At 55.0% G+C, this 115,343-nt stretch carries 101 protein-coding genes, 1 tRNA gene and 1 pseudogene (1 of these 103 running past the window's edge); 73 read left to right on the top strand and 30 right to left on the bottom strand.

What is annotated here, in order from left to right; translation table 11 throughout:
• Positions 1–497: 497 nt before the first annotated feature.
• From H7U06_RS14660 to H7U06_RS14725, 14 genes are all read left to right on the top strand, one after another.
• Positions 498–573, top strand: a tRNA-Thr gene (locus H7U06_RS14660).
• Positions 574–1,072: 499 nt separating this feature from the next.
• Positions 1,073–1,783, top strand: coding sequence for a TerC family protein (locus tag H7U06_RS14665; RefSeq protein WP_175626880.1), 711 nt, complete (start codon positions 1,073–1,075; stop codon positions 1,781–1,783).
• Positions 1,784–1,834: 51 nt separating this feature from the next.
• Entirely contained in the window at positions 1,835–2,338 is a 504-nt protein-coding gene (locus tag H7U06_RS14670; RefSeq protein WP_175626881.1) for a universal stress protein, read from the top strand.
• A gap of 578 nt (positions 2,339–2,916) precedes the next feature.
• A complete protein-coding gene (locus H7U06_RS14675; RefSeq protein ID WP_175626882.1) occupies positions 2,917–3,537 on the top strand; it encodes an energy transducer TonB in 621 nt (206 codons plus the stop codon).
• Between the two features lie 96 nt (positions 3,538–3,633).
• Complete coding sequence (locus H7U06_RS14680) at positions 3,634–4,473, top strand: MotA/TolQ/ExbB proton channel family protein (protein WP_175626883.1); 840 nt, start codon at positions 3,634–3,636, stop codon at positions 4,471–4,473.
• 3 nt (positions 4,474–4,476) lie between these two features.
• On the top strand, positions 4,477–4,905 hold the full coding sequence (locus H7U06_RS14685; RefSeq protein WP_124574720.1) for a biopolymer transporter ExbD: 429 nt from the start codon (positions 4,477–4,479) through the stop codon (positions 4,903–4,905).
• Positions 4,906–4,925: 20 nt separating this feature from the next.
• Positions 4,926–5,357 carry a biopolymer transporter ExbD gene (locus H7U06_RS14690; protein WP_124574719.1) on the top strand — a complete coding sequence of 144 codons (432 nt, stop codon included), beginning with the start codon at positions 4,926–4,928 and terminating at the stop codon, positions 5,355–5,357.
• Between the two features lie 36 nt (positions 5,358–5,393).
• Complete coding sequence (locus tag H7U06_RS14695; RefSeq protein WP_175626884.1) at positions 5,394–5,870, top strand: GAF domain-containing protein; 477 nt, start codon at positions 5,394–5,396, stop codon at positions 5,868–5,870.
• A 140-nt stretch (positions 5,871–6,010) separates the two neighbouring features.
• Complete coding sequence (locus tag H7U06_RS14700; RefSeq protein ID WP_175626885.1) at positions 6,011–7,024, top strand: aldo/keto reductase; 1,014 nt, start codon at positions 6,011–6,013, stop codon at positions 7,022–7,024.
• 347 nt (positions 7,025–7,371) lie between these two features.
• Entirely contained in the window at positions 7,372–8,754 is a 1,383-nt protein-coding gene (locus H7U06_RS14705; protein WP_175626886.1) for an LLM class flavin-dependent oxidoreductase, read from the top strand.
• Positions 8,755–8,810: 56 nt separating this feature from the next.
• A complete protein-coding gene (locus tag H7U06_RS14710) occupies positions 8,811–10,127 on the top strand; it encodes an SfnB family sulfur acquisition oxidoreductase (protein WP_175626887.1) in 1,317 nt (438 codons plus the stop codon).
• A gap of 65 nt (positions 10,128–10,192) precedes the next feature.
• The gene (locus H7U06_RS14715) at positions 10,193–11,206 is read left to right on the top strand and encodes an aldo/keto reductase (protein WP_175626888.1); all 1,014 of its coding nucleotides are present in this window, start codon (positions 10,193–10,195) and stop codon (positions 11,204–11,206) included.
• Positions 11,207–11,310: 104 nt separating this feature from the next.
• Complete coding sequence (locus H7U06_RS14720; protein ID WP_175626889.1) at positions 11,311–13,293, top strand: ABC transporter ATP-binding protein; 1,983 nt, start codon at positions 11,311–11,313, stop codon at positions 13,291–13,293.
• Positions 13,290–15,128 (top strand): ABC transporter ATP-binding protein, encoded by a 1,839-nt coding sequence (locus H7U06_RS14725; RefSeq protein WP_175626890.1) that lies wholly within the window; start codon positions 13,290–13,292, stop codon positions 15,126–15,128. The genes H7U06_RS14720 and H7U06_RS14725 overlap by 4 nt, the downstream gene beginning before the upstream one ends.
• A 26-nt stretch (positions 15,129–15,154) precedes the next feature.
• Here H7U06_RS14725 and H7U06_RS14730 read toward each other — a convergent pair whose 3' ends face one another.
• From H7U06_RS14730 to H7U06_RS14740, 3 genes are all read right to left on the bottom strand, one after another.
• Positions 15,155–16,282 (bottom strand): YeeE/YedE family protein, encoded by a 1,128-nt coding sequence (locus tag H7U06_RS14730; RefSeq protein ID WP_254873257.1) that lies wholly within the window; start codon positions 16,280–16,282, stop codon positions 15,155–15,157.
• 36 nt (positions 16,283–16,318) lie between these two features.
• A complete protein-coding gene (locus H7U06_RS14735) occupies positions 16,319–17,233 on the bottom strand; it encodes a sulfurtransferase (RefSeq protein WP_175626892.1) in 915 nt (304 codons plus the stop codon).
• Between the two features lie 501 nt (positions 17,234–17,734).
• Positions 17,735–18,649: a CysB family HTH-type transcriptional regulator gene (locus H7U06_RS14740; RefSeq protein ID WP_175626893.1), complete on the bottom strand. Its 915-nt coding sequence runs from the start codon at positions 18,647–18,649 to the stop codon at positions 17,735–17,737.
• Positions 18,650–19,318: 669 nt separating this feature from the next.
• On the opposite strand from H7U06_RS14740, the gene H7U06_RS14745 reads away from it, so the two are divergent.
• From H7U06_RS14745 to H7U06_RS14785, 9 genes are all read left to right on the top strand, one after another.
• Positions 19,319–20,704 carry an LLM class flavin-dependent oxidoreductase gene (locus tag H7U06_RS14745; protein WP_175626894.1) on the top strand — a complete coding sequence of 462 codons (1,386 nt, stop codon included), beginning with the start codon at positions 19,319–19,321 and terminating at the stop codon, positions 20,702–20,704.
• Between the two features lie 81 nt (positions 20,705–20,785).
• Positions 20,786–21,697 (top strand): ABC transporter permease, encoded by a 912-nt coding sequence (locus tag H7U06_RS14750; protein ID WP_217703474.1) that lies wholly within the window; start codon positions 20,786–20,788, stop codon positions 21,695–21,697.
• Positions 21,694–23,433 (top strand): ABC transporter ATP-binding protein, encoded by a 1,740-nt coding sequence (locus H7U06_RS14755; RefSeq protein ID WP_175626895.1) that lies wholly within the window; start codon positions 21,694–21,696, stop codon positions 23,431–23,433. Before H7U06_RS14750 ends, H7U06_RS14755 begins: the two co-directional genes overlap by 4 nt.
• Positions 23,402–25,561 (top strand): TonB-dependent receptor domain-containing protein, encoded by a 2,160-nt coding sequence (locus H7U06_RS14760; protein ID WP_254873258.1) that lies wholly within the window; start codon positions 23,402–23,404, stop codon positions 25,559–25,561. The genes H7U06_RS14755 and H7U06_RS14760 overlap by 32 nt, the downstream gene beginning before the upstream one ends.
• Before the next feature lie 215 nt (positions 25,562–25,776).
• Positions 25,777–27,927: a TonB-dependent receptor gene (locus H7U06_RS14765; RefSeq protein WP_175626896.1), complete on the top strand. Its 2,151-nt coding sequence runs from the start codon at positions 25,777–25,779 to the stop codon at positions 27,925–27,927.
• 37 nt (positions 27,928–27,964) lie between these two features.
• Positions 27,965–29,722 carry an ABC transporter substrate-binding protein gene (locus H7U06_RS14770; RefSeq protein WP_175627106.1) on the top strand — a complete coding sequence of 586 codons (1,758 nt, stop codon included), beginning with the start codon at positions 27,965–27,967 and terminating at the stop codon, positions 29,720–29,722.
• Entirely contained in the window at positions 29,719–30,651 is a 933-nt protein-coding gene (locus tag H7U06_RS14775) for an ABC transporter permease (protein WP_175626897.1), read from the top strand. Before H7U06_RS14770 ends, H7U06_RS14775 begins: the two co-directional genes overlap by 4 nt.
• 62 nt (positions 30,652–30,713) lie before the next feature.
• Positions 30,714–32,003: an acyl-CoA dehydrogenase family protein gene (locus H7U06_RS14780; RefSeq protein WP_175626898.1), complete on the top strand. Its 1,290-nt coding sequence runs from the start codon at positions 30,714–30,716 to the stop codon at positions 32,001–32,003.
• Entirely contained in the window at positions 32,000–32,503 is a 504-nt protein-coding gene (locus H7U06_RS14785) for a GNAT family N-acetyltransferase (protein ID WP_175626899.1), read from the top strand. The genes H7U06_RS14780 and H7U06_RS14785 overlap by 4 nt, the downstream gene beginning before the upstream one ends.
• 14 nt (positions 32,504–32,517) lie before the next feature.
• Here H7U06_RS14785 and glpK read toward each other — a convergent pair whose 3' ends face one another.
• Positions 32,518–34,014 (bottom strand): glycerol kinase GlpK, encoded by a 1,497-nt coding sequence (glpK, locus tag H7U06_RS14790; protein ID WP_175626900.1) that lies wholly within the window; start codon positions 34,012–34,014, stop codon positions 32,518–32,520.
• An 18-nt stretch (positions 34,015–34,032) separates the two neighbouring features.
• Positions 34,033–34,923, bottom strand: coding sequence for an SMP-30/gluconolactonase/LRE family protein (locus tag H7U06_RS14795; RefSeq protein ID WP_175626901.1), 891 nt, complete (start codon positions 34,921–34,923; stop codon positions 34,033–34,035).
• A 68-nt stretch (positions 34,924–34,991) separates the two neighbouring features.
• On the opposite strand from H7U06_RS14795, the gene H7U06_RS14800 reads away from it, so the two are divergent.
• From H7U06_RS14800 to H7U06_RS14815, 4 genes are all read left to right on the top strand, one after another.
• On the top strand, positions 34,992–35,906 hold the full coding sequence (locus H7U06_RS14800) for an NAD(P)-dependent oxidoreductase (RefSeq protein ID WP_175626902.1): 915 nt from the start codon (positions 34,992–34,994) through the stop codon (positions 35,904–35,906).
• A 135-nt stretch (positions 35,907–36,041) separates the two neighbouring features.
• Positions 36,042–37,805 (top strand): ABC transporter ATP-binding protein/permease, encoded by a 1,764-nt coding sequence (locus H7U06_RS14805; RefSeq protein ID WP_175626903.1) that lies wholly within the window; start codon positions 36,042–36,044, stop codon positions 37,803–37,805.
• Positions 37,806–37,880: 75 nt separating this feature from the next.
• Complete coding sequence (locus H7U06_RS14810; RefSeq protein WP_175626904.1) at positions 37,881–38,657, top strand: DUF3047 domain-containing protein; 777 nt, start codon at positions 37,881–37,883, stop codon at positions 38,655–38,657.
• 142 nt (positions 38,658–38,799) lie between these two features.
• Positions 38,800–39,261 (top strand): hypothetical protein, encoded by a 462-nt coding sequence (locus H7U06_RS14815; protein WP_175626905.1) that lies wholly within the window; start codon positions 38,800–38,802, stop codon positions 39,259–39,261.
• 46 nt (positions 39,262–39,307) lie between these two features.
• On the opposite strand, the gene H7U06_RS14820 is transcribed toward H7U06_RS14815, so the two are convergent.
• On the bottom strand, positions 39,308–40,498 hold the full coding sequence (locus H7U06_RS14820) for a M20 aminoacylase family protein (protein WP_175626906.1): 1,191 nt from the start codon (positions 40,496–40,498) through the stop codon (positions 39,308–39,310).
• Positions 40,499–40,698: 200 nt separating this feature from the next.
• Here H7U06_RS14820 and H7U06_RS14825 point away from each other — a divergent pair, with 200 nt between their 5' ends.
• On the top strand, positions 40,699–41,814 hold the full coding sequence (locus tag H7U06_RS14825) for an aminopeptidase (RefSeq protein ID WP_175626907.1): 1,116 nt from the start codon (positions 40,699–40,701) through the stop codon (positions 41,812–41,814).
• A gap of 171 nt (positions 41,815–41,985) precedes the next feature.
• A complete protein-coding gene (locus H7U06_RS14830; protein ID WP_175626908.1) occupies positions 41,986–43,668 on the top strand; it encodes a long-chain-fatty-acid--CoA ligase in 1,683 nt (560 codons plus the stop codon).
• Positions 43,669–43,766: 98 nt separating this feature from the next.
• Here H7U06_RS14830 and H7U06_RS14835 read toward each other — a convergent pair whose 3' ends face one another.
• A complete protein-coding gene (locus H7U06_RS14835) occupies positions 43,767–44,183 on the bottom strand; it encodes an acyl-CoA thioesterase (protein ID WP_175626909.1) in 417 nt (138 codons plus the stop codon).
• Between the two features lie 135 nt (positions 44,184–44,318).
• Between H7U06_RS14835 and H7U06_RS14840 the strand changes: the two genes are divergently transcribed.
• The 8 genes from H7U06_RS14840 (at position 44,319) to H7U06_RS14875 (ending at position 52,961) form a co-directional block, all read left to right on the top strand.
• Positions 44,319–46,211 carry an ABC transporter ATP-binding protein/permease gene (locus H7U06_RS14840; RefSeq protein ID WP_175626910.1) on the top strand — a complete coding sequence of 631 codons (1,893 nt, stop codon included), beginning with the start codon at positions 44,319–44,321 and terminating at the stop codon, positions 46,209–46,211.
• A gap of 234 nt (positions 46,212–46,445) precedes the next feature.
• Entirely contained in the window at positions 46,446–47,732 is a 1,287-nt protein-coding gene (locus H7U06_RS14845; protein WP_175626911.1) for a Glu/Leu/Phe/Val dehydrogenase, read from the top strand.
• 120 nt (positions 47,733–47,852) lie between these two features.
• Positions 47,853–48,755 (top strand): amino acid ABC transporter substrate-binding protein, encoded by a 903-nt coding sequence (locus tag H7U06_RS14850; RefSeq protein WP_370458630.1) that lies wholly within the window; start codon positions 47,853–47,855, stop codon positions 48,753–48,755.
• Between the two features lie 60 nt (positions 48,756–48,815).
• On the top strand, positions 48,816–49,547 hold the full coding sequence (locus tag H7U06_RS14855; protein ID WP_175626912.1) for an amino acid ABC transporter permease: 732 nt from the start codon (positions 48,816–48,818) through the stop codon (positions 49,545–49,547).
• Positions 49,540–50,226 (top strand): amino acid ABC transporter permease, encoded by a 687-nt coding sequence (locus tag H7U06_RS14860; RefSeq protein ID WP_175626913.1) that lies wholly within the window; start codon positions 49,540–49,542, stop codon positions 50,224–50,226. The genes H7U06_RS14855 and H7U06_RS14860 overlap by 8 nt, the downstream gene beginning before the upstream one ends.
• 10 nt (positions 50,227–50,236) lie before the next feature.
• Entirely contained in the window at positions 50,237–50,962 is a 726-nt protein-coding gene (locus H7U06_RS14865; RefSeq protein ID WP_124574688.1) for an amino acid ABC transporter ATP-binding protein, read from the top strand.
• Between the two features lie 99 nt (positions 50,963–51,061).
• Entirely contained in the window at positions 51,062–52,120 is a 1,059-nt protein-coding gene (gene pyrC, locus H7U06_RS14870) for a dihydroorotase (RefSeq protein WP_175626914.1), read from the top strand.
• 46 nt (positions 52,121–52,166) lie between these two features.
• Positions 52,167–52,961, top strand: a complete 795-nt coding sequence (locus tag H7U06_RS14875) for a DUF3025 domain-containing protein (RefSeq protein WP_175626915.1) — start codon at positions 52,167–52,169, stop codon at positions 52,959–52,961.
• 53 nt (positions 52,962–53,014) lie between these two features.
• On the opposite strand, the gene H7U06_RS14880 is transcribed toward H7U06_RS14875, so the two are convergent.
• The 7 genes from H7U06_RS14880 to H7U06_RS14910 form a co-directional block, all read right to left on the bottom strand.
• Positions 53,015–54,610 carry an efflux transporter outer membrane subunit gene (locus tag H7U06_RS14880; RefSeq protein WP_175626916.1) on the bottom strand — a complete coding sequence of 532 codons (1,596 nt, stop codon included), beginning with the start codon at positions 54,608–54,610 and terminating at the stop codon, positions 53,015–53,017.
• Positions 54,611–54,618: 8 nt separating this feature from the next.
• Complete coding sequence (locus H7U06_RS14885) at positions 54,619–57,765, bottom strand: efflux RND transporter permease subunit (protein WP_175626917.1); 3,147 nt, start codon at positions 57,763–57,765, stop codon at positions 54,619–54,621.
• Complete coding sequence (locus H7U06_RS14890; protein WP_175626918.1) at positions 57,758–58,924, bottom strand: efflux RND transporter periplasmic adaptor subunit; 1,167 nt, start codon at positions 58,922–58,924, stop codon at positions 57,758–57,760. The genes H7U06_RS14885 and H7U06_RS14890 overlap by 8 nt, the downstream gene beginning before the upstream one ends.
• Positions 58,925–59,106: 182 nt before the next feature.
• Positions 59,107–60,471 (bottom strand): HAMP domain-containing sensor histidine kinase, encoded by a 1,365-nt coding sequence (locus H7U06_RS14895; protein ID WP_254873259.1) that lies wholly within the window; start codon positions 60,469–60,471, stop codon positions 59,107–59,109.
• On the bottom strand, positions 60,468–61,208 hold the full coding sequence (locus H7U06_RS14900; protein ID WP_175626919.1) for a response regulator transcription factor: 741 nt from the start codon (positions 61,206–61,208) through the stop codon (positions 60,468–60,470). The genes H7U06_RS14895 and H7U06_RS14900 overlap by 4 nt, the downstream gene beginning before the upstream one ends.
• Before the next feature lie 202 nt (positions 61,209–61,410).
• Positions 61,411–62,466 carry a porin gene (locus tag H7U06_RS14905; RefSeq protein ID WP_175626920.1) on the bottom strand — a complete coding sequence of 352 codons (1,056 nt, stop codon included), beginning with the start codon at positions 62,464–62,466 and terminating at the stop codon, positions 61,411–61,413.
• A 346-nt stretch (positions 62,467–62,812) separates the two neighbouring features.
• Positions 62,813–63,919: a porin gene (locus H7U06_RS14910; protein ID WP_254873260.1), complete on the bottom strand. Its 1,107-nt coding sequence runs from the start codon at positions 63,917–63,919 to the stop codon at positions 62,813–62,815.
• Positions 63,920–64,214: 295 nt separating this feature from the next.
• On the opposite strand from H7U06_RS14910, the gene coq7 reads away from it, so the two are divergent.
• Entirely contained in the window at positions 64,215–64,841 is a 627-nt protein-coding gene (coq7, locus tag H7U06_RS14915; protein WP_175626922.1) for a 2-polyprenyl-3-methyl-6-methoxy-1,4-benzoquinone monooxygenase, read from the top strand.
• 112 nt (positions 64,842–64,953) lie between these two features.
• Here coq7 and H7U06_RS14920 read toward each other — a convergent pair whose 3' ends face one another.
• A complete protein-coding gene (locus H7U06_RS14920; protein WP_175626923.1) occupies positions 64,954–65,397 on the bottom strand; it encodes an OsmC family protein in 444 nt (147 codons plus the stop codon).
• Positions 65,398–65,714: 317 nt separating this feature from the next.
• Here H7U06_RS14920 and rplM point away from each other — a divergent pair, with 317 nt between their 5' ends.
• The 6 genes from rplM (at position 65,715) to erpA (ending at position 69,319) form a co-directional block, all read left to right on the top strand.
• On the top strand, positions 65,715–66,143 hold the full coding sequence (rplM, locus tag H7U06_RS14925) for a 50S ribosomal protein L13 (protein WP_012078159.1): 429 nt from the start codon (positions 65,715–65,717) through the stop codon (positions 66,141–66,143).
• A 9-nt stretch (positions 66,144–66,152) separates the two neighbouring features.
• Positions 66,153–66,545: a 30S ribosomal protein S9 gene (gene rpsI, locus H7U06_RS14930; RefSeq protein ID WP_175626924.1), complete on the top strand. Its 393-nt coding sequence runs from the start codon at positions 66,153–66,155 to the stop codon at positions 66,543–66,545.
• 148 nt (positions 66,546–66,693) lie between these two features.
• Positions 66,694–67,731 carry an N-acetyl-gamma-glutamyl-phosphate reductase gene (argC, locus tag H7U06_RS14935; protein WP_175626925.1) on the top strand — a complete coding sequence of 346 codons (1,038 nt, stop codon included), beginning with the start codon at positions 66,694–66,696 and terminating at the stop codon, positions 67,729–67,731.
• Positions 67,732–67,748: 17 nt separating this feature from the next.
• Complete coding sequence (locus H7U06_RS14940) at positions 67,749–68,504, top strand: DUF6776 family protein (RefSeq protein ID WP_175626926.1); 756 nt, start codon at positions 67,749–67,751, stop codon at positions 68,502–68,504.
• Positions 68,505–68,516: 12 nt separating this feature from the next.
• Entirely contained in the window at positions 68,517–68,918 is a 402-nt protein-coding gene (locus H7U06_RS14945; protein WP_124574676.1) for a polymer-forming cytoskeletal protein, read from the top strand.
• Positions 68,919–68,968: 50 nt separating this feature from the next.
• The gene (erpA, locus tag H7U06_RS14950; RefSeq protein ID WP_124574675.1) at positions 68,969–69,319 is read left to right on the top strand and encodes an iron-sulfur cluster insertion protein ErpA; all 351 of its coding nucleotides are present in this window, start codon (positions 68,969–68,971) and stop codon (positions 69,317–69,319) included.
• 81 nt (positions 69,320–69,400) lie between these two features.
• Here erpA and H7U06_RS14955 read toward each other — a convergent pair whose 3' ends face one another.
• Both H7U06_RS14955 and H7U06_RS14960 read right to left on the bottom strand, forming a co-directional pair.
• A complete protein-coding gene (locus tag H7U06_RS14955; RefSeq protein ID WP_175626927.1) occupies positions 69,401–70,531 on the bottom strand; it encodes an anhydro-N-acetylmuramic acid kinase in 1,131 nt (376 codons plus the stop codon).
• Between the two features lie 89 nt (positions 70,532–70,620).
• The gene (locus H7U06_RS14960) at positions 70,621–71,988 is read right to left on the bottom strand and encodes a peptidoglycan DD-metalloendopeptidase family protein (RefSeq protein ID WP_175626928.1); all 1,368 of its coding nucleotides are present in this window, start codon (positions 71,986–71,988) and stop codon (positions 70,621–70,623) included.
• A 155-nt stretch (positions 71,989–72,143) separates the two neighbouring features.
• On the opposite strand from H7U06_RS14960, the gene tyrS reads away from it, so the two are divergent.
• The 12 genes from tyrS (at position 72,144) to H7U06_RS15020 (ending at position 82,212) form a co-directional block, all read left to right on the top strand.
• A complete protein-coding gene (gene tyrS / locus H7U06_RS14965; protein WP_124574672.1) occupies positions 72,144–73,385 on the top strand; it encodes a tyrosine--tRNA ligase in 1,242 nt (413 codons plus the stop codon).
• Positions 73,386–73,395: 10 nt separating this feature from the next.
• Positions 73,396–73,845 carry a D-aminoacyl-tRNA deacylase gene (dtd, locus tag H7U06_RS14970; RefSeq protein WP_175626929.1) on the top strand — a complete coding sequence of 150 codons (450 nt, stop codon included), beginning with the start codon at positions 73,396–73,398 and terminating at the stop codon, positions 73,843–73,845.
• A gap of 71 nt (positions 73,846–73,916) precedes the next feature.
• On the top strand, positions 73,917–74,561 hold the full coding sequence (locus tag H7U06_RS14975; RefSeq protein ID WP_175626930.1) for a YbhB/YbcL family Raf kinase inhibitor-like protein: 645 nt from the start codon (positions 73,917–73,919) through the stop codon (positions 74,559–74,561).
• Positions 74,562–74,574: 13 nt separating this feature from the next.
• The gene (locus H7U06_RS14980; RefSeq protein WP_175626931.1) at positions 74,575–75,225 is read left to right on the top strand and encodes a histidine phosphatase family protein; all 651 of its coding nucleotides are present in this window, start codon (positions 74,575–74,577) and stop codon (positions 75,223–75,225) included.
• A gap of 145 nt (positions 75,226–75,370) precedes the next feature.
• Entirely contained in the window at positions 75,371–76,387 is a 1,017-nt protein-coding gene (gene dusB, locus H7U06_RS14985; protein WP_175626932.1) for a tRNA dihydrouridine synthase DusB, read from the top strand.
• A gap of 79 nt (positions 76,388–76,466) precedes the next feature.
• On the top strand, positions 76,467–76,700 hold the full coding sequence (locus H7U06_RS14990; RefSeq protein WP_041296317.1) for a Fis family transcriptional regulator: 234 nt from the start codon (positions 76,467–76,469) through the stop codon (positions 76,698–76,700).
• Positions 76,701–76,826: 126 nt separating this feature from the next.
• Positions 76,827–78,392, top strand: a complete 1,566-nt coding sequence (gene purH, locus H7U06_RS14995) for a bifunctional phosphoribosylaminoimidazolecarboxamide formyltransferase/IMP cyclohydrolase (protein ID WP_175626933.1) — start codon at positions 76,827–76,829, stop codon at positions 78,390–78,392.
• A 56-nt stretch (positions 78,393–78,448) separates the two neighbouring features.
• A complete protein-coding gene (gene ruvC, locus H7U06_RS15000; protein ID WP_124574666.1) occupies positions 78,449–78,991 on the top strand; it encodes a crossover junction endodeoxyribonuclease RuvC in 543 nt (180 codons plus the stop codon).
• A 45-nt stretch (positions 78,992–79,036) separates the two neighbouring features.
• A complete protein-coding gene (ruvA, locus tag H7U06_RS15005; RefSeq protein ID WP_124574665.1) occupies positions 79,037–79,612 on the top strand; it encodes a Holliday junction branch migration protein RuvA in 576 nt (191 codons plus the stop codon).
• A 45-nt stretch (positions 79,613–79,657) separates the two neighbouring features.
• The gene (ruvB, locus tag H7U06_RS15010) at positions 79,658–80,716 is read left to right on the top strand and encodes a Holliday junction branch migration DNA helicase RuvB (protein ID WP_124574664.1); all 1,059 of its coding nucleotides are present in this window, start codon (positions 79,658–79,660) and stop codon (positions 80,714–80,716) included.
• A 7-nt stretch (positions 80,717–80,723) separates the two neighbouring features.
• A complete protein-coding gene (locus H7U06_RS15015) occupies positions 80,724–81,179 on the top strand; it encodes a YaiI/YqxD family protein (RefSeq protein ID WP_175626934.1) in 456 nt (151 codons plus the stop codon).
• 190 nt (positions 81,180–81,369) lie between these two features.
• Positions 81,370–82,212, top strand: a complete 843-nt coding sequence (locus tag H7U06_RS15020) for a 2-keto-4-pentenoate hydratase (protein WP_175626935.1) — start codon at positions 81,370–81,372, stop codon at positions 82,210–82,212.
• A gap of 97 nt (positions 82,213–82,309) precedes the next feature.
• Here H7U06_RS15020 and H7U06_RS15025 read toward each other — a convergent pair whose 3' ends face one another.
• Positions 82,310–85,207: a valine--tRNA ligase gene (locus H7U06_RS15025; RefSeq protein ID WP_175626936.1), complete on the bottom strand. Its 2,898-nt coding sequence runs from the start codon at positions 85,205–85,207 to the stop codon at positions 82,310–82,312.
• Positions 85,208–85,504: 297 nt separating this feature from the next.
• Between H7U06_RS15025 and thiS the strand changes: the two genes are divergently transcribed.
• From thiS to H7U06_RS15050, 5 genes and pseudogenes are all read left to right on the top strand, one after another.
• Complete coding sequence (thiS, locus tag H7U06_RS15030) at positions 85,505–85,708, top strand: sulfur carrier protein ThiS (protein ID WP_175627109.1); 204 nt, start codon at positions 85,505–85,507, stop codon at positions 85,706–85,708.
• Between the two features lie 115 nt (positions 85,709–85,823).
• Positions 85,824–85,994: pseudogene (locus tag H7U06_RS15035) on the top strand (thiazole synthase); the annotation flags it as partial.
• Between the two features lie 57 nt (positions 85,995–86,051).
• A complete protein-coding gene (locus H7U06_RS15040) occupies positions 86,052–86,849 on the top strand; it encodes a thiazole synthase (RefSeq protein ID WP_175626937.1) in 798 nt (265 codons plus the stop codon).
• Between the two features lie 26 nt (positions 86,850–86,875).
• Positions 86,876–87,505 (top strand): thiamine phosphate synthase, encoded by a 630-nt coding sequence (thiE, locus tag H7U06_RS15045; protein WP_124575655.1) that lies wholly within the window; start codon positions 86,876–86,878, stop codon positions 87,503–87,505.
• Positions 87,506–87,650: 145 nt separating this feature from the next.
• Complete coding sequence (locus H7U06_RS15050) at positions 87,651–89,927, top strand: UvrD-helicase domain-containing protein (protein WP_175626938.1); 2,277 nt, start codon at positions 87,651–87,653, stop codon at positions 89,925–89,927.
• A gap of 50 nt (positions 89,928–89,977) precedes the next feature.
• On the opposite strand, the gene H7U06_RS15055 is transcribed toward H7U06_RS15050, so the two are convergent.
• The 3 genes from H7U06_RS15055 to H7U06_RS15065 all read right to left on the bottom strand — a co-directional run bounded on the left by H7U06_RS15055 (position 89,978) and on the right by H7U06_RS15065 (position 92,215).
• Positions 89,978–90,751, bottom strand: coding sequence for a BPSS1780 family membrane protein (locus tag H7U06_RS15055; protein ID WP_175626939.1), 774 nt, complete (start codon positions 90,749–90,751; stop codon positions 89,978–89,980).
• A complete protein-coding gene (locus H7U06_RS15060) occupies positions 90,751–91,719 on the bottom strand; it encodes a homoserine kinase (protein WP_175626940.1) in 969 nt (322 codons plus the stop codon). The genes H7U06_RS15055 and H7U06_RS15060 overlap by 1 nt, the downstream gene beginning before the upstream one ends.
• Positions 91,720–91,810: 91 nt before the next feature.
• Complete coding sequence (locus H7U06_RS15065) at positions 91,811–92,215, bottom strand: DUF2782 domain-containing protein (RefSeq protein WP_124575651.1); 405 nt, start codon at positions 92,213–92,215, stop codon at positions 91,811–91,813.
• 264 nt (positions 92,216–92,479) lie between these two features.
• Here H7U06_RS15065 and polA point away from each other — a divergent pair, with 264 nt between their 5' ends.
• The 3 genes from polA to H7U06_RS15080 all read left to right on the top strand — a co-directional run bounded on the left by polA (position 92,480) and on the right by H7U06_RS15080 (position 97,141).
• The gene (gene polA, locus H7U06_RS15070) at positions 92,480–95,236 is read left to right on the top strand and encodes a DNA polymerase I (RefSeq protein WP_175626941.1); all 2,757 of its coding nucleotides are present in this window, start codon (positions 92,480–92,482) and stop codon (positions 95,234–95,236) included.
• Positions 95,237–95,346: 110 nt separating this feature from the next.
• Positions 95,347–96,231, top strand: a complete 885-nt coding sequence (locus tag H7U06_RS15075; RefSeq protein ID WP_175626942.1) for a dienelactone hydrolase family protein — start codon at positions 95,347–95,349, stop codon at positions 96,229–96,231.
• 151 nt (positions 96,232–96,382) lie between these two features.
• Positions 96,383–97,141 carry a ZIP family metal transporter gene (locus tag H7U06_RS15080; RefSeq protein WP_175627110.1) on the top strand — a complete coding sequence of 253 codons (759 nt, stop codon included), beginning with the start codon at positions 96,383–96,385 and terminating at the stop codon, positions 97,139–97,141.
• 50 nt (positions 97,142–97,191) lie between these two features.
• On the opposite strand, the gene H7U06_RS15085 is transcribed toward H7U06_RS15080, so the two are convergent.
• The 3 genes from H7U06_RS15085 to H7U06_RS15095 all read right to left on the bottom strand — a co-directional run bounded on the left by H7U06_RS15085 (position 97,192) and on the right by H7U06_RS15095 (position 100,206).
• Positions 97,192–98,037, bottom strand: a complete 846-nt coding sequence (locus H7U06_RS15085) for a sulfurtransferase (RefSeq protein WP_175626943.1) — start codon at positions 98,035–98,037, stop codon at positions 97,192–97,194.
• A 23-nt stretch (positions 98,038–98,060) separates the two neighbouring features.
• Positions 98,061–98,990, bottom strand: a complete 930-nt coding sequence (locus tag H7U06_RS15090; RefSeq protein WP_175626944.1) for a DMT family transporter — start codon at positions 98,988–98,990, stop codon at positions 98,061–98,063.
• Between the two features lie 115 nt (positions 98,991–99,105).
• Entirely contained in the window at positions 99,106–100,206 is a 1,101-nt protein-coding gene (locus H7U06_RS15095) for an aromatic ring-hydroxylating dioxygenase subunit alpha (RefSeq protein WP_175626945.1), read from the bottom strand.
• Positions 100,207–100,650: 444 nt separating this feature from the next.
• Between H7U06_RS15095 and H7U06_RS15100 the strand changes: the two genes are divergently transcribed.
• The 3 genes from H7U06_RS15100 to dxs are packed head-to-tail and all read left to right on the top strand — an operon-like array spanning position 100,651 to position 103,662.
• Positions 100,651–100,905, top strand: coding sequence for an exodeoxyribonuclease VII small subunit (locus tag H7U06_RS15100; protein ID WP_175626946.1), 255 nt, complete (start codon positions 100,651–100,653; stop codon positions 100,903–100,905).
• Positions 100,906–100,910: 5 nt separating this feature from the next.
• Positions 100,911–101,795: a polyprenyl synthetase family protein gene (locus H7U06_RS15105; RefSeq protein WP_175627111.1), complete on the top strand. Its 885-nt coding sequence runs from the start codon at positions 100,911–100,913 to the stop codon at positions 101,793–101,795.
• Between the two features lies 1 nt (position 101,796).
• Entirely contained in the window at positions 101,797–103,662 is a 1,866-nt protein-coding gene (gene dxs / locus H7U06_RS15110; RefSeq protein WP_175626947.1) for a 1-deoxy-D-xylulose-5-phosphate synthase, read from the top strand.
• An 87-nt stretch (positions 103,663–103,749) separates the two neighbouring features.
• Here dxs and H7U06_RS15115 read toward each other — a convergent pair whose 3' ends face one another.
• Positions 103,750–104,748, bottom strand: coding sequence for a cation diffusion facilitator family transporter (locus H7U06_RS15115; protein ID WP_175626948.1), 999 nt, complete (start codon positions 104,746–104,748; stop codon positions 103,750–103,752).
• Between the two features lie 27 nt (positions 104,749–104,775).
• Positions 104,776–105,339, bottom strand: coding sequence for a cob(I)yrinic acid a,c-diamide adenosyltransferase (locus H7U06_RS15120; protein WP_175626949.1), 564 nt, complete (start codon positions 105,337–105,339; stop codon positions 104,776–104,778).
• Positions 105,340–105,564: 225 nt separating this feature from the next.
• Here H7U06_RS15120 and H7U06_RS15125 point away from each other — a divergent pair, with 225 nt between their 5' ends.
• The 4 genes from H7U06_RS15125 to glcF all read left to right on the top strand — a co-directional run bounded on the left by H7U06_RS15125 (position 105,565) and on the right by glcF (position 110,514).
• Entirely contained in the window at positions 105,565–106,461 is an 897-nt protein-coding gene (locus H7U06_RS15125) for a LysR substrate-binding domain-containing protein (RefSeq protein ID WP_175626950.1), read from the top strand.
• Positions 106,462–106,677: 216 nt separating this feature from the next.
• Positions 106,678–108,165, top strand: a complete 1,488-nt coding sequence (locus tag H7U06_RS15130) for an FAD-linked oxidase C-terminal domain-containing protein (RefSeq protein ID WP_175627112.1) — start codon at positions 106,678–106,680, stop codon at positions 108,163–108,165.
• Positions 108,166–108,181: 16 nt separating this feature from the next.
• Positions 108,182–109,237 carry a glycolate oxidase subunit GlcE gene (gene glcE / locus H7U06_RS15135; protein ID WP_175626951.1) on the top strand — a complete coding sequence of 352 codons (1,056 nt, stop codon included), beginning with the start codon at positions 108,182–108,184 and terminating at the stop codon, positions 109,235–109,237.
• Between the two features lie 44 nt (positions 109,238–109,281).
• On the top strand, positions 109,282–110,514 hold the full coding sequence (gene glcF / locus H7U06_RS15140) for a glycolate oxidase subunit GlcF (protein WP_175626952.1): 1,233 nt from the start codon (positions 109,282–109,284) through the stop codon (positions 110,512–110,514).
• A 71-nt stretch (positions 110,515–110,585) separates the two neighbouring features.
• Here the strand turns inward: glcF and H7U06_RS15145 are convergent, their stop codons facing one another.
• The 3 genes from H7U06_RS15145 to H7U06_RS15155 form a co-directional block, all read right to left on the bottom strand.
• Positions 110,586–111,071, bottom strand: a complete 486-nt coding sequence (locus H7U06_RS15145) for a glutathione peroxidase (RefSeq protein WP_175626953.1) — start codon at positions 111,069–111,071, stop codon at positions 110,586–110,588.
• Entirely contained in the window at positions 111,068–112,204 is a 1,137-nt protein-coding gene (locus tag H7U06_RS15150; RefSeq protein ID WP_124575636.1) for a PilT/PilU family type 4a pilus ATPase, read from the bottom strand. Before H7U06_RS15150 ends, H7U06_RS15145 begins: the two co-directional genes overlap by 4 nt.
• Positions 112,205–112,322: 118 nt before the next feature.
• Positions 112,323–113,366, bottom strand: a complete 1,044-nt coding sequence (locus H7U06_RS15155) for a type IV pilus twitching motility protein PilT (protein WP_124575635.1) — start codon at positions 113,364–113,366, stop codon at positions 112,323–112,325.
• 95 nt (positions 113,367–113,461) lie between these two features.
• Between H7U06_RS15155 and H7U06_RS15160 the strand changes: the two genes are divergently transcribed.
• Entirely contained in the window at positions 113,462–114,166 is a 705-nt protein-coding gene (locus H7U06_RS15160) for a YggS family pyridoxal phosphate-dependent enzyme (RefSeq protein ID WP_175626954.1), read from the top strand.
• A complete protein-coding gene (gene proC, locus H7U06_RS15165) occupies positions 114,156–114,980 on the top strand; it encodes a pyrroline-5-carboxylate reductase (protein ID WP_175626955.1) in 825 nt (274 codons plus the stop codon). The genes H7U06_RS15160 and proC overlap by 11 nt, the downstream gene beginning before the upstream one ends.
• A gap of 100 nt (positions 114,981–115,080) precedes the next feature.
• Here the strand turns inward: proC and H7U06_RS15170 are convergent, their stop codons facing one another.
• Positions 115,081–115,343: the 3' portion of an RcnB family protein gene (locus H7U06_RS15170; protein ID WP_175626956.1), read on the bottom strand. It continues 160 nt past the right edge of the window; 263 of the gene's 423 nt are visible here — the last part of the coding sequence; its start codon lies off the right edge, out of view — the gene reads right to left on this strand; its stop codon occupies positions 115,081–115,083.

A 115,343-nucleotide genomic window follows, 5' to 3' on the forward strand; every position in this document is an offset into this window, starting at 1 on the left:
AAACGACTTTGCGCCGATGATAGTGCTGCAACCAGTGTGAAAGTAGGTCATCGTCAGGCTTTTATTTAGAAAACCCTTCAGTAGAAATACTGGAGGGTTTTTGCTTTGCGCGGACGCTTTGTATAAATCCGTGATTCCTGGCTTTATGCCCTTCAAAATTGTTTGATCAACTCAATCAGCTTCAATTTCCAGGCCAATTCCAGCGTAGGATCCTGCGTTAATTCGTAAATACGTATTTGATATTGCCTGATTTGCTGACGGAGCAATGCAGGTAACGCTTTTGTCGCAGCTCCTATCAACAGCAACCTAGTCCATTACGCGCGGGGATCTTAAGAGACGAGACGCCTGGTGCTAAACAGAAGTAGGCGTACTCGCGACTGCTTTTAATCCGCGCTCTCTAAGTGCTGAAAACTTAAGCAGAGAAGCTTTTGAATCGGCCAAGAAAGCATGTTTTACGCAACAGTTAGAATCTATTTTTTGATAGAATAGTCGGCTTCGCTGATGTAGCTCAGTTGGTAGAGCAACTGATTCGTAATCAGTAGGTCGGGTGTTCGATTCGCCTCATCAGCACCAGTAATTTTAAAAGGGTTAGCGTAAAGCTAGCCCTTTTTCATTTCTGCTTCCGCATCGTCAGCAGTTTGCCGTTTCAACCTTCTCAAGTCCGGTTCGGCACACGATTCTTCAGGCTAAAACAGCCCGATTTCACTCGAATTTTCCTCATGAAATCACCTGAAAACAGGCAAACCGCGATGGAATTGGTGCAAAAAGTCAAAAATAAGTCCATATATTCAACCTCTTAGACAAATCTCAGGTTTTCGTTAGATTGAGTTTAACAAAATCTTCATATTTCCATTGACAGTGCCTATCCGCTGGCCTATGTTGAAGCTAAGTAGTCGCCCTTAAAGGGGAGTAGCTTTACTGCAGAAGCCGTCATTACGGGATTTCCCCGGCCTGCAGGCAACGGCAACGTTGTAGCGAGACCTTTACCGATAGCAGGTAAAGGTTTTTTTTCGCGCAAATCTTTTCTGCATGCCGGCGGGCGAAAGTGGTCGGTTGCTTGCGAGGAGGAGACATGGATATGTTCTCGGCGGAATTCTTCTCGGCTTTGCTCGCGATCATCATCATCGATTTAGTACTGGCTGGTGATAACGCAATAGTGATAGCCCTGGTTGCGCGCAAGTTGCCGCACCATTTGCAACGCATCACCATCATCGGCGGTACGGTAGGTGCGGTCGCAGTGCGGATAGCCATGACAGTCGCGATAGTCTGGCTGCTGAATGTGCCCGGTCTGTTGTTGATAGGTGGTTTGCTACTGGTCTGGATCGCTTACAAATTGTTGGCACCGATCCAGGCGGAAAAGAAACATGGTGAGTTGTCTGGTTCGCGTGTCGGTTTGTGGGCTGCGATCCGCACCATCATCGTGGCAGATGCAGTGATGGGTATGGATAACGTACTCGGCGTAGCTGGTGCAGCACATGGTGATTTCCTGCTGGTGGTGCTGGGGCTGCTGATCAGTGTGCCGATTATGGTGTTGGGTAGCACGCTGATTTTGAAATGGGTCGAACGCTATCCGGTCATCATTTATATAGGTGCTGGCGTGCTGGCGTGGACCGCGGCAACGATGATTTCGAATGAAGCGGTCGTGCAGGAATATTTGCTGGAGAACAGAGTAGTGGAATGGTTGCTGTATGGCCTGATTGTAGGCGGGGTCGTACTGAGTGGTTTGCTGAGGAATGCGCCTATCAAATCAACACGCGGGGAGGCAACACCAAGACATCCATAAGAACACAGTTCACATCAACCGTTAACGTTTATACATTGCGAGGAAAGTATCATGCTAAACATTCTCATACCCGTAGATGGTTCGCGGAATGCACTGCGTGCAGTGGAATACGTTATTCAATATCGTGCCATGCATGACGAATTGATCAACGTGAAACTGGCGAATGTCCAACCGCGTCTGTCGAGATACATCACACGTTTTGTACCATCTGGTAACGTGCGTTTGCTGCAAGAAGAGCGTGCCGAACAAGCATTGCAAGGCGCTGTTGATATGCTGAGCAAAGCAGGTGTCGAGCACTCGGTTCATATCCGCAAAGGTGATGCCGCTGAAGGCATAGTCGCTTGTGCACAGGAAACTGCAGCACAAAAAATCGTGATGGGCACTACACGTAAGAATGCGTTGTCGCGTTTCTTCGAAGGTTCGGTCGTCAACAAAGTGATGGCAATGACTGAACTGCCTGTCGAAGTGATTGCGAAAGAAAACGGTAGTAAGCTGGAACGCTTCGGCATACCAGTCGGTGTTGGCCTGGCATTCTTATGGTTAGCCATCGAATGAGGGAAGCGTTCCCGAACTCAATCAATCTCAAGTTGTACCCAAGCCGGCGTTAATGCCGGCTTTTTTTATGCGCAAATTTATCTGCATTAGCTTATTCCATTTCTGAATGCGCTTGCGTTGCCTGCATGCAGTGTGACAAGCCCGCATACATTATTCCCGCCGCAAAGCAAGATACAGCAACGATCTTGCGCCTTCCATCGAATCAGATCGGGCATATCTCTCGTCTCATATCTATACGCATTTACTGTTGCGCCAATTTCAGAAAGTGGAATTTAGATATGAGGGAAAGCGGATATAGAAGTGAAATTTTGTTGGTATTGAATCGGAAAACACGATGCTATTCTGGCCTCGCTGGGGAAACGGCAGCGTCTGCTTTTATCAGAGCAAGATGACGATCACGGTGTCCAAACTCCATGCCACAGCATACCAGTCCAGGTCATGAGCAGAGTTCGAGGCGCTGGCAGGTAGATGGATGACACGAGATGCGTGCCTACATCCCCAAATATTCATCGTAGAAATTTCGGTAATGAAAATAGCGCGCTGAACGAACAATTGTTCGCAGCGTATGGAGAAATAAAATGGATTTCGCCTTAGACAGACAACAGCAGTACTCGAACAAATCTATCGCCAGTATAGGCGTGACCGTCTTGCTGCATTTGCTGATCGGTTATGCGCTGGTGACTGGCCTCGCACGCGATGTCATCAATGTCATCAGCAAGCCGATAGAGACCCGCATCATCGAAGAGGTAAAGCTGCCGCCGCCACCGCCGCAAGTCAAAACACCGCCGCCGCCAAAATTCGTCAAACCACCTCCAGCATATGTGCCACCGCCTGAAGTACAGGTAAATGTACAGCCGCAGCCTAATGTGATTGCAACTGTCAGCAGCGCGCCGCCTGAGCCATACGTTCCTCCTGCGCCAACTCCTGCAGTAGCAAAAGTTGGTCTGGCTTGCCCGGACTCTACCCGTATCCGTCAATCGTTGGAATATCCGCGTCAGGCATTGCAAAACAATATCTCCGGCAATGTGCTGGTGCAGTTTGTAGTCGGTACCAATGGCCAGTCGCGTGATTTCAGTCTGATTCGTTCTGCTCATCCATTGCTGAACCGTGCCGCGCTTGATGCCGCACAACGTTTCAACTGCGTGGGCCAGGGGCGCGAAGTTGTAGTGCAAGTACCTTTCGAATTCAAAGTGGAGTAGCAGGCGATCACCGACAGTTGAGTGCGTCATCCATCTTCAACTGCTTCCAAGCTTTATCTTCAGCTTTGTGCTGTGTAATTTTTAATTGGAGAAATCATGTTTAGCCGTAATCGTTTATCCGCAGTTGCCGTCTTCCTGGCAATTTTCTTTAGTGCCCCTGTTTACTCCGCTGGCAATACAGCGGCACCTGCCGTCGCTGCGGCGCCAGCCATCGTTGCCGCACAGGCCGCATCCGGCAGTGCAGCAGCGCAAGCCGGTGAGCATGGCAAGGAAGTGAATCCATACGGCATCTCCGCGTTGTGGAATGGCAGTGATTTCGTCGCCAAAGGTACCTTGCTGATCCTCTTGTTGTTCTCGGTCGGCAGCTGGTACATCATCGTCGCCAAGCTGCTGGCACAACGCAAGTTGCACAAGCAGGCGCGTGATACCGAACGCACCTTCTGGGATGCCGGTACGGTACGTCAAGGCCTGGATACTTTGGAAAGCGGCACGCCTTTCCATTTCATCGGTACCCTGGCATTGAAGGCAACCGAACATCACAGTGGCTTGCTGGCACATGTGGATTTCAACACCTGGGTAGTGCAGTCCTTGCACAGCTCGGTCGATACCGTGAAGAACCGTCTGCAGGACGGCCTGGCTTTCCTCGCGACGGTAGGCTCCACTGCGCCGTTCGTCGGTTTGTTCGGTACGGTCTGGGGTATTTATCACGCGTTGACAGCAATCGGTCTGTCCGGCCAGGCATCGATCGATAAAGTAGCGGGCCCGGTAGGTGAAGCGTTGATCATGACCGCGATCGGTCTGGCAGTGGCGGTGCCGGCAGTGCTGGGCTACAACCTGCTGGTACGTCGTAACAAAGCCGCGCTGGAAAAAGTGCAAGACTTCAGCTCCACCCTGCACGCTGTACTGCTCAGCTCCGCGCCATCCAAAGCGAGCTAAATCATGGCGCTTACTTTTGGCAATGGCGGGGAAGAAGATAGCGTGGTGTCAGAGATCAACACCACGCCGCTGGTCGACGTGATGCTGGTGCTGCTGATTATCTTCCTGATTACGATCCCGGTCGTCACCAACACGATAGCAGTGAATCTGCCGCACGAAGAAAACCATGTGCGTGAAACCAAGCCGGAAAACATCAATCTGTCGGTTGATAAAAACGGCAAGATTTACTGGGATCAGGAATCGATAGCAGGTGCCGAAGCATTGACCACACGTCTCAAAACTGTCGCCGTGCAACAGCCGCAACCAGAGATCCAGATACGTGGCGATGGCGATGCGAAGTATGAAGCAATCGGTCGTGTGATCTTTGCCTGCCAGCGTGCCGGTATCGTCAAGATAGGCTTCATCACCGAGCCCGCGCCGCGCGGCGCATAAATTCAAGTAAAGGATAAATCATGGGCATGAGCGTAGGCTCAGGCAGTGGCTCCGGCGAACCGGAAGTCATGTCGGAAATGAATACCACGCCGCTGATCGACGTGATGCTGGTTTTGCTTATCATGCTGATCATCACGATCCCGATTCAGCTGCATAATGTAGAGCTCAATCTGCCAGCCGGTAATCCACCACCGCAAACGGTAATTCCGGAAGTGGTTCAGGTCGATATCAATGCGGCAGGAGTGGTAAGCTGGAACGGCGAAACCATCGCAGATCGTGAAGTGCTGGACAGCAAGTTGTCCGGTGCGGCAGCGCAAGATGTGCAACCGGAACTGCACCTGCGTGCAGATCGCAATGCGCCATACAAGGCGGTGGCAGCGGTATTGGCGTCGGCACAGCGATTGGGCGCGAACAAGCTGGGTCTGGTTGGCAACGAACAATTTGCCCAATAGACTCTGGAACTATCTTGGGAAGAAAGCACGATAACGATGGCTGAAGTACTGAGTTTCAACAAACAGGGTGGCAAGGCAGATATCTATGCGGAGTTATTACCGCAGATAGCAGCATTGCTGGCGGCGGAGTCTGACCTGATTGCTAACCAGGCCAATATCGCAGCCGTCCTGCATCAGGCCTTCGGCTTTCACTGGGTAGGCTTTTATCGTGTGCAAAAGGACGAGCTGGTGCTTGGACCTTTCCAGGGGCCACTTGCCTGCACCCGCATCGCCAAAGGCAAGGGCGTATGCGGCAGCGCCTGGCAGCAGTCGGCAACCATCGTGGTACCGGATGTAGATCAGTTCCCTGGCCACATCGCATGCAGTTCCTTGTCTCGTTCCGAAATCGTTGTTCCTTACTTCGACCGTAACGGCGAGGTCGCGGGCGTACTGGATGTAGATAGTGAATATCCGGATGCATTTTCCGCCCTCGACCAATTGTGGCTGGAGAAAATCGCCGCATTACTCATCTAGCTTTTACCTATAAACAAGGCGTGTAGTTTTTCATACGCGCCCACACCAATCATCGCATCCCGCAGTGCCTACCGGAGCGCATATATGCGCATCCGGCTACACCTTGCGCGCATGCTTTTACTTCAGAAAGATTTGTACTTATGGGACTGAAAGACTATCGTAACTTCGGACGCACAGGCGTCAAGATCTCACCACTGACTTTGGGCTGCATGATGTTCGGCAACAAGACCGAGCTGGATGACACGATACGCATTATTGATCGTGCGATTGATGCAGGCATCAACATCATCGATACCGCGAATGTCTATGCACGTGGTCGCAGTGAAGAGTTCACAGGTGAGGCACTGAAGCGCAATGGCAAGCGCAAGGATATCTTCCTTGCGTCCAAAGTCCATCTGCCCATGCATGACACCGACGGTAATCTGCGTGGCAGTTCGCGTCGCCATATCATCCAGCAAGTGGAAGACAGCCTGCGTCGCCTGCAAACAGATTATCTCGATCTGTATCAGATACACAGACCGGAGCCGACCACCGCGATAGATGAAACGCTGCGTGCGCTGGACGACCTGGTGAAGTCGGGTAAGGTGCGCTATATCGGTTCGACGACATTCGCGGGCTGGCAGGTAGTCGAAGCGCTGTGGGCCAGCAAGGAGTTGGGCCTGAATCGCTTCGTGTCGGAACAACCGCCGTACAATCTGCTGGATAGACGCATAGAACGCGAGCTACTACCTGTGGCGGAAACCTTTGGTTTAGCGGTGATCCCGTGGAGCCCGATCGGTGGCGGCCTGCTGTCCGGCAAGTATCGCAAGGGTCAGCCTTTGCCACTGGACTCGCGTTACACCAATCCCAACCCTATGCAGGCGCGTCGCTTTGTCGACCGGGTGTTTGATGTGATTGAACCCTTATCAGAATTGGCAGCAGAAAAAGGTTTGCCCTTGTCGCAACTGGCGTTGGCCTGGGTTGCGCAGCAGCGCGGCGTCACCAGCGCCATCACCGGTCCCCGCACACTGGAGCAACTGGAAGATGCATTGAAGGCGATAGAAGTGACGCTGACGCCGGAAGACCTGCAACGCATCGATGCCATCATTCCGCCGGGCACGCATGTCGGTCCGTTCTATGAAGCTAATTTCGGCGCGAGTGCTTATCGCTGGTAACGCTCAGTCAGTGCGGTGCATGCAGCCAGCCTGTATGCACCGACTGATACTCCCTTGTCCTATCCACATATAAAGCTAAGCATTGCACCAGAGGAGTTTGAACTCCGAACCTAAGCGGAATATTGAAATGAAATTTGCTTGGTTCTTTAGCGAGCAATGAATTGATATTGTTCTCTGGTCGGACTGCTTAAGCCTCGCTATCACCAGCGATCCCGCTGCGTGATCGACGACAGAATAACCATCCCAGAAGTCTCTGCCGGTTTGCCGTATGTATCACGGTGCGCCGCTGCTATGGCTTTTTCACGCGCTAACAATTGTTGTACCCATCAGAGAATCCGGAATCAAGTATGAGCAAGAAGATACGCCTGAATGCTTTCAATATGAATTGTGTAGGCCATATTCATCACGGCCTGTGGAAGCATCCACGCGATAACTCCAGCGACTACACCAAACCGGAGTACTGGACTGAGCTGGCCAAGCTGCTGGAGCGAGGTTTGTTCGATGGCGTCTTCCTGGCTGATATCGTCGGTGTCTACGACGTGCTGGGAGATGGCATAGAAGCGACCGCACGTGAAGCAGTGCAGCTACCGGTCAACGATCCGCTGTATGTCGTGCCGCTGATGGCGCAAGCGACCAAGCACCTGGGCTTTGGCGTGACTTGCAACCTTACGTATGAGCAGCCTTATCTGTTCGCGCGCCGTCTCGCCACGCTGGATCATTTGAGTAATGGCCGCGTTGGCTGGAACATCGTGACCGGTTACCTCGATAGTGCGGCCCGGGCGATGGGATTGAAACAACAGATAGATCATGACGATCGTTATGAACGTGGCGATGACTTCATGGAAGTGTTTTACAAACTGCTGGAAGGCAGCTGGGAAGATGACGCCGTCGTACGTGACAAGGGTCGTGGCATGTATGCCGATCCGAAGAAGATACATCGCATTCATCATGACGGTCCTTACTACAAGGTCGATGGTGTTTATAACCTGACCGAACCTTCGCTGCAGCGTACGCCGGTGCTGTACCAGGCGGGCGCCTCGCAACGCGGCAATGAATTTGCTGCCAAGCATGCCGAGTGCGTATTCACAGGTGCGCCGAATCGTGAACTGCTGGCTAAAGGCATTGCGAATATACGTCGCCTGGCAGTGGATGCCGGTCGTCAGCCGAATGACATCCTGGTCTTCTCCGGTCTCACCGTCGTGGTCGATAGCAATGAGAAAGCAGCACGTGAAAAGTATGAGGACTATAAACAATACGCCAGTGCGGAAGGCTCGCTCGCGCATATGGCCAGCGGCCAGAGTATAGACCTCGAAAAATTCGAACTGGACGAAGAGATCACGCCGGAGAAACTGGAAGCGCTGTATCCGGGACGCCTGAAGCGGGTAGGTAGTGCGCGTGGCCGCAACTTCCTGGAAGGAACAACTCGTCGCAAGCTGTTGCAAAGCCGCGGCTTCGGCGCGCAGAACTCGGCGATAGTCGGCACACCCTCGCAAGTCGCAGATGAAATTGCCAAGTACGTAGAAGAAACAGATGTCGACGGCTTCAACCTGACACGTACCGTCGCACCGGAAACCTATCGCGACTTCATCGACCTGGTCATCCCTGAATTGCAAAGCCGTGGCCTGTACAAGGAAGCATATGAAGAAGGCAGCCTGCGGCAGAAGCTGTTTGGCCGTGGTGCCAAGCTGCCGGATAGCCATACCGCTGCGCAGTACCGGACCTGGAAATAACAAGCAAACAAGCACGGGCGATTGAGCGCCATTCTTAGCACGACAAGGAGTATCGTATGAGTACATCAAATACATTGCAGTACACCGACCACGGCGTAGTCCATCTGATCCGCAGTGATGAAAAAGCGCTGGCGACAGCGCAGGTACTCGCGGATGAATTTGCGCAGGAAGCATCGGTGCGAGATCGTGAACGACGCCTGCCGTTTGCCGAGCTGAAGCAAATCACGCAAAGCGGCTTGTGGGGTATCACCGTGCCGAAAGAGTATGGCGGTGCCGGTGTGTCCTACGTCACGCTGGCGCAGATCTTCGCTATCTTCTCGAAGGCAGATGGCTCTATCGGACAGATCCCGCAGAACCACTACTTCGTGATCGAGTTGATACGTGAGCACGGTAGCGACGAACAAAAGAAATTCTTCTTTGAGCGCATACTGGCCGGGGATCACTTCGGTAACGCGCTGGTAGAACTGAATGTGAAGAAGCCCGAAGACCGCAAGGTCAGCCTGTTTGCAGATGGCGACGAACACTATCGCGCGACCGTGCGTAAATACTATGCAACCGGTTCGCTGTATGCCGACTGGATACCGACCGCGTTGAATAGCGAAGACAAGGAAGAGCATCACCTCGCTTTCTTCTCGCGTCACGCAGAAGGCCTGACGATTATTGATGACTGGGCCGGGCTAGGACAACGTACTACCGCCAGCGGTAGCGTGATCCTGGACAACGCACGGATAGCGAAGAATCTGGTCGTGTCGCACCGTGAGAAGAAAGAACACGTCTCACCGGTCGGCCCTACCGGACAGATCATGCATGCAGCCATCGATACCGGCATTGCACGCGCAGCATTCGAAGCAACGATCGCATTTATCCGCGGGCGTAATCCTAAGAAAGCGGATGCAGCGCCGGATGCAGCATGGGAAGAAGATCAATTAACCATCCGTGAGATCGGTGACTTGTCGGTCGCCTTGCATGGCGCGGAAGCCTTGCTCGAACGCGCAGGCAGGATTATTGATCATGCGTATGTAACTGGTTTGCAGGCGGACTGGACCAAGGCATCTATTGCTGTGTCCGAAGTGCGTGCGGCCAGTACCCATGCAGCATTGCTGATTACGAATAAACTGTTTGAATTCTCTGGCACGCAAGCGACCGCCAGCAAGCACAATCTGGATCGCTACTGGCGCGACGCACGTACGCATACCTTGCACGATCCGGTGCGCTGGCGTTTGTACGATGTAGGCAACTATTATCTGAACGACAAAGTGCCGCTGCGCCGACGTTTTAACCAGATAGAGAAAAAGGCGGAAGAGCAAGCAGCAAATGCCGTCGCTGATGCGAATGTGGTGGCAGCGAAGAATGAAGCACTGGCCAGCGCCTGATGGTTGAGCAAGACATCAGGTGCTGGTTCTTACCAACCTGATGGAAATAAATAAAGAGGTGTGAGATGCAATACGAAAATTTAGGAAAAAGCGGTTTGAAAGTATCGCGTCTGTGTCTGGGCACCATGATGTTTGGCGGTGCCAGTGACGAACAAACTTCGCATCAGATTATTCAACATGCGCATGAGCACGGTATCAATTTCATCGATACCGCAGATATCTACACCGGTGGCGAATCGGAGCGTGTAGTCGGCAGGGGTATCGCCGCACAACGCGATAAGTGGGTGTTGGCAACCAAGGTCGGAAATGGTTCCGATAAATGGCCGAATGAAAAAGGCTTGTCGCGTCGCCGCATCATCCAGGCAGTAGAGCAAAGCCTGCAGCGCCTGGGTACTGACTATATCGATATCTACTACCTGCACCGACCTGACCCGGCCACGCCTTTGCACGAAACTGTACGCGCACTCGGTGACCTGATTGCACAGGGCAAGATACGTTACTTCGGCTTATCCAACTTCAGTGCGTGGCAGCTGGCTGAAGTCGTACATCTGAGCAAGGAGCTGGGCGTAGCGCCGCCTATCGTCTCGCAACCGTATTACAACGCTGCGAATCGCATGCCGGAAGTAGAGCATCTGCCTGCCTGCAATTTCCACGGCCTGGGCGTGGTGTCATATAGCCCGCTGGCACGCGGTGTACTGACCGGTAAATACCTGCCAGGCAATGAGCCGGATCAAAACAGTCGGGTCGGGCGTGGTGATAAACGTGCACTGCAAACCGAGTGGCGTCCGGAATCCATCGCACTGGCGCAAGCATTGCATGAGCATGCGCAAGCACATGGCACGACCAACGTTGCACTGGCATTGGCATGGGTACTCAATAATCGTCTGGTGACATCTGTCATCGGCGGCCCACGCACTTTTGAGCAGTGGCAAGCCTACCTGGATGCCTTGAACTATCGCTACACGGCGGAAGACGAAGCCTTGTTTGATCGCCTGGTGCCACCTGGCCACCCGAGCACACCCGGCTACACCGACCCGGAGTATCCGGTCATCGGTCGCGTTCCGCGCAATGCGCTTTGATCTTTCCTGAAGCGGAAGTATCAGCAGAATTCGCGGCAGGCTTGCATAGCAGTAGTACCAGGCAGTTAATTTTTTAGTCACACTATTTTGTGGATAGCCGTTCTATGAGTATTTCCTCCGCTCCTTCTGCTGACGACAGTGACGCTCCATCTGTCGCCCAGCCAGCAAATACTGCAACAAACAAGGCAAAGAAACCGCGACCTAAAGCCTTGCCGCATCACTCGGAAGAGATTGATGTGCAGGCCATGCCGCAAGTACTGGGCCGCTTGACCAGGTTGGCGGTACGTTACCCGTGGCATTGCACCTTCGCCATCCTGGCGGCGCTGGGTGCAGCCGTTTTCAACTTGCTGATGCCGCTGCTGCTTGGACATGCGGTGGATCAGGCCGGTCACTTGCTGGTAAATGCCCAGCTGGGTGCAGATGTCGTGCGCAAGGCCTTGCTGGTCACTGGCAGCCTGATCGTACTGGTCTGTGCCGTGCGCGGCATACTGACCGGATTGCAGGGTTATCTGGGTGAGACGCTGGCGCAAAAAGTTGGTTACGACTTGCGCATGGCTTTCTATGAAAAGCTGCAACGACTCAGCTTCAGCTATCACGACAAGATACACACCGGCGATCTGATCGCACGTGGCATGCTGGATCTGGAAGGCGTGCGTGCTTTCCTGGAATTCGGTGTGTTGCGTGTGATTACCCTGAGCTTGCTGCTGGGTGTAGGCTCATGGCGCTTGCTGAGCATAGATGTCACGCTGGGTTTGCTGGCATTAAGCTTTGTGCCGTTCGTCGCGTGGAATGCAGCGCGTACCGGCCTGCGTTTGCGTGTGAGCTGGCAGCGCTTGCAAAAGATGATGTCAGAGATGACGCTCAACATGGAAGAGAACCTGCAAGGTGTACGTGTGGTACGTGCATTCACTTCACGCCTGCATGAGATGGCCAAGTTCGACAAGATCTCCGACGTTGCACTGCGTTTGTCGAATCAACGCATCACCGAACGCATGGGCAATATGAGTGCGATGGTGCTGGCTTACTACACGTCTATGGCATTGGTGCTATGGGTAGGCGGCCAGCGTGTTGCCAGTGGTGCATTGACGGTGGGCTCGCTGACTGAATTCCTGACCTTCATCACCATCCTGCAGCAACCGTTGCGCCAGATCGGCATGATCGTCAATGCCAGTGCCCGTGCGACAGGTTCCGGTGCACGCCTGTTCGAAGTACTGGATACCGACCCGGAAATCAAGGATGCATCGCAAGCGCATGAATTACAGCTCGATCAAGGTTTGTTGCGCTTTGACTCGGTCAGCTTTGCATACGGACATGGACCGAATGACAGGACGATACTGCACGACATCAGCTTCGAAGTGAAGAAAGGTGAAGTACTGGGCATAGTGGGTGCGCCGGGCAGCGGCAAGTCGACCCTGGCGCATTTGATCCCGCGTTTCTATGAAGTGAGCTCGGGCCGCATCTCCATCGATGGTCAGGACTTGCGCTCACTCAAGCTTGCTTCACTGCGCAGTGCAGTCAGCCTGGTGCAACAGGAAAATTTCCTCTTCGATACTTCGGTACATAACAACGTTGCTTACTCCGAGCCACAAGCCGGTGAAGAGCGCGTGATTGCCGCGGCATCGGTAGCGCAGATACATGAGCATGTAGAGCAGCTGCCCAAGGGCTACACCACGCGTGTCGGTGAACGTGGCGTGGCTTTATCTGGCGGGCAGCGTCAGCGCATGACCATCGCGCGTGGCTTGCTGGATCAGCCTGCCATCCTGGTACTGGATGATTCGACCGCAGCGATAGATCCGGCAACCGAGCAACGCGTACGCACTGCCCTGCAATCGTCGTTGAAGAATACGGCGACCATCATCATTGCGCACAGATTGAGTTCACTCAAGCACGCCAACCAGATCATCGTGCTGGATGAAGGTCGCATCGTGGAGCGTGGCACGCATGCTGAGCTGGCTGTCGCAGGCGGACGTTATGCCGAATTGTGGAATCTGCAGAATCGCGGTGCACAGAACGACGCAGATGCATCTGCAAATACATCCGTGTCTGGCGAGATTAAAAACAATAGCAATGTGGAGTTTGCATCTTGAGTACAACGCAGGCCAAGAAAGCCATAGATCTGAATGCAGAAGTACGTGGTGAAGATATCTTTGCACGCTACGACAGTCGCGTCGTCAGCAGGTTGTGGGCTTATATACGTCCGCATCGCTGGGCACTGGTGGCGGTAGTTGTTACCGTTGCCTTGTTCACCATCGTGCAAGTATTGATCCCGGTGACGGTGCGTTACGCGGTGGATAGCGCAGTCGGGAATGCGCAATTTGCGTTCAACACTATCCTGGCGGTATTCGTTTCGCTGATTATCCTGAACGCGGTATCCAATTTTTTCCAGGAATGGGTAGCAGCGCGTCTGGCGCAAAGAGTGATCTTTGATTTGCGTCGCGCCATGTTCAATCACTTGCAACATGTGTCCTTATCCATACTTGACCAGACTCAGGTAGGGCGCCTGATGGCGCGCCTGCAGGGTGACGTCAACTCCTTGCAGGAGTTTATGGAGACATCGGTATCCGCAGTCGGTGATTTCTTCCTGCTGATAGGTATCGTCGCCGTCTTGTTGCTGATGGACGTCAAATTGGGTTTGCTGACTTTGTGCGTGCTGCCTATGATGTTCCTGGTGCGCAAGATATGGCTGCCATGGGCGCGCAAGGCATTTACGCGTGCACGTGAGGCCTCATCCAGTGTGAACGCTGCGCTGGCAGAAAACATCAACGGCATACGTACGGTGCAGGAGAACCGTCGCGAGATCGTCAACTTCGAACGCTACGATGTACGTGCGATAGAAAATTTGCAGGCGCAAATCGGTTCGTCGCGGGCATCGCAAGTCATGATGCCGACGGTAGATACATTGACTGGACTGGCAATGGCTATCGTCGTAGTGGTCGGTGGTTCATCCGTCGTATCGGGACAACTCGATGTCGGCGTCATGGTTGCCTTCATTTTTTGTGTACAACGCTTCTTTGATCCTATCCGCACGCTGACGATGCAATACACGGTGATGCAACGTGCGATGGCATCCGGCCAGCGTATCTTTGAAGTGCTGGATGTAGAAGTGACGCTAAGCGACAAGAAGGACGCGCAGGTCCTGCCGGATGTGCCGCCAGCGATCGAGTTCAATCACGTGACTTTCGGCTATCGCCCGAATCAGCCTGTACTGCATGATCTCAACCTGCATATCCAGCCCTACCAGACAGTGGCATTGGTCGGCCCTACAGGTTCCGGAAAGACCAGTATCGCGGCCCTGATACATCGTTTCTACGATGTGTGGGATGGTGAAGTCAAAGTTGGCGGACAGGATGTGCGTGACCTGACATTGGACTCGCTGGGGCAGTGCGTAGGCATGGTGTTGCAGGAGCCTTTCCTCTTCAGCGGAACCATCGCGGACAATATGCGCTACGGTTTGCAATGGGCGACGCGGGCGCAGGTGATAGAAGCGGCAAAAGCCGTACGTGCACATGATTTCATCATGCGCCTGCCGGATGGTTACGACACCATGCTGGGCCAGCGCGGCCGCAATCTCTCTATCGGGCAACGCCAGTTGCTCAGCTTCGCACGAGCCTTGTTGGCGAAACCAAAAATCCTGATCCTGGATGAAGCGACCGCGAACATAGATAGCTTCACTGAACTGGAAATTCAACGTGCCTTGAATGTACTACGCAAGGGACGTACCACCATCATCATTGCGCACCGCCTGGCGACGATACGTGATGCAGATGTGATTGTGGTGCTGCAGAAAGGTCGCATCGTCGAAAAAGGTTCACACGATGAATTGCTGCTGAACAAAGGCTTGTACGCGAAGCTACATGCCAGCAGCAATGAGTCGTTTGACGACTTTGTTGAGGCTGAAGGTGAGCGGGTGCCGAATAGTTGAAGTGTGACGAATAAAGATGCGCCGGTTTAGTTCCAGTGCATCTTCACTCTTATTTGCCATCCTATCCATAGCCCGCCGAACAGGAAGAGCGCAAAGATCCAGCCCGATGCCGCACCAGCCATGATGCCGGACAACAAGGTGCCGACCGTGCAACCCAGCGCCACCATGGAACCCCAACCCATCAGGATGCCACCGGCAAATGCGCGGCCGATTTCAGGCAGCTTGGGACGACGCGGTTTAAAGTCACCGGCAGAGATAGCGGCGGCCAGTGATCCGAGGATCAGGCTGATGACGAACACACCGTTTTGCGACCACAGGGTTTCCTTGATGACGGTTGCGCAGCCGGAGAAGGTATCGACACCTTCGAGACGAGCAGGCAACCATGACAAGCTATTCGCTGCCGTACGTGCGATGCTGCCCAGCTCCGCAGTCACACCCAGTGGTCCGATGCGGAAGTAAGAGAGCACGCCGACAAATCCGATCAGCAGACCGCCCACATAGGCAGGCCAGCGTCGCTCCCATCGATTGCCGCTACTTGCTTCTTGCGTTCTGTGCGCACGCCAGAGCCAGATCGCGAGTGCAGCCAATATCGAAAGTTGTAATACGACAGATCCGGCGTAACCGAAATGATGTGGTAGCCAGACCACAGGTGCCTCCTGTATGCCGGACAGATACAACTTGTTCCAGTTGAGGAAGCCTAGTACGAAACCAAACAGCGCGCCAAGTAGTGCAAATGGCGAAACGGTCGAGCCTTCGCCCAGGCGATATAAATGTGCGCTGATGCATGAGCCCGAGAGTGCCATGCCGATGCCAAAGCTGAGTGCGCCTGCCGCCAGTACCCAGCTCACCGGACCGATATGCGCTTGTGGTGGCAAGCGACCGAGGGTAGGGATGGGCATGAATGCGCCGAAGACGAGGTGGTAGCCGAGTATGCCGACGACCAGTGCCACGATGATGCCGAGCAGGCCGCGTGCATCGCGTCGTTCTATGAAATCACGACTGACGCAAAAGAAACAGAAGCGCGAACGCTGTAGAAAAATGCCAAATGCAAGACCCAACAAGGCAGACAGTGCCAGTTCGCGTCCACCCGTAGCGATGCTGCCGAGGGTATGTGAGAACCAGACTGCTGCCGTCAGGATAATGACAGAAGGCAAAAGCCGCCGTAGCGGCGGCAATGCCAGATCAGCCAATTATTTTCCGCCCCATACTGTGCCTGCCAGATTGGTAACCGGTACGCCTACTGCGTTGCCGTATTCAGTCCACGAGCCATCGTAGTTACGGACGTCGTAGCCGAGCAGTTTTTTCAGCGCGAACCAGGTGTGGCTGGAGCGTTCACCGATACGGCAGTAGGTGATGACTGGTTTGCTGCCATCGATGCCAGCTGCAGCGTAGATTTTCTTCAGCTCATCGACCGATTTGAAAGTGCCGTCAGCCGCAACTGCCTGACCCCATGGCACGTTGGCTGCGCCAGGGATATGACCAGCGCGGATAGCGAGTTCCTGTACACCGGCAGGTGCGAAGACCTTGCCGCTGTATTCATCCGCCGAACGGATATCGACTAGCGCGACATTGCTTTTCTTTTCAGCTGCTGCAACCACGTCGCTCAGGCGTGCGCGCAGTGCAGGATTCGCTGCGCTGATTTTGATATTGCCAGCAGCAGGTACTTTGGTCACGGAGGCCAATGGACGATTTTCTGTTTCCCATTTCTTGCGGCCGCCATCCAGCAGTTTGACGTCCTTGACGCCATAGATGTCGAATACCCATGCGCCCCATGCCGCGAACCAGTTGTTGGTGTCACCGTAGAGGACGATGGTGCTGTCACTGTTGACGCCTGCATTGCGCAGCAATTTTTCAAAGTTTTGCTGGCTGGCGATGTCGCGACGTACTGTATCAACCAGGTCGGTATGCCAAGAAAAATTCACCGCGCCAGGAATGTGCGCGCGCTCGAATACGCCCGGATTGACGCTGACTTCGATCAGGCGCAATTTAGGATTGTTGATGTTCTTCTCCAGCCAGTCGGTGCTGACCAGGAAGTCGCTCGGTGCGGCATGTGCGCTACCAAGCAACAGACTGCCTGCGATCAGCAGGGAATTGATGATTTTCATTTTGATTCTCCTCGGTTTGTTAAGAAAGCGTTACGTGGCCACATTACCGAAGAGATTGCTGACGAACAACGAAGCTTTTTCAATATCGTTATTCAGAAAATGCATGTGGAGGAACGGGTGTTAAATACCTTGTTGCTTAGCTAGTTAAGATAGCTAATGCCATACGTATTACTCTTGCGCGTGCGGTGCGTCGTGATGGCGATTTTTCTTCGTGGAGAAGTGGGTTGCCGGGGGTGGCCCGGCGGCCACTCACTTTTCTTGCTTCGCCAAGAAAAGTAAGCAAAAGAAGGCGACCACGGCGCCGCTGCCCCTGCGTGGTCCCCGTTTGTGCAGGACAAAAAATGGGAAGTGGACGAAACTCGCTGCGCTAACGCTACGCTCAGACAACGTCCACTTCTTTTTCCATTTTCTGTCCCGCACAAACGGCATCGTCACAGTGGATAAGGTCTACAGCCTCTTTGCTTTTTCCTCAACAAGAAGTGCATCAGCCGCACTATGTACTTAAGCGCTTTTCAGGTCTTCCAGTCGCAGATTAGGCGCGAACGTTTCCAGGAAGCGATAGGCAAACGACGGCAGAAAAGTACCATTGCGTACCGCAACCAAGGTGGTGCAGGAACCAAATAATGCGCCTTCTGTTTCCAGTACAGTCAGTCCGCTTTTCTCTATCCCATCCAGCGCCATCTCGGCCACGATGCCGACACCGAGGCCGCGTTCGACGTAGGTTTTGATGACATCGGCATCCATCGCTGTCAGACGGAAGTCTGGAACCAACCCGGCCTGGCTGAACGCCGCATCCACGCACTTGCGCCCGGTGAATTGCGGGTTGTAGGTGATGAGCGGATATTCGGCGATGTCTGCCAGCGTTACGGGTGCTTTTTTCACCAGCGGATGATCCTGCGGCACGATGACCTGGTGGTTCCATGAGAAGCATGGATAAGCCAGGATGTCAGGTGATTGATCGAGTACTTCGCTGGCGATGCCTATGTCTGCTTCGCCATTGCTGATCATCGCAGCGACCTGATTTGGTGTGCCTTGATGCAGTTCGAGTTTGACTTTGGGGAATTCGTTGTTGAATTGCTCGACCACGCGTGGCAGCGTGTAGCGGGCCTGGGTATGGGTGGCGGCGATGATGAGCTGGCCTGTATCTACGCCTGAGTACTGACTCGCATAGCGCCGCAGGTTTTCTGTTTCCAGTAGGATGCGCTTGACGATTTCCACTGCGCCGTCGCCAGCACGGGTAACCGATGTGAGTCGCTTGCCGGAGCGTACGAAGAGGTCTATACCCAGTTCATCTTCCAGATCCTTGATCTGTTTGCTCACGCCGGATTGCGATGTATAGAGGACGGCAGCAACCTCGGTGAGATTGAGATTGTTGCGTATCGCTTCGCGTACGAATCGTAATTGCTGAAAATTCATGGACTCTTTCCCTGTTAATACTGATCGCTTCCCTGCTCTGAACGAGATGCAAGGATGTGCTTTTTATTTTTTGCTGCTGTGGTCGGTAATTTATTTGCGGCTGGCAAGTAACAGATGCCCGAATTTTTAGCATAACAAGCTGAGCCTGATATACGAACCAATTAAAAATGATTTGAATATTTCTGGCTGCGTTAAAGATATTCAGTATTCGCATGTAGCCAGCTAATGCGCGTGAGCCTTATTGCATTGCCTGAACAGCTATGGATCGTTACCAGCTTGTGTTAATCATAGAAATACCTGGTTGGGTGTGGCAACGAATTTGTCCGTATATGGATATCTGAAGTTTGTTATGCCTATCCCGCATTTATAAGTACGAAATGCTTCGTTGGGGCGCGCTGAATCGCCGCTTAAGATGCAGATGCATCCTCCTCCAATACCTCTCATGATTGGATTTAACCCGCACCGCAAGGTCTGCGGGTTTCTTTTTTTGTGACGTCAGTAAACGTGTTTGCAGATGTGTTCGGAGGATCAAACGATATATCCAAACTTCTGCTAAAGATCGAATTTTTTATTGTTTGTGACGCGGCATTGAAGACGGTACCTTCTCAAAAAAATTAATCGTCTGTGCAGTCCGCATATCGCCAGACAGAGTATCGATAAGGAATGGAAATGGCATCGCCACCGCGTCAAATGAGCATAGGTATGAACATCCTCGGCCTGGGAGGGCACGGGGCCGCGTGGCGTTTGGCCGAAGTCCCGAGCAACTCTTTGCTCGGTGTCGAGTACTTCCAGAACATTGCACGTATCTCTGAGCGCGGCACGCTGGACGCGATCTTCCTGGCCGATGGCCCGGCACTGAACGGTAACGTCGCGACCAATCCGGTCGGTGGTCTCGAGCCCACCGTATTGTTGACAGCAGTTGCACTCGCGACCAAGTACATAGGTGTGATTGCCACCGCCTCCACGACTTACAACGACCCCTACAATCTGGCGCGCCGTATCGCTTCGCTGGATCACATCAGCGGCGGTCGTGCTGCATGGAATGTGGTGACCACCGCCGGTGACATCGCTGCACAGAATTTTGGATTGACTGGCGCACCCTTGCACCAGGATCGTTATGGCCGTGCAGCGGAGTTTCTCGATATCGCCATCAAGCTGTGGGATAGCTGGGAAGACGACGCGGTCATCAACGATTGGAAGAACGGTGTATTCGCCGATGCGAAAAAGGTACACACGATAGATCACGCAGGCGAGCACTTCTCGGTACGCGGCCCGTTGAATGTACGGCGTACACCACAAGGACGTCCGGTGCTGGTACAAGCGGGTTCGTCGGAAGGCGGCAAGTCGGTCGGTTCACGCTATGCGGATGCGATCTTCACCACCCAAACCACATTGGAAGATGGGCAGGCTTTTTATGCAGAGATGCGTAATCGCGCACGCGCATGGGGCCGTGATCCTGATTCCCTGAAGATCATGCCTGGTTTGTCCACCGTGATCGGCAGCACCGAAGCGGAAGCACATGCGCGTTGCGATGAGCTCGATAGCTATCAGGGTGAGCTCGGTCTGGCCGGGCAAATCGCGGCGCGTATCGGCATTGCTGTCTCTGATCTCGATCTCGATGCACCGTTGCCGTGGGATCGCATCATTGATGTGCGCGCAGCACAGCGGGATGCGAATACCCGTGCACTTGGTGGCGGTTCACATGGTTTCTTCGAAGCACAAATCAATCTCGCCCGCCGTGAAAACCTGACCGTACGCCAGTTATCCAAACGCATACGTAGCGGCCATCGTCTCGCAGTCGGCACGCCTGAGCAAATCGCCGATACTCTGGAAGAGTGGTTTAAATCCGGCGCGGCAGATGGCTTCAACATCATGCCGGACATGTTCCCGTCCGGCGCTGAAATCTTTGTCGATGAAGTAGTGCCCCTCTTGCGTCGACGCGGCATCTTCCGTACCGAATACACCGGTACCACCTTGCGCCATCACCTCGGTCTGTCCCGCCCCAAAAGCCAATACGAAGACGAAGAGGACTGTGAGCGCCTGCTCGCCGTCTGACCTTTTTTGTCGCATGCAAGTGCATGCAGCCACTCCTAATCACTTACCGCTATTTAATTCAGCCATCGAGGTTTACTTGCAATGAGTACTGGATCAACCGTTCAACTGGAAGCGCCTGACTTCGGCGCTACGCTGGCACCGTCGGCCGCGCCCACTGCGCGATTCCCGTTACGCCTGGCCGACTGGCGTCAGCTGCGTCCAGGCCTGGTACTGGCTGCATTGTTCGTACTGTTTCTGATTGTGGCGGCGCTGCATCCTTCGTTGCTGACATCGAATGACCCGCTCGCAGCCTCTGCGCGCGAAGCTTTTCGCGCCCCCAGCGCTGCACACTGGTTGGGTACCGATGAGAACGGACGCGATGTCTGGACCCGCCTGATCTACGGTGTACAACCTTCATTGTTGATGGGTTTGGCAGCCACCGCAATTGGCCTGAGCATAGGTATCGCAGTTGGCCTGTTCGCCGGGCTGGGTCATCGCATTGTCGACAACTTCCTGATGCGCCTGATCGATGTGTTGCTGGCATTCCCTGATTTGTTGCTGGCGTTGGTGATTATTACTTTCTGGGGCCAGGGCCTGGTCAATGCAGTTATCGCAGTAGGTGTGGCCAGCGTGCCACGCTACGCCCGCATGGTCCGTGCACAAACACATATCGTCCGTAATGCGCAATATGTGGAGGCTGCGGTCACACTGGGTTTGCGTCGCTCGACTGTGATCTTCCGTCACGTTTTACCGAATGCGATCAAACCTATTTTGATCCTCGCGACCATAGGCATAGGCGGCAAGATTGCAGCTGGTGCTGCGCTGAGCTTCCTCGGCTTCGGTGCGCCACCACCTTCACCGGAATGGGGCTCGATGTTGTCGGTTGGTCGCAACTTCCTGTCGAATGCATGGTGGCTGGTTGCCGCTCCCGGCGTTGCAGTTACCTTGACGGTGGTATCGATCACCGCACTGGGACGTGAATTATTGCTGCGCAGCGAAGGCAAGCGCGCATGACCAGCCAGCTGGAAAACGGACGTCGACCTTTGGTCGAAGTGGAGAACCTGCATGTCCGGTTTGGTCATGGTGGTCCCGCTGTCATCAAAGGTATTTCATTTGCCTTGCATCGTGGCGAATGCCTGGCGCTGGTCGGTGAGTCCGGCTCCGGCAAGAGCGTGACTTCGCGCACACTGGTTGGCCTGACCGGCCATCGCAGCACCTTGCAGGCAGATCGCCTGAGCTTTGATGGCGACGATCTGCGCAAGTTTAATGAACGCACCTGGCGCGATATACGCGGGCGTCGCATCGGCTTCGTGATGCAGGATGCACTTGGCTCTTTAGATCCGCTGCGCACAGTCGGTGCCGAAGTGGCTGAACCACTCAAGCTGCATGGCAAGTGGACCAAACAGGAGCGCGATGAAAAGGTAATCGCCTTGCTGCGCTCCGTCGGCATCCCTGAGCCTGAATCCCGTTTGCTGCAATATCCGCATCAACTCTCTGGCGGCTTGCGCCAGCGCGCACTGATTGCTTCTGCAATTGCGTGCAATCCTGAACTCCTGATTGCCGACGAACCGACTACTGCGTTGGATGCAGCGGTACAAGCACAGGTACTGGATCTGCTGGAATCCTTGCGTACACCGGATAAAGCGATGCTGGTGGTGAGCCATGATTTTGCCGTGGTGTCACGACTGGCAGACCGCGTGGCGGTGATGTGGCATGGTGAAATCGTGGAGCAGGGGCCGCTCGATGCGATCCTGCATGATCCGCAACACCCGTATACAAAATCATTGTTGTCCGCCGTCTCATCGGTACAGCAACGCGGCCCGGCGCGACAGAAGATAGCGGTGGCCGATGACGGCCATCTGGCTACCTTGCCGACCGAACTGCCACCGGGCGTGATCAATACCAATCCGATCGCGGTAGAGGTGAATAACCTGACCAAGGTTTTCTTCGGCCAGGATGGCTCACGTCGCGTTGCGGTATCCGAAGTGTCGTTTGCTTTGCGCAAGGGTGAGACCGTCGGCATCGTCGGTGAGTCCGGCTCCGGCAAGACCACACTGACGCGCATGGTACTCGGGCTAGAAACGCCTAATGTCGGCAATGTCCGTCTGCGTGATCAGATCTGGAGTGAACTCAGCGACGCGCAACAACGCGCAGAACGCAAACGCATACAAGTGGTGTTCCAGGACCCGCTCAGCTCATTCGACCCACGCTACACGGTGGAGCGCGTGTTGTTTGAAGCGCTCGGTGTGGCTGGCTATACCAATGTGGCGGAGACACGTGCACGCGCGATAGAACTGCTGCAGCTGGTACGTCTCGATCCAAGCTTCCTGCAACGCCGTCCTATCGAACTATCCGGTGGTCAGCGTCAACGCATAGCGATAGCCCGTGCGCTGGCACCTGAACCGGAAGTGCTGATTTGCGACGAGCCCGTCTCGGCACTCGATGTATCGGTGCAGGCACAAATCCTTGATTTGCTGATCGACCTGAAAGATCGCCTCGGCCTGTCCTGTCTCTTCATCTCACATGACCTCGGCGTCATCTACCGCGTCAGCGATCGCATCCTGGTGATGAAAGATGGTGTGGTGGTCGAATCTGGCGGCGTCCGTGAGGTATTTGAAAATCCGCAGCACGTTTATACGCAGACGTTGCTGAGTGCCATCCCGCAACTGGGACAAAGAAAACGCGTAGCTGAGTCAACTGATATCGGGAGTAGGGAAAGTGAAAAAGAAGGTGAGCTGGATGCAGCGTAATGCCAAGCAAATAAATTCGACCGCGATTACACGCGCCACCTTGTTGCGTACGCTCGGCGTCGGTGCTGCATTGTGCCTGTCCGGTGGTATCGCCGGCGCACAGGAAGCTGCACCGCAGGTAGAGGAAACCGTAGTCATCAAGGCGAAGGCACTAAAGGAAGCGGAAAAGGCGAAGGAACGGCTGAAGAATGTTGCCGGTACCGCCAGTGTCGTGAATAACGCTGAAGTCGAACGTGGTCGTGCGCAGAATGCGGAAGATGTACTCGCGTATCAGCCAGGCGTGTTCGCGGCTGCAACCAGTGGTACAGGTGCCAACAAAATCTCTATCCGCGGCTCCGGTCTCAATTCCTTTTATCAAGGCTATTCGCTTGGTATCAAATATTTGTTTGATGGCTTGCCTATCACCGGGCCGGGCGGGACGCAGGAAGATTTCCTGACGCTGACCGGCGTTGATTACACCGAAATCCTGAATGGTGCGAATGCCTTCGCCTACTCGGCGCTCTCGCTCGGTGGTGCAATCAACTTTGTCACACATACAGGACGCAGCGCACCAGGGAATTCCATCAGCGTGGAAGCAGGCAGCTTTGGTTATCGCAAATACCAGGCCAGCACCGGTGGTGTGTCGTCTTCCGGCGATACTGATTACTACCTGCAGTACACGCACAACCAGCGTGACGGTTTCCAGCGTAATAGCCCAAACTCCGGCGAAGACTACATCTTCAATCTCGGCCATAAATTCAATGATCGTCTGGAAACCAGGCTGGTCATCCGCCATCGCGGTGAAGAGCTGCGCAACGGCAGCACATTGACACTGGCGCAACTCGAAGCGGATCCGCGCAACAGCACATCAACCGCATCGGCGCGTCGCAAGAAAGGCACGACACTGGTCACCAGCAGGACCACGCTTACGCTGGATGACAAGTCGAAGTTTGAACTGGGCTTCGCCTATAACGACTATCCGCTGGATAACGGCTGGATCTATTCCGATCAACCGGGCATCTGGCGTTCGAAAGACTTCACTACCTCGCTGCGCTATTTGCGTACCGGCGATACCTTGTTTGGCAAGCTCAGTGATACCACGGTCAGCTTCAGCGATACGCGTTTGCTGGATGGTGACGTGACCGGTTACAACCAGGTGAATGGCGTGCGCACCAGTGAGCGCCAGTACACCAAGTACAGCGGCTCACGCGACACGGTGCTGTCGGTCAGCAATGCGCTGCATCTGAATGAGCAGACCACCTTAAGCAGCGGATTGTCCTTGATTGAAATCGGACGCAATGTACGTATCGAGCGTTCGACCTTGCCAGCCAGCGCTTTGCCTTTCCCTCGTGCGGTGGAGTATACGGACAGGTCGCTGGCACCGCGGCTGGGCTTGTTGTATCAGGCGACTCCCACTTTGCAGGTATTCGGTAATGTGTCGCGCTCGGTGGATCCGCCGGTAACCTGGCAAATGGCGAGTACCGGCGTTTCATACGTCCGTCCTTTGCGACCGCAAAAAGCGAATACAGCAGAAATCGGTTTGCGTGCCAGCAGCGAAAACCACGATGGCAGCGTGACCCTGTATCGCTCCTATGTCAGTGATGAATTGCTCACATCGATTGCCAGTCCGGCGGTCGGTGCGACCCCCGCATTGGTCGCGAATACCAATGCCAGCAAAACCATACACCAGGGTATAGAAGCAGCGCTGACTTCCAAGTTGTGGAAGAACAATAGCGGTGATCGCCTCAGTTATCGCCAGGCGTATACCTTTAACGATTTCTACTATCGCAACGATCCGCGTTACGGCCAGAACGAATTGCCTAGCTTGCCGCGTCATGTGTATCAGGGTGAGCTGTTGTTTCAGCAGGCGGGTGGGTTCTATTCAGGTGTGAATGTACGTGCCATGTCCGGTTACTACGTCGACTATGCAAACACCTGGAGAGCACCATCGGCAGTGATCTGGGGTGCCAAGTTCGGTTACGAAGAGCCGGGCAAGAAATGGAAGGCTTATCTCGATTTTCGCAATATCGGCGACAAGCATTATGCCGCCGCAGCGAACACCACGGATAACGCGAGAGGACTGGATACACCCAACTTCTACCCGGGTGACGGCTTCTCCATCTATAGCGGCGTGACCTATCGCTTCTAAGTTTTTACCAAAAAAATATAAGAGGAATTCGAGGAGCGCAACGGCGACTACCGGTGCGGATGCGGGCTATTTGTCGCCGCATCACGCTGTGGTTGCAAATCATGCTCAGGCATACAGGTAGCAGACAGTTAGTTCATTCCATAAAAATATGCGCCGGCATGGATAGTGCCGGCACTCGGTACTGACCTTGGTCAGGCTTTACTTAAGGGGTTATTTTGAAACACGCACTTCCTCCATCCCGGATTACTTCGCGCTTGGTGGCTTCGGTCTTCCCACGCGCGCAACGTTCCAAACTATTGCATGCCACTGTCCTGTTCTGGCTCGCCAGCGGCCTGGTGTATGCGCAAGAAGCAACGACGCAGGTTGAAGATACCGTCGTCATCAAAGGCAAGGCGCTGTCCACCACAGAGAAAGCCAAAGTGAAGCTGGAGAATGTGACCGGCAACGTCAGCGTGGTGAAAAACGCAGATGTGGAAAAAGGCCGCTCCTCTACGCTGGAAGACGTGCTGGCTTTCGAGCCGGGCGTGTTCGCGCAAGCTACCGGCGGTAATGATGCGATCAAGATTTCGATACGCGGCTCTGGTATTGCGACTGCTGCCGGTGTGTTCCGCGAAGGCACGTCGTTCCTGTTTGACGGCTTGGCGCTGACCGGCTCCGGCGGTACACCTTATGAATTGCTGGAGATGTCGGGCATCGATTACACCGAAGTGTTGCGCGGTGCGAATGCTTTCCAGTATGGCGCCTTGGCTTTGGGTGGTGCGCTGAATCTGGCGACGCATACCGGACGTACTTCGCCGGGCGTGTACGGACGATTTGAAGCAGGTAGTTTCGGCTGGCGCAAACAGCAGTTGAGCGTAGGCGGTGTAACGGAATCAGGAGATACCGATTACTACGTCAGCGTGACCAATTCCGAACGCCGTGGCTATCAGAAATGGACCAACGTGGAATCCAAGGGCATCGTCGGTAACTTCGGTTTCCGCCTGACGCCGCAATTGGAAACACGTCTCTACCTGCGTTACCGCGAGGAGTATCACCAAAATCCTGCACTGCTCACACTGGCCCAGCTAAAGGCAGATAGCAGCCAGACCACGGCAGCGACCGTGACTGGCCGCAATGACGGCACCAAGCCTGGTTCGACTTACGTCGGTAGCAAAACCACTTATACGATAGATGATGTATCCAAAATTGAATTCGGTCTCGCGTATCACGACTATCCGCAAATCCTGAATATCAATAGTGCGGCGACACCTAACTTCTGGACCTGGCGCGACATCAATGCTTCGTTGCGCTATCTGCGTAGTGAGCAATTGTTTGGTTTGCAAAGCGATACCACCGTCAGCTTCACCCGTACGCAAGCCATCAACTCCAGCGTAAAAACATACAACGGCACTACGCGCGCGCTGAAGAAGTACGCGACGTATGACGGCTCGTCCGACACGGTACTGGCGGTCGGCAACGAATTGCAACTGAATCCGCGCACCTGGTTGTCCTCGGGTTTGTCGCTGGTGAATGTGCGTCGTGATGTGCGTACGCTATACGGTGATATCCCGGTCAATAACGCAGCGACTACCTACAACCATCAAGACCTGGCGCCGCGCCTCGGCTTGCGCTATGAACTGGCACCGAAAGTGGTGGCCTTCGCCAACGTCAGCCGTTCCATCGATCCGCCTGTGACCTGGGGCTTTACCGGTTCCGGCACCACTGCCACACAGATCGGTGTGAAGAATCTGACCGAGCAAAAAGCGAATACCGTTGAGATCGGTTTGCGCGGCAGCAATGACACCTTCAGCGGCAGCGTTGCGCTGTATCGCTCCGAAGTCCGCAATGAACTCCTGACCGCACAAATCCCGGGTGGCGGCCCGACCGATACCGAGAAGCGTAACGCTACGCCGACCGTACACCAGGGTCTGGAAGCAGGTCTGGATGCGCGTCTGTGGAAAGGCAAGGGCGGTGACAACGTCGTCTTGCGCCAGGCCTATACCTATAACGACTTCCACTACAAAAAAGATCCGGTCTACGGTGCCAACGAATTGCCTGGTCTGCCTAAGCATGTCTACACGGCAGAACTGCAATACCAGCATCCGAGCGGTTTCTACGTCGGTGTGAATGCACGTTACTCGGCGAAAACCTGGCTGGACTACGCCAACTCGCTGGCAGCACCGAGCTACACCATCTTTGGTGCCAAGGTCGGCTATGAACAGCCGGGTGGCAAGTGGAGCCTGTTCCTCGATCTGCGCAACCTGACCGACAAGGCGTATGCCTCGGCGATCAGTCCGCAGTACAACTTGCGCGGCCTGGATAACACCGGTGCCGTGTATGTCGGTGATGGCTTCGGTGCATTTGCCGGTGCGTCTTACCGTTTTTAATTGATCTTTACATGTAATAAATGAAGGGCTGGTGAATATGATACGGATAGACAAAGGCGTTGAACCACGATCTTTGCTGAACACGCTTTTACGTATCAGCTTGTTGGCAGGCGCTTGCATCCTGGGCGCCTGCTCTTCAGGTGATAGTGAGAAAACTGCAAGTCAGGGTGCAGGGGATGCGACCGGCAGTGCGATCCTGCGTGACGGGCAACTGAGTTATGCAGCGACTGACTATTACCAGCAGAGTGCAGGGAAACCGGGCGGCACCTTGCGTGCGACGGTGGCCCTCGACACCTCAACCTTCGATGTCCACGCCATCTCGCACGGCAACGTGCAGTGGCTGGGACGCATACTGTATGACGGGCTGGTGTATCAGGATGAACAAGGGAACATCTCGCCATGGCTGGCCAAGTCATGGGACATTTCACCGGATGGAAAAACCTATACCTTCCATTTGCGCGATGACGTGACCTTCAGCGATGGTGTGCGTTTCAATGCGGAAGCGGTACTGGTGAATCTCGAACATATGCGGGATCCGAAAACCAAGTCACCGCTGGCAGCAGCGTATATCCGTCCGTATCAGCGTGGTCGCATCGTTGATGAATACACGTTTGAAGCCACACTGAGTGAGCCATACTCGCCTTTCCTCGATGTGCTGGCACAATCCTGGCTGAGCATGATTTCGCCCAAGCAGATTAAGGAAAACCCAAAGTCGATCGCAGAACATCCTATCGGCTCAGGCCCTTTCGTACTGGAAAGCTATGTCCGGGCGCAAGGTGCAAACTTCGTCAAGCGCGCTGACTACAACTGGGCACCGCCGGTAGTCCGGCATCAGGGCCCGGCTTATCTGGATCGCATAGAGCTGAGCTTTGTGCCGGAAGCGATGATCCGTTACTCGTCGCTGCAAAGCGGCCAATCCGATTTCACACTGGATGCACCTGCGCAAAATGCCAAGGCAATACGTGCCGATCCGAATCTGCGCTTTCATAGTCGGGTACGCAAAGGCAATCCTTTCCGCAGCCTGACACTGAACGTAGAAAAAGCACCATTCAACGATGTGCAAGTGCGCAAGGCATTGGCACTGGCCATAGACCGCGAAGGCGTAGCCTGGATCACCGGCTTTGGTGAGTACGCGCCCAAGGGTGATTTCCTCGCTGCGAATTCGCGTTACTACGATCCGTCGTTCAAGGATGCGCTCGCATACAACGTGGCCGAGTCGAATCGCCTGTTTGACCAGGCAGGCTGGACAGCACGCGACGACAAAGGTTATCGCGTCAAGGATGGACAGCGCCTGTCAGCGACTTTGCTGATCACCGAAAACCCGGCTTTCCCGAATAGCGTGGCAGTGGCGATCCAGTCCGATGCACGCAAGGTCGGGTTTGAATTGAATATCGATGTAGTGCCGACCGCGGTGGCGACCGACAAGCGTTATGCCGGTGATTACCAGGCACTGGGCGGTGGTTACTGGCACACGAATACACCGGATGGTTTGTACATCCTGTATCACAGCAATTCGATCGCCAGCGAAAAATTGATCGGACAAAACAGCTCGCGCCTGCGTGATCCTGAATTGGACGATGCGCTGGATCGTGCCCGCAGATCCAGCGATCCGGTTGAGCTGAAAGCACTGTACAGCCAGGCACAACGACGCCTGACCGAGCTGGTGCCAGCGGTGCCGTCGTACGAAAGCATCCATATGATTGCCTATCGCAGCAATGTAAAAGGCGTGATTTTCGATACCTCGCATAACACGCCGCTCTTCATCGGCGTCTGGCTCGACAAGGAGGGATCATGATTTCGCTCAAGCGCATCCTGTGGCGTTTGCTGGCTGGTCTCGGCGTACTGTGGGGCGCAGCGACACTCACCTTTATCGCGATCAATATCACCGCGGGTGATACCGCACTGGCGATAGTCGGCGGGCCGGATGCGATGCCGACCGCGGAAGTGCTGGCACAAGTGCGACGTGAATACGGTCTGGATGATCCTTTGTTGACGCAGTACGGCAACTATATAGCCCGACTCGCCCAAGGTGATCTCGGTGAATCTTATCGCTTGCGCATACCGGTACTGAAAGCAGTGACCCAGCAATTGGGAGCGACTGTGCAACTGGCCTTGAGTGCCGGGGTCTTGTCCATCGTCTTGTCAGTACTGATCGCATTGCTGACGGCACGGCGTGCACCGTGGATACGGTCGGTGGTCTCCGGCGTGGAATTGACGGTTACGTCCGCACCATCGTTTGTGATCGGCATCCTCTTATTGCTGCTGTTTTCGTTTTACTTCCACTGGTTCCCGCCATCCGGTTCGCAAGGCTGGCGTGCGCTGGTATTGCCAACGATTGCTTTGGCATTGCCTGTAGTTGGCGTGTTGACGCAAGTCTTGCGGCAAGAACTGGAGGACGTGTTGGAGCAGCCTTTCATCCTGACTGCGCGGGCTCGTGGCATGTCGGATGCAGGTGTGCGCCTGCGCCATGCCTTGCGTCACGCACTGGTTCCGCTGGTGACCTTGTCCGGCTTTGTTTTTGCCAGCCTGCTCGGCGGCGCCGTCGTGGTTGAGTTGCTGTTCGCACGACAAGGCGTAGGGCGTCTGATGCTGGACGCTGCCAGCAGCAAGGACGTACCCATCGTGCTTGGTATCACCTTGTTGGCGGCTTTCATCTACGTGATTGTCAACATCGTGGTCGACATCCTGTACAGCCTGATCGATCCACGCGTACGCGCTACATAAATAAATTGATTTGATTGCCGTGTGCGAGCACCGGCCCACCATTTTTAAAAGAAGCAAACATCATGACTAATACCGCTACCGCCACTATCCATCATCTGGAAACCAAAGCTGCTGCCAGTCCGACTTACGAAGAGCTCGCTGCTCGCTTCCGTCCTATCTTTGCACGTATCGCGGAAGATGCAGTACGCCGCGAACAGGAGCGTGAGCTGCCGTATGAGGCAGTGCGCTGGTTGCGTGACGCAGGCTTTGGACGCGTTCGCATTCCGCTCAAATACGGCGGCTTCGGCGCGACGATCTCGCAATTCTTTCGTTTGCTGGTGGAGCTGGCAGAAGCGGATTCCAATGTGTCGCATTTATTGCGTGGACACTTCGCCTTCCTCGAAAGCCGCATCAACCACACCGACGAATCGGTACGTGAATTCTGGTTCCCGAAAATCGTTGAAGGTGCACTCATCGGTTACGCAATGGCGGAGCTGACCGAAGTAACTGGCACCAGTGCCACCATCAAGCAGGAAGATGGCAAGTGGTTCCTGAACGGTAAGAAGTATTACAGCACCGGCACCATCTATGCGGACTGGATAGTTGCATCGGTGGTGGATGGCGAAGAACGCGTAAGCGTGTCGCTGCCAGCGACAGCGCCAGGTGTGACACGCATCGATGACTGGGATGGTTTCGGTCAGCGCATGACAGGTAGCGGCACGACTATTTTTGAACAGGTCGAGATCCTGCCTGAACATATCAATCGTCGCTTAACTGGTAAGGATAGTTATGCGCAGTCTTACCAAAAGGCGTTCCTGCAACTGATCTTGCTGGCGTCGATCGCCGGTGTCGGCCGTGCGGTCAAACGGGATGCCATCGCTTTCGTACAGCGCAAGACGCGTGCATTCGGTGTACTGGGTGCATCCAGTCCGCGTGAAGACCCGTTGGTGCAACGTGTGGTGGGACGTCTCGCCAGCCTGTCGTTTGCCGCGGATACGATAGTTGACGGTATCGCGCGCACGCTGGATGCAGTACATCTGGCGCGGCTGGCAGATACTGCCGATGAAGCCTTGTATGTGGATACCGAGATCAAGGCCTTCCAGGCGCAGCAAGTCGTCATCGACCTGGTGCTGCAAGCCAGTACCTTGCTATTTGAAGTCGGTGGCGCATCGGCCACCAGTGAAACGCGTCGCCTCGACCGTCACTGGCGCAATGCGCGTACTGCGGCTTCGCATAATCCGGCGATCTTCCGTGAGCGCGCGATTGGTGATTACTACCTGAATGGTACGGTGCCGGATGCGGCGTGGATAGCGGCGGAAAAGGAACAGCAAGAAGCGCGGGGAAAAGCGGAAGCTGTCAAGGTGGAGCAGTGATACGCAAGGCGACGGTAGCAGACGCGGAGGCGATAGCGACTATCCACGTCCGCACATGGCAAACCGCGTATGCAGAAATTTTCCCCGCCGAGTTTCTCGCCAACCTGTCGGTGGAGAGGCGGGTGGCTGCATGGCGTGAACAGCTGGCGAATAATCCCGGCCTTACCTTCATCGCCGAAGAAAACGAGCTGGTAACCGGCTGGGTCTCGGGTGGGCTGAGCATAGATGCAGATGCTGTTGGTGCATCCGAAGTGCAGGCGATTTATGTCTTGCCCGAGTACTGGGATAAGGGTGTGGGCGGGGAACTGATGCAGGCGATAGAGCAGGCCTTGCCACCGTCACACAGCACGATCTTGTGGGTGCTGCGCGATAACCAGCGTGCGCTGCGCTTTTATGAAAAGCACGGTTATCAGGCGGACGGTGCGGAAGAAGAGCTGGAGCGTGGTGGCGTTAAACGCTGGAAGATACGTTTGCGTAAAAAGTTACCAATTCCGGCTTGAAGCCAGCGTCGCTTTTAATTTTCCCATGCCCGCGCACGTTCGACTGCCCTGTGCCAGGTGTGCAGTCTGTGTTCACGCTCGTCAGCAGACATGCCGGGTTCGAAGCGCTTGTCCATCTTCCATTGCGCGGTGATTTCTTGCTGTGAGTTCCAGTATCCGACAGCCAGTCCTGCGAGGTAGGCCGCACCCAGCGCGGTAGTTTCCGTCACGACAGGGCGCACGACCGGCACATTCAAAATGTCGGCCTGGAATTGCATCAACAAATCATTGCGCGAGGCGCCGCCGTCCACACGCAATTCCTGCAGCGCCAGTTGCGCATCCTTTTGCATCGCATCCAGTAAGTCCACGTTTTGATAAGCGATGCTTTCCAGCGCCGCGCGCGCGATGTGTGCCTTGTTGCTACCGCGTGTCATGCCGAGTATGGTGCCGCGTGCATAGGAATCCCAATAGGGCGCACCAAGCCCGCTGAACGCCGGAACGAATACCACGCCGCCGTTATCCGGCACGCTGGTCGCCAACGCTTCGACATCAGCCGAGCGATGAATGATGCCGAGCTCGTCACGTAACCACTGCACGATGGCGCCACCCATGAAGACACTGCCTTCCAGCATATAGCTGGTGTGGCGTGCGCCTTCTGCTTCCAGTGCCCAGCCTATGGTGGTGAGCAAATTATTTTGTGAACGTATCGCTTGCGCACCGGTATTGAGCAGCATGAAGCAACCGGTGCCGTAAGTGTTCTTCGCCATGCCGGGTTGGTGGCAGGCCTGGCCGAAGGTTGCCGCCTGCTGATCACCGGCGATACCCGCGATGGCAATAGGTGCGCCGAATAACTCAGCATGGGTATGGCCGACCACGCCGCTGCTGGTGACGACTTCCGGCAACAAAGAGACAGGAATCTCGAGGATGGCCAGCAACTCTTCATCCCATGCTTGCGTGTGGATGTTGAATATTAACGTGCGCGAAGCATTGCTGCTATCGGTCAGATGCGCGCCGGATAATTTGTAGATCAGCCAGCTGTCTATCGTGCCGAAAGCCAGTTCGCCGCGTTCTGCTTTTGCGCGTGCACCGGGGATGTTATCCAGCAGCCATTTCACTTTGGTGCCGGAGAAGTAAGAGTCCAGTACCAGCCCGGTCTTGTGCTGGAACAGCTCCGCTTTGCCGTCGGCGCGTAGCTGATCGCAATACGCTGCGGTACGTCGGTCCTGCCAGACGATGGCGTTTGCTATCGGGACGCCGGTTTTGCGATCCCAGATGACGGTGGTCTCGCGCTGATTGGTGATGCCGAGCGCGGCGATGTCGGCTGCCTTGATGCCGTGCTCTTTTAATACCTGCTGTGCCACTGCCAGCTGGCTGTTCCAGATCGCCGTCGCATCATGTTCTACCCAGCCAGGTTCAGGGAAAATCTGTGGATACTCTTGCTGCGCCAGTCCATGTATCTGGCCTTCATGATTGAACAGGATGGCACGTGAACTGGTAGTGCCCTGATCGATAGCGAGTATGAATTTGCTCATCGTAAGCGTTATGCAGGTTTAAGCGAGATAAACATGTTCGGGCAAGCCAGCGACGTCCACGCGCAGGCTGAGCAGGCTGCCGGATAAAGGATATTGCTCCAGCTCTGCCGCCGGGCGGTTCTTGCTGACGGTGGTGATGTAGAGCGTGCGCAAGTCGTCACCGCCGAATGCCATCATGGTCGGGCAGCGTACCGGCAGCGTGATCTCGGACAGGATGTCACCTTGCGGTGACAGGCGCAGCAGGCGTCCGCCTTCATACATGGCTGACCAGTAGTTACCCTCACTATCCACCGCCGCACCGTCAGGACGACCGCCATAGTTATTCAGTTTGTCGGTAGAGAATTGGTGCAGCACGCGATTGCCACCCAGTGCAGCAGTGCGCACATCGTAGTCATAGGCAAAGATACGGTGCGTGGTGGTGTCGGCGTGATACAGGGTTTTGTTATCCGGGCTGAAGGCGACGCCGTTGGAGACGGTGGCACGCTTGCCGCTGTCGCTGATCTCGTTACGCTCTATGCAATACAGTGCAGCATGTGCATGATCGCGCGGTTCATATATCGAGCCTACCCACAGCCGACCGGCGGCATCGCAGCGGCCATCGTTGAAACGGGTGGTGCTCGGGTCATACGGCGCATCGGCAACCGGCGTCAGTTCACCGCTACGGGTGTTGAGCACGGCCAGGCCGGAACGCAAGGCGACCAGCAAGCCGCCTGCAGCACGAATCGCGATACAGCCGGGCTCGGATGGCATGTCCCACTGTTGGTGTGCATCCGAAGCAGGAACGTAGCGATGTACGGCACGGCCATCGATATCTATCCAGTACAGGGCAGCTTCTGCTGCGTGCCATAAAGGGCATTCACCCAATTGCATACGGATGGGCAGGACGGGCTGGATATTGTGGGTCGACATGGCAGTTGCTTTTTAGGTGGTGTATGCGCCATTATGCAGTGAAAATCTTGTGCATAAAGGAGTTTGAATTGAAGCAATCTGCATCGAAACCGGTCATCGCTTTCCTCGGCATAGGCCTGATGGGTAAACCGATGGCGACCCGCCTGCTGCAGGCAGGTTACCAACTGACCGCATGGAACCGTACCCGCAGCAAGGCCGATGAGCTGGCGCCGCTGGGTGCCAAGGTGGCGGAACAGGTGGCGGATGCAGTGATGGGTGCGGACATCGTCATCACCATGCTGGAAGCCGGACCTATCGTGGCGCAAGTGGTGGATGCGGCCATCCCGGGCCTGAAGCGTGGTGCACTGGTGGTGGATATGAGCTCGACCCGTCAGTCCGAAGCGCAGGAAGTGCATGCCAAACTGGCAGCGCAAGGCGTGCGCTTTATCGATGCGCCGGTCTCGGGTGGTGTGGTCGGTGCCGAAGCCGGTACCCTCGCCATCATGGCAGGTGGTAGCGCAGACGACTTCGCCGACGCGCAAGCGGTGCTGACCGTGATGGGTCGTCCGACCCTGGTCGGGCCTGCCGGTTGTGGTCAGATCGCCAAGCTGTGTAATCAGCTGATAGTTGGCGGTACGCTGAATATCGTGGCGGAAGCCTTGTTGCTGGCGCAAGCTGGTGGCGCGGACCCGACTGCGGTACGCGCAGCTATTCGTGGCGGCTTTGCCGAAAGCCGCATCCTCGAGGTGCATGGTCAGCGCATGCTGGACCGTAACTTCATGCCGGGTGGCCAGGTGAAGAGTCAGTTCAAGGATCTGGAAAACGTGTTGATCGCGGCGAACAATGCCGGACTGCGTTTGCCGGTGACGGAACTGGTGACACAGAATTATCAGCAGGTATTGAAGGAAGCACCGCAAGCGGATCAGTCTGCCGTGTTGCTGGCGCTGGAACAGGAAAATCCGGGCTTGCGCCTGGGGCAGCAGGCAGACCAGTTGCCGGGCTAAACCAGAAGCGGCATTCCTGTACAAGTATTTTTGAACATGTGTGCTCAGGCCCGGTCTATGGATAACCGGGCCGACATATCCAAGTTGATGTTGTCAGTCCCATCGCTTTTAGCAATGCATTAACACTGCTCACTCATGCCTAAACAACGTATAGACTGGCGCGCCGTCTGGCAACTCATCAAGCCATACTGGGTCTCGGAAGAAAAATGGAAGGCGCGCGGCTTACTGTTCGTCATCGTGGCGCTGGCATTGGCGGCGGTCTACCTCGAAGTCTTGTTCAATACCTGGAACCGCGAGTTTTATAACGCGCTGGAAACCAAGAATTACAAAGTCTTCACCGAGCAGTTGTGGCGCTTCAGCTATCTCGCCTTTACCTTCATCGCAGTCGCCATTTATCGTATTTACCTGACGCAGTCATTGCAGATGCGCTGGCGCATGTGGTTGACGCGACAGTATATGGATCGCTGGTTACAGCATCAGGCCTATTACCGGATCGAGCAGACCGGTACCGCTGATAACCCGGATCAGCGTATCGCCGAAGATTTGAATTTGTTGACGTCTGCAACACTGTCGCTGACCCTGGGTTTGCTCTCCAGTGTGGTGACGCTGATTTCTTTCATCGGCATCCTGTGGTCGGTCAGTGGCCCGATCTCTTTCATGCTCGCATCACAGGAAATCACGATACCCGGTTACATGGTGTGGTTTGCGATTGCTTACGCGGGTGTCGGTTCGCTGGTGGTGGGGTGGGTCGGCTGGCCGCTGGTTTCGAAAAACTATTTCCGCCAGCGCTTTGAAGCGGATTTCCGTTTCGGCCTGATACGGGTGCGGGAAAATGCCGAGGCCGTTGCGCTGTACCGTGGCGAGACCGAAGAGGCGGCGCAACTGGGCGGGCGCTTCCAGCGCATACGGGACAACTGGTGGGGCATTATGCGCACCACCAAGAGCCTGAACCTGGTCTCCACTTTCTACTCGCAGTTCGCGAATATCTTCCCTTTCCTGATGGCGGCACCGCGTTACTTCTCCGGTGCGATTACGCTGGGTGGCCTGATGCAAATCAGCTCCGCTTTCGGTCAGGTGCAGGGCGCGCTGTCTTGGTTTATTTCAGCGTTCAGCGACCTTGCTGAATGGAAGGCCAGCGTCAATCGTCTGGCGGGCTTCCATGCTGCCGTGGATGCAGCACATGAAGAACGGGAAGGGGTGCTGGTCACCGCGAATAATGTGGGCGCTATCCTGATAGACCGCTTGATATTGAATGTGCCGAATGGTCCGGCGCTGACGAAAGAGCAGACCGCCGATATCCAGGCCGGACAGCGCATCCTGGTAGCAGGGCCTTCCGGTTGTGGCAAGTCGACGCTGATACGCGCGATTGCCGGTGTCTGGCCATATGGCGCTGGCAGCATAGAAGTACCGCAGCAGTGGAAGCTGCTGTTCCTGCCACAGAAAAGTTATTTGCCGATAGGAACGTTACGGGCAGCGGTTGCTTATCCTGCGAGTGAAAATACTTATACCGATCTGGCGATCAAGCACTATTTCGACTTGTGCAAATTGTCACACATGAAGAAATTCCTTGATCATAGTGATAACTGGAGCCAGCGCCTGTCACCAGGTGAGCAGCAGCGCCTCGCCTTTGTGCGCGCCTTGCTGACACGGCCGGATGCCTTGTTCCTGGATGAAGCCAGCAGTGCGCTGGATACTGAAACAGAAGAGCTTGTTTATCAATTGATATTGCAAGAATTGCCAGATGCCGTAATAGTCAGCGTCGCGCATCGCGAAAGTGTCGCGAAATATCATAAAATGCGCTGGCAGTTTGTCGCGGATGGCATAGCGACAGCTGATGCTGGCGATGATAGTGAGCGCAGTATTTATACGATACAACACATGAAGCCCGGCAAAGCTTAAGCGGTCGGGATTTCCCAGAGCAGGCGACAAGTACTTGCCATGCATCGCAAGGTGCATGGTCATGACCATATGCATATGAAATTACTTTCCACACTTATTTTGCTGTCCCTGCTCACCGCATGTGCGCAACTACCGAAGAGCGGCGATGCTGCTGCCTATACTCCAGAGGGGAAGATACTGCCATTCTCGGTGAATGCAGGAAGCGGCTTGCCTGAGCGCTGGGAGCCGATGATTATCAATCGCACCAAGAAACTCACCGAATACAATCTGGTCGAGGACGAAGGTCAGACCGTATTGCACGCACGTGCAGTCGCGGCTGCGTCCGGCCTGATGCAGAAGGTGGATATCGATCCCTTGCTGGAATCCCATTTGAGCTGGCGCTGGCGCATCAGTGGCCTGGTAGAGAAGGCGAATAATTTTGATCGTGGCCTGGAGGATTCACCGGCACGCATCATCCTCGGTTTCGATGGTGACAAAGACAGCTTGCCTTTCGCTGACCAGATCATGTTTGAAACTGCGCGCCTGGTCACCGGGCGCGATGTACCGTATGCCACCCTGATGTATATCTGGGGACGCAAGGCGCCGGTCGATACCATCATTACCAATACCCGCAGCAATCGCGTGAAGATGGTGGTCGCCGAAACCGGAGCCTCCGGCGTCGGTGAATGGCATAGCTTCACACGCAACATTGTTGCCGATTATGAAAAAGCATTTGGTGAGAAGCCAGGCAAGTTGATTGCAATTGGTGTGCTGACCGATACCGACAACACCGGCGAGACTGTCGAAGCGTGGTACGGCGACATCAAACTTTCGGCCGATGAAAAACATGACGAGAATTTTGCGTTAAAATAGGCGCGGGTCTGACAGGAGGCCCGCTCTCGCAAAAGCCGATGCACCTGTAGTTTGTCATTTTCCAGTTCGGATAAATCACAAGTTAGCACTAGCGTTTAAACCTTGATGTCGTAGCGAGAAACGACAATATGAAAGGAACGTTATGTGGTCTACATCTCTTGCTGTCGGCGTGACTGATACCGATGGCTACAACAACAATCTCAGTAACAGTGATTTTCTGCGCAGGTATGCGCGTCGCTTGTTGCGTCAGGCGCGAGCGGACGAGCCGCTTAAAACCCTGCCGGTACTGCGCCGCATTATTGCAACGCAAGTCATGCCCGAATTGCGCGTGACCGATCTGTATGCGGTGCGCGCATCCATCCAGCTGAAACACGTGTTGCACATGCTGGCACGGGAACTGGAGTTCCCGGCATGGGAAGTCTGCAAGCACAGCATAGACAGCATGTCTGCGGCAGTGCTGGATCGTTATCGGCTGGAGCTGGGTATGTTTGGCGACTACGAGAAGAACTGGTTTCCCGATATGCCAACTGCGCGTGCCTGGCAACAGCAGAACGGTGGTTATCTGGTGAGCTATGGCCAGCAGGTCGTGGCCTTGCTGTCTTAGCTTATGCCGGTCGCACAGTGTGATGCTGCGCGACCGGTGTGCTGCTTTAGTTCTTGAGGAAGCTTTCTGCCAGGCGTACCCAGTAGGTCGCGCCTATCGGCAGTAAATCATCATTGAAGTCATAGCTGGGGTTGTGCAGATTGCATGGCCCCAGTCCGTGTCCGGCTGAGCGGTGATCACCTTCGCCGTTACCGATGAAGACGTAGCAGCCGGGTTTGCCCTGTAACATGAACGCAAAGTCTTCGGCGCCCATGGTTGGCTCTACCTGCGCATCCACATGCTCGGCACCGACTATGCCTTGCAATACCTCCACCGCAAATGCAGTTTCCTTCGCATGATTAATCAGCGGCGGATAGTTGCGCTTGAAGTTGAAGCTGACCTTGGCATCGAATGCTGCTGCCGTATGCTCAGCGATGGCGCGCATGCGGTTCTCTATCAAATCCAGTACTTTCAGATCAAAGGTGCGTACCGTACCAACCAGCGTCGCATCATCCGGAATCACGTTGGTGGTGCTGCCGGCATGGATTTGCGTGATCGACAATGCTGCCGCATCGATAGGACTCTTGTTGCGCGTGATGATGGTTTGCCAGCTTTGTGCGATCTGCACCGCCACCATGATGGGATCTATGCTTTTGTGCGGCTGCGCGGCATGCGCGCCTTTGCCGCTGACCACGACTTCGAATTCATTGCTGGACGCCATCATCGGGCCAGGTGTCACACCGAAGTGACCGACCGGAATGCCAGGCCAGTTATGCATGCCGAATACGGCTTCCATCGGGAATTTTTCGAACAGGCCTTCATCCATCATGCGCTTGGCACCGCCACCGCCTTCTTCTGCCGGCTGGAAGATCAGGTAAATTGTGCCGTCGAAATTCTTGTTCTGCGACAAATAATGCGCGGCACCCAGCAGCATGGCGGTATGACCGTCGTGACCGCAGGCGTGCATCTTGCCCTTGTTTTTTGATGCGTGCGCGAAAGTGTTGAGTTCCAGTATCGGCAGTGCATCCATATCGGCACGCAAACCGATTGCGCGCTGGCTGTTGCCGTTTTTCAGGATGCCGACCACGCCGGTGACGCCGAGGCCACGGACGACGGGTATGCCCCATTCGGTCAGCTTTTTGGCGACCAGTTCGGCGGTGTCGTGTTCTTCAAAGCAAAGCTCGGGATGAGCATGGATTTCACGACGTATCGCTTGGATTTCGTTGTGAAACTGAATGATGGGGTCGATCAACTTCATGGCGTCTCCACTTTCCTGCGCGCTAGTGCTGCAGTGGTTTTGTCTTGCAACAAGGATGGATATTCTTGCAGCAAGAGAGCCCTATCTTACGCCAACTAGCTTGCCTGCGTAATGGGGCAGCAGGCGTAATAGAATAGATGCAGCAAAAAAATCCGGCGCAGCTGGCTGCATATGCGATTTTGTAAGAACGAATAGGAAAAATGAATATATCCCGCACATCGCTTGCTGCTCCCTGGTCACGCTGGCGCGCGGGCCTGCTGCTGGGTGCCTTGCTGCTACTGGGCGGATGTGCGCAGCTGAGCTACTACGCGCAGGCGACACACGGCCAATCATCATTGATGGCAGCGGCGCAGCCGATAGATGATTTATTGCTGGATCCTGAGCTGGCACCGAAGCTGCGGCAACGTCTGATGCTGGCGAATCAAATCCGCCAGTTCGCAGTCGATGAGCTGGCCTTGCCGGATAACGGGACGTATCAAAAGTATGCCGACCTGAAGCGGCCTTACGCTTTGTGGAATGTGGTGGCGACGCCTGAGTTATCGATGCAGCCTTTGCAATGGTGTTTTCCTATTGCTGGTTGCGTCAGCTATCGCGGTTACTACAGCGAGGCCGATGCGCAGGCCTTTTCCTCTGAATTACGTGCTTCCGGTCATGACGTGCAGGTGATGGGTGTGCCTGCCTATTCAACGCTGGGTTGGTACAAGGACCCGGTGCTGTCTAGCTTTATCAACTATCCGGATGCCGAGGTAGCGCGCCTGATGATCCATGAACTGGCACACCAGGTGGTGTATGTGCAGGGCGATACGCAATTCAATGAATCGTTTGCGACGGCGGTAGAGGAGGCGGGGGTGGATCGCTGGCTTGCACGTCATGGTGATGAAAAGGCGCGGCAGGCCTATCTGACGACACAGGTGCGCAAGCAGCAATTCCTCGCGCTCCTGATTCAATACCGGAAAAAGCTGGTCGAGAACTACGCGTCGGATCGCACTGATGTAGCCAAGCGCAAGGCCAAGCAGGAGATATTTGCTGCGTTGCAGGACGATTATCAACAATTGAAAGCAAGCTGGAACGGTTATGCCGCCTATGATCGCTGGTTTGCGCAAGGCCTGACGAATGCCCATCTGGTATCGGTTGCGACCTACAACGGCCAGGTACCGGCGTTCCGTGCCTTGCTGCGGGAGCAGCAGAATTTCACTGGCTTTTACCGTGCCGTCATTGCCCTGGCGCAGCAGGACAAGATGCAGCGTGACCAGCGGCTGGCCAGCCTGGCTGCGGCTTTGCCGCAGGTATCGCATACAGAGGCAGGCGGACGCTGAGGCAGGCGTCATCAAAGTGCTTGCACATCCTCGCTCTGCCCGATAGCATCAGGCTATCTGGGCAGCATAGTGAGCAGTGGCCTTAAATGGGTCCATGTGCAATAGCTAAAGCAGCATGCAAGCAAAATCAGCGGGCAATCACTCTAACCACAAAAAAGAATAGAGGTGGAGATGGACAAGTTTTGGCTCAAGTCATATCCAGCAGGCATACCGGCAGAAATCGATCCTGCACGTTACGGTTCCTTGGTTGAATTACTGGATGAATCCTTCCAGAAATATGCAGATCGCAACGCGTGCGTATGCATGGATAAAGCCCTTACCTATCGTGAGGTGGATCATCTTTCCGCCGAAGTCGGCGCGTGGTTGCAAAGCCTGGGTTTGCAAAAAGGTGCGCGTATCGCACTGATGATGCCCAACGTTTTGCAATATCCGATCGCCATCGCCGCCGTCCTGCGTGCCGGTTACGTGATCGTCAATGTGAACCCGCTGTACAAGCCGCGTGAACTCGAGCACCAACTGACCGATTCCGGCGCGGAAGCCATCATCATCCTGGAAAACTTTGCTGCCACACTGGAGAAGGTGATCGCCAGCACACAGGTCAAGCATGTGATCGTCGCGACCATGGGCGATTTGTTTGGCGGGCTGAAAGGTGGCATCGTCAATTTCGTAGTGCGCCATGTGAAGAAAATGGTGCCTGCTTATTCCCTGCCACAAGCGGTGCAGTTCAAGGATGTATTGCGCCAGGCTGCAGGCATGACCTTGCAACGCCCGACGCTGACACATCAGGATCTCGCTTTCCTGCAGTACACAGGTGGTACGACCGGCACTGCCAAAGGCGCGATGCTGACCCATCGCAATATCATCGCCAATGTATTGCAGAACGAAGCGTGGATTTCGCCAGTGCTCAATACACTGCCTAAAGATAAACAGCTGATCTTTGTCTGCGCCTTGCCGCTGTATCACATCTTCGCGCTGACCACTTGCGGCATGCTGGGTACCCATCTGGGTGTGATGAATCTGCTGATCCCGAATCCGCGCGACATCCCTGGCTTCATCAAGGAATTGATGAAGTACAAGGTGCACTTTCTGCCTGCGGTGAATACCTTGTACAACGGCTTGCTGAACAATCCGGATTTCGCCAAGGTCGATTTCTCGGAACTGAAGCTATGTAACGGCGGCGGCATGGCGGTGCAGCAGGTGGTCAACGATAAATGGAAAAAATTGACTGGCTGCGCGATTTGCGAAGGCTATGGTTTGTCGGAAACTTCACCAACGGCTACGGCGAATCCACCGACCACCAATGAATTCACAGGGACTATCGGCTTGCCGGTCTCGTCGACTGAACTGAAGATCATAGACAGTAACGAAAACGAAGTGCCGCATGGCAGTGCAGGCGAGATTGCGATCCGCGGGCCGCAAGTGATGGCGGGTTACTGGAACAACCCGAATGAGACTGCGCAGGCTATGACGGCGGATGGCTTCTTTAAGACGGGCGATATCGGCATCATGGATGAGCGCGGTTTTACCAAAATCGTCGATCGCAAGAAAGACATGATCCTGGTCTCCGGCTTCAATGTGTATCCGAGCGAGATCGAAGGCGTGGTCGCAGCACATCCAGGCGTGCTGGAGTGTGCCTGCATAGGTGTACCGGATGAGCACACCGGCGAGGCTGTCAAACTCTTCGTCGTGCGGCGTGATCCGGCACTGACCGAGGCTGAGCTGATGGCGTATTGCAAGGAGCAGTTCACCGGTTACAAGAAACCGAAGTCCATCGAGTTCCGCACCGAATTGCCGAAGTCTAATGTCGGCAAAATCCTGCGCCGTGAATTGCGCGACGAGATAAAAACGAGCTGACTAAAAAACATGCGCCATAACCCCAGTGACGGGAATGGCGCATGATGTTTTGTAACTACTGCACTACTTGTTTATGGTCGTGCCAGCTTGTATTAATTTTATTTATGCGGCGGGATCGCTGGTGGCAAATGGCGTGGTTTGCGATCAGCATTGGTTGCGACATAAGTCAGCGTCGCTTCCGTTACTTTCACGATTTCCACTTCCAGACGATTGCGTTCTGCATAACATTCGACATTCACGGTAATCGAGGTATTGCCGACCTTGACGATCTCGGCATAGATAGATAGCAGGTCGCCGACGAATACCGGATGTTTGAATAAGAATGAGTTCACCGCAATGGTGACGACGCGGCCATTGGCGCGGCGTGTGGCACAGACTGCTCCTGCCAGATCGACCTGCGACATGATCCAGCCGCCGAAAACGTCGCCGTGCATATTGGCGTCGTTCGGCATGGGGACTACCCGCATCTGTGGAATTTTGCCTGCGGGCAGGTCTGTGTGGTGTTCGCTTGCCATGTTGTCTCCTGAGGATGATTTCTGTCGATAAAGTTCCGTAGTGACGTTCTGTGTTTATTTTTCGTTCTGTGTCTATTTTTATTAACGGCTACAATCCGGAACCCGAAGCATAAACTATCTGAGCAAACCTTACCTATGCGCCGCCATTCCGTCCCATCCGAGCCTGTTTCATCTGTCAGCAATCGCAGTGACTGGAGCACGCTCAAGACCCTGATTCCGTATTTGTGGACCTACAAATGGCGGGTCGGACTGGCACTCGCATTCCTGATCGGTGCGAAGATGGCCAACGTCGGTGTACCGCTGGTATTGAAGCGCCTGATCGATAGCCTGACGATAGCGCCCGGCAGTACGCAGGCGATGCTGGTATTGCCGGTCGGGATATTGCTCGCTTATGGTGCGTTACGCCTGTCGACGACTTTATTTACCGAGCTGCGTGAATATACATTTGCCAAGGTCACGCAGCGCGCAGTGCGTACCATCGCGCTGAAAGTATTCCGCCATCTGCATGCACTGTCACTGCGCTTCCACCTGAATCGCCAGACCGGCGGCATGACGCGTGATATCGAGCGTGGTACCAAAGGCATCTCTTCGCTCATCTCATACACGCTGTTCAGCATCTTGCCGACGCTGATCGAAATCCTGCTGGTACTCGGCTACCTGGTGCTGCATTACGATATCTGGTTCACCGTTATAACCGGCGTGGCACTGGTCAGCTATATCGCCTTCACAGTCATCGTTACCGAATGGCGTACCCACTTCCGGCGCACCATGAATGACCTGGATTCCAAGGCGAATACCAAGGCCATCGATTCATTGATCAATTACGAGACGGTTAAGTATTTCGGTAACGAAGATTACGAAGCACAACGCTACGATGAAGGCTTGAAGCGCTACGAAACTGCGGCAGTCAAATCGCAGACTTCGCTATCGCTGCTGAATACAGGACAATCCAGCATCATCGCCATTGCAGTGACGCTCATCCTGTGGCGTGCGACCCAAGGTGTGATCGCAGGCACCATGACGCTGGGTGATCTGGTGCTGGTGAATGCCTTCATGATCCAGCTGTATATACCGCTGAATTTCCTCGGTGTGATTTATCGCGAGATCAAGCAAAGCCTGGCCGATATGGAGCGCCTGTTTTCGCTGCTGGATCAGAATAAGGAAATCGCGGATAAGCCGGATACCCAGGCACTGGTGACGCAGGGCGCGGAAGTATGTTTCTCGCATGTCGATTTCAGCTATGAAGAGAAGCGCCAGATCCTGTTCGACGTCGACTTCACCATCACCGCGGGCACTACTACAGCGGTGGTCGGGCATAGCGGTTCCGGCAAGTCGACGCTATCGCGTTTGCTGTTCCGCTTCTATGATGTGAACCAGGGAGCGATCCTGATAGACGGGCAGGACGTGCGTGATGTGACGCAGGCCTCATTGCGCCAGGCAATAGGCATAGTGCCGCAGGATACGGTGCTGTTTAACGACACGATTGCCTACAATATTGCCTATGGCAAACCGGGTGCGAGCCATGACGATATCGTGGCTGCTGCGCGTTCCGCTTACATCCATGAATTCATTGAATCCTTGCCGGACGGTTACAACACCATGGTCGGCGAACGTGGCTTGAAATTATCCGGCGGTGAAAAGCAGCGTGTGGCGATCGCCCGTACCTTGCTCAAGCATCCGGCTATCCTGATTTTTGATGAAGCGACCTCCGCGCTGGATTCCAAGTCCGAACAGGCGATCCAGGCGCAGCTCAAGGAAATCGCACAAAACCGTACCACCCTGATCATCGCGCATCGCCTGTCAACGATTGCTGACGCCGCGCAGATATTGGTGCTGGATCGCGGTCGCATTATCGAGCGCGGTACGCATATGCAATTGCTGGCGGCGGATGGCGCGTATGCGCAAATGTGGATGCGCCAGCAAGCCCGGCCGGACGACGCACTGGCATCGTCGCCAGACGGCATTGACGGCGAGGCGGGCGAGGGTGACGATAAGGCAGCCGCCAAATTGCCGTTCGACCTGTATTGAGATTCTGCCGCCTGGATGGAACTCCATAGGAGCGGCGCGCTCTATAAGAAAGATTCAGTTCAGATCATTACTCATGCGGGCGATAAGAGATTAGAATAAATTGCCTGCATAATCCTGTAACTTGCTTGTAGCCTGCCTGCATTAGCCTTGTATGCATCGCAGGTTTCGCTGTCCTGTTTCTGATGCTTGTCGCCATGACGTATGGCACTGCTTGGTAAATATAGGAGCGCCCGCATGTCCAGTCCGCACGCAGTACCGTCTTACCTGACACCGCCCGACATCGGGGCATGGGGTGTTTATCTGGAGCAAATCGACCGCGTTACGCCTTACCTCGGCTCGCTGGCGCGCTGGGTCGAAACCATGAAGCGACCCAAGCGCATCCTTATCGTCGATGTCCCTATCGAACGTGACGACGGCACGGTTGCGCACTTTGAAGGTTACCGGGTCCAGCACAATACCTCGCGCGGCCCGGGCAAGGGCGGTGTGCGTTTCCATCAGGATGTGAGCCTGTCTGAAGTGATGGCACTGTCAGCCTGGATGACGATCAAAAATGCAGCGGTGAATGTGCCGTATGGCGGTGCGAAAGGCGGCATACGCGTCAATCCGAAGACACTCTCCAAAGCCGAGCTGGAACGCATGACGCGCCGCTATACCAGCGAAATCAATATCATCATCGGCCCCACCAAAGATATACCCGCACCCGACGTCAACACCAATGAACAAATCATGGCGTGGATGATGGATACCTATTCGATGAACCAGGGCAGTACCGCATCCGGCGTCGTGACCGGCAAGCCGGTTTCGCTGGGCGGCAGCCTGGGACGGCATGAAGCGACGGGTCGTGGCGTGTTTGTGGTCGGCTGCGAAGCGGCGGTCAAACGCGGACTGGAAATCAAGGGTGCGCGGGTTGCGGTGCAAGGCTTTGGTAACGTTGGTGGTGTCGCAGCGCGCCTGTTTGCCGAGGCTGGCGCCAAGGTGGTGGCGGTGCAGGATCATGCGGCAACCGTGGTGCGCAGCAGCGGCCTGAATATCCCCGCCTTGCAGGCTTATGTGACACAAAATGGCAGCGTGGCCGGTTTTCCCGAGGCCGAGCAACTGGAGGATGCGTCCCGTTTCTGGGGCCTGGAGTGCGACATTCTGGTGCCTGCTGCACTGGAACAGCAAATCGACCGCGACAATGCCGCGCAAATCCGCGCCAGCATCGTACTCGAAGGTGCGAATGGTCCGACCACGCCGGAAGCGGATGATATCCTGCATGACAAGGGTATATTGCTGGTACCGGACGTGATTGCAAATGCAGGCGGCGTGACGGTCAGCTATTTTGAATGGGTGCAGGATTTCTCCAGCTTCTTCTGGACTGAAGATGAGATCAATTCGCGCCTGACCCGCATCATGCGGGAAGCCTTTGCCGCGATATGGGCGCTGGCGGAAGAGAAGAAAGTTTCTTTGCGTACGGCGGCCTTTATCGTGGCATGTACGCGTGTATTACAGGCGCGCGAAATGCGTGGCTTGTATCCTTAAAGCCGTAGCTGCATAGTCTGGAAATCTGCCGTATGAATTAGCAGGCGTTGATGACGAAATGAGCTGGCCTGAAATTTGCCAGATACTTTAAAAACTGATGATATGCCTCAAGGAGACATCATGAATCTGAAAAAATTACTTGTAGTGACTGCTGGAGCGGGGCTGATGGCCAGCTCGTTTGTGACAGTGCAGGCGCAGGACCTCGGCGGCACGCTGAAGAAGATCAAGGATACGAATACCATCACCATCGGTTATCGCGAATCATCGATTCCGTTTTCGTTTCTTGATGACAAGCAACAACCGATAGGTTATGCGATCGACCTTTGCATGAAGATCGTCGATACCGTCAAGGCCGACCTCAAGCTGCCTAACCTGAAGGTGGCGATGCAACCGGTGACTTCCAGCAATCGCATTCCTTTGTTGCGTAACGGCACTATCGATCTGGAGTGCGGCTCCACTACCAATTCCAAAGTTCGTCAGGAACAGGTTTCCTTCGGCCCTAGTTACTTCGTGATCAACGTAACTGCAGCTGTCAAAAAATCGTCGAATATCAACACGCTGGCCGACCTCAACGGCAAGACGATCTCCACCACTTCCGGCACGACTTCGGTACCGCTGCTGAAGGGCTACAAGAAAACTGAAAACATCCAGGTCAAGGAAATCTACGGCAAGGATCACGCCGAAGCCTTCCTGCTGATGGCCGATGACAGGGCCGTTGCCTTCGTGATGGATAACATCTTGCTGGCCGGGCAGATCGCCAACTCCAAGCGTCCGTCGGATTACAAGATCCTGCCGGAATCGCTGAGCCAGGAGCCATACAGCATGATGCTGCGCAAAGACGATCCGCAGTTCAAGGCGCTGGTGGATAAATCGATAGGTACAGTCATGAAATCTGGCGAGATCAATAAAATCTACGCCAAATGGTTCACCACTCCGATTCCACCTAAAGGCTTGAACATCAACTTCCCGATGACGCCGCCTATCGAGGAAGCATTCAAGAATCCGAACGACAAGGGCGTATAACGCAGTACATGCGAGCATAGCTAATAAGCTAGATAAGCAATCAGCTAAGGGAGCGGCAGCATGGATCTTGGAATCTTTCTGGAGCAGGTGCCTGATGGCGACGGCACGTGGATAGAAAGCTTGCTGTCAGGGTTGGGCTGGACCCTGGCAGTGGCTTTCTTTGCATGGATATTCGCCTTCGTGGTCGGTTCGATAGTGGGCGTCGCGCGTACCAGCGAGAAGCGCTGGCTGGTACGTCTGGGCGGTGCTTACGTCGAACTGTTCCGCAACATCCCTTTGCTGGTGCAATTCTTCGTCTGGTACTTCGTGATACCGGGCATCGTACCGGCGGTGAAGGCCTGGGTCATTACGCTGGATCCGACCGAGCATCAATTCGTGACAGCAGTCGTGTGTCTCGGTTTCTTCACTTCATCGCGGATCGCCGAGCAAGTGCGCTCCGGTATCCAGGCCTTGCCGCGTGGCCAGCGTAATGCTGGTTATGCGCTGGGTTTGACCACGTCGCAGACATATCGCTATGTGCTGCTGCCCATGGCTTATCGGATCATCATTCCGCCGCTGACTTCCGAGCTGATGAACCTGATCAAGAATACTGCGGTCGCGTATTCGATCGGGCTGGTTGAACTCTTCTTCCGGACACGGGAGATGGGTGAGATGACCTTCCGTTACTTTGAAGCTTTCGGCGCGGCTACCGTGATCTACGTAGTCATCGCGATGACGGCGAATCGTCTGATGGCCCTGGTTGAACGTCGCCTTGCTGTCCCTGGTTATATCGCGGGAGGCAAACATGGGTGATCTTGATTTCGAAATCATCACGCGCACCTGGCCGTATTTGCTGTCGGGCTTGCAGTACACGCTGCAGTTGACAGTCGTTGCGGCATTGGGTGGCGTCGCCTTCGGCACCTTGCTGGCGATGGCGCGCCTGTCCAGCAACAAGACCTTGTCCCTGATCGCTGCCGCTTATGTGAATCTGATGCGCTCAATTCCATTGCTGCTGGTGATCTTCTGGTTCTACTTCCTGATGCCTATCGTCCTGCAGAAGATCACGGGAGCCGAACGGCCGGTGCAGCTGGGGGCGGATCGCTCGGCCTACATCACCTTCATCATGTTTGAGGCGGCTTACTTTTGCGAAATCATGCGCGCCGGGATACAGAGTATTTCCAAAGGGCAGGTGAATGCAGGATATGCGCTGGGACTGACCTATAAGCAATCGATGCAACTGGTGATCCTGCCGCAAGCTTTCCGCAACATGCTGCCGATCTTGCTGACGCAAACCATCGTGCTGTTCCAGGACGTGTCGCTGGTATCACTGCTGAACGTGACTGACTTTGTCGGTGCTGCGGTCAAGGTTGCGCAGCGTGACAGTCGCGTAGTTGAGATGTACCTGTTTGTCGCCGTCGTGTATTTCGTGCTCAGTTTTGCACTCTCGACGCTGGTCAAGCAGCTGCAAAAACGGTTTGCCATCATTCGATAAGGACAACAACATGATAGCTATGGACAACGTGAGCAAGTGGTACGGGAATTTCCAGGTGTTGACCGATTGCACGACCCAGGTCGCCAAGGGTGACGTGGTGGTGGTGTGCGGTCCGTCTGGTTCCGGCAAGTCCACACTGATCAAAACCGTCAACGGCCTGGAACCGTTCCAGCAAGGTAGCATTACGGTGGATGGCATTTCGGTTGGCGATCCAAAAACCAATCTGTCCGGCCTGCGTTCGCGCATAGGCATGGTGTTTCAAAACTTTGAATTATTCCCGCACCTGTCCATCAGCGAAAACCTGACGCTGGCACAGGTCAAGGTCTTGAAGCGCAGCTTGCCGGATGCAACCGAGCGCGGCCTGAAGTACCTCGATCGGGTTGGCCTGATTGCGCACAAGGATAAATTTCCGGGCCAACTCTCCGGCGGTCAGCAGCAACGGGTCGCGATTGCACGTGCGCTGTCGATGGACCCGATAGCCATGCTGTTCGATGAGCCGACCTCGGCGCTGGATCCGGAAATGATTAATGAAGTGCTGGACGTGATGGTGGGTCTGGCGCAAGAAGGCATGACCATGATGGTGGTGACGCATGAAATGGGTTTCGCCAAGAAGGTGGCGAACCGCGTAATCTTCATGGACAAAGGCCTGATAGTTGAAGATTGCACAAAAGATGAATTTTTTGGCACGACCCGCTCGGACCGGGCACGGGATTTCCTGGCCAAAATCATTCACTGATACGGACTTTTTGCCCCGCAGCCGTCCCGCCGTAAGGCCGGGGCGGCTTTTTTTCGGGACGAACGGGTAAAATAGCGGCAGTCCCAAGAAAGAGCCGCCATGACCACTACTTCCGCTACAAATCGTCCTTCCAGCATCACCATTACCCGTCCAGACGACTGGCATTTGCATTTGCGCGATGGCGCAACGATAGCTTCGGTCCTGCCTGACACGGCACGCCAGTTTGCCCGCGCTATCGTCATGCCTAACCTGAAGCCGCCGGTCACTACGACCGCCCAGGCCGTCGCCTATCGTGACCGTATCTTGGCGGCGTTGCCAGCCGGCATGCAATTCGAGCCGCTGATGGTGCTGTACCTGACCGACAATACGCCGCCGGAAGAAATCCAGCGTGCGAAGGAAAGCGGCGTGGTACACGCGGTGAAACTGTACCCGGCGGGTGCCACCACCAATTCGGATGCCGGCGTCAGCGACCTGGCCAAATGCTATAAAACCCTGGAAATGATGCAGAAAGTCGGCATGCCTTTCCTGGTACACGGTGAAGTGACCGATCCGGCCATCGATATCTTCGATCGTGAAGCCGTGTTCATCGACCGCGTGATGAAGCCTTTGCGTCGCGATATGCCGGAACTGAAAGTGGTGTTTGAACACATCACCACCAAGGATGCTGCGCAGTATGTGGCCGAGGCAGATCAGTATGTAGGGGCAACGATTACGGCGCACCACTTGCTGTATAACCGCAATGAATTGTTCAAGGGCGGTATTCGTCCGCATTACTACTGCCTGCCGGTATTGAAGCGTGAATTGCATCGCCAGGCTTTGGTTGCGGCAGCGATTTCCGGCAGCAAGAAGTTCTTCCTTGGTACCGACTCGGCGCCGCATGCGAAAGGCTTGAAAGAACACGCTTGTGGCTGCGCTGGTTGCTATACCGCCTTGCATGCGATGGAACTGTACACGCAGGCTTTTGACCAGGCGGATGCGTTGGATAAACTGGAGCAGTTCGCCAGCTTCAACGGCCCTGATTTCTACAACTTGCCACGCAATACCGGCACCATCACTTTGCAACGCGAAGAATGGCAAGTTCCGGCAGAAGTACCTATGGGTAACGCTACGCTGGTGCCTTTGAATGGCGGCGAAACCATAGGCTGGAAATTTGTCTGAACATTGTTCTGACTGCATTTGCCCTTGATGCCTGGTTGATGCAACCATGAGCGCTTCCTTCCTGTCCGTCATAGACTGGTCGCGCCCGTGGTTGTCCTGTGTACGTGCCGTCGGTGTAGAACTGGCACGCGCAGACAACTGGCAACGGGAACTGAATCGGCGCGCGACGGAACTGGGTTTGCGCAATCATCGTGACCTGCCGATCCGCTTCGTGCCACAAGCCGAACTACCTGCCGACAGAGCATACGAAGCACACATCAGCCAGACCGGGCATGTCCCGACGCGGGATAACCTGCATGATTTTTTCAATGCACTGGTCTGGCTGACTTTCCCTAAAATCAAAGTCCAACTAAACCTGTTGCAGGCGCGAGAAATCGAGCACTCTGTATCAGTCAACAATATTGCACCACGCGGCAAGGTACGTGATGCCGCAACTATCTTTGATGAAAATGCTGTACTGCTGGTCAGTGCGAACGATGACCTGATGCACGCCTTGCGTGAGCATGCGTGGGAAGAAGTATTCGTGACGCGACGCGATGAATTCGAACGCGATAGCCGCGTGTATTTATTCGGTCACGCCTTGATGGAAAAACTGGTGCAGCCCTACAAGGCGATTACCGGTCATGCCTGGATAGTCGCGCATGCCTGCCCGCCTGCTGACCTGCCCCTGGCTGAGCAGTGCGCATGGGTGGATCAGATCGTCGCGCACCAACTGGCGCAGGGTTTGACGACTGCAAATTTTTCGCCTTTGCAAATGCTGGGTGTGCCGGGCTGGTGGCCGGGCCAGGACCGCGATTTTTATTGTGATACGACGGTGTTCCGACCCAAGCGCAAAAATTAAAAAGGCAGTACAGCGTGATGCTGTCCTGCCTTTTTTACGTCTACGTCGAACGATCAGTCAGCCGCTTTATTCGCCAGCGCTGGTTCCAGCGCTGCAGTCTTGTCTTTATCGACCCTGTGCCACCAGCCGCCGCCGAGTGCCTGGAACAAGGCCGCAGTGTCACCCAGACGCATGGCACGCGCTTGCGCGACGTTCAATGAAGCCTGGCGATAGCCTTGCTCTGCATTGATCAGGACAACGCGATCGATGTAGCCACGGGCGTGCTGCTTCTGGGTCAGGGTCAGTGTGGTCTTGGCGGTTTCTGCCAGTGCCGCACTTGCCTTCAGTGCTTCCGCATCTGCATGGATCGCATGCAGGGTGTCAGCCACGTTCTGGAAGGCGGTGATGACGGTTTCCTTGTACTGCGCTGCCGCCTGCTTGTACGACTCTTCTGCTGCGCGTTGACGATGACGCAGCACGCCACCATCGAGCAAAGGCATGGAGATATTGGCAGCTAACTCAAAGAAACGACCTGAGTTCCAGAACATCTGGCTGAACTTGCTGGCTGCGCCACCCCAGGTGCCATCTATCGAAAACTGCGGCAAGCGATTCGCCAGTGCGACACCAATTTGCGCGCTGGCTGCATGCAGCTGTTCTTCTGCTGCGCGTACGTCCGGACGCTGATCGATGACTTGCGACGGCAAACTCAAAGGCAAGTCTTCCGGCAACTGTAGTGAAGCGAGATCGAAGGATTCCGGCAAGTCACTGTCTTGCATGCCACCCGCCAGTGCGCGTAATAGATTACGGGTTTGTTCGAACTGCTTTTGCAAAGGTGGCAATTGTTCTTTCGCTTGCAGCAGGGTGGTTTGTTGAATGCTCAGATCAAGACGTGATGCATAACCGGCCTTGAATTGACGCTCGACGATTTCCACCGATTTTTCATTCGAAGCGATGATGGTTTGCAGGATGCCGATTTGCTCGCGCAGCAGCGCTTCCTGTATCGCCGCTGCCGTGATGTTCGAAGCGAGCGTGATGTAGGCCGCTTCGAGTTGCAGCTTTTGATACTTGGCTTGTGCTTCCAGTGTTTCCACTTGTCGACGATTGGCACCGAATACATCCGGCGTAAAGCCGACCGTCAGTTGTGTGGTGTGGAAGTTATAAATCACCGGTGCATTGAACGGTGCTGTACCGCCTTGTGCCGCCGATGGATTGGCGACGGTACTGATATCCCTGCCATTGCCCTGTACGCCCGGCGAATTGCCACCGAGGTTACCAGCAATCTTGGTACGGGAAGGCGAGTATCCGGCACTCAGGCTAGGGAAGAAGAAACCTTGCTGTGCGTAGACGTTTTCCTGCGCCACGCGCAGCGCAGCTTGCGCCGACTCTATGCTCGGATTGGCAGCAAATGCTTTTTCGATCAGCGCATTCAATTGCGGTGAACGGAACAGCTTCCACCAGTCAGCCTGGATATCTTGCGCGACGACAAAGCGCTGCGCATTGCCGCCACTGACTGGCGCAGTGCTCGTGCTCTCCGGCAATGGCTTGGGCGAAAACGTTTGCGATGGCGTCAGCTCCGGCCGTTTGTAGTCGGGGCCGACAGCGCAGCCGGTCAACAGCAGCAATGCGCTTGCTGCTGTCGCGGAGTAGAAAGTCTTATTCATTTTTTTCATGATTACTCCTAGCTCGCAGTGGCAGTTGGGCCAGCGGGCAATTCGTCTTTGCTGTCTTCGTTTTCAGTGAAGTTGGCAAAGCGACGGATGGCGACAGGCAGGATCAACAAGGTGAAGATGGTGCCTGTGATCACGCCGCCGACGATGACGCATGCAAACGGACGTTGAGTTTCACTACCAATACCGCGCGACAGCGCTGCTGGCAACAAGCCGAGGCCCGCCATCAAGGCCGTCATCAGGATAGGGCGCAGACGTACGACCGCACCTTGCACGATGGCTTCGGTCACTGCTGCACCTTCACGTACGCGCAGCAAGACTTCTTCCACCATGATCACGCCGTTTTGCACCGAGATCCCGGCAACGGCGATGAAGCCGACCGCGGCGGATACCGACAAGTGCAAACCGGACAGACCGAGTGCTGCTAGGCCGCCTATCAGTGTGAAGGGCACCATGCCGATCACCAGGCTGGCCAGGCGTACCGAGCGGAAGGCCCAGAACAGCAGCGAGAAGATCAGGAAGATAGTCAATGGAATGATGACCATCAGGCGTTTCGCCGCGCGTTGCGAGTTTTCGAACTGGCCGCCCCAGCTCAGGTCGTAACCTGGCGGCAGGGAAACTTGTTCTGCCACTGCGCGTTGGGCTTCTTCAACGAAGCTACCCTGATCGCGACCCAGCAGGTTCATCTTCACAATCACGCTGCGTGATCCGGATTCGCGCAAGATACGCGATGCACCCTGACGCACTTCTATGGTGGCGACATCGCTGAGTGAGATGGTGCCAGGGCCGTTACCGACTTGGGTGCCGGGTACTGCGAGTTGCAGATTACCGATCGCATCGATGCTGTTGCGATTCTTTTCCCCGATACGGACGACGACATCAAAACGTTTGTCTTCTTTGTACAGGCTGGTGACTGCTGTGCCTGACATCGCTTGCGTTACCAGATTGTTTACGTCGTTGATAGAGATGCCGTAACGTGCCAGCTTGGTACGATCCGGTGTCACCACCACTTCCGCCTGGCCACCGATGCGGGTGGCCTCAACGTCAGTCGCGCCGCGTATGCCTTCCACGACGCTAACGACCTGTGATGCCTTGTCTTCCAGGATGTCGAGGTTGTTGCCACTGATTTTGGCTACGATTTCACCGCGGAAACCGGACAGCGATTCTTCCACGTTGTCCTGGATGACTTGCGAGAAGTTGGTGGTAATGCCAGGTATTGCCGCGAGGTTTTCCGACATATGGGCAACCAGCTCCTCCTTGCTGCTGTAACGCCATTCCTTACGTGGTTTCAGGTCGACCAGGCTTTCCAGGTTATTAGGGCCTTTTGGATCGGAGCCGTCATCCGGACGACCTGCCTGCGTGATGATGCGTGCCACCTCAGGATAGGTCAGCAGTTTGGCGCGTACTATGCGCTCGATATCCTTGGTCGTTTCCAGTGAGGCAGAGGTCGGCAGTGTGATGGTCAGCCAGATATTTCCTTCATCCAGCTTGGGCATGAATTCACTCCCTAATCGCGGCGCGAGCAGGAAGGCGATGACGACCGGTATCGCGGAAAGCCACAGGGACTTGCGCGCATTCTTCATCGTGAAGTCGAGCACACGCTGATAGCGTACTTGCAGCCACTCCAGCCAGGGTTTGTGCTTCTCGGCCAGCGTCCGTTTTTGCAGGACGTAGGACAGCAGCGTCGGCAACAGTGTGAAGGTCAGCAGGACCGCACCTATCAGTGCAAAGGTCAGCGTCAGTGCCACTGGCGTAAAGATTTTTCCTTCCACGCGCTGGAAGGTAAAGATAGGTACGAAAGCAAGGATGATGATCGCTTTGGCGAATAGCACCGGATGCGACATGTCCTTCATGGTTTTGTACAAAACCTGCAGGCGATGCGAACGTGCATCATGCGGATTGGCGTCATGTACGGTTTTGACTGCCAGGCGCACCATCAATGCTTCGACGATGACGACCGCACTATCGATAATGATACCGAAGTCGACCGCGCCCAGTGAGATCAGGTTGGCTGATACACCGCGTGCATTCATCAGGATGAACGCGAACAACAGTGAGAGTGGAATCACGGTGGCCACGATCAGCGCCGCCACCCAGCTCGACAGAAATACCACTAGCACGGCGATAACCAGCAGCGCACCTATGATCAGGTTTTCTGCAACGGTGCTGACGGTATGACGTACCAGTTCCGTACGGTCATAGATAGGGATGATCTTGGCACCTGCAGGCAAGCGTGGTTGCAGTTGCGCAATCCGTTCTTTCAACTCGGCATTGATCTTGGACGGGTTGCCACCCTTGGTCATCGAGACGATGCCTTCGACGATGCTGTCTTTTTCGCCGGTTGCAACGATGCCGAAACGAGGACGCTCGCCGGAGCGTACGGTGGCGACATCGCCGACCGTAATCGCACGGCCCTGACGGGCGGTGATGACGACTTTGCGGATGTCTTCGCTGTTGGCGAACAGACCGGCCGAGCGCACCACCAGCGAGGCGTCACCTTGCCGCAGCAAGCCACCGCCAGCGCTGCCATTGCCGTTGTTGACGGCCTGGCTAAGCTGATCCAGCGTAATTTGATATTTGCGCAAAGCCAGCGGATCGACTTCGATTTGGTATTCCTTGATCGCGCCGCCAAAGCTGACGACATCGGCGACGCCAGGTGTCATGCGCAGCACCGGACGTATGGTCCAGTCCTGCAGCGTACGGATTTCAGTATCGGTCAGACCTGGTGCTTCGATGGTGTAGCGATAGACTTCACCGACTGCAGTCGAGAGTGGTGCAAGTTGTGGTTGCACGCCGCTCGGCAAGTCGACGGTCGAAAGCTTTTCGGTCACCTGCTGGCGCGCAAAATAGTTATCGGTATCCTCGGCAAAAGTGAGGGTAACGATGGATAAGCCGGTCATGGTGACCGAGCGCACATTGGTCAGGCGCGGTATGCCTGCCATTTCACGTTCGATAGGCAGGGTGACCGAGCGCTCCATATCTTCCGGCGCCTGGCCAGGCAATTGCGAGATGACGCGTACTTGTACGTCCTGTACATCAGGGAAGGCTTCAATTGGCAGATTGGATAATGCGTAGCCGCCGAAACCGATTAATGCACCTATCAGGACAAATACAAAAATCCGCTGCGTCATCGCGAAGACGATGAGACGATCAATCATGGTTATCGCTCACATTCAATTCAGCGTCGAGCAGGAGGGCACCTTTGATAACGATGCTTTCCGAACCTTTCAGGCCTTCACCGACATAGCTGATGTCGCTGCCGCGCGTGATGAGCTTGACCTTGCGTTGCTGGAATTCACCGGGGGCGTTTTGTACGTAGACGTAGCTGTAAATGCCGCGCGTGATGATGGCGCTATTCGGGACCGCGACACCGGTGCCGGTGTCCTGTTGCACGGAAGCGCGGACATACATTTCCGGCAGCAGTTTGGCATCTGGATTGTTCACGCGTGCCCTGACGGTCACACGCCGTGAATTTGGATCGACGGCCTGACCGAGTTGCACGATTTTCGCTGCGAATTGTTCGTTCGGATAAGCATCGCTGGCGATGGATACCGTGCTGCCGAGTTTGATTTGCGACAGCAGTTTTTCAGGGACATCGATCATCAGCCACAGGCGTTTGGGATCGGTGACGACGAACAGCGGGGAGGACATGCCAGGACTGACTTCCAGCGATGGCGTCGCAGTACGTTCTGTGACCACGCCATTCATCGGGCTGAGCAGGCTGATGCGCTGACCGCGTATGACCATGCCATTCGGGTTCAGGTTTTTCAGGCGCAATTCCGCGCGTGCGGTTTCTGCCTGGGCTTGCGTGTAGTCGGCCAATGCGTTCTCTACATCCTTGGCGGCGATGGCTTCGCCTTCACCGAGGTCCTTGGCACGTTCGTAGACGCGACGTTTGTGTTCGAGGTCTGCCTTGGCCTTGTTGATATCGGCATATGCGGTACCGACATCAGGCGAATCGATTTCTGCCAATACCTGGCCCGCTTTCACGACAGTGCCGGGTTCGGCCTTGAGGGCGACGATGCGACCGGAGATGCTGACACCTATGCGTGCAGTGACGTCTTCGTCATAGACCAGATGTGCGCTCAACTGATCGCCCAGCGGTATCGGGGAAGCAGGGATGACTCGCGCTTCTATCATGGTCAGCTGCGGTGCGCCATGCGGATAGCGCAGGGAATCGGTCGAATTCTTGACCGCGGATACGGCGGCGCGTGCTTCCTGTGCCTCCTGCGTTGATGCTCCCTTATCGCCACAGCCAGCCACTAGCAAGCTTGTCCCCATTGCTGCAGCTATCGTTATTTTTTTAAGTCCTTGCATGTTCCTTCATCCTTTGAGTCGCGGGTACATGGCATTTTGCTATTTCTGCAGCGGACAGAAAGACGCAGCCTATGTGATACCAATCTTACGAGGACTAGGGGTGAAAGCCGAGGAAGTAGGCATTACCATTCGGTAACGTGTTGGCGGGTGGATACATAGTACCCCGCTGCGGCAGCCGTTTTTCAGACCGGGTTGGGTGCCAGTGTCATGCGGACGATCAGTCCGGGGTGGGCGTCCGAGAATTCAAGGTTGCCGCCGTGCAGACGGGCGATCGCCATGACGCTGGCCAGACCCAGGCCGTAACCGGGGCGGCTGCGGTCCAGGCGATAGAAGTGGGTGCCTATGCGCGACAATTCAGTGGCCGGGATGCCTGCACCATTATCGCGCACGATGATGGCTGCGCCATGTGCATCCTGCGTGGTGCGGACTTCGACGGCGGCATTTTCTCCGGCGTATTTCAAAGCGTTATCCACCAGATTGGCAATTGCGCTGGCCAGCAGTTCGCGGTCGCCATTGGTGACGGGTTCGGCATCGAAAACAGAGGTCAGGCGCACCGATTTTTCCTCGGCCACTGGTTCATACAGCTCCAGTACATCGGCCACGACGTTATTGAGCGAAATGGCGCTAAAACTCTGGCGGCGCGTACCCGATTCCACTTCTGCCAGATTCAGCAGCTTGTTGAACATGACACTGAGTTCTTCCATTTCCTGCAACGCGAACTGGAGCGCTTCATCACGTGCCTGGGCACCTTCCCGTTCACTTTTGCGCAAGCGCAGCAGGATGCGTGTCATCGGCGTGCGCAGGTTGTGCGCGATGGTGTTGGAGATATGACGTACGCCATCCATCAGGCGTTGTTGCTGATCCAGCATGCTATTGATGTCGCGGCTGAGGCGGGAGAATTCATCTTCCTGCTGCTGCAGCGGGATGCGCTGGCTGAGGTCGCCTGCTTCGATATGTGTCACGATTTGTTGTATGCCGCTCAGACGCTGCCTGAGCTCGCGCCGGAACAGCAACGCGCCCCCTATCGACATGAAGAGGCCGATCAGGCCGGCGATCAGGCTGGCGCGATCGAACAGCCTTTCGATTTCGAGCTGATGGTTGATATCGCTGCCGACTACCAGCTTGCTGCCGTCCGGTAGTTGCTGGATATACATGCGTCCTATCGCTTCGCGGCCACTGCGCATGACGCGGGTTTCGACCATGCCTTCCTTGTTCTTTGCTTTGTGCGGGATGGATGGGATATTGCCGATGACTTTTTCGCCATAAGGATTCACCAGCAAATAGATTTCGGTATCCGAATAGACGCCATCACGCAGGATGTCCTTGATTTGCTGTGCGACCGAGCCTTCACCGTTTTCGATGAAGTCGTTCAACAGGCGTTGCGAATTGGAGGCGATGTGGCGGTCAATCTGGCTTTTCAGTACATTGACCGTCTGGGTATAGAAAACCGCCAGCAAGACCAGCATGGACAGCACCAGCAGGGCGCTGTAATTGAAGGCCATGCGAAAGGCGACCGAACTCCATAGTTTGAAACCAGGTAGTTTCATGGTGCTGGTTTAGCCACGGTTTTGGCGTGTTCGTGATCGTCGGCGGCATCTGCCTGCGGGTTGGGCGTGAGGATATAGCCCAGATTGCGTCGCGTATGGATCAGCGGCACGGCATAACCTTTGTCTATCTTGTTGCGCAAACGGCTGATATGAGCGTCGATGACGTTGGTTTGCGGGTCGAATTGATAATTCCACACCGATTCCAGCAACATGGTGCGGGTCAGTACCTGTCCCTTATGCGTCATCATGTACACCAGTAGACGGAATTCTCGTGGCTGCAAACTGAGCGGACGGCCGCCGCGTTCGACACTGCGGGTGAGCAAATTGACCTTCAGATCTTCTACGTAGAGTTCGCGTATGACTTCATTCGGCTGGGTCCAGCGCAGCAAGGCTTCGACACGAGCCGCGAGTTCCGGGAAGGCAAACGGTTTGGTCAGGTAGTCATTGCAGCCCGCCTGTAAGCCACGCACGCGCTCATCGATCGCAGACAGCGCGCTGAGTATCAGGACCGGGGTGCGCTTGCCCATTTCGCGGATCGCGGCCAGGATGGACAGGCCGTCCACGCCTTGCGGCAGCATGCGGTCCAGGATGATGACATCCCATTCGCCGCTTACGGCCAGCTCCATCCCATCTATGCCATCCGCGCAGACGGTCGCATCGTAGCCTATCTCTTTCAGCCCTTTGGCTATATAGAGCGCATTGTGCGTATCGTCTTCTATGATCAGGCAGCGGTGCATCTGGACTCCGGGTTTGCTACGGGATGTGCTGAGTATATACGGACTGGATTCTACGATGGTTCAGTTGAAATATTGCGGATATTGAATGAGCTATAGCGACTAAGTTGTCGGTATTGCAGAAAATGCAGGCAATAAAAAAGGCACCCGAAGGTGCCTTTTTCTTTCGTACAGTTCAAACCAAGCAGGCTAGGCCTGCCGGGAATTAGAACTTGTGACGGATACCGACGTTGAAAATCGATGGATCGCTACCGTTAGCTGCGCTTGTGCCCAGTTTAACGTTAGCATCGTTCGAAGTTTTCGAGTAGCCAGTGTACAGGTTGGTACGTTTCGACAGATCGTACGAGTACGAAATAGCGAATTTTTTGGTGTCTTGATCAACCGAACCAGTTGTTTTGTTGTCGTTGACAGCGTACGACGCGAAAATGGTGCCTGGACCAACTGGTGCGCTTACGCCCAACAGGTAGTTGCGATATTTGCCGTCATTGCCGACTGGGAAGTCAACTTTGGTATCAGCAAACGCGCCGTGCAGTTTTACAACGCCGAAGTCATAGGTCAGACCCAGGAAGTGAGCTTTGGTTTTGCTGATGTTAGCCAATGCTGCATTTGTGGAGTCTTGGTTGTTGTAAGCGTACTGAACGTTCAGTGGACCATTTGCGTAGCCCAGACCCAGACCGTAGTTGCTGTTCGCGCTTGTCGAACCAGCTACTTCGCCAAAGCCGTAAGCTGCGTTTGCTTTGAAGCCGCTGTACGAGTTCGATGTGTATTTAACCGAATTCGAAATACGACCCAAGTCGCCGCTCAGTGTGCCGTTGAAGAAGATGTTGCTGATCGCGCCAACTGTGCCGCCGTCGCCGAACGGATCGATTTGGTCGTATGCATCTTTAACTACGGAAGTTTGGCGACCCAACAGAACGGTACCAAATGTTGCGCTTTGCAGACCAACAGTTGCGAAACGGTTGAAACCGCCCGAGTTGCCTGTAGCAGCTGTGAAGGACGAGCCAGTGTCAGCAGCGATAGTTGCTTCCAATTGGAACAAAGCTTTCAGGCCGTTGCCCAGATCTTCAGTACCTTTGAAACCGATACGGCTAGCCGATTGACCGCCGGAGTTGATGCCGTTTGTGCGGGAGTTACCTGCTGCGCCGGTGTCGGTGCTAGCGAATCCCAAGTCAACGATACCGTAGACGGTAACGGACGATTGTGCCGATGCAGCACCTGCAAATGCGCCCAATACGGCCAGAGCCAGAAGCGATTTTTTCATTTAAATGTTCCTCAAATGTTGTTTTAAAAATGCATCACTTGACTAGCAAGTGGTACATGAAGTCCTGCGGAGCTGCCTGTCTTGCCCAATCCTTATTGCAAGACGACGATTGATTGAAACAAAATCCGCTGTGAGTGACAACCAAAATATCAAAAGCGCACTGGGGAAATGGCTGAAATGACGTTTTTTCGCAACAAAGCGGTGCGTTTCAATTCCAAAATGAGGCGCGCGTGATTTGTTGTGAAGCATGCCATTGTTGTCGTATAAATAACGATTCGGTTTGGTAGCGATCTGGAATCATGTCCGAACCCGGCGCGTCATATTTTTGGCTTTTCGTTCACTCTTCTTAAAACATGTGATTAATGCCAAAGGAGGTGCCGGTCTGCCGGGTTTTGCCTCCTGGCGGCAAAGAGACGAAGCCGCTGAGGATGGCGCGGTCCAGGCCCAGGTACAGATTGGTGTGGGTCGATAAGGCATACGTCGCCCCGACTATCATGAGATTGCGTCGGGCGGTTTCGGCAGATCCCGTCGCCAGGGTGGTCCGGTAGTAGCCGGTGGTGACGCTGATGGCAGGGGTGAAGTCGTAGCTTGCGCCTATCCAGCTATTCTTGGCCTGGTTGTTAATTCCTTTGACGGCGGTTTCTGCTTCGGTATTGATATGGCCGCCTGCGATGCGCCAGCCGTCGCCCTGGTAGGCGCCGCCGAAGGTAATTTGATCCTGATCCCGGTAGTCCACTGCGCTGCCGGTTGCGACATTGGGTTTTTGCCTGGTGTACGCGGCACCGATGACAAATGGGCCAGGGCGGTAGGTAAGCCCGATTGCCTTCGCGCTGCCGTTGCTGTTGGAGCCAGCGACTTCACCGGCGGAATATTCGGCGAGCACGGTCAGGCCGTCGAACTTGCCTATATATTGGACGTCATTGCTGAAACGGGTGCCGCCTATGGTGCCGTACGGGAATCCGTTGAAGTTGCCATCCGCATTGCCAGCCGAGGCACCGGCCAAAGGGATGATCTGCACGTAACGATATTGGAACGGATCGTAGGCGAAGATGGTTTTGCAGGACACCGATGGCATGCGGCCGAAGTCGATGGAGCCAAATGAACCGGCCACGCCTACCGATGAGATACGGTTGAACATGCGTCCCGCATTATTATCCAATGCGCCGGTGCCGGTGTTGAAGCCGGTTTCCAGGTGGAAGTGGGCATTCATGCCGCCGCCCAGGTCTTCGGTGCCTTTGATGCCTATGCGATTGTTGTAGTACTCGCCATTCGAACCCATTTTCAATGTATCACCACCATCCTTGGTGGTATTGGTAACATTGCGTATGCCAGCATCTATCGTGCCGTATATATTGATGGTCGATTGATAATTGGTGCCGGCAAACGGTTTTTTTGCGATTTGTTCGTTATTGGTCTCGTCATTCGCTTCCTTGAAGGTGCCATATATAGTCATGGCGGGTTGAGCGTATGCGGTGCTGACCACGGCGCTACTAAGAGCAAGCGCAAAATGCAGGCTGTTCATCTAAAGGCTTATTTGTCCGGGTTATGTAGGTGAGCCACCTTCTTCATCGGCAGCATATGGCCGAAGCTGTATGGTGGCGGGCATCTTATTTAGTTAGTCCGGGCAAGGCTAAGCGAAATGGCGGGCAAGTCTTTTTGACGTGCGTTAACATTTTGCAAAAGACACATTTCATCGGTAATTGGGTGTCGTTCTCATGCAACATTTGTTTTGAATAGGTTAGAGATATATGCAGTTTCCAGATCGTTTGATACAGCACTTTGATAGCGCCTTGCGCGTGATGGCCGGTGTTTCCGTTGCCGGACGCGCGAACCCCGCAGCGAAAGTTGCCGATGGTGAGTTGGATAGCGCGCAGCGTCGGCATAGTGCCGGATTGATGCGGGTCAACCATGTGGGTGAGGTATGCGCGCAGGCTTTATATCAGGCGCAGGCGCAATTCGCGCGCAGTCCGGCAATTAAGGAGCAGCTTTTGGTCGCGGGGCGTGAGGAAGAAGACCATCTGGCATGGACTGCCGAGCGTTTGCGCGAGCTGGGTTCACGTCCCAGCTTATTGAATCCGTTGTGGTATGCAGGCGCTTTTGCGCTGGGCACCGTCGCGGCAACGCTGGGTGATGCGCGCAGCCTGGGTTTTGTGGTGGAAACCGAGCGTCAGGTCGAGGCGCACTTGAACGAACATCTGAGCAGCCTGCCGCCGCAGGATGCCAAATCACTGGCGATCGTGCAGCAAATGAGTACGGATGAAGCTGAGCATGGCTCGGCAGCACAGGCTCTGGGTGCGCAAGCGGTGCCGCCCTTCGCGCAAATGGGTATGCAGGCGATGGCGAAAGTCATGACGACGACCGCCTATTATTTATAGGGCTCTATTTATATAGTTGGTTTTCACCACGTTTTCAGCGTGACGAGCAAAAAGGGATAGCCGTAAGCTATCCCTTTCTTTTTGCCTAAACAGTTGGTGTTGCGGCCCAGGCTCAGGCTGCGGCTGCCGGTGCGGCGTCGTCGACGATCTCGAACGAATGGGTAATTTCAGCAGTCTTTTCCATCATGATAGAAGCCGAGCAGTATTTGTCATGCGACAGCTTGATTGCGCGTTCGACCACATTGGACTTCAGGTTGCGGCCGCTGACGGTGAAGTGGAAGTGGACTTTGGTAAAGACTTTCGGGTCGGTTTCAGCGCGTTCTGATTTGAGGGATACTTCGCAGCCTCGCACATCCTGGCCACTTTTGCGCAGGATCACGACGACGTCATAGGCGGTGCAGCCGCCAGTGCCGAGCAGCACTACTTCCATCGGGCGTGGTGCCAGATTGCGGCCGCCGCCTTCAGGCGCGCCATCCATGGCGACGACGTGGCCGGAGCCGGTTTCAGCTAAAAAGGTCATGCCGGACAAGCCGGTCCAGCGTACTGTGCATTCCATGGTGTTCTCGTAAAGTTGCAGGTTGATTTTGTGCCATTGTAACTGCTGACGAGGAAATTGATGAGGCGTGCGCAAACGTAAAAATTGCCGGGCATACACAAATTCCATGCTTTTTCGGCATCAATTCGCCTGGATCGCAACGGTTTAGCTGCAAATATCGCCAAAATAGCTGCTTAAATTTGACGCTAAGTCCTTGAAAAGTCTATAATCTGCGGTTCTTTCGTTTGCTCAGGAAGAGATAACAAGGCCGAGTACGCATGTAGCAGCAAGCACGCGTAACCACCATTTGAGCGATTTTAATTATTTAGGAAGTCATCATGAAAACCTTCTCCGCTAAAGGACACGAAGTCCAGCGCGATTGGTTCGTGATTGACGCGACGGACAAAGTCCTCGGACGTGTTGCCAGCGAAGTGGCACTCCGACTGCGCGGCAAACACAAACCGGAATTTACTCCTCACGTCGACACCGGCGATTTCATCGTCGTGATCAACGCAGGCAAACTGCGCGTGACCGGTACCAAAGCAACAGAAAAAACATACTATCGCCACTCTGGTTACCCAGGCGGTATCTATGAAACCAACTTCCTGAAAATGCAACAGCGTTTTCCGGGTCGCGCGCTTGAGAAAGCGGTCAAAGGCATGTTGCCTAAAGGCCCACTCGGCTACGCGATGATCAAGAAGCTCAAAGTGTACGCTGAGGCAACTCATCCGCACGCTGCGCAGCAACCTAAAGCACTTGAACTCTAAGGAATAGACATGATCGGTAACTACAATTACGGAACCGGCCGTCGCAAGAGTGCAGTGGCTCGCGTCTTCATCAAATCCGGCTCCGGCCAGATCGTTGTCAACGGCAAGCCAGCGAGCGAATACTTCTCGCGCGAAACCGGTCTGATGGTGATCCGCCAGCCTCTGGAACTGACCAACAATGTTGAAACATTCGACATCATGGTTAACGTCAACGGTGGTGGTGAGTCCGGCCAGGCGGGCGCTGTTCGTCACGGTATCACCCGTGCCCTGATCGACTACGATGCAACCTTGAAATCGGAACTGTCCAAAGCAGGCTTCGTTACTCGTGATGCACGTGAAGTTGAACGTAAAAAGGTCGGTCTGCGCAAAGCACGCCGCGCCAAACAGTTCTCCAAGCGTTAATCTGCGTTTTCAGAGCATCGAAAAGCCGCCTGGTTTACGCCTGGCGGCTTTTTTTATCCCTGTTTGCAGTTGGAAACGATGGTGGGGCGAGCGTATGCAGCTCATCGCCTGTTAAAATAAAACGAAGTAAATTTTGCTAGGAAGAAACATGATCAAGGTTGGCATCGTCGGCGGGACCGGTTATACAGGCGTGGAATTGTTACGCTTGTTGGCAACGCATCCGGAAGTCAAACTCACCGCGATTACTTCGCGCAAGGAAGATGGTTTGCCGGTGGCAGACATGTTTCCATCGCTGCGCGGACGTGTGGACCTGGCGTTTTCAGCGCCGGAAAAAGCCAAGCTGACCGAATGTGATGTTGTTTTCTTTGCCACGCCGCACGGTGTGGCCATGGCGCAAGCGCCGGAATTGCTGGCCGCTGGCGTCAAGGTCATCGACCTTGCAGCTGACTTCCGTTTGCAAGACATCGCTTCCTTTGAGAAGTGGTACAAGATCCCGCACACCTGCCCGGAGCTGTTGAAAGAGGCTGCCTACGGTCTGGTTGAATTGAATCGCGACACCATCCGCAAAGCGCGCATCGTCGGCAACCCGGGTTGCTATCCGACCACCATGCAACTCGGTCTCGCGCCTTTGTTGCAGGCTGGTGTGATTGATGCGTCGCACCTGATCGCCGATTGCAAATCGGGCGTGTCCGGTGCCGGTCGTAAAGCTGAAGTCGCGACGCTGTTCTCCGAAGCGGGCGATAACTTCAAAGCTTACGGTGTGTCTGGCCATCGTCACTCACCAGAGACCCTCGAACGTTTGCGTTTGTTGACCAATGATAAAGTCGGCCTGCTGTTCACACCGCATCTGGTGCCTATGATACGTGGCATGCATTCGACCCTGTATGCACGCCTGACCAAGGACATTGACAACGCAGCGCTGCAAGCCCTGTTTGAAAAGGCGTATGGCAACGAACCGTTTATCGACGTAATGCCTTTCGGTTCGCATCCTGAAACACGTTCGACACGTGCATCGAATATGTTGCGTATCGCCTTGCACCGTCCGGATAACGGCGACACCGTCGTGGTACTGGTGGTACAGGACAATCTGGTCAAGGGCGCTTCCGGCCAGGCGGTGCAATGTATGAACCTGATGTTCGGCCTGGATGAAACGGCCGGTTTGATGCACATCCCTGTTTTGCCGTAATGATGCGCATCTGATACATGAGTAAGCCCAAACCGGTATTTAAGTCCCTGCAGCGCAAGCTATGGTTGCGTCGCTGGTCGATATCAGCACCGCGCATGACCATCAAGAATCACCTGCCGTGGCCATTGCGGGCGGTATTCATCGCGATTGTGGTGGGTTTGGGTGGTGCGATGGCGATGTGGGCCTATGACCTGGGGCGCAGTTTTACCGGTTTCAAGCCGGGTGCGACTACGGCGCAACTGGCAGAAGTGCAGGAGCAACTCAAACAAATCACTACTGAGCGCGATAAATTTGAAACCACGGTGAATGCGGCGGAGAGCCAGCTCAATATAGAGCGTTCGCTGCAGTCACAACTGGCGCGCCAGATCAAAACGCTGGAATCGGAAAACACCAAGCTGAAAGAGGACCTGGCTTTCTTTGAAAGCCTGTTGCCGACCGATACCGGGGCACAAGGGATTACGATACGACGCCTGAAGGCGGAAATGCTGGAGCCTACGCAATTGCGTTATCGCTTGCTATTGATGCAGGGTGGCAAGGTAGTCCACGATTTCGCAGGGAATTACCAGCTTATTGTGACGCTGGTGCAGGACGGCAAAAGTGCTATGATGACCTTCCCGAAGCCGGATGAAGCGGATAAATTCAAGCTCTCATTCAGGCATTACCAGCGTATAGAGGGCGTCCTCACGATACCTGCAGGCGCAGTGCCCAAGTCGATCCAGATCAAGGTCCTGGAAAAAGGCACGTTGCGCGCGCAACAGTCTTCAAATTTGTAAAGGAGCGTCATCATGTTTAGCCGTAAAGCAAAAAGTACGATAGATAGCCTGATAGGCGCTTCCACCATCATCACCGGCAACGTCCATTTCAAGGGCGGTCTGCGTATCGATGGTTGCGTCAAAGGCGACGTGATTGCCCAGGCAGATGAAATCAGCATGTTGGTGATTTCCGAGCATGCGCGGGTCGAAGGTGAAGTGCGGGTTGCGCATTTACTTGTCAATGGGGAAATAATCGGACCGGTATTTTCGTCAGAATTGCTTGAATTGCAGCCGAAAGCCCGCATAACTGGTGACGTAAACTACAAAGCGCTGGAAATGCACGGCGGTGCTGTAGTTTCCGGCAAGCTGACCCATGAGGTCGATGAACCGATTTTGAAGTTGGCTGTACCTATACTTGCCGCGAATAATACGTAAAACGCGGCTTAGGTCTATAATGAACTACCGTTTTCCAGCAGGAGCCTGAAATGAATGCAGTTGCCGAAATGCCATCCCCTATCGTTTTCAGCGACAGCGCTGCGCTGAAAGTTGCAGAGTTGATCGAAGAAGAGGGTAATCCAGATCTGAAATTGCGCGTATTTGTGCAGGGCGGCGGTTGCTCCGGCTTCCAGTACGGCTTTACGTTTGACGAAATCGTCAACGAAGACGACACCACCATGACCAAGAACGGCGTGCAGTTGCTGATCGACTCAATGAGCTACCAGTATCTGGTCGGCGCAGAGATCGATTACAAAGACGACCTGGAAGGTGCGCAATTCGTGATCAAGAATCCGAATGCAACAACGACGTGTGGTTGCGGTTCTTCGTTCTCGGCTTAATAGCGTAACGACGCAGCTCAGTCTCCAATAAAAAAGCGCAGAATCTTCTGCGCTTTTTTTACGTCCTTAAACTTTGCGTGTTCAGGCCGGGTACAGCGCGCCCAAGATCCGCAAGCCGCGTGCGCCGGTCACCGATGGCAGGTTACCCGGCTCACGTACAGTGAAGCGTTGCGCCAGCCATGCAAAGGCGAGCGCCTCCACCTGATTCGGCGCCACGCCCAGCGTCACTGTCGACTCCACCTTGATCGTCGCCTGATGCAGCTTCAACGCATAGTGCAATAGCGTCAGCAGATAGTGATTGTAGGCACCGCCACCGCATACATACACCGCCTGGGTGTGTGGCGCATATAGTTTGATCGCATCCGCCAGCGTGGTCGCCGTGAATACTGCCAGCGTGGTTTGTACATCGGCACTCGCGAGTCCCGGGAAGTTGCTTAGTTTTTGCGCCAGCCAGGCCGGATGAAACAAATCGCGTCCGGTGCTTTTCGGTGGTGCAGCCGCGAAGAATGCTTCATCACGCAGTGCTGCCAACAATTCTGTGTGCACATTGCCAGTCTTGGCCCATGCGCCATCTGCATCGTAAGGCTGGCCATTGTGTTGTGCTATCCATGCATCCATCAATACATTGCCAGGCCCGGTGTCGAAGCCGATGACGGGCGCGTTTTTATCTTTCGGCAGGATGCTGATGTTGGCGATGCCGCCTATGTTTACCAGCACGCGGTTTTCAGTCGTTGATCCGAACAGTGCTTGATGGAAGGCTGGTACCAGTGGTGCGCCCTGACCACCGGCAGCAATGTCGCGGCTGCGCAGGTCAGCGATGACATCGATGCCGGTGAGTTCTGCCAGCAAGGCAGGGTTGTTGGTCTGCCGTGTATAACCGACCTCGGGCCGGTGTCGTATGGTTTGACCATGTACGCCGATAGCTGTCACGCGTTGGGCATCGAGCTGTGTCTGTTGCAGCAGGTCGCGTACGCATTCCGCGTAGTGAGTGACCAGCGTATTGGCGGCGATCGCTTCACGATGAATTTCATCCGGACCTGCGCTTTGCAGCGCCATCAGTTCGGCGCGTAACGCATCGGGAAAGGGCACATAGGCTGCAGCCAGAGTCTGGCGCACGCTGCCGTCTGCAGAGAACTCGGCGAGGATGCCATCGACGCCATCGAGGCTGGTGCCGGACATCAGGCCTATGAAAAGGGAGGAATCAGTAGACATAAAAAAACCGTTCGTCAGGGTAGTTCACTCTACACTGGACGAATGGTTTTGTGGAGCCGGATCAGGCAGATCCGGCTCGGAAGCGCTGCTTATTTTGCTGCGAGGCGGACGTTGCTATTTTCCGGTGACAGCAAGGCAAAGCGATGTGTCATGTCGGTGGCGACAGTACGGAATTTTTGCATTTGCGAAGCGGTCAACGGCTGTGCATTCGGGATATCGACAGACATCGGATCACGTGCTTCATTGTTGACGCGGAACTCATAGTGCAGATGCGGACCGGTCGACCAGCCGGTCATGCCAACATAGCCGATAACCTGACCCTGGCTGACTTTGGTACCTTTGCGCAGGTTGGTGGCGAAGCGGCTCATGTGCGCATAAGCGGTCGAGTACTTGGACCAGTGCTTGATGATGACGACGTTGCCGTAACCACGTTGGGTGCCGGCGAAGTCGATCACACCGTCGCCGGATGCGCGGATAGGTGTGCCGATCGCTGCCGCGAAGTCGACGCCTTTATGTGCTTTCCACAAGCCGGAGATAGGGTGCTTGCGCACCGAGAAGCCGGACGAGATACGCGAGAATTCCAGTGGCGATTTGAGGAAGGCTTTTTTCAGTGACTTGCCGTCAAAGCCATAGTAACCGCCGCTCGAAGCAACGCTAGGATCATCGAACCAGACCGATTGATAGGTTGCAGGGCCATTCATGAATTCGCCTGCCAGTACGCGACCGGCGTAGACGTATTCGCCGTTTTGCCAGAAGGTTTCGTACACTACGTTGAAGCGGTCACCACGACGCAGGTCGGAGCCGAAGTCGATGTTGGTGGAAAACATATCGACGATTTGCGAAGCGACGTTGTCCGGGATTTGTGCGGCGTCAGTGGCAGCAAACAGCGAAGATCTGATTTCGCCGGAGCGCATTTCTATGCGTTTTTCCAGCGCGATGGCTTTTTCGGTAGCCTTGAAACCCTTGCCTTCGCGGCGGATTTCTATGTTCTTCAGGTTGCCTGCACCAGTACCGACGGTGCTGCTGAGCCAATTCAATTCGCCGTCTTCAGTGGTTTGCACCTGTACCCGTTTGCCGGCTTTCAGTTGCATCACATTGCGCGCGATGGCATCGGATTTGATGAAGTTGGCAGCGTCTGCGTCGTCTACACCCAGGCGATTCAGCAAAGTGGCGAGGGTGTCGCCCGAGCGTACACGCTCTTCGCTGATGTAGTTTTGCTGGAGGGTGTCGAGCGCGGCGATCTGGTCGGCCAGATGCGGCAGCTGCAATTCCTGTGTAATGGACTTGATCGGCAAATCATCTGCATCAGGGGCCATAGGGGCCACGCCTGCTGCACCAAACGCGCACACTGCCAACAGCAATGCGGAGGCGGAAACGATGCGGGTTTTACGGGATGATCCGAGTAGTAGTTTCTTACTGGCTGAGCTTGCGCTAAGTAATTTATTTAATGTGAACATGCAATAAGTTAAAATCTGCCGCTTGTTCGGTTTCTCTTTCTTGTGTTTTTATAAGTTGATGAACGGCAAGGTTAGAGTAGCTGGAATTAAATTAAAAAAGCATTGTACCGATTTCTGTTTTTCTTACCCCTTTTTTTACAATTTACTTTTACGATATGGACGTTTCTTCTAGCAGCAAAGCTGATCAATTGCCTCTCTCAGACAAGGTGCAAGAGGCCTTGGCGGTCGCTAAGCGCGGCGTTGAAGAATTGTTAATCGAATCAGAGTTCGCGCAGAAGCTCGCGCGCTCTGAACAAACTGGCAAGCCTTTACGCATCAAACTCGGTCTGGACCCGACTGCACCAGATTTGCACCTGGGTCACACCGTCGTATTGAACAAGATGCGTCAGTTGCAAGATCTGGGCCATCAGGTCATCTTCCTGATCGGTGATTTCACCTCCATGATCGGAGACCCGTCCGGCCGCAATATCACCCGCCCGCCGTTGACGAAAGAACAAATCGAAGAAAACGCGAAGACTTACTTCTCGCAAGCCAGTCTGGTGCTGGATCCGGAACGTACCGAGATCCGCTATAACTCGGAGTGGTGCGATCCGCTGGGCGCGCGCGGCATGATCGAGCTGTCGGCGAAATACACGGTGGCGCGCATCCTCGAGCGCGAAGACTTCACCAAGCGCTTTAAGGCGAATACGCCTATCTCGCTGCATGAATTCCTGTACCCGCTGATGCAGGGCTACGATTCGGTCGCGCTGAAATCCGACCTGGAGCTGGGCGGTACTGATCAAAAATTCAACTTGCTGGTAGGCCGCGAGTTGCAAAAAAGTTATGGCCAGGAACAGCAATGTATCTTGACCATGCCTTTGCTCGAAGGTCTCGACGGCGTCGAAAAGATGTCGAAATCGAAAGGAAATTATATCGGTATCACCGAACCGGGTAACACCATGTTCGCCAAGCTGATGAGCATTTCCGATGTGATGATGTGGCGTTACTACGAATTGTTGTCTTTCCGCTCACTCGCCGAAATCGCCCAGTTCAAGCAAGATATCGAAGGCGGTCGTAATCCGCGCGATGTCAAAGTCTTACTGGCGCAGGAAATCGTCGCACGCTTCCATTCCGTGCAAGCGGCAGAAGATGCGCTGACCGACTTCGTCAATCGCTCCAAAGGCGGTATTCCGGACGATATCCCTGAAGTGGCGCTGACCGGCGCACCGCTGGGCATAGGTCAATTGCTCAAGCAGGCGAACTTGTGCGCATCGACTTCGGAAGCCTTGCGCATGGTAGAGCAGGGTGGCGTACGGATAGACGGCACAGTCATCAGCGATAAAGCATTGAAAGTGGAGGCTGGAACCGTGGTCGTGCAAGTCGGCAAGCGCAAGTTTGCTCGCGTCACGCTGGCTTAAGCAGGACTGCATGATTGCACTCTTGCAGCGCGTGGCGCATGCCAGCGTCGTGGTGGATGGCGCGACCGTCGGCGCGATCGATGCCGGGCTGATGGTATTGTTGTGTGCAGAACGCGGCGATACCGAAAAGGAAGCTGATGCCTTGCTCGGCAAATTATTGTCGTATCGCGTGTTTTCGGATGCGGCAGGCAAGATGAATTTGAGCGTGGTCGATACCGCCGGTGGCGTATTGCTGGTGCCGCAATTCACGCTGGCAGCAGATACCCGTTCCGGCACGCGGCCCTCATTTACACCAGCGGCAGCACCGGATCTGGCGCGTGCCTTGTTTGATTACTTTGTCGCACAGGCTCGTGGACGGCATGCCAATATCGCAATCGGGCAATTCGGCGCGGATATGAAAGTTTCACTCACCAATGACGGACCGGTGACGTTTTGGTTACAGGTCAAGCCGGCAGTTTGAAATATCCGTGCGGCATGATTTGTTTGCTGCCGCTACAATGTTTTCAACTAAATTGAATAGTCGAGTGCACGATGAAACTATGGAGTGATTCTTTCAAGGATGGTGCGGCAATCCCGGGTGAGTTCGCTTTTTGCGTGATAGCCCCGGCGACGCATGTCACCTTGTCCAGCAATAAAAATCCGCATCTGGCCTGGAGCGGTGTGCCCGCAGCGACCAAATCGCTGGTGCTGGTCGTGCACGATCCGGATGTGCCTTCACGTGGCGATGATGTGAATCAGGAGGGCAAGACCGTGCCGGCCGATTTGCCGCGTGTCGACTTCTTCCACTGGACGCTGGTCGACCTGCCGCCGGACACGCAGCAAATTGCAGCCGGATCTTTTGCACATGGCGTAACCCCACGCGGTAAATCCGGTCCGGCGATTGCGAACTCGCCGGTTCCGGGCGCTCGTCACGGCATCAACGATTACACCGGCTGGTTTGCATCGGATGCCGATATGGCAGGCGCATACTTTGGCTATGACGGTCCATGCCCGCCGTGGAATGATGCGATCGTGCATCGCTATGTATTCACTCTGTATGCGCTGGATATTGCCAGTGTGCCGCTGGATGGTGAATTCACCGGTCAGCAAGTGCGCGCTGCGATCGCCGGGCATGTGCTGGATCAGGCCAGTGTCAGCGGTAGCTACACGCTGAATCCGGCACTGGCACCAGACTAGTAACGAGGAAGATGTGACAGAAATATTATTGATACGCCACGGCGAAACCGAGTGGAATGTCGGCAAGCGTTTGCAGGGGCATACCGACGTTGCGCTGAACAATGAAGGTCGGCGGCAGGCGGCGGCGCTCGGACGCGTCTTGCTGGATGAGCCGCTGGACGCGATTTATTCAAGCGATCTGTTGCGCGCCTACGATACGGCACAAGCAGTAGCGAATCCGCGCGGCATGCAAGTGCAGTCCGAGCAGGGTTTGCGTGAGCGCTGCTTTGGTGCCTTCGAGGGTTTGAACCACCCGGAAATCAAGGAAAAGTTTCCGGAAGATTACGCCGCATGGCAGCGTCGCGATATCGATGCGCGCTATCCGGACGGTGAGCGTCGTGCGGAAACCTTGCGTGAATTTGCAGCACGGGCGGTGGATTGTATTTCCCGCCTTGCGAGTATGCCGGGCAACCGCAAGATTGCGGTCTTTACACATGGCGGCGTGCTGGATTCGGTGTATCGCCGGGTGAAAAGCATGGGCTATGAGCACCCGCGTGATTTTGACGTGCTGAACGCCAGCATCAACCGTGTGAGCTTTGATGGTCAGAATTTCCAGATCCTGCAATGGGCAGATGTCTCGCATCTGGCACATGCTTCGCTGGATGAAAATGACAACCCCAAGTAACAGCTGCAAATAAAAAATTGAAATAAGCCAGGCGAAATAGGCAAACTGGCAATAAGTTGCCTGGAAATACAACGTTTGGTGCATTGCTTCATAAGTCATGGGCGGATGCGGCTAAAATAGCGGTTTTCCTCCGCATGCTGCTGTCGTGAACATCGGTCCTTATTCCCTTCCGAACAATGTTTTTGTCGCTCCTATGGCCGGGGTGACGGATCGGCCATTCCGCCAATTGTGCAAACAATTGGGCGCGGGCTACGCCGTATCGGAGATGGCAGCCTCGAATCCAAGGTTGTGGGCCAGCGATAAATCCACGCGCCGTACCAACCACGATGGCGAAGTCGAGCCGAAAGCGGTGCAGATTGCCGGTGCCGATCCGGTTTTGCTGGCCGAGTGCGCCAAATTCAATGTGGATAAAGGTGCGCAAATCATCGATATCAACATGGGTTGCCCGGTCAAGAAAGTGTGCAATAGCTGGTGCGGCTCGGCCCTGTTGCAGCATGAAAGCCTGGTCGCGGAAATCCTGGAAGCCGTGGTCGCATCGGTCAACGTACCGGTCACGCTGAAATTCCGTACCGGCTGGGACCGGGCGCACAAGAATGCGCTGAATATCGCGCGCATCGCTGAACAAAGCGGCATCGCCATGCTGACCCTGCACGGACGTACCCGCGCTGACGGTTACAGCGGCGACGCCGAGTACGAGACGATTACCGCAGTCAAGGCGTCAGTTTCCATACCCGTTGTGGCGAATGGTGACATCACGACGCCTGAGAAAGCGCGCTATGTGCTGGATGTGACCGGAGCGGATGCCATCATGGTCGGTCGCGCGGCACAGGGGCGGCCGTGGATTTTCCGTGAAATCGAGCATTACCTGCGGACCGGGACTTATTTGCCGCCACCTATGATTGCCGAAGTGCAAGTCCTGATGGATGAGCATTTGCGTGCGCATTATGCTTTTTACGGTGAATACCTCGGGGTACGTACCGCGCGCAAGCATATAGGCTGGTACGTGCGGGAACTGGTCGGTGGCGAAGCATTTCGTCAACAAATGAACAAGCTGGAAGACTGCGAGCAGCAATTGGCTGCCGTAAATACATTCTTTGAAATGCAGTTGGCCCACGGCGAACGGTTACAATATCGTCCGACCGCAGAAAAGTTGGCCGCCTGATACGGGGTTGGTGTCTTGTCATGTAAGTGGCAGAATGCGAGCCCGACAAATTATAAAAACGCGCAATCAACTAAGCACAATGAGCAAAGATAATATCCAAGAAGTCGTCAAGAAAAGCCTAGAGAAATATTTCAAGGACCTCGGCGAGCAAATGCCATCGAATGTTTATGAGATGGTGGTCTTCACCGTAGAAAAACCCATCCTCGAAGCAGTGATGGAACGTGCTGAAGGCAACCAGTCGCACGCGGCGGACATGCTGGGCATTAACCGCAACACCTTGCGCAAGAAATTGCAGCAGCACGATTTATTGTAATTTCCAACCTTCTTCCCGCACTCGCGGCGGGAAGTGAATAAGCTAAGGGCAGTGGCGTCGCGGCCTGTTTGAACTCTGCTTACGACGCGCCTTTATCTTATTTAATTTACTTCCACTATTTTCATCATGATCAAACAAGCTCTCATCTCGGTCTCCGACAAAACTGGCGTTCTGGAATTTGCCCGCGCCCTGTCAGGCATGGGTGTCAACATCCTGTCGACCGGCGGCACCGCAAAACTGCTGGCTGAGAACGGCATCAGCGTGACCGAAGTGGCCGACTACACCGGCTTCCCTGAGATGCTGGATGGCCGCGTCAAAACCTTGCACCCGAAAGTACACGGCGGCATCCTGGCGCGTCGCGATTTTCCTGAGCATGTCAGCGCACTGGATAAGCACGCGATCCCGACCATCGACATGGTGGTCGTCAATCTCTATCCATTCCAGCAAACCGTGGCACGTGCAGAGTGCTCGCTGGAAGATGCCATCGAAAACATCGACATCGGCGGTCCTGCCATGTTGCGTTCGTCGGCCAAGAATCACAAAGACGTCGTCGTCATTTGCGATCCGACTGACTACAGCCAGGTACTGAGCGAGCTCGGTGCGAATAAGGGCGAAGTCACTTACGAAACCAAATTCACATTGGCGAAAAAAGTATTCGCACACACCGCGCAATACGACGGTGCGATCACCAATTACTTCACCTCGCTGGGTGCAGACAAACAGCACGCTACACGCAGTGCTTATCCGTCTACCCTGAACCTGCATTTCGAAAAAGTGCAGGAAATGCGTTACGGTGAAAACCCGCATCAATCGGCAGCCTTCTATCGCGAAAGCAATCCGCAAGTCGGCGCGTTGGCCAACTACACGCAATTGCAAGGCAAGGAACTGTCGTACAACAACATCGCCGATGCAGATGCAGCATGGGAATGCGTAAAGACTTTCGACGAATCCGCTTGCGTCATCATCAAGCACGCGAATCCTTGCGGCGTTGCAGTCGGCATCAGCCCGCTGGAAGCGTATAGCAAGGCTTTGCAAACCGATCCGACTTCGGCCTTCGGCGGCATCATCGCCTTCAATCGCGAGCTGGATGGCAATGCAGCAGAAGCCGTGGCCAAACAATTCGTTGAAGTCCTGATTGCGCCGTCCTTCAGTGAAAAAGCCAAACAGATTTTTGCTGGCAAACAAAACGTACGCCTGCTGGAAATCCCGCTCGGCAATGCAGTCAATGCACATGACTTCAAACGCGTAGGCGGTGGCTTGCTGGTGCAATCGCCAGATGCGAAGAATGTTTTGCTGTCTGAATTGAAAGTCGTCAGCAAGAAACAGCCGACCCAACAGCAATTGCAAGACCTGATGTTTGCATGGCGCGTCGCCAAGTTCGTTAAATCGAATGCGATCGTGTTCTGCGCAAACGGCATGACCATGGGCGTAGGCGCAGGCCAGATGAGCCGCATCGACTCCGCGCGTATCGCCTCGATCAAGGCGCAGAATGCAGGCTTGTCGCTGGCTGGTACCGCGGTCGCGTCGGACGCGTTCTTCCCGTTCCGCGATGGCCTCGATGTCGTGGTTGCGGCCGGTGCGACTTCAGTCATCCATCCGGGTGGTTCGATGCGCGATCAGGAAGTAATCGATGCAGCGGATGAACAAGGCGTCGTGATGCTGATGACAGGCACACGCCACTTCCGTCACTAATCAGCAAAGTCATGCGACACTAGTCGCGTGACTTGCTTATAGCTACTTCCTACTCCATGAAAATTCTCGGTATCGACCCCGGCTTGCGTACCACCGGCTTTGGCGTGATCGAGAAGCATGGCAACAAGCTCAGCTACATCGCATCGGGCACCATCAAAACGCCCGATGCCGATTTGCCGCAGCGCCTCAAAACCATACTCTCCAGCGTCTCCGAAGTCATTGCGACGTATCGTCCAGATTGCGCGGCGATAGAGAAGGTATTCGTCAACGTGAATCCGCAATCGACGCTCTTGCTTGGACAGGCACGGGGTGCGGCGATATGCGCGCTGGTGCATGCAGATTTGCTGGTGGCGGAATACACCGCGCTGCAAGTCAAGCAAGCAGTGGTCGGGCAGGGCAAGGCGCAAAAAGCACAGGTGCAGGACATGGTGCAGCGCTTGCTGAAGTTGTCGGGTATGCCCGGCACCGATGCCGCCGATGCATTGGGTGTGGCGATCTGCCATGCGCACAGCGGCGAAACCCTGAGCGTGCTCGGCGCGCTGGCACCAGAGCTGGCACGCAAAGGTTTGCGTGTGCGCGGTGGTCGCCTGGTCGGTTAGGTCGGTTAGTATTAGTCTTTCCTCTTTTCCCAAGGTCACAGCGAGATGATAGGTCGTCTTTCCGGAGTATTGCTCGAAAAAAATCCACCGCAATTGCTGGTCGATTGCAACGGCGTCGGTTATGAAGTCAATGTGCCCATGAGCACCTTCTACAACCTGCCCGGCCTGGGTGAAAAAGTTGTGCTGCTGACTCATCTGACGGTGCGTGAAGACGCGCACATCCTGTTTGGCTTTGGTACGAACGAAGAACGTAACGTCTTCAAGCAATTGGTAAAAATCACCGGCATCGGTGCGCGCACGGCGCTCTCCATCCTGTCCGGCATGTCGGTGGCTGACCTGGCGCAATCGATCACCTTGCAGGAAGCCGGACGCCTGACCAAGATTCCCGGCATCGGCAAGAAAACCGCCGAGCGTCTCTTGCTGGAACTGAAGGGCAAGCTGGGCGCTGACCTCGGAGGAGCAGGTGCGGTCGCGACCGATGCGACTTCCGACATTCTCAATGCATTGCTGGCTTTGGGTTATTCCGACAAGGAAGCGATGCTGGCACTCAAGCAGGTACCAGCCGGTACCGGTGTTTCTGACGGCATCAAGCTCGCGCTCAAGTCCTTGTCCAAGGCTTAAGGCCTGTCCTATTAACTTTCGCCGCCGCCACGCTACAATGCGACCATGAGCATACAAACCGACGATTTCAGCGAACAACGCATCATAGCCGCGACCCCAGCCTCCGCCAACGAGGAGGCGATAGAGCGGGCGCTGCGTCCCAAGCAACTGGACGAATATGTAGGCCAGGAAAAAATCCGTGGCCAGCTGGAAATCTTCATCACTGCAGCACGGCAACGACACGAAGCGCTGGATCACACCTTGTTGTTTGGTCCGCCGGGTTTGGGCAAGACCACGCTCGCACACATCATCGCGCGTGAAATGGGTGTCAACCTGCGCCAGACTTCCGGTCCGGTGCTCGAACGCGCTGGTGACCTGGCAGCACTGCTGACCAATCTCGAAGCCAACGATGTACTCTTCATCGATGAAATCCACAGGCTGTCGCCGGTAGTTGAAGAAATCCTGTATCCGGCGCTGGAGGATTACCAGATCGATATCATGATCGGCGAAGGTCCTGCCGCGCGCTCGGTGCGTCTGGATTTACAGCCGTTCACACTGGTTGGTGCAACCACGCGTGCCGGCATGCTGACCAATCCTTTGCGTGATCGCTTCGGTATCGTTGCACGTCTCGAGTTTTATACACCGCTGGAATTGGCGCGTATTGTTACCCGTAGTTCTTCTTTGCTGAATGCGCCTATCGATGACGATGGCGCATTGGAAATCGCCAAGCGCAGCAGAGGCACGCCGCGTATCGCGAACCGCTTGTTGCGTCGCGTACGTGATTACGCTGAAGTCAAAGGCAATGGCAAGATCACCAAAGCGATGGCCGATGCTGCACTGGTCATGCTGGATGTCGATCCGGTCGGCTTCGACCTGATGGATAGAAAGCTGCTGGAAGCGGTACTGTTCAAATTCAATGGCGGTCCGGTCGGCCTCGACAACCTCGCCGCAGCCATCGGCGAAGAGCGCGACACCATAGAGGACGTGCTCGAACCCTATCTGATCCAGCAGGGCTTTTTGCAACGTACGCCACGCGGACGTATCGCCACGCCGGCTGCCTATACCCATTTCGGCGTGACCGCGCCGCAGACCGGGCCGACTGGCGACTTGTGGGCAGGGCAGTAAGCGTCGCATGCAAATCTGGGTTGATGCCGATGCCTGTCCCAATGTGATCAAGGAAGTCTTGTTTCGCGTGGCGGACCGACTGGAAGTGCAGGTCACGTTGGTAGCCAACAAACTACTGCGCACACCGCCTTCGCGTTACATCAAGGCGCTGCAGGTGCCTGCCGGTTTCGATGTGGCCGACAATGAAATCGTGCGCCTGGTGCAGCCTGGCGACCTGGTAATTACCGCCGATATCCCGCTGGCGGCCGATGTGCTGGAAAAAGGCGGACATCCGCTGAATCCACGCGGCGAGTTTTATACCAAAGACAACATCCAGCAACATCTCACCATGCGCAGCTTCATGGATGACTTGCGTAGCAGCGGCGTCGATACCGGCGGCCCGGCCGCCTTCAGTCAGGCTGATACGCGCAATTTTGCCAATCAGCTGGACCGTTACCTTGCGCGCCAGCGCGGCAAAAACTGATCACATTGTTGACAGTAGCCACTGTTGCACTGTGTCATTAGTCAAATGACATGTCCGCATTAAAAAATTTCATCTGATACGGTCGTCCTGAGACAAATTGCTCCTTTTCAGGGCGTAATCCTTGTGTGAGAATGTTGCATCGCAAATAAGGCTTTATTTCCTTTATTCAACTTCTCTGCGCGAGCTAGCCATGTTGATGTCTACCCAAGCCAATCGATACGCGCACCAATTACTGACCGCGCGAGCGGATGCGCAACAAATTCCCTGCCTGACCAAAGACGACAATCTCACGATAGCCGATGGCTATGATGTGGCCAAATGCATCGTCGATATCCGTACCGCGCAAGGCGAGACGCCGATAGGACGCAAGATCGGTTTCACCAATCGCCGTATCTGGCCGAACTATGGTGAGCGCGAACCGATCAACGCACCGATCTGGGCGCATATGTATGACGATACCGTGCGTTATTCAGAAAATAACCACGGTTTGCAGGACTTGACCGGTGCCGTGCAGCCACGCATAGAGCCAGAGATCGTGTTCAAGCTGGCCAAGGCGCCGCCCAAGGATGCGACGCTGGAAGATATTACGGATTGCATAGAATGGATGGCGCACGGCTTTGAGCTGGTGGTCTGTCCGTTTGCAGACTGGAAGTTTGAAGCTGCGGATGCAGTTGCCGCTTTCGGTTTCCACGGCGCACTGATCCTGGGTGAGCCACACGTGTTGTCGTCGGCTACGCGTTTGCACTTGGCAGACATCCTGACTGCGGCCAGTGTTTCGCTGTCGTATAGCGAAGGCGAAGAGTTCCGCTTGCATAGCGCAGGCTTTGGCAGCAATGTGCTGGACAGCCCGGTACATGCTTTGCTGAACCTGCACCAGACCTTGCAGACGCAACCGCAATTCGCACCACTGGCAGCCGGTGAAATCATTGCGACCGGTACTTTGACCGATGCTTATTCAGTCAAGCCGGGACAAACATGGTCGACTGCGTTTTCTGGTGTGGCTTTGCCAGGACTGACTTTATCGTTCGTCTGATCCTGCATTAGTCACATGAAAAAAGCGGCTGACGTAGCAATACGTCAGCCGCTTTTTTATTGCCGCCCAGTCTCGCAGGGCGGCTCAGTTTGCACGCTTACAGTTTGGCAAATTGCTCGCGCAGTTTGTTCAGTGTGGCCGAGAAGTTGGCAACGCGTTCCTTCTCCTGTGCCACAACTTGTGCCGGTGCGCGGGCGACGAAACTTTCATTGCCGAGCTTGCTGTTGGCCTTGGTGATTTCGCCATCCAGACGTGCGATTTCCTTGCTCAGGCGTTCGCGTTCTGCCGCCACATCGATTTCCACTTTCAGCATCAGCTTGGCGGTGCCGACGATGGAAACCGGTGCCGGTGATTCCGGCAACTGGTTTGCGACATTCACTTCCGACAGTTTGGCCAGTGCTTGCAGATACGGTGCGAACGACTGCAGGCGTTCAGCCTGGGTGGTGTCGCCTGCTTCCAGGATCAGCGGTACGCGCAGTGCTGGTGACAATTGCATTTCACCGCGCAGGTTACGGCAGGCATCGGTCATCGACTTCAGTTCTGCCATCCAGTTCTCTGCCTGCTCATCGATCTTGCCAGCCTGTGCTTCAGGGTAAGGCTGCAGCATGATGGAATCGCCGGCAGGATTAGCTTTGTAACCTGTCAGTGGCGCCACGGTTTGCCACAAGGCTTCCGTGATGAACGGGATCACCGGATGTGCGAGGCGCAAGATGGTTTCCAGTACGCGCAACAGGGTGCGACGTGTCGCGCGCTGCTGTGCTTCGGTGCCGGTCTGGATTTGTACCTTGGCAACTTCCAGATACCAGTCGCAATATTCATCCCAGATGAATTGATACAAGGACGCCGCGATATTGTCGAAGCGATAGTCGGCAAAGCCTTTGGCGATGTCGGCTTCGGTGCGCTGCAGTTTGGAAACGATCCAGCGATCCGCTTGCGAGAAGTCGGTGTAACCACCCGGATCGCAATCACCGGCTGCACATGGCGCATCGCGGAAACCACAATCGTGGCCTTCGCAATTCATCAGCACGAAGCGGGTTGCATTCCACAGCTTGTTGCAGAAGTTGCGATAGCCTTCGCAGCGGCTCAGGTCGAAGTTGATGTTGCGACCCAGCGACGCATAGCTCGCCATCGTGAAGCGCAGCGCATCGGTACCGTAAGCCGAGATACCGGCCGGGAATTCCTTGCGTGTTGCTTTCTCGATGCTGGTCGCCTGCTTCGGATTCATCAGGCCGACGGTGCGTTTGCCTACCAGATCGTCGACGTTGATGCCGTCGATCAGGTCGATAGGGTCCAGCGTGTTGCCTTTCGACTTGGACATTTTTTGTCCGCTGCTGTCGCGTATCAGGCCGTGCACGTACACCGTTTTGAACGGGACTTTGCCGGTGAAGTGCGTGGTCATCATGACCATGCGCGCGACCCAGAAGAAAATAATATCGAAGCCGGTGACCAGTACTGACGATGGCAGGAAGGTTTTGAAGTCCGGTGTTTCCTCCGGCCAGCCCAGCGTCGAGAACGGCACCAGTGCCGACGAGAACCAGGTGTCGAGCACGTCTTCGTCGCGTGTCAGCGGGCCGTTGTAGCCAGCTGCAGCAGCCTTGGCTTTTGCTTCTTCTTCATTGCGGGCCACATAGACTTTGCCTTCGCTGTCATACCAGGCCGGGATTTGATGGCCCCACCAAAGTTGACGCGAGATACACCAGTCCTGGATGTTGTTGAGCCACTGGTTGTAAGTGTTGGTCCAGTTTTCCGGCAGCATCTGGATTTCACCGTTCGCGACTTTTTCCAGTGCGACTTCGGTAATCGATTTGCCCGGGAAGTAAGTGCCTTCCGGTGCCGGTTTGCTCATCGCGACGAACCACTGATCGGTCAGCATAGGCTCGATCACGGTGTTGGTACGGTCACCGCGAGGCACCATCAATTTGTGCGGCTTGACCAGTTCCAGCAAACCTTGTGCATCGAGGTCGGCGACGATTTGTTTGCGCGCAGCAAAACGATCGAGACCCTGATACGCAGCAGGTGCGTTTTCATTGATCTTGGCATCCAGTGTCAGGATGCTGATCTTGTCGAGGTTGTGACGCTGGCCGACGGCATAATCGTTGAAGTCATGCGCAGGCGTGATCTTCACGCAACCGGTACCGAATTCCATGTCGACGTAATCGTCGGCGATCAGCGGAATGTCGCGATCGCACAGCGGCAGCTTCAGCAGCTTGCCGACCAGGTGCTGATAACGGGTGTCGGTCGGATCGACTGCAACGGCAACGTCGCCCAGCATGGTTTCAGGACGGGTGGTGGCGACCACGATGAAGTTGCGCTCTTCCCACTCGGTGGCATTGCCCTCTTCATTAAACGCGATCGGGAATTTGTAGCTGGAGCCGTCCGCCAGTGGATAGCGGATATTCCACATCTGGCCGTCTTCTTCTTCCGATACTACTTCGAGGTCAGAGACGGCGGTGCCGAGCACCGGGTCCCAGTTGACCAGGCGTTTGCCGCGGTAGATCAGGCCTTGCTCGACCAGGCGCACGAATACTTCGGTCACGGTCTTGGAGCGTGGCTCATCCATCGTGAAGTATTCACGGCTCCAGTCAGGCGACGCGCCGAGGCGACGGATCTGGCCGGTGATAGTGGAGCCGGATTTTTCTTTCCATTCCCACACTTTTTCGACGAATTTTTCGCGGCCGAGGTCATGGCGCGTAATCTTTTGCGCGTCGAGCTGGCGCTCCACCACGATCTGGGTCGCGATACCGGCATGGTCGGTACCCGGGATCCAGGCAGTGTTGTAGCCGCGCATACGGTGGTAGCGCGTCAGGCCGTCCATGATGGTCTGATTGAATGCATGGCCCAGATGCAGGGTGCCGGTCACGTTCGGCGGCGGCAACTGGATGCTGAAAGCGGGTTTGTCTGCGTCGGTGGTGGCGGTGTAGTAACCGCGGTTCTCCCATTCGGTGCGCCAGAACGCTTCAATGTCGGCGGGATCGAAAGACTTGGCTAATTCCATGATTGAGTATGAATTGAATCGAATCAAGCATTATAAGTGACGATGAGGGGGTGTATTGCCTCTGATAGCTCAAATGAAGGTAGAATTCTGGTCTTCTTTGCTGGTCTGAGCTTGCACGCCTTGCCTAAAGTTGAGTTTTAACTGGATGACAAGACGGGCGTCATCGCCTGTGCGACTGACCGCAACGTCCGTAAACAATTGCCGCACAGCTGCGGCAGCCCGGATGCAAAGCCGTAAGCCTTAAATAAATGACAAGGCAGCCAACGGCACGCAGCCACCATGGAAAATAGTGAAGTGATGCTAGAAATCGAATTGAACGGCGCTGCGCGCCAGGTAAAGGATGGCCAGAATGTGGCCGACCTGATAGAAGAATTGTCACTGTCCGGCAAAGCCGTGGCGGTAGCGATTAACCGTGAAATCGTCCCGCGCGGTGCGTGGGCGGAGCGCCAGTTACAGGCGGCTGATCGTATCGATATCGTGCGCGCCATAGGCGGCGGCTGATCCCGGTTGATCTCGGCCCGTGTCGGTAGCCCAGGCTACCGTGCATGTTAGCCATTGTTTACTTTAATTCCCACGCAGTTTGCCCCATCCTGCACCCACGTACCCGGAACCCATCATGACCAGCGCCCATTTCCCTGACGACCAATTGACGATCGCAGGCACCACTTACCGTTCCCGCCTGTTGGTAGGCAGCGGTAAATACAAAGACCTCGAGCAAACACGTGCTGCCAGCGAAGCAAGTGGTGCACAAATCGTCACCGTTGCTATCCGTCGCGTCAACATCGGGCAGGACCCGAATGCNAGGTTCGCTTGCCTCGCTATTCTTCTTAAACAGGAGTGATCCATGAGCAGTACCCATTTCCCTGACGACCAATTGACGATCGCAGGCACCACTTACCGTTCCCGCCTGTTGGTAGGCAGCGGTAAATACAAAGACCTCGAGCAAACACGTGCTGCCAGCGAAGCAAGTGGTGCACAAATCGTCACCGTTGCTATCCGTCGCGTCAACATCGGGCAGGACCCGAATGCACCGAGCTTGCTTGATGTGCTGCCACCATCCGAATACACCTTGTTGCCGAACTCGGCTGGTTGCTACAACGCAGCCGATGCGGTCTACACCTTGCAACTGGGTCGTGAAATCCTCGGCGGCCACAAGCTGTGCAAGCTGGAAGTGCTGGGCGATGAAAAGACCCTGTTTCCGAACATGCCGGAAACCCTGAAAGCAGCAGAAACGCTGGTCAAGGATGGCTTTGATGTCATGGTCTATTGCAGCGATGATCCTATCCAGGCGCGCATGCTGGAAGACATCGGTTGTGCCGCCATCATGCCGCTGGCTTCGCTGATCGGCTCCGGCATGGGCATCCTCAACCCTTGGAACCTGTCGCTCATCATTGAGCAAAGCAAAGTCCCGGTCATCGTCGATGCTGGCGTCGGTACGGCTTCGGATGCAGCGATTGCAATGGAACTGGGTTGCGATGGCGTGCTGATGAATACCGCCATTGCTGGTGCGCAAGATCCGGTGCGGATGGCGCATGCAATGAAACTGGGCATAGAAGCCGGGCGCAATGCCTACCTGGCAGGTCGTATCGCCCGTAAATTCGCCGCATCCCCATCGTCGCCGATGGCAGGACGCGTGGTTTAAGTTCTTTAGTAAGAAAGCATAGACGCATGGACAAGGTATCTCATCTGCACGGTCTCTATCTCGTTACTCCGGATTGGGACGACACCCGCAAGCTGCTGGAAATCACTGAACTGGCGCTGAAAGGCGGCGTCAGCCTGCTGCAATATCGTCACAAGACCGCAGATGCAGCCTTGCGCCAGGAACAGGCCGAGTGCCTGCAAGCGCTGTGCCGCAGCTATCAGGTGCCGTTCATCATCAACGATCACATCGATCTGTGCCTGAGCATCAATGCTGACGGCATGCACGTCGGTGGTACCGATAAATCGGTGGCAGAAGTGCGTGCGATTATCGGCCCGGACAAAATCCTCGGTTCGTCCTGCTACGGTGACCTGGCGCTGGCGCATGCAGCGCAGGCGGCGGGTGCCAGCTATGTGGCCTTCGGTGGCTTCTATCCATCCAAAGTGAAGAAATATCCGGTCACCACTGCGCCTACCATCGTCAGCGACTGGAAAGCGCAAGGTAAAGTACCTAGCTGCGTCATCGGCGGCATGACCCGCGATAACTCGGCGCCACTGGTGGCCAACGGTGCCGATATGGTGGCAGCGATCAGCAGCGTCTACCTGGCGGGTGATCCGCAAGCGGCGGCACGTGCTTTCGTTAATTTGTTCCCGGCCTGATCTGGCGCATCCTGTTTGTTGCTGACCGATCCGGTCGGCAACAAATATCGTTTTCCCTGCATTAATTCCCTTACTATCGGCTGCCATCAGGCAAGAGACGCGTAATCAGCGGCATGTCACCTGCTGTCGCGGCTATAATCGATAGATGCAAAATCTTCTTCACAATCTCAATCCCGAACAACTCGCTGCAGTCACCTTACCCGCGCAACCAGCGTTGATCCTGGCAGGTGCCGGTTCCGGTAAAACCCGTGTACTGACAACGCGCATAGCCTGGCTGATCCAGACCGGACAAGTATCGCCTGCAGGCATACTCGCGGTAACCTTTACCAACAAGGCCGCGAAGGAAATGATGACGCGCTTGTCGGCGATGATGCCCATCAACACACGCGGCATGTGGATAGGGACCTTCCACGGATTGTGTAATCGCCTGCTGCGCGCGCATTATCGCGACGCTGCCTTGCCACAGACTTTCCAGATCCTCGATTCGCAGGATCAGTTATCGATGATCAAGCGTTTGCTCAAGGCAAACAATATTGATGACGAAAAGTATCCGCCGCGTAACCTGATGTACTTCATCAACGGTGCGAAAGACCAGGGTTTGCGTGCGAATGCGGTAGAAGCATTTGATGATTACAACCGCAAGATGGTCGAGCTGTATGACCTATACGACCAGCAATGCCAGCGTGAAGGCGTGGTCGATTTTGCCGAGCTGCTGTTGCGCACCTATGAATTACTGAGCCGCAACCAGCCGCTGCGCGAACACTATCAATCGCGCTTCCGTCACATCCTGGTCGACGAATTCCAGGATACCAATGACTTGCAATACAACTGGCTGAAGCTGATGGCTGGTACGCAAGGTGCGGTGTTTGCAGTCGGCGACGACGATCAAAGTATCTATGCATTCCGTGGTGCCAACGTCGGCAACATGAGTGCCTTCGAGCGCGAATTCAAAGTCGAGAACCTGATCAAGCTGGAGCAGAACTATCGCTCGCATGGTCACATCCTCGACACGGCAAATACGCTGATCGCAAACAACAGCAAACGCCTGGGCAAGAATCTGCACACCGACGCCGGTCACGGTGAACTGGTGCGCATCTATGAAGCGACCAGCGATTTGCAGGAAGCGCAGTGGATCATAGAAGAGACCAAGAGCCTGATCGCAGAGGGTGCGGCGCGTAGCGAGATCGCAGTCCTGTATCGCTCGAATGCGCAATCACGGGTGATCGAACATGCCTTGTTCTCCTCCGGTATTCCATATCGCGTTTATGGCGGCCAGCGCTTCTTCGAGCGCGCCGAGGTCAAGCATGCGATCGCGTATCTGCAGTTGATGGACAACCCGCATAACGATTCTGCCTTCTTGCGCGTGGTGAATTTCCCGACGCGCGGCATAGGCGCCCGTTCGCTCGAACAATTGCAGGACGCAGCCAAACAATATGGCATCTCCTTGTATGCCGCCGTGCCCTATGTCACAGGCAAGGCCGGTTCGGCACTGGGCGCGTTCATCAAATTGATAGAAGCCACCCGCTTCGAAACACAAAATCTGCCCCTGCCGGAAATGGTGCAGGTCGTGATCGAAGCCAGTGGTTTGATCACGCATTACCAGAATGAAAAAGAAGGTGCGGATCGCATAGAGAATCTGGAGCAGGTAGTCAGTGCGGCGACCCTGTTTGTATCGGAAGAAGGTTTTGGCATAGATGCGCCTGCCTTGCTCGGACCAAGCAGCCAGCAAATGGCGGGCCCTGCCATCGTCACGCAGGATGGCGTCGAAGTGCTGGATGCTGATGCGCCTTTGCCAGTCGTGATGTCGCCGTTGTCGGCCTTCCTGTCGCACGCGTCGCTGGAAGCAGGTGACAATCAGGCGCAGGCTGGCCAGGATGCTTTACAACTGATGACAGTGCACTCGGCCAAAGGTCTGGAATTCGATGCCGTATTTATTACCGGCCTCGAAGAAGGTTTGTTCCCGCACGAAAATTCGCAGAAAGAAGAAGGCGGCGTGGAAGAAGAGCGACGCCTGATGTATGTCGCGATTACCCGTGCCAAACGCCGTCTCTATATCAGCTTCTCGCAGACGCGCATGTTGCACGGTCAGATGCGCTTCAACCTGAAATCGCGCTTCTTTGAAGAGATGCCGGAAGATTCATTGAAGTGGCTGTCGCCCAAAGTGCAGCAGCATCACTGGACGGCGCAGCCGAAAGCGGCGTGGGAAGATGCACTCGGTGCCGGTACCAATCAGATCGCGCAAAACATCACGAAAAAAGATATAGGCTGGCGCATAGGCGAATCTGTCGCACATGCGAAGTTTGGTGAAGGCGTCATCGTCAATATCGAAGGCAGTGGTGGCAATGCACGTGCGCACATCAACTTTGGCCGACATGGCATGAAGTTGCTGGATTTGAGTGTCGCCAAGCTCGAGAAGGTGTGAGTGGCAGGGTAGGACAGCAAGCGCAGATATTCTGCGCTTGCCGTTGATGGTCAGAACGACAGATTTTCCGGCGGTTCACCGAAGAGATGGGTGTAAGTCGGGAAAAACGAGCAATACATAATCACGGTCAGTACCAGCGACAGCGGCAGCAGGATAAAGATGGACGCTGAAGCCGAGTTCAGCAAGATACCCAGTATCGAGCTCACCACGACCGGGAAAATCATCCCTATGCTGACCCAGGCCAGGCCGTAAATCAGGAAGGCTTTGCCAGCGCGGCGTACTGCAAAGAAGCTGTAAAAAATCGCTTTGCCCACGCCCATGCCTTGCCATGCGATCAGCGGTGCGGCGTACCAGAACGCCATCGCCGCAGGAATATATACCAGAGCAGCAAAGAACATCGCCGAGGTCATGCTGGAGCCACGTACGGTTTCTGCATCGAGTACGATCTGGCCGGTAATTGCCTGCCAGAACACGCCGCCGTCGATCAGGCTGGAAGCACCGATCGCGACGATGGCTGCTACCAGGTACAAAGTCCCCAGTTTGATCAGCGTGCGTTTCGCAGGTGAGCGGAAGCCGACCAGCAGCAGGTTCGGATACACCCGTTTACCCGCTTTGACGTAAGCACATGCGTGCATGAAAGTCATCGAAAACAGCGGTACCAGGATCAGCGGCAGCAATTGCCCGATCACAGGAATGATGCCTACGCCCAGCATCAGGAACATATAGGCAAAGAAGAGCGTCGATAATTCAGCCGGTTGTTTGCGGAAGATGGCAAAGCCTTCCTTGACCCAAATCCAACCGGTTATTGCAGGCAGTTTTTCCATCATCCAGCCGAAGTAAAAAGAGGGGGAGTCGCTTGTTCGATGCGCAAGCGCAAGATACGTTCAAAATGCCCCGGGTCATGCGGCGTCAGCATTTCTGCATCGCGCGGCATGTGGAAATCGTATAAGCGTGACAGCCAGAAGCGCAAGGCACCGGCACGCAGCATAGGCTGCCAGGCTGCTTGCTCGGCAGCAGTGAACGGCCGCACGTGGTGGTAGGCGTCCAGCATCGCGCGTACGCGTTCCAGATCCAGCACGCCAGTCTCTACATCGATACACCAGTCATTCACGGTCACCGCGACGTCAAACAACCAGGTATCGCAACCGGCGAAATAGAAATCAAAGAAGCCGGTCAGGTGATCGCCGTTGAACATCACATTGTTGCGGAACAGATCAGCGTGGATAGGACCGTTCTGTAATTGGCGATAAGTATCCGACTCAGCAAAGGCGTTCTGGAATGCCATTTCTTCTGTCAGCAACTGTTTATTGCTATCGGACAGGTAAGGCATAACCAGTGGTGCGGTTTCATTGCGCCATGCCAGGCCACGCAGGTTAGGCTGCCGGATAGGGAAGTTCTCTGCGGCGATATGCATGCGTGCCAGCATTGCACCGACGGCGGCGCAATGAACGGCTTGCGGGTCCATCTGCGAGCTGCCTTCCAGCTTGCTGACGATGGCAGCCGGTTTGCCGTGCAAGGCATTGATTAGTTCGCCCTTGTGATTGGCGATAGGCGCAGGTACCAGCACGCCGCGCTCGGCCAGGTGACGCATCAGGTTCAGGTAGAACGGTAACTGCTCAAAGTTCAGGTTCTCGAATATGGTCAATACATACTCGCCGACCTCGGTCGTGATGAAGAAATTAGTGTTTTCTATGCCGGATGGAATGCCCTTGATCGCGAGCGCTTTGCCCAGATCGAATTGGGTGATCCAGTGAGAGAGGTCATCCAGGCTGACCGGGGTAAATACTGCCATGAGGAAATATGAAAGAAATACGTATCATCAAAAAACAAAAAATAACGCACCGGGGTGCGTTATTGGGAGACAGTTGCGCTAACTAAGTAGCTTATTTGCCAGCCGGTGCCAGGGTTTGTACTGGCTCAGGAGCTGGCTGGCTTTTCGGTGGGCCGAATTCGCCGATCTGGAATTGCACCGGACGCGAGCTATCGCTTTGACCGTCGCCGCGCATCGCGCTGCCGGCTGGATCGTTAGGATGCGCGTAATACGTGGTGCGACCGGTTTGTACCTTCACTTCCGTGACGCGGCCCTGGGATTTTTTCTCAGTGATTTTTTTTTGCGTATCAGGCTGGCGTATGGTCACCTCCGGTGCCGCACCTTCTTCCAGGCGTTGCATTTGCGGTGGTGGCGGGGCGGTGTCGTTGCCTGGTGCATTTTGTGCGTTTACAACCATAGGCGTAGCGAAGACTGCCGCGGTAATCGTGATGAGGGACCAGATTTTGGATGTGCGCATGATGTGTGTATGAGCCCGTCGTTAAAAAATGCGTAGTTAAAAGTGATTTAGTAATGGTTCATTGTAACAAACAGGGCTAAGCCTGCTGAAAATAGTTCATTTTGTGTGGAAACATTCCATAAACACAATTTGCCACCGCAGGACGCAGAATTTGCCCGCCGAAACTCTGCCATAATCGTAGCCGTTTGCCATCAGATGCTAGCTGTGTGGTCCGCTTTATCCGGCAGCCTGAGTGCTGCCCCTGTTTCTCCTGACTAAATTCCTATGAATAAAACCCTGTTGTTAGTTGATGGTTCCAGCTATTTGTACCGCGCTTTCCACGCGATGCCGGACTTGCGCGGGCCGAACGGCGCGCCGACCGGAGCCATCTACGGCATGATTAATATGCTGCGCCGCCTGCGCAAGGACTATCCGGACGCGGAATACATGGCCTGCGTGTTCGATGCCAAGGGTAAAACCTTCCGTGATGATTTATATGCCGAGTACAAGGCGCAGCGTGCGTCCATGCCGGATGACCTGGTCAAGCAGATCGAACCTATCCATGAAGCAGTGCGCGCAATGGGTTGGCCCATCCTGATGGTGGAAGGCATAGAAGCAGACGATGTGATCGGTACGCTGGCGGTGGAAGCGGTCAAGCATGGTATGAACACCGTGATCTCGACCGGTGACAAGGATCTGGCACAACTGGTGAATGACCGCGTCATGCTGATCAATACCATGAGTAATGAAAAGCTGGATCGCGACGGTGTGATTGCCAAATTCGGTGTGCCGCCGGAGCGCATCATCGATTACCTGACGCTGATAGGCGACACCGTGGATAACGTGCCGGGTGTAGATAAGGTCGGACCCAAAACTGCGGTCAAATGGCTGACTCAATACGGCACGCTGGACGGCATCGTTGAGCATGCCGCAGAAATCAAGGGCGCGGTCGGTGACAACCTGCGTCGCGCACTCGACTGGCTGCCCCAAGCGAAAACCCTGATCACGGTCAAAACGGATTGCGACTTGTCCGATCACATGGAAGGCATCATCGAATCGCTGACGCAGCGCCCGGAAGACAAGGACGCGATGATCGACTTCTTCACGCGCAATGGTTTCAAAACCTGGTTGCGTGAGTTGACCGATAAACCGGAAGCAAGTGAAGCCAGCACTGCTGCCACGGGTGGCGATAGCGCACCACAAGGTGCCTTGTTTGCCGACGATGCGCCGGAAGTGGAAAAACACTACGAAACCATATTGACCGAAGCTGATCTCGAACGCTGGTTGCAGAAGATCGATGCGGCTACATTGACTTCCATTGATACCGAAACCACCTCGCTGATTCCGATGCAGGCGCAACTGGTCGGCATCTCTTTGTGTTGTGAGCCTGGCGTCGCGGCCTACATACCAGTCGCGCATCATTATCAGGATGCGCCGCAACAGTTATCACGTGACTACGTGCTGGGAAAAATGAAGGCATGGCTGGAAGATGCGGGCAAAGCCAAGGTCGGGCAAAACCTCAAATACGATAGCCATATCTTTGAAAATCATGGCGTCCATCTGCGCGGCATCGTGCACGACACCCTGCTGGAATCCTATGTATTCGAATCGCACCGCAGCCACGATATGGATAGCCTGGCCTTGCGTCATTTGAATCGCAAGACCATCAGCTTCCAGGATGTGTGCGGCAAGGGCGCATCGCAGATAGGTTTTGACGAAGTTGAAATTGATCGCGCCACACAGTACGCAGCGGAAGATGCAGACATCACCTTGCAACTGCACCAACGCATGTGGCCGCAAGTGGCAGAAGACAAAGGCCTGACCTTTGTTTATGAAAACATTGAATTGCCGACTGCAGTCGTGCTGCAAAAGATAGAGCGCAACGGTGTACTCATCGATCCGGACTTGCTGGCCAAGCAATCGAACGAGCTGGGCAAGCGCATGCTGGAGATAGAACAAAATGCGTATGAACTTGCAGGCCAGCCATTCAATCTGAATTCGCCCAAGCAGTTAGGTGAAATCTTCTTTGAAAAACTCAAGCTGCCGGTCGTCAAAAAGACGCCATCCGGCTCACCATCCACCGATGAAGAAGTGCTGCAAAAACTGGCAGAGGACTATCCGCTGCCTAAGGTGCTGCTCGAGTATCGCAGTTTGTCGAAACTAAAATCGACCTACACCGACAAGCTGCCGAAGATGATAGACCCGACCACTGGTCGTGTGCATACCAACTATGCGCAGGCAGTCGCAGTGACCGGTCGCCTCGCATCCAATGATCCAAATTTACAAAACATTCCTATCCGTAATGCTGAAGGTCGTCGCATCCGTGAAGCCTTTGTCGCAGCACCGGGCAATGTGATCGTTTCTGCCGATTACTCGCAAATCGAGCTGCGCATCATGGCGCATATTTCCGGCGATGAAAACATGCTGCAAGCCTTCGCTGATGGCGAGGATATCCATAGGGCGACGGCTGCCGAAATTTTCGGTATAGAACGCGCTGCGGTGGATAGCGAACAGCGTCGTTATGCGAAGGTGATTAACTTTGGCCTGATCTATGGCATGAGTGCCTTCGGCCTGGCTGGCAACCTCGGCATAGAACGCTCGGCGGCACAAAGCTATATTGAGAAATACTTCTATCGTTTCTCCAGCGTGAAGCGCTATATGGATGAGACCCGTCTGGAAGCGAAAGCGCGTGGTTATGTGCAGACCGTTTTCGGTCGTCGTTTATGGCTGCCGGAAATCAATTCGCCGAACGGCCCGCGTCGCCAGGGAGCCGAGCGCGCTGCGATTAATGCGCCTATGCAAGGCACAGCTGCTGACCTGATCAAGCTGGCGATGATCGCGGTACAAGGCTGGCTGGAAACAGAAAAGCTGCAATCCAAAATGATCATGCAAGTGCACGATGAATTGGTGCTGGAAGTAGCGGAAACCGAGTTGGCACTGGTTCGTGAGAAACTGCCGGAACTGATGCGCAATGTCGCGCAACTGAAAGTGCCGCTGATCGCTGAAGTTGGTGTCGGTAAAAACTGGGATGAAGCGCACTAATAACGCATTAAAGCATCGCCGCTGTACGGATTTCGCCGTTTGCTGTCGATATGCAGGGCAGCAAGTATTTTTTCAATTGAGATGCAATCACTATCTACTGGAGGATGGGAATGGATAATTTGAAAGAGGACTTCGCTAGCCTGGTCGCAAAAACGCCGATCTCGGATGGCGTCGATAGACGTGGTTTTTTGAAGACTGCTTTGGGTAGTGGCTTTGCCGCAGCGGTATTGCCTATCGCTGCGCACAGCGCAGTGGCTACCGATAGCAAGGGTTTGACGGTAGGCGAAGTCACCGTCAATGTGAATGGTCAGGCAGTGCCGGTATATCGTGCGCAACCAGCAGGCAAAACCAATCTGCCGGTGGTGCTGGTGATTTCTGAAATCTTTGGCGTGCATGAATACATCGCCGACGTCGCGCGTCGTTTCGCCAAGCTGGGTTATCTGGCGCTGGCACCGGAATTGTTTGTGCGTCAGGGTGACCCGGGTTCATACGGCACCATCGCCGAACTGCAAAAAGAGATTATTTCCAAAGTGCCGGATGCGCAGGTCATGACTGACCTCGATGCAGTCGTGGCTTGGGCCAAGGCGAATGGCGGCAATACCGACAAGCTTGGTATCACCGGCTTCTGCTGGGGCGGTCGCGTGACCTGGTTGTACTCGGCGCACAATCCGAAGGTCAAGGCAGGTGTCGCCTGGTATGGCCGCCTGGTCGGCAATAACAATGAATTGACGCCTAAGAATCCGGTCGATATCGCTGGCAAACTGAAAACCCCGGTACTGGGCTTGTATGGCGCGCAGGATGGCGGCATACCCGTGACGACAGTCGTGCAAATGCAGGATGCGCTGTCCAAGGGCGGCAGCAAGTCGGAATTCGTCCTGTTCAAAAATTCCGGCCATGCTTTCCACGCCGACTATCGTGCCAGCTATGTAGAGGCGGATGCGAAAGAAGGCTGGCAACGTTGCATAGACTGGTTTAAAACCCACGGTGTGAGCTAAACCCCTAAGCCACATCTGTGGCAAAGACGCGACGGTGGCTGTATTTATACCGTCGCGTTTTTATTTGCTGAAATAGCCGGGATATGTTTTAATTTGCAACCTTGTTGCATTAAGCCCGGAGCCAAAAATTAATTCCACGCTCGTTTCTATCCTGTTGACCACCGCTATTTCGGGTGTCTTCAGCATTTCTGCCGCGGCTTTGTTTTCGTTCTCGCTGCTGTCCAAACTGGTCGATCGCATGGTCAGCCTGTCGGTCGGTATCCTGCTGGCGACTTCGCTGCTGCATGCCTTGCCGGAAGCGTTTGAGTCAGGTGCCGATACGCATGCGCTGTTCGCGCTGCTGCTTGCTGGCTTGCTGGGCTTTTTCCTGCTGGAGAAGTTTGCCATCCTGCGCCACTCGCACCACCACGAAGACGACGGTCACGGTCATGAGCATGGACATGATGCGAAAGAGGCGGGTGCTGCTGGCTGGATGATCCTGGTCGGCGACAGCCTGCATAATTTCACCGACGGTATCCTGATTGCCGCAGCTTTCCTGGCTGATCCGCACCTCGGCATCCTGACCGGCCTCGCTATCATTGCGCATGAAATCCCGCAGGAAATCGGCGACTTCATCGTCTTGCTGAATGCCGGTTTCAGCCGTAAACGCGCATACGCCTACAACATTATTTCGGGTTTGACGGCAGTAGTCGGCGGCCTGGTTGGTTACTTCATGCTGGATCGTTCGCAGGAATGGATACCGTATGTATTGGTATTCGCTTCATCCGGCTTTATCTACATCGCCGTCAGCGACCTGATGCCGCAGATGCAGCGCCGTGCATCGATGCGCGAAACCATACCGCAAATCGTGTTGATCGCACTGGGTGTGGCCATCGTCTTATTTCTGACAGGACATGCGCACGCTCATTAAGCGTAGCAGTGCGCATTAGTCCCTCATAAGCCCCTCATGCCCGGTGCGCTTCAGGCAACCGGGCGTGCCGGATCGGCACACCATTCACTCCATGATCCCGGATACAGCGCAGCGCCTTGCAGGCCTGCGATTTCCAGTGCCAGCAGGTTGTGGCAGGCAGTCACGCCGGAGCCGCATTGCATGACGGCTTGCGTCGGATCTGCGACGACAGCACTGAATTCCTGACGCAATTGTTCCGCTGATTTGAAGTTGCCGTCAGCTTGCAGATTCTCTTTGAAGAAACGATTTTTCGCGCCGGGGATATGGCCGCCGACGGGATCTATCGTTTCATTCTCACCGCGGAAGCGATCCGCTGCGCGTGCATCGACCACCGTCAATTTTTCATCCGACAGATTCGCCAGCAAGTCATCTGCGCTGACGGTAGTGACCAGGCTGGTACGTTCAGTCAGTGTGCCCAGTACACGTGGCGACTCTTCAGTCGACAGCCACATGCCGCTGGCCAGCCATGCAGGCAAGCCACCATCCAGTACTGCGACTGCTTCATGTCCGACCCAGCGCAGCATCCACCACAAGCGTGCGGCAAACATGCCGCCTTGCGCATCGTAGACCACGACTTGCGTATTGTTGTTGATGCCCCAGCGTTGCAGGGTGGCGATGAAGGCGGCGCGATCCGGCAACGGATGACGACCGCGGAAGACGCCATCGGCGCCGACTTTTTCACCGGCCAGGTCTTTATCCAGATGGGCGAATTGCGCATTCGGCAAATGACCTTCGGCATATGCGCGTGCGCCTGCTTCCGGGTTCGCCAGATCATGGCGGGTATCGAGGATGACCCAGCCAGGTTCAAAAATATGTTTGGATAAATCAGCTGCTGAAATGATGGTGCTATAGCTCATGTCGGTTTCCTGTCGCTGCTGGTTTAGAGTTCGGTCGAAATCGGATCGGCGGGTGTTACCGTTTTTACGGTCGCCGAATTGCGAATATTGTAGAACGTGGCGACGATGCCGCTGACCAAGATGATCGCGATCCCGAGCCAGCTCAAAAAGCCGAGGATATCACTCCAGATCAATACACCCCAGATACTGGAAAATACGATGCCGGTGTATTGCAGGTTGGCAGTCACCAATGTGTTGCCGAGGCGGTAAGCACGTGTCATCGCCATCTGCGCGATGGCTGCCAATACGCCTATGCTTAGCAGCAGGAACAAGCCGTAGGTCGAGTGCGAGCGTGCCAGGGTGATCGCTTCTCCGTTCAGGCCCGGACCGAACAGGCAGCCGCCCAGGCCTGCGATGAAGCCGGTGGCGGAAAAATAAAACACGACGCGCGATTCCGGTTCACCTAATTGTCCGAGGTGACGTACCTGCAGATAGGCGAGGGCCGACAGAGCACCCGAGCATACGCCGAGAAAGCCACCCAGCCATTGATCAGCATGTATCGATGGACGCAGCAACAAGGTCACGCCGACGAAGCTGGCTGTAATCGCCAGTACCAGTCCCCATTCAAAACGCCGTTTGCCGGCACGCCACGCAGCCACGAACAGGATGCCGGAGATCCAGATCGGTGCCATGTAATTGAGCGTCATCGCTGTCGCCAGTGGCAGCAGGCCAATCGCGCAAAACCAGAGCCATAGCGCCGTCACACCGACCACGCAACGCCACAAGTGTTGCCAGATCAGATGGGTGCGCAGGCTGCCGCCTTGCTGCAGGATCAGGATGTAGATAAAGATCACGCCTATGAAGCCGCGATACATGATGATTTCCGCGACCGAGTAGGTTTCGGATGCGAGCTTGACGCACACGCCCATGATGGAAAACATCAGCGTTGCGACAAGCATCCAGAGTGATTGCATGAGAAGTGAAGAGTGTTACTGCGGGTTGATGCTGCGGGATCTTACTAAGCTGAGGTTACTAAACTAAAACTGCATGCCGGGACCGCAGCTGTGCAGTCCCGGCTGGTGACACTTGTTAAACGTCGAGCTGGCGGCGATACCATTCATGGAAGTGCTGCATGCCATCTTCCATCGGCGACTGGTAAGGACCGACTTCATTTTCACCGCGATCGAGCAGGATCTTGCGACCTGCATCCATGCGCAGCGCGATTTCATCGTCCTCTTCGCAGGTTTCCATATACGCCGCACGTTCCGCCGCGACGAATTCGCGTTCAAACAAAACGATTTCTTCCGGATAGTAGAACTCGACCACGTTACGTGTTTTTTGCGGACCGTTAGGCCAGACCGTGGATACCACCAATACATGCGGGTACCACTCGACCATGATGTTCGGATAAATGGTCAGCCAGATCGCGCCGTAAGGTGGAGCTTCACCGTTGCGGAATTGCAGGATTTGTTCCTGCCATTTTTGATACTTTTCTGAGCCGGATTTTGCCAGTGCATGGTGCACGCCCACGGTTTGCACGCTGTATTCATCACCGAATTCCCACTTCAGGTCATCGCAGCTGACGAAGCTGCCGAGGCCGGGGTGGAAGGGCTCGACGTGGTAATCCTCCAGATAGACTTCAATGAAAGTCTTCCAGTTGTAATCGCACTCGTGGACTTCGACGTGGTCCAGCATATAGCCGCTGAAATCCAGGTCTTTGGTCACGCCGAGCTTGCTCAGGATTTTGGCGACGTTGACGCCGTTTTGTTCAAACAGCAAACCGTTCCAGCTTTGCAACTGCGTGTTGGACAGGTTTAGGCAAGGTGTTTCGCCGAAATGCGGCGCGCCTATCAATTCGCCCTTGAGGTCATAGGTCCAGCGATGCAGCGGACAGACGATGTTTTTCGCATGGCCGCGACCATTGAACATTTTCGCCTGGCGATGACGGCAGACGTTAGAAAGCAACTCTATTCCCTGCTGACTGCGGACCAGCATGCGGCCTTCGTTTTCCCACGCGAGCGTGGCAAAGTCGCCGACATTCGGCACCATCAGTTCATGCCCTGCGTAACGCGGGCCTGCACGGAACAACTGCTGGATTTCCTGCTTCAACAGTGCTTCGTCGAAATAGACGTTGACTGGAAGCTGCGCGTTAGAACGCGCGAGTTTGGCGAGATTAGCCAGATCGGACATCCCCACCCCCAAATTAATTTGCACCCCCTGTAATCCCTGTAGGGAGGGAGCATCCGCTTGCAGGCGGACGCTGTTACGCAGGCGATGAGCATGCTCACCGAATTACCTGCTGCACCCTAAGAGGAAAGAATCCGCAAAAACCTAAATCAAACGAGATAAAGAGGCAATTTTGGACAGAACCGAGGATTATACCCCAGACTTTTATGCGCCGACGAGCCGCTAGAGCCAACTGCCATGCGATGATTTCAATTGTTGGTAAAAGGAAAATATTTCTTTGCCCATGGTGGCCGGTCAGCACGAAAATCGCCGGTTGAGGCCATATATGCCCGTTTTCTGCCCAAAAATGCAGATTTTCCGTATGGGAAACCGACGGATATGCTGCGTTTATCCACCGTGCAGAGTGGTTTGCTCTAAAATAACGGGCTAAACCTTTTTCCTGCTCTTATGTCAAAAAAAACTACCTCTGCCGCTTTGCCTTCGTCGTTTGAAGAAGCGATGGCAGAACTCGAACAACTGGTCGCGCGCATGGAAGCGGGCGAACTGCCGCTGGAAGCATCGGTCGCGGCCTATAAGCGCGGCTCCGAGCTGGTCAAGTACTGCGCCGCGCAACTCGAAAAAGTCGACAATCAGGTCAAGGTACTGGAAGGCGATATGCTCAAACCGTTCAACGCAGATCGTGCGATCGAGGCGGATGAATGACGACTATGCAATCGTTTGATGTCTGGATGAAATCCACGCAGGCTGAAATGGAAGTGGCACTGATGCAGCATTTGCCGCCGCTGACAGTCACGCCTGCGCGCCTGCACGAAGCCATGCATTACGCTGTGCTGGATGGCGGCAAGCGTGTGCGCCCGTTGCTGGTATATGCCGCTGGTGCGCTGTTTGATGCAGATGCGGCTGAACTGGCACGTGCTGCGGCAGCAGTTGAAATGATCCATGCGTATTCGCTGGTGCATGACGACATGCCGTGCATGGATGATGATGCCTTGCGTCGCGGCAAGCCGACCGTGCATGTGAAGTATGACGAAGCATGTGCGTTGCTGGTTGGCGATGCCTTGCAGTCGCAGGCTTTTGAAGTATTGGCTGATGGTGGCCTCGACCCGGTGCGACAACTGGCGATGGTGCGCTTGTTGGCCAAGGCCTCCGGCTCGCTCGGCATGTGCGGCGGACAGGCGATCGACCTGGCCAGCGTAGGACTGAGCTTGTCCTTGCAGGAATTGGAACAGATGCACCGTTTGAAAACCGGTGCGTTGTTGCGCGTTTCGGTTTTGCTCGGCGCACTCGCCGGCAAGGCTTTGAGCGCAGAAGAAACGCAGGCGCTGGATACTTATGCGGCCGCGATCGGCCTCGCATTCCAGGTCGTCGATGATGTGCTGGACGCGACTGCGGATTCCGCCACGCTGGGTAAAACCGCGGGCAAGGATGCTGCAGACAACAAGCCGACCTATGTATCGATACTGGGTCTGGAACAATCGCAGGTCCTGGCAGAAAAATTGCGCAATGATGCCCATCGTGCGCTGGAGCAGTTTGGAGAAAAAGCACGACGCTTGCGAGAACTCGCAGATCTGATCGTGCAGCGGAAGGCTTAGTATGAATTTGCTGAATACCATTAATGACCCGGCCGAAATACGGCATCTGACACGTCCGCAGCTCAAGCAGCTGGCTGACGAGTTGCGCGCGTTCGTGCTGGAATCCGTGTCGGCTACCGGCGGCCATCTGTCGTCGAATCTCGGTACGGTAGAACTGACGATCGCCTTGCATAACGTTTTTAATACGCCGGAAGATCGCATCGTCTGGGACGTCGGTCACCAGACCTATCCGCACAAGATACTGACTGGTCGTCGTGACCAGATGCACACCTTGCGTCAGATAGACGGCATCTCCGGTTTTCCGCAACGCGCTGAAAGCCCTTACGATACTTTCGGTACCGCACACTCATCGACCTCCATCTCTGCTGCACTGGGTATGGCACTCGCTGCCAAGACCAAAGGCGAGGATCGTCATGCGATCGCTGTGATCGGCGACGGTGCAATGACCGCAGGCATGGCGTTTGAAGCGATGAACAATGCCGGTATCCATGACGACATCAACTTGCTGGTCGTGCTGAACGATAACGATATGTCGATCTCGCCGCCGGTGGGTGCGTTGAATCGCTATCTGGCACGCCTGATGTCCGGACAGTTTTATGCAGCAGCGAAGAACGTCGGCAAAACAGTATTGCCGGCGCCTATGCGCGAACTTGCCAAGCGCATAGAAGAACACGCGAAGGGCATGATCGTTCCGGCGACCATGTTTGAAGAATTCGGTTTCAACTACATCGGCCCTATCGATGGTCATGACCTCGACTCGCTGATTCCGACGCTGCAAAACCTGAAGCATTTGAAAGGCCCGCAATTCCTGCACGTGGTCACACGTAAAGGCCAGGGCTACAAACTGGCGGAAGCCGATCCGGTGCTGTATCACGGCCCGGGTAAATTCGATCCGGCTGAAGGCATCAAGCCTAGCACCGCCAAGAAAGTGACCTACACCAGTGTATTCGGCGACTGGCTGTGCGATATGGCCGCTGCAGACAAGCGTCTGGTCGGCATTACACCGGCGATGCGCGAAGGTTCCGGCATGGTGGAGTTTGAGCGTCGCTTCCCGGATCGCTACTACGATGTCGGCATCGCTGAACAGCATGCGGTTACCTTTGCCGGTGGTATGGCGTGCGAAGGTTTGAAACCAGTGGTCGCCATCTATTCGACTTTCCTGCAACGCGGTTACGATCAACTGATACACGACGTCGCCCTGCAAAACCTGGACGTGACTTTCGCGCTGGATCGCTCCGGCCTGGTCGGTGCTGACGGTGCAACGCATGCCGGTAACTATGACATCGCCTTTTTGCGCTGCATCCCGAATATGGTCATCATGGCCGCATCCGATGAAAACGAATGCCGTCAAATGCTCTCGACCGGCTTCCAGTATCAGGGCCCAGCTGCCATACGCTATCCACGCGGCAGCGGTATAGGTGCGACAGTCGGCACCGATCTGGCGACGATCCCGCTGGGTACCGGTGAAATCAAACGTGAAGGCAAGGGCATCGCCATCCTCGCGTTCGGCACCATGGTTGCGCCTAGTGTGCAGGCAGGGAACGAGCTGGATGCAACGGTTGCAAACATGCGTTTCGTCAAACCGCTGGATGTGGAATTGCTAAAACGCCTGGCAGCAACGCATGACGCCATCGTCACGGTAGAAGAAGGTTCCATCATGGGTGGTGCCGGTGCAGCAGTCGCGGAAGCAATGGCGGCGGCAGGCATCGTCAAGCCATTATTGAACCTCGGCTTGCCGGATGAATTCATAGACCACGGTGATGCACCAACCTTGCTCGCATCGTGCGGCCTGGATGCCAAGGGCATCGCTGCATCTATCCGCAAACGCTTTGGCAAGGACCAGCCACGTCTGGTCGTGAATCAGTAAGCAGCAGATCTCGTATGTAAAAATGCCTTTCAGTTGTAAGACTGAAAGGCATTTTTTATTGCGCGCCTGGCAGGTGTCGAACGCGACTCAATGTTGGTGGCCTGGCGCTGCGTGATCATGCGCATCAGTGTGTGGCGCAGTCGTTTGCAGGCTGCACGCATTCTCATCAACATCCGAATTCCAGTCTATCCCTATCGTTGCGTGTTCTATGCTGAACTGGTCACGTAGTGCCTGCTCGACGCGTTTGACGACAGCGCGTGCTGCATCATCAGTGTCTGGGCGTATGTGCAGCGTCGCCATGGTGCGACCGGAAGTCAGTTGCCACACGTGTATATGGCTGACTGCTGCGAGGCCGCGAACGGCCTGCATCAAACCTTGTTCGACTTTCTCTGGCGTTGCATGATCGGGCGCACCTTCCAGCAAGATGTGGATGGACTTGAGCAGCAACTTCAATGCGCTGCGCAAGATCAATGCAGCGACAAAGACCGAGAGTATCGGATCGATAGGCGTCCAGCCGGTGTAGTAGATGACGATGGCTGCGACGATGGCGCCGACCGAGCCCAGCAAGTCACCTATCACATGCAGGATCGCGCCTTTCACATTGACATGTTCAGTCTCGCCGCGCGTCATAATCCATAGCACCAGCATGTTGACCAGCAGGCCGAGCACGGCGACGATGAACATGGGGCCAGCCAGGATGGTGGGTGGGGAAGATAAGCGCACCCATGCTTCGTAAGCGATCCACACCACGATGCCCAACAAGGTCAGTGCATTGACGAAGCCGGCGATGACTTCGAAGCGCAGATAACCAAAGGTACGCTTGCTATCGGCGGCACGACGGCCGAAACGGAATGCGGCATAGGCCAGTGCGAGCGCTACGGCATCGGTCAGCATGTGACCGGCATCCGCCAGCAATGCCAGCGAGCCGGACAGCACGCCACCTACCGCTTCCACCAGCATGAAGCTAAAGGTCAGGACGAAGGAGAGGAGTACCTTGCGTTCGTTATCGCTGGTTACGGTAGGCGTGTGTTCATGATCGTGATCATCGCCATGTGCGTGTTCGTCGCCTGATGTATGTGCAGTCATTTTTCTATCATTTCTGCGCTGGTGAAATCAGGATGCGATATCCCGCACCCTATCTTTTTCCCACAACACATCGCTGCCACCCGCATAGCGATTCAATACGCGCGACAGGACAAACATCAAATCCGACAAGCGATTCATATACTGGCGCGGATTGTCATTGAGTTTTTCCGCTTTGCCGAGGCTGACGATAGTACGTTCCGCGCGGCGGCAGACTGTACGGCAAATATGCGCTTGCGCTGCTGCACGTGAACCTGCTGGCAGGATGAATTCCTTGAGTGCAGGCAGGGTGCTGTTGTACTTCTCCAGCAAACCGTCCAGGCGCGCGACTTGTTCATCATGGATTAGCGTGTAGCCGGGTATGCACAGCTCGCCACCGAGGTCGAACAAGTCGTGCTGGATCGAGATCAATTCTTCACGCAAGGCGGCAGGCAGGTCTTCGCACAGCAACAAGCCTATGTGTGAATTCAATTCATCGACGTCGCCCATCGCATGTACGCGCAGTGCATCCTTGTCGACACGGCTGCCATCGCCGAGGCCGGTGGTGCCTTTGTCGCCGGTGCGTGTTGCGATTTTTGAAAGTCGGTTGCCCATGAGATCAGTAGTGAGTAGAGGAGAGTTGTGAGGATACGGTAAAACCGGCAGGCGGAATCCGGCCCGGCGGCGCTGATTTGTTTATTTTGCAGTGCAAAATAGTTTAAATATTATCAAAATAATACTTTTAATGAGCTCGGCATGCTTTAAAACAAGCACTAGTTCGATAAGAAAGCGGTGAAAACGGTAAAATCATGCCTTGATAACCGAAGATTGATTGACGCAATGGCAATAAGACTTCCTCCTGTGCACGCACTGTCCGCTTTTGAAGCCGCTGCACGCCACGGTTCATTTGCGATTGCAGCAGAAGAGCTGTGTATCACGCCATCGGCGTTTTCCCATCGCATCCGCCTGCTGGAAGAGTTCGTCGGCGAACGCCTGTTCCTGCGTGACGGGCGCAGTGTCAGCCTGACCGAATTTGGCCGTCGTTATCTGGATGTGGTGCGTGATGCCTTGCGTTCACTGGCAGACTTTCCTTTGCCGCATCGGCATCCGCTGGCGCAGCCACGCGTCAAGATCACAGTGCCACCAACTTTTGCGCGTTATCTTTTTCTGCCGCACCTGGCCGATTTCACAGCCTTGTATCCGGATATCACGATAGAGGTTTTCCTTTCGGTCCCGCTGTACGACATGGCGCTGTCGGAGACCGATCTGGAGATACGTTTTGGGGCTGGCAAATATCCGGACACTACCACCGAGAAGCTGTTTGAAGAACCGGTATTTCCGGTCGTCAGCCCGGCTTACCTGGAAAAAATCGGTGGCCTGAAAACCCCGGCCGACCTGCAAAAAGCGCAACTGCTGCGTTCTGCGCTCGAACCCTGGCAGGCATGGTTTGAAGTAGCTGGGCTGGACTGGCCGGAACCTGCGACCGGCTTGCGCATCGATGACCTCGGCTTGCTGCTGGAAGCGGTGCGCCACGGCTATGGCGTGGCCCTGACGCGCAAGCATTTTGCCGAAGAAATGATCGATAAAGGCGAAGTCGTTCCCTTGTTCGATATCCAATTAACGACACCACAACATGCTTACTACATGGTCTATGAACAAAGTGTGCGCGAGCGCCCGGAAGTCGTATTGTTCATGAACTGGATGATGGAGCGTTTCAATATGCAAAGGATGGCCTAGCCGTTCTCGAGCAAGCAATGCTGCATCGCAGTATGGTGCGCAGCAGTTTGCTGCAGTATTGTGTGAATTACTGCATTTTTCTCATCACTTGAATAATTTTCACCCCGGCGGCTAAAGCTTTCAGTCCAGCCGGGGCGTGGTTTAGTTACACTCTGATCAGACCTTGTGCGTCTCTCAATTTGTTAACCGACGCGAAAATTGCAATCAGGATTGATGATGAATACAACTTCGGCACCTCCATTTACGGCGGCGTATCAGCGCACGGTAGTGGACGCATTGCGTGCCGTACTCCCTGAACGTTGCGTGCTCTTCAATGAAGAAGATACGCGGCCTTACGAGTGCGATGGCCTGGCTGCTTATGCCCAGTTGCCCATGGTGGTGGTTCTGCCTGACACCGAGGCGCAAGTCATCGCTGCCATCAAGGTATGCCATGCATTGAAGGTGCCTATCGTGCCGCGCGGTGCCGGTACCGGTTTGTCCGGCGGCGCATTGCCGATCGCCGATGGCATTGTCCTCTCCACCGCACGTCTCAACAAAATCGTGAAAGTCGATGCATATGCGCGTACCGCAGTGGTACAGCCTGGCGTACGCAATCTGGCTATCTCGGAAGCGGTTGCACCGCTGGGCCTGTACTACGCACCAGATCCTTCTTCACAGATCGCCTGCACCATAGGCGGCAACGTCGCGGAAAACTCCGGCGGCGTGCATTGCCTCAAATACGGCCTGACCGTACACAACGTGATGCGCGTGCGCGTCGTCACGATAGAAGGCGACGTGGTCGAACTCGGTAATGCCGCACTTGATGCACCTGGACTCGATTTGTTGTCGGTGTTCGTCGGTTCCGAAGGCATGCTCGGCATGGTGACGGAAGTCACCGTCAAACTGATTCCCAAACCTAAACTCGCACGCGTGATCCTGGCGTCCTTCGATGACGTAGTGAAGGGCGGTAACGCCGTCGCCAGCGTGATCGCCGCAGGCATTATCCCGGCCGGTCTGGAGATGATGGACAAGACTTCGTCGCGCATGGTCGAGCCGTTTGTTAAAGCAGGTTACGACATTGATGCGGAAGCATTGCTGCTGTGTGAATCGGATGGCATACCGGAAGAAGTCGACGAAGAAATCGCGCGCATGACCGAAGTGCTCAAGCACTCAGGCGCAACTGCGATTGCTGTTTCGCAAAACGAAGCAGAGCGCCTGCGCTTCTGGTCTGGTCGCAAGAATGCATTCCCGGCCGCAGGCCGTATCTCCCCTGATTACTACTGTATTGACGGCACGATTCCGCGTCGTAGCCTGGCGGATGTGTTGCTCGGCATCGCCGAGATGGAAGTCAAATACGGCTTGCGTTGCGCCAACGTATTCCACGCCGGTGACGGTAATTTGCACCCGTTGATTTTGTTCGATGCCAACCAGGAAGGCGAATTCCACCGCGCCGAATTGTTCGGCGCAGAAATCCTCGAGATGTGCGTCGCAGTTGGCGGGACGATCACCGGTGAACACGGTGTCGGCCTGGAAAAAATCAACCAGATGTGCGTGCAGTTTTCGCGTGCCGAGATCGATGCTTTCCTCGCAGTCAAACGCGCTTTCGACCCAGTCTCGTTGCTGAACCCGACCAAGGCGATCCCGACGCTACAGCGCTGTGCCGAGTACGGCAAGATGCACGTCAAACGTGGCATGCTGAAGTTTCCTGATTTGCCGCGCTTCTAATTTTCTCAAGGCCAGTATGGAACAGGTAATCGAACAATTTAAAGAGCGTATCCTCGCGGCTGCTGCCAACAAGCAGCCTTTGCGCATACGCGGCGGCGGTACCAAGGATTGGTACGGCCGGACTCCGGTCGGTGAGTTGCTGGACACACGCGCATACAGCGGTGTAGTTGCCTACGACCCGACCGAGCTGGTGATCACGGTACGGGCCGGTACGCCATTGGCGGAAGTGGAGGCCATTCTGGCAGAACAAAACCAGATGCTGGCTTTCGAGCCGCCGCATTTCGGTCCGGGTGCAACTGTCGGCGGCATGGTCGCCAGCGGCTTGTCCGGTCCTGGTCGTGCCGCAGTCGGTGCGACCCGCGACTTCGTGCTCGGCGTGGTGCTGATGGATGGCAAGGGCGAGTCCCTGCACTTCGGCGGCCAGGTCATGAAGAACGTGGCGGGCTACGATGTCTCGCGCATGCTGGCAGGTTCGCTGGGCACGCTGGGTTTGTTGCTGGAAGTCTCGCTCAAGGTATTGCCCAAGCCGTACGCACAAACCAGTTTGCGTCTCGAGATGGATGAGAAGGATGCGATACGCCGTCTGAATGAATGGGGCGGTCAGCCTCTGCCTATCTCCGCCAGTGCATGGTGTGACGGTGCGCTGATGTTGCGCTTGTCCGGTGCCAAAGCAGCGCTGGCGGCAGCTCAGCAAACCATAGGTGGCGAAGAAATAAATGGTGATGATTTCTGGATAGCGATGCGTGAGCAAAGCAATGAATTCTTCACGCAATCAGATGTGTTGTGGCGTTTGTCAGTGCCTTCCACCACTGCACCTATCGCGCTGCAAGGCCAGCAACTGATCGAGTGGGGCGGCGCACAGCGCTGGCTGCGTACCAACGAAAGCGCAGACACCATACGCACAGCTGCTGCGGCGGCTGGTGGCCACGCGACCTTATTCCGTGGCGGTGACAAGGAAGTCGGTGTGTTCCATCCGCTGGCACCAGCGCTGGGTCGCATTCATCAAAACATGAAAAACAATTTTGACCCTGACGGTATTTTCAATCCGGGTCGTATGTACGCGCAGTACTAAGCTGCCGCAAGCGCGGTGCTACTTTCAGAAGAGTGTAGGAATCAATGCAAACCAACTTAGCCGATTTCATCAAAGATACCCGCGAAGGCCACGAGGCTGACGCGATTCTGCGCAGCTGCGTGCATTGTGGCTTTTGTACCGCCACATGCCCGACCTATCAGTTGCTGGGCGATGAGCTGGACGGCCCGCGTGGTCGTATCTATCTGATCAAGCAAGTATTGGAAGGCAAGACACCTACCGCGAAAACCCAGTTGCATCTGGATCGCTGCCTGACTTGCCGCAATTGCGAAACGACTTGCCCGTCCGGCGTGAAGTATGGTCGGCTGGTTGATATCGGCCGCAAGGTGGTCGAGGATCGCGTACCGTATTCGTTCTCGCAGAAACTGAAACGTACAGCGCTGAAAGAAATCTTGCCGCGCAAATGGTTGTTCACGCCTGCAATGAAAACCGGTCAGCTGTTCCGCCCATTGCTGCCGCAGGCGATCAAGAACAAAGTACCACGCGCAGAAAATGCAGGGATCTGGCCAGCACGTGCACATGAGCGCAAGATGCTGCTGCTTGATGGTTGTGTACAACCCGCGATGTCGCCCAATATTAATGCCGCGACGGCACGTGTGCTGGATGCACTCGGTGTGCAATTGGTCGTGGCACCGAAAGCCGGTTGCTGCGGCGCTATCCGGCATCACCTGAATGACCATGACGGTGCGCTGGATGATATGCGTCGCAATATCGACGCATGGTGGCCGCTGGTATTGGCTGGTGCTGAAGCGATCGTCATGACCGCTTCCGGTTGTGGCGCGACGGTCAAGGATTACGGACATTTGCTGGCGGCAGATCCTGCTTACGCAGAGAAAGCGACAGTGATTTCCAACATGACCAAAGACTTGAGTGAAATCATGCCTGCCTTTGAAGCTGAACTGGAAAGCAAGCTGAACGGCAAGATTTCGAAACGCGTGGCTTATCATCCGCCTTGTACCTTGCAGCACGGTCAGCAGATACGTGGCAAGGTTGAAGGTGTGTTGCGTGCGGTAGGCGTTGATGTGCAATTGTGCGGCGACAGCCATCTGTGCTGTGGTTCGGCCGGTACTTACTCGGTAATGCAGCCTGAGCTGTCCTACCAGCTGCGCGATAACAAACTGGCCAAGCTGGCTGAGACCAAGGCAGAGATGATCGTGTCGGCCAATATTGGTTGTCTGACGCATCTGCAATCGGGTACCGATACGCCGGTCAAACACTGGATAGAATTGATAGACAGCGCATTGAGCGCAACGCACTAAGCAAACTTTTTGCAATAAAAAACGCTGGCTTACCTGATGGTATTGCCAGCGTTTTTATTTGTGCGGTGTGTTTATTCGGCGAGCAGCTTCTTGATGTCGTCTGTTAACTCTTCCGGCTTGGTTTGCGGTGCATAGCGCTTGAAGACACTGCCATCCTTGCGGATCAGGAATTTGGTGAAATTCCATTTGATGCCTTCGCTGCCGAGCAGGCCGGGCGCTGCGTGCTTCAGGTATTTGTACAAAGGATCGGCGTTGTCGCCATTCACGTCTATCTTGGCAAACAGCGGGAAGCTGACGCCATAATTCTTTTCACAGAATGCGCCTATCTCGGCTGCATCGCCAGGTTCCTGGCTGCCGAACTGATTGCACGGGAATCCGAGTACTTCTACGCCCTGATCGCGGAACTGCTGGTACACCGCTTCCAGTCCCTGGTATTGCGGCGTGAAGCCGCATTTGCTGGCGGTATTCACAATCAGCAGTACTTTGCCGCGATACTGTGCGAGATCGACCGCCGAACCGCCCAGGCTGTTCGGCGTAAAGTCATAAACGGTGCTCATACTATCCCCAGGTGTTCAGTGCCTTTGCTCAAATCGCGGTGTTTGGCTTCCTTGCCATTGAGCTTGATCGACAGACGCAAATCATTGACCGAATCAGCATTGCGCAATGCGTCTTCGTAAGAAATCTTGCCGCCTTCATACAAATCGAATAAAGCCTGGTCGAAGGTTTGCATACCGAGCTCGCGCGACTTCTTCATGATTTCTTTGATCTCATGCACATCGCCTTTGAAGATCAGGTCGGACACCAGCGGCGAGTTCAACATGATCTCGACTGCAACGCAGCGGCCCTTGGTTTCTTTCAAAGGAATCAGGCGTTGCGAAATCATCGCTTTCAGGTTTAGCGACAAATCCATCAGCAATTGCTGGCGACGTTCTTCCGGGAAGAAGTTAACGATGCGATCCAGTGCCTGGTTGGAGCTATTGGCGTGCATGGTGGCCAGGCACAGGTGGCCAGTCTCGGCAAAGGCAATTGCATAGTCCATGGTTTCACGGTCGCGAATCTCGCCGATGAAGATGACGTCCGGCGCCTGGCGCAAAGTATTCTTCAGTGCCACGCCCCAGCCTTCGGTATCGACGCCGATCTCACGTTGGGTGATGACGCAGTTTTTATGCGGATGGACGTACTCGACCGGATCTTCGATGGTGATGATGTGGCCGTAGCTGTGTTCGTTGCGGTGACCTATCATCGCTGCCAGCGTGGTCGACTTGCCAGAGCCGGTCGCGCCGACCATGATGACCAGGCCGCGCTTGGTCATGACGATATCTTTCAGCGTTTCAGGCACGCCCAGGTCTTCCATGCGCGGGATAGCGGTGGTGATGGTACGTACCACCATGCCGACCTTGCCTTGCTGTACGAAAGCAGAAACACGGAAGCGACCGATGCCACCCGGGCTGATCGCGAAATTGCATTCCTTGCTGGCTTCAAATTCCGCCGCCTGCTTGTCGCTCATGATGGCGCGCGCCAGTTCGATGGTGTGCGCAGCTGTCAGCGGCTGGTTGGACACTTGTGTCATCTTGCCGTCTATCTTGAATGCAGGTGGGAAGTCAGCGGTGATGAAAAGATCGGAGCCGTTCTTGCTGAGCATGAGCCGCAGCAAGTCGTACATGAATTTAGTGGCTTGATCGCGTTCCATAGTGACTCTCTCTAGGTCTGTTTTTTACACCGGCGTAACTTGTACTACATTTCCACCTCGCAGCTTGCAAGCTGCTCCGATTCAGGCGGCGCAAAGCATGCTTTGCGCAAGCCCGTCTTCATCCTGGGAAGTTGTCCGGCGTCTTGGCAGCAGCACGTGCAGCAGCATTGGAAATCACATTGCGTTTTACCAGCTCGGTCAGATTGCTGTCCAGCGTTTGCATGCCGACATTCGCACCGGTCTGGATCGCCGAATACATTTGCGCGATCTTTGCTTCGCGGATCAGGTTACGAATCGCCGGGGTGCCGAGCATGATTTCATGCGCAGCGACGCGACCACTGCCATCCTTGGTTTTGAGCAGGGTTTGCGAAATCACGGCTTGTAGTGATTCGGACAACATCGCGCGCACCATTTCCTTTTCATCGCCCGGGAAGACGTCGATGATACGGTCGATAGTCTTGGCGGCGGATGAGGTGTGCAGGGTGCCGAATACCAGGTGACCGGTTTCCGCCGCAGACAGTGCCAGGCGTATGGTTTCCAGGTCACGTAATTCGCCGACCAGCACCACATCCGGATCTTCACGCAGCGCCGAGCGCAAGGCGTTTTCAAAGGAGTGGGTGTGTGGGCCGACTTCGCGCTGGTTGATCAGGCACTTCTTCGAGTCGTGTACAAACTCGATAGGATCTTCGATGGTCAGGATGTGTGCGTATTCGTTTTCATTGACGTGATTCACCATCGCCGCCAGTGTGGTCGATTTGCCGGAGCCGGTCGGGCCGGTCACCAGCACCAGGCCGCGTGGTTTCAATGCGAGATCGGCAAAGATCTTGGGCGCATTCAAATCTTCCAGGCTGAGGATTTTCGATGGAATGGTACGCAGTACCGCGGCGGCACCCCGATCCTGGTTGAAGGCATTGACACGGAAGCGGGCGAGGCCGGGGATGGCGAAGGAAAAGTCGATCTCCAGTCGTTCTTCATATACTTTGCGCTGACCGTCATTCATGATGTCATAAATCATGCCGTGCACATCCTTGTGCTCCAGTGGCGGCAAATTGATGCGGCGGACATCGCCATGTACACGGATCATCGGCGGCAGCCCGGCTGATAAATGCAGATCGGATGCTTTATTCTTGACGGAGAACGCGAGTAGTTCTGAAATGTCCATTTATAATCCCTGAGCCTGCTGCAAAAAGGCGTAACGCCCTGTTTGCGTACCGATGTTATGGTGACGCTTTATTGATGCTTTAAAGAACTTTGATTATGTCTGTAATAGGCCAAAACTTGCAAGCTGTGCGTCAGCGGATCACCGACGCCGCGAACAGTGCGCAACGCGATGTGCACGGCGTGGAATTACTGGCGGTATCCAAGACGTTTGGTGCCGATGCCGTGATCGCCGCGGCCGAGGCCGGACAGGGTGCTTTTGGCGAAAACTACCTGCAGGAAGCGCTGGAAAAGATCGCTGAAGTAAAGGCAACACGCCCGGATTTGCAGCTGGAATGGCACTTCATAGGCCCCATCCAGAGCAACAAGACCCGTCCCATCGCCGAGCACTTCGACTGGGTACACTCGGTAGATCGCCTGAAAATCGCGCAACGTTTGTCAGAACAACGTCCGGACGGACTGCCGCCGCTGAATGTTTGTTTGCAGGTGAATATCAGTGGCGAAGCCAGTAAAAGCGGTGTTTTGCCGGAAGAAACGCTGGCGGTAGCGCAGGCGATTGCCGCTTTGCCGCGCCTGCAGCTGCGCGGCCTGATGGCGATACCCGAGGCGACCGGTGATGCAGAACAACAACGCGCACCGTTCAGGCAAATGCATGCTTTGCTTGATCAATTGCGCGAGCAGGGATTAAAACTGGATACTTTATCCATGGGGATGTCTGGCGACATGGCGGCAGCCATCGCCGAAGGCGCAACTATAGTGCGGATAGGTTCCGCAATTTTTGGTACAAGGGAATATGCAAAATAATTTGAAAATCAGTTTCATCGGTGGCGGCAATATGGCTGCTGCCCTGATCGGTGGTCTCGCAGGCAAATTGACTGCGGCGGCCAATATTCATGTAGTTGATATCAACGCCGATTCGCTGGCGAAATTACAGCAGCAGTTCCGTGTCCGCACTTCGTCCGATATCGATGCCACGCTGGCTGGCAGTGATGTCATCGTGCTCGCAGTCAAGCCGCAGCAGATGAAGGGCGTGGTCGCACAATTGGTGCCGCACATTAACGGGCAGTTGGTGTTGTCGATTGCAGCGGGCATACGCGCGGTAGATTTGTCGCGCTGGCTGAAGGGGCACAATGCCATCGTCCGTACCATGCCGAATACCCCGGCATTGATAGGCAAGGGCATCACCGGCATGGTGGCGACCGCCGGTGTCAGCGCCGAGCAGCGCGCCGCAGCGGATGCCATCATGCGCGCAGTCGGTGAGACCGTATGGCTGGATGATGAAAAACTGATCGATCCGGTGACAGCTGTATCCGGTAGCGGGCCAGCCTATGTGTTTTACTTCATCGAAGCGATGCAACAGGCGGCACAGGAGATGGGATTGACGGCAGAGCAAGGCAACGCACTCGCGATTTCGACTTTTGTTGGCGCGGCGCACCTGGCAGCACAATCCAGTGATCCGGTTGGTGTATTGCGTGAACGAGTTACTTCCAAAGGTGGTACCACCTATGCTGCATTGACCAGCATGGAAGCCAGCGGCGTCAAACAATCCATCATCACTGCGATGAAAGCAGCTGCCGCACGCGGTCAGGCACTGGGCGAAGAATTTGGTCAGGACTAGGATTTAGCCGCAGTTGATAATTGCTGCGCAGATGTTAAAAAGGCCGGATGTCTGTTGGACATCCGGCCTTTGTTTTTATGCTGTCTTCAGGCTGGTTTGATTAATTGCCGAGGATGATTTGTGCGATCACACCGGTTGCAATGGCGATCAGGACATAGTCGCCACCGGTTTGCACCCAGTTATAGCCACGTGGCGGCGGCGTCAAATGATGTCCGCGCCAGTCGTTGACAACATATTGGTGGCCACGGTATTCGCGTGGGATGTAACCACCTTTGTAGAAGTTATGGTTAGGCCCGGCGCCACGCCCAGCATGTCGGTTGTCATGTCTGTCATCATGTTTGTTGGCGTGCTTGTTCCCATGCT

Source organism: Herminiimonas sp. Marseille-P9896 (genome assembly GCF_903993245.1).
Classification (GTDB): domain Bacteria; phylum Pseudomonadota; class Gammaproteobacteria; order Burkholderiales; family Burkholderiaceae_D; genus Oxalicibacterium; species Oxalicibacterium contaminans.

Coding starts and splice junctions, on each gene's coding strand:
- glpK (WP_175626900.1), bottom strand. CDS start 34,014: ATGAGCAAATTCATACTCGCTATCGATCAGGGCACTACCAGTTCACGT.
- argC (WP_175626925.1), top strand. CDS start 66,694: ATGATCAAGGTTGGCATCGTCGGCGGGACCGGTTATACAGGCGTGGAA.
- H7U06_RS15125 (WP_175626950.1), top strand. CDS start 105,565: ATGGCAATAAGACTTCCTCCTGTGCACGCACTGTCCGCTTTTGAAGCC.
- H7U06_RS14960 (WP_175626928.1), bottom strand. CDS start 71,988: ATGTTCACATTAAATAAATTACTTAGCGCAAGCTCAGCCAGTAAGAAA.
- rplM (WP_012078159.1), top strand. CDS start 65,715: ATGAAAACCTTCTCCGCTAAAGGACACGAAGTCCAGCGCGATTGGTTC.
- H7U06_RS14895 (WP_254873259.1), bottom strand. CDS start 60,471: ATGAAACTACCTGGTTTCAAACTATGGAGTTCGGTCGCCTTTCGCATG.
- H7U06_RS14850 (WP_370458630.1), top strand. CDS start 47,853: ATGAATCTGAAAAAATTACTTGTAGTGACTGCTGGAGCGGGGCTGATG.
- H7U06_RS14900 (WP_175626919.1), bottom strand. CDS start 61,208: ATGCACCGCTGCCTGATCATAGAAGACGATACGCACAATGCGCTCTAT.
- H7U06_RS14710 (WP_175626887.1), top strand. CDS start 8,811: ATGAGTACATCAAATACATTGCAGTACACCGACCACGGCGTAGTCCAT.
- H7U06_RS14735 (WP_175626892.1), bottom strand. CDS start 17,233: ATGAAAATCATCAATTCCCTGCTGATCGCAGGCAGTCTGTTGCTTGGT.
- rpsI (WP_175626924.1), top strand. CDS start 66,153: ATGATCGGTAACTACAATTACGGAACCGGCCGTCGCAAGAGTGCAGTG.
- proC (WP_175626955.1), top strand. CDS start 114,156: ATGCAAAATAATTTGAAAATCAGTTTCATCGGTGGCGGCAATATGGCT.
- H7U06_RS15065 (WP_124575651.1), bottom strand. CDS start 92,215: ATGCGCACATCCAAAATCTGGTCCCTCATCACGATTACCGCGGCAGTC.
- H7U06_RS14685 (WP_124574720.1), top strand. CDS start 4,477: ATGGCGCTTACTTTTGGCAATGGCGGGGAAGAAGATAGCGTGGTGTCA.
- H7U06_RS14750 (WP_217703474.1), top strand. CDS start 20,786: ATGAGTACTGGATCAACCGTTCAACTGGAAGCGCCTGACTTCGGCGCT.
- H7U06_RS14805 (WP_175626903.1), top strand. CDS start 36,042: ATGCCTAAACAACGTATAGACTGGCGCGCCGTCTGGCAACTCATCAAG.
- H7U06_RS14700 (WP_175626885.1), top strand. CDS start 6,011: ATGGGACTGAAAGACTATCGTAACTTCGGACGCACAGGCGTCAAGATC.
- H7U06_RS14820 (WP_175626906.1), bottom strand. CDS start 40,498: ATGAAGTTGATCGACCCCATCATTCAGTTTCACAACGAAATCCAAGCG.
- tyrS (WP_124574672.1), top strand. CDS start 72,144: ATGGACGTTTCTTCTAGCAGCAAAGCTGATCAATTGCCTCTCTCAGAC.
- H7U06_RS14675 (WP_175626882.1), top strand. CDS start 2,917: ATGGATTTCGCCTTAGACAGACAACAGCAGTACTCGAACAAATCTATC.
- H7U06_RS15120 (WP_175626949.1), bottom strand. CDS start 105,339: ATGGGCAACCGACTTTCAAAAATCGCAACACGCACCGGCGACAAAGGC.
- H7U06_RS15160 (WP_175626954.1), top strand. CDS start 113,462: ATGTCTGTAATAGGCCAAAACTTGCAAGCTGTGCGTCAGCGGATCACC.
- H7U06_RS14905 (WP_175626920.1), bottom strand. CDS start 62,466: ATGAAAAAATCGCTTCTGGCTCTGGCCGTATTGGGCGCATTTGCAGGT.
- H7U06_RS14815 (WP_175626905.1), top strand. CDS start 38,800: ATGTGGTCTACATCTCTTGCTGTCGGCGTGACTGATACCGATGGCTAC.
- ruvB (WP_124574664.1), top strand. CDS start 79,658: ATGAGCATACAAACCGACGATTTCAGCGAACAACGCATCATAGCCGCG.
- H7U06_RS14840 (WP_175626910.1), top strand. CDS start 44,319: ATGCGCCGCCATTCCGTCCCATCCGAGCCTGTTTCATCTGTCAGCAAT.
- H7U06_RS14855 (WP_175626912.1), top strand. CDS start 48,816: ATGGATCTTGGAATCTTTCTGGAGCAGGTGCCTGATGGCGACGGCACG.
- H7U06_RS14670 (WP_175626881.1), top strand. CDS start 1,835: ATGCTAAACATTCTCATACCCGTAGATGGTTCGCGGAATGCACTGCGT.
- H7U06_RS15095 (WP_175626945.1), bottom strand. CDS start 100,206: ATGTCCGATCTGGCTAATCTCGCCAAACTCGCGCGTTCTAACGCGCAG.
- H7U06_RS14940 (WP_175626926.1), top strand. CDS start 67,749: ATGAGTAAGCCCAAACCGGTATTTAAGTCCCTGCAGCGCAAGCTATGG.
- H7U06_RS14875 (WP_175626915.1), top strand. CDS start 52,167: ATGAGCGCTTCCTTCCTGTCCGTCATAGACTGGTCGCGCCCGTGGTTG.
- H7U06_RS14835 (WP_175626909.1), bottom strand. CDS start 44,183: ATGGCAAGCGAACACCACACAGACCTGCCCGCAGGCAAAATTCCACAG.
- H7U06_RS15090 (WP_175626944.1), bottom strand. CDS start 98,990: ATGCAATCACTCTGGATGCTTGTCGCAACGCTGATGTTTTCCATCATG.
- H7U06_RS15020 (WP_175626935.1), top strand. CDS start 81,370: ATGTTGATGTCTACCCAAGCCAATCGATACGCGCACCAATTACTGACC.
- purH (WP_175626933.1), top strand. CDS start 76,827: ATGATCAAACAAGCTCTCATCTCGGTCTCCGACAAAACTGGCGTTCTG.
- H7U06_RS14825 (WP_175626907.1), top strand. CDS start 40,699: ATGAATATATCCCGCACATCGCTTGCTGCTCCCTGGTCACGCTGGCGC.
- H7U06_RS14810 (WP_175626904.1), top strand. CDS start 37,881: ATGAAATTACTTTCCACACTTATTTTGCTGTCCCTGCTCACCGCATGT.
- dxs (WP_175626947.1), top strand. CDS start 101,797: ATGAATTTGCTGAATACCATTAATGACCCGGCCGAAATACGGCATCTG.
- H7U06_RS14745 (WP_175626894.1), top strand. CDS start 19,319: ATGGCATCGCCACCGCGTCAAATGAGCATAGGTATGAACATCCTCGGC.
- H7U06_RS15025 (WP_175626936.1), bottom strand. CDS start 85,207: ATGGAATTAGCCAAGTCTTTCGATCCCGCCGACATTGAAGCGTTCTGG.
- H7U06_RS14770 (WP_175627106.1), top strand. CDS start 27,965: ATGATACGGATAGACAAAGGCGTTGAACCACGATCTTTGCTGAACACG.
- dtd (WP_175626929.1), top strand. CDS start 73,396: ATGATTGCACTCTTGCAGCGCGTGGCGCATGCCAGCGTCGTGGTGGAT.
- H7U06_RS14975 (WP_175626930.1), top strand. CDS start 73,917: ATGAAACTATGGAGTGATTCTTTCAAGGATGGTGCGGCAATCCCGGGT.
- H7U06_RS14860 (WP_175626913.1), top strand. CDS start 49,540: ATGGGTGATCTTGATTTCGAAATCATCACGCGCACCTGGCCGTATTTG.
- polA (WP_175626941.1), top strand. CDS start 92,480: ATGAATAAAACCCTGTTGTTAGTTGATGGTTCCAGCTATTTGTACCGC.
- H7U06_RS15015 (WP_175626934.1), top strand. CDS start 80,724: ATGCAAATCTGGGTTGATGCCGATGCCTGTCCCAATGTGATCAAGGAA.
- H7U06_RS15105 (WP_175627111.1), top strand. CDS start 100,911: ATGCAATCGTTTGATGTCTGGATGAAATCCACGCAGGCTGAAATGGAA.
- thiE (WP_124575655.1), top strand. CDS start 86,876: ATGGACAAGGTATCTCATCTGCACGGTCTCTATCTCGTTACTCCGGAT.
- H7U06_RS15150 (WP_124575636.1), bottom strand. CDS start 112,204: ATGGAACGCGATCAAGCCACTAAATTCATGTACGACTTGCTGCGGCTC.
- H7U06_RS15040 (WP_175626937.1), top strand. CDS start 86,052: ATGAGCAGTACCCATTTCCCTGACGACCAATTGACGATCGCAGGCACC.
- H7U06_RS14945 (WP_124574676.1), top strand. CDS start 68,517: ATGTTTAGCCGTAAAGCAAAAAGTACGATAGATAGCCTGATAGGCGCT.
- H7U06_RS14690 (WP_124574719.1), top strand. CDS start 4,926: ATGGGCATGAGCGTAGGCTCAGGCAGTGGCTCCGGCGAACCGGAAGTC.
- glcE (WP_175626951.1), top strand. CDS start 108,182: ATGGAACAGGTAATCGAACAATTTAAAGAGCGTATCCTCGCGGCTGCT.
- H7U06_RS14715 (WP_175626888.1), top strand. CDS start 10,193: ATGCAATACGAAAATTTAGGAAAAAGCGGTTTGAAAGTATCGCGTCTG.
- thiS (WP_175627109.1), top strand. CDS start 85,505: ATGCTAGAAATCGAATTGAACGGCGCTGCGCGCCAGGTAAAGGATGGC.
- H7U06_RS14705 (WP_175626886.1), top strand. CDS start 7,372: ATGAGCAAGAAGATACGCCTGAATGCTTTCAATATGAATTGTGTAGGC.
- H7U06_RS14775 (WP_175626897.1), top strand. CDS start 29,719: ATGATTTCGCTCAAGCGCATCCTGTGGCGTTTGCTGGCTGGTCTCGGC.
- H7U06_RS14795 (WP_175626901.1), bottom strand. CDS start 34,923: ATGTCGACCCACAATATCCAGCCCGTCCTGCCCATCCGTATGCAATTG.
- H7U06_RS15075 (WP_175626942.1), top strand. CDS start 95,347: ATGGATAATTTGAAAGAGGACTTCGCTAGCCTGGTCGCAAAAACGCCG.
- H7U06_RS14680 (WP_175626883.1), top strand. CDS start 3,634: ATGTTTAGCCGTAATCGTTTATCCGCAGTTGCCGTCTTCCTGGCAATT.
- H7U06_RS15060 (WP_175626940.1), bottom strand. CDS start 91,719: ATGGCAGTATTTACCCCGGTCAGCCTGGATGACCTCTCTCACTGGATC.
- H7U06_RS14695 (WP_175626884.1), top strand. CDS start 5,394: ATGGCTGAAGTACTGAGTTTCAACAAACAGGGTGGCAAGGCAGATATC.
- H7U06_RS15155 (WP_124575635.1), bottom strand. CDS start 113,366: ATGGACATTTCAGAACTACTCGCGTTCTCCGTCAAGAATAAAGCATCC.
- H7U06_RS14845 (WP_175626911.1), top strand. CDS start 46,446: ATGTCCAGTCCGCACGCAGTACCGTCTTACCTGACACCGCCCGACATC.
- H7U06_RS14780 (WP_175626898.1), top strand. CDS start 30,714: ATGACTAATACCGCTACCGCCACTATCCATCATCTGGAAACCAAAGCT.
- H7U06_RS14720 (WP_175626889.1), top strand. CDS start 11,311: ATGAGTATTTCCTCCGCTCCTTCTGCTGACGACAGTGACGCTCCATCT.
- coq7 (WP_175626922.1), top strand. CDS start 64,215: ATGCAGTTTCCAGATCGTTTGATACAGCACTTTGATAGCGCCTTGCGC.
- pyrC (WP_175626914.1), top strand. CDS start 51,062: ATGACCACTACTTCCGCTACAAATCGTCCTTCCAGCATCACCATTACC.
- H7U06_RS14830 (WP_175626908.1), top strand. CDS start 41,986: ATGGACAAGTTTTGGCTCAAGTCATATCCAGCAGGCATACCGGCAGAA.
- H7U06_RS15145 (WP_175626953.1), bottom strand. CDS start 111,071: ATGAGCACCGTTTATGACTTTACGCCGAACAGCCTGGGCGGTTCGGCG.
- H7U06_RS15085 (WP_175626943.1), bottom strand. CDS start 98,037: ATGAGCTATAGCACCATCATTTCAGCAGCTGATTTATCCAAACATATT.
- H7U06_RS15130 (WP_175627112.1), top strand. CDS start 106,678: ATGAATACAACTTCGGCACCTCCATTTACGGCGGCGTATCAGCGCACG.
- H7U06_RS15100 (WP_175626946.1), top strand. CDS start 100,651: ATGTCAAAAAAAACTACCTCTGCCGCTTTGCCTTCGTCGTTTGAAGAA.
- ruvA (WP_124574665.1), top strand. CDS start 79,037: ATGATAGGTCGTCTTTCCGGAGTATTGCTCGAAAAAAATCCACCGCAA.
- H7U06_RS14880 (WP_175626916.1), bottom strand. CDS start 54,610: ATGAAAAAAATGAATAAGACTTTCTACTCCGCGACAGCAGCAAGCGCA.
- erpA (WP_124574675.1), top strand. CDS start 68,969: ATGAATGCAGTTGCCGAAATGCCATCCCCTATCGTTTTCAGCGACAGC.
- H7U06_RS14665 (WP_175626880.1), top strand. CDS start 1,073: ATGGATATGTTCTCGGCGGAATTCTTCTCGGCTTTGCTCGCGATCATC.
- H7U06_RS14990 (WP_041296317.1), top strand. CDS start 76,467: ATGAGCAAAGATAATATCCAAGAAGTCGTCAAGAAAAGCCTAGAGAAA.
- H7U06_RS15055 (WP_175626939.1), bottom strand. CDS start 90,751: ATGGAAAAACTGCCTGCAATAACCGGTTGGATTTGGGTCAAGGAAGGC.
- H7U06_RS14910 (WP_254873260.1), bottom strand. CDS start 63,919: ATGACTATATATGGCACCTTCAAGGAAGCGAATGACGAGACCAATAAC.
- H7U06_RS14920 (WP_175626923.1), bottom strand. CDS start 65,397: ATGGAATGCACAGTACGCTGGACCGGCTTGTCCGGCATGACCTTTTTA.
- H7U06_RS14740 (WP_175626893.1), bottom strand. CDS start 18,649: ATGAATTTTCAGCAATTACGATTCGTACGCGAAGCGATACGCAACAAT.
- H7U06_RS14755 (WP_175626895.1), top strand. CDS start 21,694: ATGACCAGCCAGCTGGAAAACGGACGTCGACCTTTGGTCGAAGTGGAG.
- H7U06_RS15115 (WP_175626948.1), bottom strand. CDS start 104,748: ATGACTGCACATACATCAGGCGACGAACACGCACATGGCGATGATCAC.
- ruvC (WP_124574666.1), top strand. CDS start 78,449: ATGAAAATTCTCGGTATCGACCCCGGCTTGCGTACCACCGGCTTTGGC.
- glcF (WP_175626952.1), top strand. CDS start 109,282: ATGCAAACCAACTTAGCCGATTTCATCAAAGATACCCGCGAAGGCCAC.
- H7U06_RS14885 (WP_175626917.1), bottom strand. CDS start 57,765: ATGATTGATCGTCTCATCGTCTTCGCGATGACGCAGCGGATTTTTGTA.
- H7U06_RS15050 (WP_175626938.1), top strand. CDS start 87,651: ATGCAAAATCTTCTTCACAATCTCAATCCCGAACAACTCGCTGCAGTC.
- H7U06_RS14865 (WP_124574688.1), top strand. CDS start 50,237: ATGATAGCTATGGACAACGTGAGCAAGTGGTACGGGAATTTCCAGGTG.
- H7U06_RS14890 (WP_175626918.1), bottom strand. CDS start 58,924: ATGCAAGGACTTAAAAAAATAACGATAGCTGCAGCAATGGGGACAAGC.
- H7U06_RS14955 (WP_175626927.1), bottom strand. CDS start 70,531: ATGTCTACTGATTCCTCCCTTTTCATAGGCCTGATGTCCGGCACCAGC.